Annotated in this window: 102 protein-coding genes, 2 tRNA genes and 1 riboswitch (2 of these 105 running past the window's edge); of the genes, 43 read left to right on the top strand and 61 right to left on the bottom strand. The window is 67.3% G+C overall.

Features of this window, described 5'->3' with window-relative positions:
- The 3 genes from FOB47_RS13245 to FOB47_RS13235 form a co-directional block, all read left to right on the top strand.
- Window positions 1-802, top strand: partial view of an AI-2E family transporter gene (locus FOB47_RS13245; RefSeq protein ID WP_006578190.1) — the 3' portion only. It extends 296 nt beyond the left edge of the window; only the last 802 of its 1098 coding nucleotides appear in the window; its start codon lies off the left edge, out of view; it ends in the stop codon at window positions 800-802.
- A gap of 441 nt (window positions 803-1243) precedes the next feature.
- Complete coding sequence (locus FOB47_RS13240) at window positions 1244-1624, top strand: site-specific integrase (RefSeq protein ID WP_174781287.1); 381 nt, start codon at window positions 1244-1246, stop codon at window positions 1622-1624.
- A gap of 11 nt (window positions 1625-1635) precedes the next feature.
- Window positions 1636-1983 (top strand): hypothetical protein, encoded by a 348-nt coding sequence (locus FOB47_RS13235; protein ID WP_174781286.1) that lies wholly within the window; start codon window positions 1636-1638, stop codon window positions 1981-1983.
- A gap of 42 nt (window positions 1984-2025) precedes the next feature.
- Here FOB47_RS13235 and FOB47_RS13230 read toward each other — a convergent pair.
- The 10 genes from FOB47_RS13230 to ybgC all read right to left on the bottom strand — a co-directional run bounded on the left by FOB47_RS13230 (window position 2026) and on the right by ybgC (window position 9810).
- Window positions 2026-2101: transfer RNA gene (locus FOB47_RS13230), tRNA-Lys, on the bottom strand.
- A gap of 107 nt (window positions 2102-2208) precedes the next feature.
- Window positions 2209-3321: a YeeE/YedE family protein gene (locus FOB47_RS13225; RefSeq protein ID WP_053821219.1), complete on the bottom strand. Its 1113-nt coding sequence runs from the start codon at window positions 3319-3321 to the stop codon at window positions 2209-2211.
- 67 nt (window positions 3322-3388) lie between these two features.
- A complete protein-coding gene (gene queC, locus FOB47_RS13220; protein WP_053821218.1) occupies window positions 3389-4078 on the bottom strand; it encodes a 7-cyano-7-deazaguanine synthase QueC in 690 nt (229 codons plus the stop codon).
- Between the two features lie 166 nt (window positions 4079-4244).
- Complete coding sequence (gene ybgF, locus FOB47_RS13215) at window positions 4245-5003, bottom strand: tol-pal system protein YbgF (RefSeq protein ID WP_053821217.1); 759 nt, start codon at window positions 5001-5003, stop codon at window positions 4245-4247.
- A 67-nt stretch (window positions 5004-5070) separates the two neighbouring features.
- Window positions 5071-5586 carry a peptidoglycan-associated lipoprotein Pal gene (gene pal / locus FOB47_RS13210; RefSeq protein ID WP_023264086.1) on the bottom strand — a complete coding sequence of 172 codons (516 nt, stop codon included), beginning with the start codon at window positions 5584-5586 and terminating at the stop codon, window positions 5071-5073.
- Between the two features lie 21 nt (window positions 5587-5607).
- On the bottom strand, window positions 5608-6861 hold the full coding sequence (gene tolB / locus FOB47_RS13205; RefSeq protein ID WP_053823001.1) for a Tol-Pal system beta propeller repeat protein TolB: 1254 nt from the start codon (window positions 6859-6861) through the stop codon (window positions 5608-5610).
- Window positions 6862-7203: 342 nt separating this feature from the next.
- A complete protein-coding gene (tolA, locus tag FOB47_RS13200) occupies window positions 7204-8211 on the bottom strand; it encodes a cell envelope integrity protein TolA (RefSeq protein WP_174781285.1) in 1008 nt (335 codons plus the stop codon).
- A 51-nt stretch (window positions 8212-8262) separates the two neighbouring features.
- Window positions 8263-8700, bottom strand: a complete 438-nt coding sequence (gene tolR, locus FOB47_RS13195) for a protein TolR (RefSeq protein WP_053821216.1) — start codon at window positions 8698-8700, stop codon at window positions 8263-8265.
- A gap of 25 nt (window positions 8701-8725) precedes the next feature.
- Window positions 8726-9409, bottom strand: a complete 684-nt coding sequence (tolQ, locus tag FOB47_RS13190) for a protein TolQ (RefSeq protein ID WP_023264902.1) — start codon at window positions 9407-9409, stop codon at window positions 8726-8728.
- Entirely contained in the window at window positions 9406-9810 is a 405-nt protein-coding gene (ybgC, locus tag FOB47_RS13185) for a tol-pal system-associated acyl-CoA thioesterase (protein ID WP_053821215.1), read from the bottom strand. Before ybgC ends, tolQ begins: the two co-directional genes overlap by 4 nt.
- Before the next feature lie 172 nt (window positions 9811-9982).
- Window positions 9983-10083: riboswitch (ZMP/ZTP riboswitch) on the top strand.
- A 227-nt stretch (window positions 10084-10310) separates the two neighbouring features.
- On the opposite strand from ybgC, the gene glyA reads away from it, so the two are divergent.
- From glyA to FOB47_RS13120, 13 genes are all read left to right on the top strand, one after another.
- Window positions 10311-11558 carry a serine hydroxymethyltransferase gene (gene glyA / locus FOB47_RS13180; protein WP_053821214.1) on the top strand — a complete coding sequence of 416 codons (1248 nt, stop codon included), beginning with the start codon at window positions 10311-10313 and terminating at the stop codon, window positions 11556-11558.
- Between the two features lie 70 nt (window positions 11559-11628).
- Window positions 11629-12093 (top strand): transcriptional regulator NrdR, encoded by a 465-nt coding sequence (nrdR, locus tag FOB47_RS13175; RefSeq protein WP_053821213.1) that lies wholly within the window; start codon window positions 11629-11631, stop codon window positions 12091-12093.
- 166 nt (window positions 12094-12259) lie between these two features.
- Window positions 12260-12733 (top strand): type IV pilus modification PilV family protein, encoded by a 474-nt coding sequence (locus FOB47_RS13170; RefSeq protein ID WP_174781284.1) that lies wholly within the window; start codon window positions 12260-12262, stop codon window positions 12731-12733.
- A gap of 74 nt (window positions 12734-12807) precedes the next feature.
- On the top strand, window positions 12808-13731 hold the full coding sequence (locus tag FOB47_RS13165; RefSeq protein ID WP_244959415.1) for a PilW family protein: 924 nt from the start codon (window positions 12808-12810) through the stop codon (window positions 13729-13731).
- A 17-nt stretch (window positions 13732-13748) separates the two neighbouring features.
- Complete coding sequence (locus tag FOB47_RS13160; RefSeq protein ID WP_174781283.1) at window positions 13749-14423, top strand: pilus assembly protein; 675 nt, start codon at window positions 13749-13751, stop codon at window positions 14421-14423.
- Window positions 14420-14863 (top strand): type IV pilin protein, encoded by a 444-nt coding sequence (locus FOB47_RS13155; RefSeq protein ID WP_174781282.1) that lies wholly within the window; start codon window positions 14420-14422, stop codon window positions 14861-14863. Before FOB47_RS13160 ends, FOB47_RS13155 begins: the two co-directional genes overlap by 4 nt.
- Window positions 14845-15441, top strand: coding sequence for a GspH/FimT family pseudopilin (locus FOB47_RS13150; protein ID WP_174781281.1), 597 nt, complete (start codon window positions 14845-14847; stop codon window positions 15439-15441). The genes FOB47_RS13155 and FOB47_RS13150 overlap by 19 nt, the downstream gene beginning before the upstream one ends.
- 141 nt (window positions 15442-15582) lie before the next feature.
- Window positions 15583-16701, top strand: coding sequence for a bifunctional diaminohydroxyphosphoribosylaminopyrimidine deaminase/5-amino-6-(5-phosphoribosylamino)uracil reductase RibD (gene ribD / locus FOB47_RS13145; protein ID WP_174781280.1), 1119 nt, complete (start codon window positions 15583-15585; stop codon window positions 16699-16701).
- An 85-nt stretch (window positions 16702-16786) separates the two neighbouring features.
- The gene (locus FOB47_RS13140; RefSeq protein WP_174781279.1) at window positions 16787-17425 is read left to right on the top strand and encodes a riboflavin synthase; all 639 of its coding nucleotides are present in this window, start codon (window positions 16787-16789) and stop codon (window positions 17423-17425) included.
- Between the two features lie 183 nt (window positions 17426-17608).
- On the top strand, window positions 17609-18718 hold the full coding sequence (ribBA, locus tag FOB47_RS13135; RefSeq protein ID WP_053821207.1) for a bifunctional 3,4-dihydroxy-2-butanone-4-phosphate synthase/GTP cyclohydrolase II: 1110 nt from the start codon (window positions 17609-17611) through the stop codon (window positions 18716-18718).
- A gap of 67 nt (window positions 18719-18785) precedes the next feature.
- The gene (gene ribH / locus FOB47_RS13130) at window positions 18786-19292 is read left to right on the top strand and encodes a 6,7-dimethyl-8-ribityllumazine synthase (RefSeq protein WP_174781278.1); all 507 of its coding nucleotides are present in this window, start codon (window positions 18786-18788) and stop codon (window positions 19290-19292) included.
- Window positions 19285-19779 (top strand): transcription antitermination factor NusB, encoded by a 495-nt coding sequence (gene nusB, locus FOB47_RS13125; RefSeq protein WP_006579655.1) that lies wholly within the window; start codon window positions 19285-19287, stop codon window positions 19777-19779. The genes ribH and nusB overlap by 8 nt, the downstream gene beginning before the upstream one ends.
- 156 nt (window positions 19780-19935) lie before the next feature.
- Window positions 19936-21120: a pyridoxal phosphate-dependent aminotransferase gene (locus tag FOB47_RS13120; RefSeq protein ID WP_174781277.1), complete on the top strand. Its 1185-nt coding sequence runs from the start codon at window positions 19936-19938 to the stop codon at window positions 21118-21120.
- A 123-nt stretch (window positions 21121-21243) separates the two neighbouring features.
- Here the strand turns inward: FOB47_RS13120 and FOB47_RS13115 are convergent, their stop codons facing one another.
- On the bottom strand, window positions 21244-22359 hold the full coding sequence (locus FOB47_RS13115; protein ID WP_174781276.1) for a lytic transglycosylase domain-containing protein: 1116 nt from the start codon (window positions 22357-22359) through the stop codon (window positions 21244-21246).
- Window positions 22360-23010: 651 nt separating this feature from the next.
- Here FOB47_RS13115 and ubiD point away from each other — a divergent pair.
- From ubiD to FOB47_RS13090, 5 genes are all read left to right on the top strand, one after another.
- Window positions 23011-24558: a 4-hydroxy-3-polyprenylbenzoate decarboxylase gene (gene ubiD / locus FOB47_RS13110; RefSeq protein WP_174781275.1), complete on the top strand. Its 1548-nt coding sequence runs from the start codon at window positions 23011-23013 to the stop codon at window positions 24556-24558.
- Window positions 24559-24668: 110 nt separating this feature from the next.
- Window positions 24669-26150 carry an NAD-dependent succinate-semialdehyde dehydrogenase gene (locus FOB47_RS13105; RefSeq protein ID WP_174781274.1) on the top strand — a complete coding sequence of 494 codons (1482 nt, stop codon included), beginning with the start codon at window positions 24669-24671 and terminating at the stop codon, window positions 26148-26150.
- A 99-nt stretch (window positions 26151-26249) separates the two neighbouring features.
- Window positions 26250-28328 (top strand): acetoacetate--CoA ligase, encoded by a 2079-nt coding sequence (locus FOB47_RS13100; RefSeq protein ID WP_174781273.1) that lies wholly within the window; start codon window positions 26250-26252, stop codon window positions 28326-28328.
- A 180-nt stretch (window positions 28329-28508) separates the two neighbouring features.
- Window positions 28509-29438, top strand: a complete 930-nt coding sequence (locus FOB47_RS13095) for an aldose epimerase family protein (RefSeq protein WP_174781272.1) — start codon at window positions 28509-28511, stop codon at window positions 29436-29438.
- Between the two features lie 46 nt (window positions 29439-29484).
- Window positions 29485-29559: transfer RNA gene (locus FOB47_RS13090), tRNA-Gly, on the top strand.
- Between the two features lie 210 nt (window positions 29560-29769).
- Here FOB47_RS13090 and FOB47_RS13085 read toward each other — a convergent pair.
- A complete protein-coding gene (locus FOB47_RS13085; RefSeq protein ID WP_174781271.1) occupies window positions 29770-31116 on the bottom strand; it encodes a Fic family protein in 1347 nt (448 codons plus the stop codon).
- 280 nt (window positions 31117-31396) lie between these two features.
- Between FOB47_RS13085 and trmB the strand changes: the two genes are divergently transcribed.
- Window positions 31397-32176, top strand: coding sequence for a tRNA (guanosine(46)-N7)-methyltransferase TrmB (gene trmB, locus FOB47_RS13080; RefSeq protein WP_053821199.1), 780 nt, complete (start codon window positions 31397-31399; stop codon window positions 32174-32176).
- A gap of 348 nt (window positions 32177-32524) precedes the next feature.
- Here trmB and FOB47_RS13075 read toward each other — a convergent pair whose 3' ends face one another.
- From FOB47_RS13075 to FOB47_RS13065, 3 genes are all read right to left on the bottom strand, one after another.
- A complete protein-coding gene (locus FOB47_RS13075) occupies window positions 32525-33406 on the bottom strand; it encodes an undecaprenyl-diphosphate phosphatase (protein WP_006576557.1) in 882 nt (293 codons plus the stop codon).
- 183 nt (window positions 33407-33589) lie between these two features.
- Complete coding sequence (locus FOB47_RS13070; protein WP_053821198.1) at window positions 33590-34159, bottom strand: DUF1439 domain-containing protein; 570 nt, start codon at window positions 34157-34159, stop codon at window positions 33590-33592.
- A 21-nt stretch (window positions 34160-34180) separates the two neighbouring features.
- Window positions 34181-34471, bottom strand: a complete 291-nt coding sequence (locus FOB47_RS13065) for a YkgJ family cysteine cluster protein (protein WP_053821197.1) — start codon at window positions 34469-34471, stop codon at window positions 34181-34183.
- Between the two features lie 198 nt (window positions 34472-34669).
- On the opposite strand from FOB47_RS13065, the gene FOB47_RS13060 reads away from it, so the two are divergent.
- From FOB47_RS13060 to FOB47_RS13020, 9 genes are all read left to right on the top strand, one after another.
- Window positions 34670-35593: a TetR/AcrR family transcriptional regulator gene (locus FOB47_RS13060; RefSeq protein WP_244959414.1), complete on the top strand. Its 924-nt coding sequence runs from the start codon at window positions 34670-34672 to the stop codon at window positions 35591-35593.
- Window positions 35594-35606: 13 nt separating this feature from the next.
- Entirely contained in the window at window positions 35607-36716 is a 1110-nt protein-coding gene (locus FOB47_RS13055) for an efflux RND transporter periplasmic adaptor subunit (protein ID WP_174782421.1), read from the top strand.
- 18 nt (window positions 36717-36734) lie between these two features.
- A complete protein-coding gene (locus FOB47_RS13050) occupies window positions 36735-39977 on the top strand; it encodes an efflux RND transporter permease subunit (RefSeq protein ID WP_174781270.1) in 3243 nt (1080 codons plus the stop codon).
- 164 nt (window positions 39978-40141) lie between these two features.
- Window positions 40142-40795: a protein-L-isoaspartate O-methyltransferase family protein gene (locus FOB47_RS13045; protein ID WP_053821194.1), complete on the top strand. Its 654-nt coding sequence runs from the start codon at window positions 40142-40144 to the stop codon at window positions 40793-40795.
- A gap of 13 nt (window positions 40796-40808) precedes the next feature.
- The gene (locus tag FOB47_RS13040; RefSeq protein WP_006579501.1) at window positions 40809-41135 is read left to right on the top strand and encodes a rhodanese-like domain-containing protein; all 327 of its coding nucleotides are present in this window, start codon (window positions 40809-40811) and stop codon (window positions 41133-41135) included.
- Between the two features lie 162 nt (window positions 41136-41297).
- The gene (locus FOB47_RS13035) at window positions 41298-42692 is read left to right on the top strand and encodes a TolC family outer membrane protein (RefSeq protein WP_174781269.1); all 1395 of its coding nucleotides are present in this window, start codon (window positions 41298-41300) and stop codon (window positions 42690-42692) included.
- Window positions 42693-42896: 204 nt separating this feature from the next.
- Window positions 42897-43181: a BrnT family toxin gene (locus tag FOB47_RS13030; protein WP_390884810.1), complete on the top strand. Its 285-nt coding sequence runs from the start codon at window positions 42897-42899 to the stop codon at window positions 43179-43181.
- Window positions 43135-43437, top strand: coding sequence for a BrnA antitoxin family protein (locus FOB47_RS13025; protein ID WP_053821192.1), 303 nt, complete (start codon window positions 43135-43137; stop codon window positions 43435-43437). The genes FOB47_RS13030 and FOB47_RS13025 overlap by 47 nt, the downstream gene beginning before the upstream one ends.
- Before the next feature lie 43 nt (window positions 43438-43480).
- Window positions 43481-44644, top strand: a complete 1164-nt coding sequence (locus FOB47_RS13020; protein WP_174781267.1) for an AAA family ATPase — start codon at window positions 43481-43483, stop codon at window positions 44642-44644.
- Between the two features lie 126 nt (window positions 44645-44770).
- Here FOB47_RS13020 and FOB47_RS13015 read toward each other — a convergent pair whose 3' ends face one another.
- The 4 genes from FOB47_RS13015 to FOB47_RS13000 form a co-directional block, all read right to left on the bottom strand.
- Complete coding sequence (locus FOB47_RS13015; RefSeq protein WP_244959413.1) at window positions 44771-45622, bottom strand: META and DUF4377 domain-containing protein; 852 nt, start codon at window positions 45620-45622, stop codon at window positions 44771-44773.
- A gap of 130 nt (window positions 45623-45752) precedes the next feature.
- Window positions 45753-47180: a lipid IV(A) 3-deoxy-D-manno-octulosonic acid transferase gene (waaA, locus tag FOB47_RS13010; RefSeq protein WP_174782419.1), complete on the bottom strand. Its 1428-nt coding sequence runs from the start codon at window positions 47178-47180 to the stop codon at window positions 45753-45755.
- Between the two features lie 2 nt (window positions 47181-47182).
- A complete protein-coding gene (gene waaC, locus FOB47_RS13005) occupies window positions 47183-48313 on the bottom strand; it encodes a lipopolysaccharide heptosyltransferase I (RefSeq protein ID WP_390884811.1) in 1131 nt (376 codons plus the stop codon).
- Complete coding sequence (locus FOB47_RS13000) at window positions 48294-49679, bottom strand: phosphomannomutase/phosphoglucomutase (protein WP_174781266.1); 1386 nt, start codon at window positions 49677-49679, stop codon at window positions 48294-48296. The genes waaC and FOB47_RS13000 overlap by 20 nt, the downstream gene beginning before the upstream one ends.
- Before the next feature lie 321 nt (window positions 49680-50000).
- Between FOB47_RS13000 and FOB47_RS12995 the strand changes: the two genes are divergently transcribed.
- The 7 genes from FOB47_RS12995 to FOB47_RS12965 all read left to right on the top strand — a co-directional run bounded on the left by FOB47_RS12995 (window position 50001) and on the right by FOB47_RS12965 (window position 58293).
- Window positions 50001-51182, top strand: a complete 1182-nt coding sequence (locus FOB47_RS12995) for a glycosyltransferase family 4 protein (RefSeq protein WP_174781265.1) — start codon at window positions 50001-50003, stop codon at window positions 51180-51182.
- 10 nt (window positions 51183-51192) lie between these two features.
- On the top strand, window positions 51193-52518 hold the full coding sequence (locus FOB47_RS12990; RefSeq protein WP_053822997.1) for an exopolysaccharide biosynthesis polyprenyl glycosylphosphotransferase: 1326 nt from the start codon (window positions 51193-51195) through the stop codon (window positions 52516-52518).
- Window positions 52519-52649: 131 nt separating this feature from the next.
- The gene (locus FOB47_RS12985) at window positions 52650-53780 is read left to right on the top strand and encodes a glycosyltransferase (protein WP_174782417.1); all 1131 of its coding nucleotides are present in this window, start codon (window positions 52650-52652) and stop codon (window positions 53778-53780) included.
- On the top strand, window positions 53780-55048 hold the full coding sequence (locus FOB47_RS12980) for a lipopolysaccharide biosynthesis protein (protein ID WP_174781264.1): 1269 nt from the start codon (window positions 53780-53782) through the stop codon (window positions 55046-55048). The genes FOB47_RS12985 and FOB47_RS12980 overlap by 1 nt, the downstream gene beginning before the upstream one ends.
- Window positions 55038-56159: a glycosyltransferase family 4 protein gene (locus tag FOB47_RS12975; RefSeq protein WP_174781263.1), complete on the top strand. Its 1122-nt coding sequence runs from the start codon at window positions 55038-55040 to the stop codon at window positions 56157-56159. The genes FOB47_RS12980 and FOB47_RS12975 overlap by 11 nt, the downstream gene beginning before the upstream one ends.
- 223 nt (window positions 56160-56382) lie before the next feature.
- Window positions 56383-56973 (top strand): adenylyl-sulfate kinase, encoded by a 591-nt coding sequence (cysC, locus tag FOB47_RS12970; RefSeq protein WP_226994825.1) that lies wholly within the window; start codon window positions 56383-56385, stop codon window positions 56971-56973.
- A gap of 105 nt (window positions 56974-57078) precedes the next feature.
- Window positions 57079-58293, top strand: a complete 1215-nt coding sequence (locus FOB47_RS12965) for a sulfotransferase family 2 domain-containing protein (protein WP_053821188.1) — start codon at window positions 57079-57081, stop codon at window positions 58291-58293.
- A gap of 53 nt (window positions 58294-58346) precedes the next feature.
- On the opposite strand, the gene FOB47_RS12960 is transcribed toward FOB47_RS12965, so the two are convergent.
- From FOB47_RS12960 to rfbB, 23 genes are all read right to left on the bottom strand, one after another.
- Complete coding sequence (locus FOB47_RS12960) at window positions 58347-60254, bottom strand: polysaccharide biosynthesis protein (RefSeq protein ID WP_174781262.1); 1908 nt, start codon at window positions 60252-60254, stop codon at window positions 58347-58349.
- Between the two features lie 12 nt (window positions 60255-60266).
- A complete protein-coding gene (locus tag FOB47_RS12955) occupies window positions 60267-61250 on the bottom strand; it encodes an MraY family glycosyltransferase (protein WP_174781261.1) in 984 nt (327 codons plus the stop codon).
- A complete protein-coding gene (locus FOB47_RS12950; protein ID WP_174782416.1) occupies window positions 61237-62220 on the bottom strand; it encodes an NAD-dependent epimerase/dehydratase family protein in 984 nt (327 codons plus the stop codon). Before FOB47_RS12950 ends, FOB47_RS12955 begins: the two co-directional genes overlap by 14 nt.
- Window positions 62221-62257: 37 nt before the next feature.
- The gene (locus tag FOB47_RS12945) at window positions 62258-63418 is read right to left on the bottom strand and encodes a glycosyltransferase (protein ID WP_174782415.1); all 1161 of its coding nucleotides are present in this window, start codon (window positions 63416-63418) and stop codon (window positions 62258-62260) included.
- A gap of 50 nt (window positions 63419-63468) precedes the next feature.
- Entirely contained in the window at window positions 63469-64491 is a 1023-nt protein-coding gene (locus tag FOB47_RS12940; RefSeq protein WP_198751341.1) for a glycosyltransferase family protein, read from the bottom strand.
- Window positions 64488-65126, bottom strand: coding sequence for a histidine phosphatase family protein (locus tag FOB47_RS12935; RefSeq protein WP_174781259.1), 639 nt, complete (start codon window positions 65124-65126; stop codon window positions 64488-64490). The genes FOB47_RS12940 and FOB47_RS12935 overlap by 4 nt, the downstream gene beginning before the upstream one ends.
- The gene (locus FOB47_RS12930) at window positions 65123-66091 is read right to left on the bottom strand and encodes a glycosyltransferase (RefSeq protein WP_232962984.1); all 969 of its coding nucleotides are present in this window, start codon (window positions 66089-66091) and stop codon (window positions 65123-65125) included. The genes FOB47_RS12935 and FOB47_RS12930 overlap by 4 nt, the downstream gene beginning before the upstream one ends.
- Window positions 66092-66103: 12 nt before the next feature.
- Window positions 66104-67153: a glycosyltransferase gene (locus FOB47_RS12925; RefSeq protein WP_174781258.1), complete on the bottom strand. Its 1050-nt coding sequence runs from the start codon at window positions 67151-67153 to the stop codon at window positions 66104-66106.
- Entirely contained in the window at window positions 67150-70803 is a 3654-nt protein-coding gene (locus FOB47_RS12920) for a glycosyltransferase family 4 protein (protein WP_174781257.1), read from the bottom strand. Before FOB47_RS12920 ends, FOB47_RS12925 begins: the two co-directional genes overlap by 4 nt.
- Entirely contained in the window at window positions 70800-72746 is a 1947-nt protein-coding gene (locus FOB47_RS12915) for a glycosyltransferase family 4 protein (protein ID WP_174781256.1), read from the bottom strand. Before FOB47_RS12915 ends, FOB47_RS12920 begins: the two co-directional genes overlap by 4 nt.
- Entirely contained in the window at window positions 72743-74074 is a 1332-nt protein-coding gene (locus FOB47_RS12910; RefSeq protein WP_226994824.1) for a glycosyltransferase family 4 protein, read from the bottom strand. Before FOB47_RS12910 ends, FOB47_RS12915 begins: the two co-directional genes overlap by 4 nt.
- On the bottom strand, window positions 74052-75035 hold the full coding sequence (locus FOB47_RS12905) for a glycosyltransferase (protein ID WP_244959466.1): 984 nt from the start codon (window positions 75033-75035) through the stop codon (window positions 74052-74054). Before FOB47_RS12905 ends, FOB47_RS12910 begins: the two co-directional genes overlap by 23 nt.
- Before the next feature lie 5 nt (window positions 75036-75040).
- On the bottom strand, window positions 75041-76159 hold the full coding sequence (locus tag FOB47_RS12900; RefSeq protein WP_226994881.1) for a glycosyltransferase: 1119 nt from the start codon (window positions 76157-76159) through the stop codon (window positions 75041-75043).
- Window positions 76160-76289: 130 nt separating this feature from the next.
- The gene (wecB, locus tag FOB47_RS12895; protein WP_174781254.1) at window positions 76290-77405 is read right to left on the bottom strand and encodes a non-hydrolyzing UDP-N-acetylglucosamine 2-epimerase; all 1116 of its coding nucleotides are present in this window, start codon (window positions 77403-77405) and stop codon (window positions 76290-76292) included.
- On the bottom strand, window positions 77402-78964 hold the full coding sequence (locus FOB47_RS12890) for a polysaccharide deacetylase family protein (RefSeq protein WP_244959412.1): 1563 nt from the start codon (window positions 78962-78964) through the stop codon (window positions 77402-77404). The genes wecB and FOB47_RS12890 overlap by 4 nt, the downstream gene beginning before the upstream one ends.
- Window positions 78961-80343: a phenylacetate--CoA ligase family protein gene (locus tag FOB47_RS12885; RefSeq protein ID WP_174782412.1), complete on the bottom strand. Its 1383-nt coding sequence runs from the start codon at window positions 80341-80343 to the stop codon at window positions 78961-78963. The genes FOB47_RS12890 and FOB47_RS12885 overlap by 4 nt, the downstream gene beginning before the upstream one ends.
- 128 nt (window positions 80344-80471) lie before the next feature.
- Window positions 80472-81260, bottom strand: coding sequence for an ABC transporter ATP-binding protein (locus tag FOB47_RS12880; protein WP_174781253.1), 789 nt, complete (start codon window positions 81258-81260; stop codon window positions 80472-80474).
- 4 nt (window positions 81261-81264) lie between these two features.
- Window positions 81265-82095: an ABC transporter permease gene (locus tag FOB47_RS12875; RefSeq protein WP_174781252.1), complete on the bottom strand. Its 831-nt coding sequence runs from the start codon at window positions 82093-82095 to the stop codon at window positions 81265-81267.
- Window position 82096: 1 nt separating this feature from the next.
- Complete coding sequence (locus FOB47_RS12870; protein ID WP_053821171.1) at window positions 82097-83512, bottom strand: mannose-1-phosphate guanylyltransferase/mannose-6-phosphate isomerase; 1416 nt, start codon at window positions 83510-83512, stop codon at window positions 82097-82099.
- A gap of 104 nt (window positions 83513-83616) precedes the next feature.
- Entirely contained in the window at window positions 83617-84204 is a 588-nt protein-coding gene (gene rfbC, locus FOB47_RS12865; protein WP_053821170.1) for a dTDP-4-dehydrorhamnose 3,5-epimerase, read from the bottom strand.
- Window positions 84201-85079, bottom strand: a complete 879-nt coding sequence (rfbA, locus tag FOB47_RS12860; RefSeq protein WP_053821169.1) for a glucose-1-phosphate thymidylyltransferase RfbA — start codon at window positions 85077-85079, stop codon at window positions 84201-84203. The genes rfbC and rfbA overlap by 4 nt, the downstream gene beginning before the upstream one ends.
- Before the next feature lie 10 nt (window positions 85080-85089).
- Window positions 85090-86007, bottom strand: coding sequence for a dTDP-4-dehydrorhamnose reductase (gene rfbD / locus FOB47_RS12855; protein ID WP_174781251.1), 918 nt, complete (start codon window positions 86005-86007; stop codon window positions 85090-85092).
- On the bottom strand, window positions 85997-87061 hold the full coding sequence (rfbB, locus tag FOB47_RS12850) for a dTDP-glucose 4,6-dehydratase (protein WP_053821167.1): 1065 nt from the start codon (window positions 87059-87061) through the stop codon (window positions 85997-85999). The genes rfbD and rfbB overlap by 11 nt, the downstream gene beginning before the upstream one ends.
- A gap of 236 nt (window positions 87062-87297) precedes the next feature.
- Here rfbB and FOB47_RS12845 point away from each other — a divergent pair, with 236 nt between their 5' ends.
- On the top strand, window positions 87298-88146 hold the full coding sequence (locus tag FOB47_RS12845; protein ID WP_174781250.1) for a symmetrical bis(5'-nucleosyl)-tetraphosphatase: 849 nt from the start codon (window positions 87298-87300) through the stop codon (window positions 88144-88146).
- A 48-nt stretch (window positions 88147-88194) separates the two neighbouring features.
- On the opposite strand, the gene FOB47_RS12840 is transcribed toward FOB47_RS12845, so the two are convergent.
- The 10 genes from FOB47_RS12840 to hemC form a co-directional block, all read right to left on the bottom strand.
- Window positions 88195-89001, bottom strand: a complete 807-nt coding sequence (locus FOB47_RS12840) for a lysophospholipid acyltransferase family protein (RefSeq protein ID WP_174781249.1) — start codon at window positions 88999-89001, stop codon at window positions 88195-88197.
- A gap of 131 nt (window positions 89002-89132) precedes the next feature.
- Window positions 89133-90443: a dihydroorotase gene (locus FOB47_RS12835; RefSeq protein ID WP_144425737.1), complete on the bottom strand. Its 1311-nt coding sequence runs from the start codon at window positions 90441-90443 to the stop codon at window positions 89133-89135.
- 100 nt (window positions 90444-90543) lie between these two features.
- Window positions 90544-91515, bottom strand: a complete 972-nt coding sequence (locus tag FOB47_RS12830; protein ID WP_006575889.1) for an aspartate carbamoyltransferase catalytic subunit — start codon at window positions 91513-91515, stop codon at window positions 90544-90546.
- A gap of 119 nt (window positions 91516-91634) precedes the next feature.
- On the bottom strand, window positions 91635-92210 hold the full coding sequence (gene pyrR / locus FOB47_RS12825) for a bifunctional pyr operon transcriptional regulator/uracil phosphoribosyltransferase PyrR (protein ID WP_174781248.1): 576 nt from the start codon (window positions 92208-92210) through the stop codon (window positions 91635-91637).
- Window positions 92207-92674: a Holliday junction resolvase RuvX gene (ruvX, locus tag FOB47_RS12820; protein WP_053821162.1), complete on the bottom strand. Its 468-nt coding sequence runs from the start codon at window positions 92672-92674 to the stop codon at window positions 92207-92209. Before ruvX ends, pyrR begins: the two co-directional genes overlap by 4 nt.
- Complete coding sequence (locus tag FOB47_RS12815) at window positions 92667-93239, bottom strand: YqgE/AlgH family protein (protein ID WP_006575892.1); 573 nt, start codon at window positions 93237-93239, stop codon at window positions 92667-92669. Before FOB47_RS12815 ends, ruvX begins: the two co-directional genes overlap by 8 nt.
- A 148-nt stretch (window positions 93240-93387) precedes the next feature.
- Window positions 93388-94128, bottom strand: coding sequence for a 16S rRNA pseudouridine(516) synthase (locus FOB47_RS12810; RefSeq protein ID WP_053821161.1), 741 nt, complete (start codon window positions 94126-94128; stop codon window positions 93388-93390).
- A gap of 238 nt (window positions 94129-94366) precedes the next feature.
- Window positions 94367-95557 carry a heme biosynthesis protein HemY gene (locus FOB47_RS12805; protein ID WP_053821160.1) on the bottom strand — a complete coding sequence of 397 codons (1191 nt, stop codon included), beginning with the start codon at window positions 95555-95557 and terminating at the stop codon, window positions 94367-94369.
- Between the two features lie 3 nt (window positions 95558-95560).
- Window positions 95561-97789 (bottom strand): fused uroporphyrinogen-III synthase HemD/membrane protein HemX, encoded by a 2229-nt coding sequence (gene hemDX, locus FOB47_RS12800; RefSeq protein WP_174781247.1) that lies wholly within the window; start codon window positions 97787-97789, stop codon window positions 95561-95563.
- Window positions 97790-97798: 9 nt separating this feature from the next.
- Window positions 97799-98800 (bottom strand): hydroxymethylbilane synthase, encoded by a 1002-nt coding sequence (gene hemC, locus FOB47_RS12795; RefSeq protein ID WP_174781246.1) that lies wholly within the window; start codon window positions 98798-98800, stop codon window positions 97799-97801.
- 392 nt (window positions 98801-99192) lie between these two features.
- On the opposite strand from hemC, the gene ppc reads away from it, so the two are divergent.
- Window positions 99193-102033, top strand: coding sequence for a phosphoenolpyruvate carboxylase (gene ppc / locus FOB47_RS12790; protein WP_390884812.1), 2841 nt, complete (start codon window positions 99193-99195; stop codon window positions 102031-102033).
- 45 nt (window positions 102034-102078) lie between these two features.
- Here the strand turns inward: ppc and FOB47_RS12785 are convergent, their stop codons facing one another.
- A complete protein-coding gene (locus tag FOB47_RS12785) occupies window positions 102079-102396 on the bottom strand; it encodes a helix-turn-helix domain-containing transcriptional regulator (RefSeq protein ID WP_053821157.1) in 318 nt (105 codons plus the stop codon).
- Window positions 102377-102727, bottom strand: coding sequence for a type II toxin-antitoxin system RelE/ParE family toxin (locus tag FOB47_RS12780; protein ID WP_053821156.1), 351 nt, complete (start codon window positions 102725-102727; stop codon window positions 102377-102379). The genes FOB47_RS12785 and FOB47_RS12780 overlap by 20 nt, the downstream gene beginning before the upstream one ends.
- A 266-nt stretch (window positions 102728-102993) precedes the next feature.
- Between FOB47_RS12780 and argH the strand changes: the two genes are divergently transcribed.
- From argH to FOB47_RS12765, 3 genes are all read left to right on the top strand, one after another.
- Entirely contained in the window at window positions 102994-104403 is a 1410-nt protein-coding gene (gene argH / locus FOB47_RS12775; RefSeq protein ID WP_174781244.1) for an argininosuccinate lyase, read from the top strand.
- 244 nt (window positions 104404-104647) lie between these two features.
- Window positions 104648-105247: a TRAP transporter small permease subunit gene (locus tag FOB47_RS12770; protein WP_053821154.1), complete on the top strand. Its 600-nt coding sequence runs from the start codon at window positions 104648-104650 to the stop codon at window positions 105245-105247.
- A 12-nt stretch (window positions 105248-105259) separates the two neighbouring features.
- Entirely contained in the window at window positions 105260-106993 is a 1734-nt protein-coding gene (locus FOB47_RS12765; RefSeq protein WP_174781243.1) for a TRAP transporter large permease, read from the top strand.
- A 105-nt stretch (window positions 106994-107098) separates the two neighbouring features.
- Here FOB47_RS12765 and FOB47_RS12760 read toward each other — a convergent pair whose 3' ends face one another.
- From FOB47_RS12760 to fdh3B, 7 genes are all read right to left on the bottom strand, one after another.
- Window positions 107099-109369, bottom strand: a complete 2271-nt coding sequence (locus tag FOB47_RS12760) for an arginine/lysine/ornithine decarboxylase (RefSeq protein WP_053821152.1) — start codon at window positions 109367-109369, stop codon at window positions 107099-107101.
- A 195-nt stretch (window positions 109370-109564) separates the two neighbouring features.
- Entirely contained in the window at window positions 109565-110131 is a 567-nt protein-coding gene (dcd, locus tag FOB47_RS12755) for a dCTP deaminase (RefSeq protein ID WP_053821151.1), read from the bottom strand.
- 275 nt (window positions 110132-110406) lie between these two features.
- Entirely contained in the window at window positions 110407-111237 is an 831-nt protein-coding gene (locus FOB47_RS12750) for a formate dehydrogenase accessory sulfurtransferase FdhD (RefSeq protein WP_053821150.1), read from the bottom strand.
- 93 nt (window positions 111238-111330) lie between these two features.
- Complete coding sequence (locus tag FOB47_RS12745; RefSeq protein ID WP_151022196.1) at window positions 111331-111876, bottom strand: superoxide dismutase family protein; 546 nt, start codon at window positions 111874-111876, stop codon at window positions 111331-111333.
- A 73-nt stretch (window positions 111877-111949) separates the two neighbouring features.
- Complete coding sequence (locus FOB47_RS12740; RefSeq protein ID WP_082371395.1) at window positions 111950-113200, bottom strand: formate dehydrogenase subunit gamma; 1251 nt, start codon at window positions 113198-113200, stop codon at window positions 111950-111952.
- A 61-nt stretch (window positions 113201-113261) separates the two neighbouring features.
- Window positions 113262-113501, bottom strand: coding sequence for a hypothetical protein (locus FOB47_RS12735; protein ID WP_053821149.1), 240 nt, complete (start codon window positions 113499-113501; stop codon window positions 113262-113264).
- Window positions 113498-113756, bottom strand: the final stretch of a protein-coding gene (fdh3B, locus tag FOB47_RS12730) for a formate dehydrogenase FDH3 subunit beta (RefSeq protein WP_053821148.1). Its footprint extends 431 nt past the window's final position; 259 of the gene's 690 nt are visible here — the last part of the coding sequence; its start codon lies off the right edge, out of view; it ends in the stop codon at window positions 113498-113500. The genes FOB47_RS12735 and fdh3B overlap by 4 nt, the downstream gene beginning before the upstream one ends.

Raw genomic sequence — 113756 nt, 5'->3', positions numbered from 1 at the left:
CTATTTCGAACAGGCCGTGGCGGCACTGCCGTCGAGCCTGAACTCGGCGCTGACCCGGCTCGAGCTCAACGACGTCGCCTCGATCCAGGAAAAACTGGCCACCGCGGCGGGCCAGATCAGCCAGTACCTGGCCACGCAGGCGCTCAGCATCGGCCAGAACACCTTCCAGTTCGTCATCAGCTTCGGCGTGATGCTGTATCTGCTGTTCTTCCTGCTGCGCGACGGCGCCAAGCTGACGCGCAGGATCCGCCTGGCGCTGCCGCTGAGCGACGAACACAAGCAGATGCTGCTGCTGAAGTTCACCGGCGTGATCCGCGCGACCATCAAGGGCAATATCGCCGTGGCCGCGCTGCAGGGCCTGCTCGGCGGCCTGCTGTTCGCGGTGCTCGGCATCCAGGGCGCGGTGCTGTGGGGCGTGGTGATGGCGGTGCTGTCGCTGCTGCCCGCGGTCGGCGCCGGCCTGATCTGGGGACCGGTCGCGATCTATTTCCTGCTGACCGGCGTGATCTGGAAGGGCATCACGGTGATCGCGTTCGGCGCGCTGGTGATCGGCGCCGTCGACAACGTGCTGCGCCCGATCCTGGTCGGCAAGGACACCAAGATGCCGGACTGGGTGATCCTGATCTCGACGCTGGGCGGCATGGCGCTGTTCGGCATCAACGGCTTCGTGATCGGCCCGCTGATCGCCGCGCTGTTCATCGCCAGCTGGGACCTGTTCGTGTCGATGCGCGAGACCGAGTCGAACACGACGACGACCAAGACGCCGACGCCGCCGACCCAGCCGCCGACGCCGGGCCGCTGAGACGCCCGGCCAGGCCGCGACACGGCGGCACCATGCAAAAAGGGCCTGCGGCTTGCGCCACAGGCCCTTCGCAATACTGGTGGGTCGTGCAGGATTCGAACCTGCGACCAACGGATTAAAAGTCCTAAACAACTGTATTTTCATACAGGCGTCTGGCTTTGGTTCCACGAAGAATCAAGGACTTAGCGCGTCACAAAATACTGTGAATACGTACAGTGACGCACCTTCGAAGGCAGAAAATCCCCTTCTTCTCTAATCCACCCCGGGCTCTCGGCTGAAGTGCTCGCAGCGCAACCCGCCAGCTTTCGCCACCCGACCCTTTCGGCCCGATTCATGCAGAAGTGGAAGTCGACGCACCCACCCTTGGGAAAATCCGGCTTTTCTTCGAGCTGAAGAAGGTCCGCCACCACAAGCACTCGCACTGGATTTGGAGCGCCTAGCATGGGCTTGCGAGGATCGCCAAGTGCGGGCGGCAAGGTGACGAAAGCCGGTTTCTCACTGGCTGACACGAAGAACGGCAAGCCGCGTATCGTGCCGATCCATCCGAGGATCGCCGTTCTCGCTCGCCGGGTGAAGTTCACAATTGACGGAGACAGGTTCTCGGGCCAGTGGGAGAAAGCGCGGAAGGCTGCTGGACTGCCGCATGTTCGGTTCCACGACCTGCGTCATGGAGCTGCATCCGAGATGATTAACCGGGGCGTCGATTTGTACACCGTGGGCGGCGTGCTGGGGCACAAGTCCGTGGTGTCAACGAAGCGTTATAGCCACTTGCTGACTGATAGACTGGCGGACGCTATTGGGAAGATTGGGGGGAAGCGATGACAGGCCAAGAAATGCTTGAGCTGGCCGCGAAGGCGGCGGGGCTTACCTATCACCGAGGCGTCATCCGCATTTCGATCAACGGCGCTTACAGGTGGAAGCCCTGGAACCCACGGGACGACGACGGGGACGCGCTCCGGCTCTTGGTGACGCTGCGCCTTGATGCGCATTTCGAGGACCAGCCGAACTGGATAGGGGAACTGATAGAGGTATATGGGAGAGAGGACGATACGGGCGCTCGGCACTGCGAAGCCCACGCATTGAGTCCCGACCCCTATGCTGCCGCCCGCCTAGCCATCCTTAGGGCTGCCGCCGAGGTTGGCAGAAACATGCCGGAAGGCAAGAAAACCCACACCACATAAGGCAACAAGGGCCAGCAGTCTCCCGCTAGCCCTTGTCAGTATTGGTGGGTCGTGCAGGATTCGAACCTGCGACCAACGGATTAAAAGTCCGCTGCTCTACCGGCTGAGCTAACGACCCGAAAAAACCGAAGCCGCGATTATAGTCAGCTTCGCTTGCTCATGTCAACGGCAATGCCCTTGGCGGGCTGGATTCGCGGCGGGCCCCGTGATGCCTGACCGTGCCGTTCAGACCATCCGCTCGAGCCGCCACATCTGATAGCGGAACGCCAGCACGGCGCCTAGCAGAATGCCGGCCAGCGCGATGAAGGAACCGATCGCCAGCGTCGATACGCCCGACAGGCCCTGCCCGATCGTGCAGCCCAGCGCGGTCACGCCGCCCGCACCCATCAGGATGCCGCCGACGATATGGTTGGCGACATCCTCGGCATTGCCGAAGCCTTCCCAGCGGAACGTGCGCGAGGCCAGCGCATAGGCCGCGGCGCCGGCGATCACGCCGATCACGCTGACGATGCCGACCGTCAGCACCTTGCTCTTGTCGCTGAACATCATCAGCCAGTCCAGCGTATAGGCATACGGCGCGACGAAGCTCAGGCTTTCCATGCGGCCGCTGTTGGTGGCGACGAACACCTCTTCCAGCGTATCGGGATCTTCCGGCACGAAGCCGAGATGGCCGGACACGTACCACATCGCGACGATGATCAGGCCGACCGCGATGCCGCCGAGCAGGTTGTCGAACGTGCGGAAGCCCTTGCCGGCCAGCGCCCACAGCGACAGCACGCCGCCGAGCAGCAGGCCCAGCACCAGCTGCAGCGTGCCGCGCGACAGGCCGGTCTGCGCCAGCAGCGACGGCAGGTCCTGCGAGGTCGGCAGCTGCATCGCCACCGCGTCGACGGTATTGACACGAATCACGCCGAACAGCCCGCGCAGCGTCATATACGCCGACAGGCCCAGGAACACGAATACCACCAGCGACTTCAGGTTGCCGGCGCCGATCCGCACCAGCGTCTTGCTGCCGCACCCCGAGGCCAGCACCATGCCGAAGCCGAACAGCAGCCCGCCGACCAGCGCCGACAGCCAGGTCAGCTTGTCGGCCGCGTAGATGGTCCGCGCCGGATCGATCTGTCCGGACCACGCCAGCACACCGGTGCCGATCATCGCGACGCCGATCGCCAGCACCCACATGCGCATGCGGGTCCAGTCGCCCATGTTGACGATGTCGGAGACAGCGCCCATGGTGCAGAAGTGCGTGCGCTGCAGGACCGCCCCGAACAGGAAGGTCAGGGCAAAGGTGCAGGCCAGCACGGTGCGCGTGAGCGCGGGGACGTCGATTTCAGGCATGGCGGGGGTTGCCGGTGGCAGGACGATAAGGAGCAAGCGGAGCGAACCGCGACGCTGCAGGTTGCGGTCAGGATGCCGCGGCGTTCTGGTATCGGGTCGGGTCGGGCACGCCCGCGGCCTCGAATCCCGCACGGCGGATCCGGCAGGAATCGCAGACGCCGCAGGCACGGCCCTGCTCGTCGGCCTGGTAGCACGACACCGTCATGCCGTAGTCGACGCCGAGCCGGACACCGGCCTGGATGATCTCGGCCTTGGTCATGTCGATGATCGGCGCGTGGACGCGGATGCGTTCACCCTCGACACCGGCCTTGGTGGCGAGATTCGCCAGCGCCTCGTAGGCCTGCACGTATTCCGGACGGCAATCGGGGTAGCCCGAGTAGTCGACCGCATTGGCGCCGAAGAACAGGTCGCGGCCGCCGATCGCCTCGGCCCAGCCGAGCGCCAGCGACAGCATGATCGTGTTGCGCGCCGGCACGTAGGTCACCGGGATACCGCCTGCCGCGCCGTCGGTCGGCACCTCCAGCGCGTCGTCGGTCAGCGCCGAGCCGCCGAAGCGGCGCAGGTCCAGGTCGACGATCTCGTGCCGCCTGGCGCCGAGCGCCGCGGCGACCCGCTTGGCCGCCTCCAGTTCCGACGAATGCCGCTGGCCGTAGCGCATCGACAGCGCGTAGGTCTCGAAGCCCTGGGCCTTGGCCATGGCGAGCACGGTGGCGGAGTCCAGACCGCCGGAAAGCAGGACGATTGCGCGTTGGGTCATCTTTGGGGGCGTGTGCCGGGGTAGCGCGCGAAGGACTACCGGCCCTCGCAGTAAATCGGGTAACCCGTTATTTTAGCGCGACCACGAAAAAAGGCCCGCTCGCGCGGGCCTTGGCACTTCGGACGCCGGCGTCGCCGCCGGGCAGTCGCGCTACGTCGGGCGCGATCTACTTCAGCGTCTTCAACCGGTTGCTGGCCGCCTGGGCGCCTTCGGTACCGGGGTACTTGGCCACCACCTGCTCCAGCGTCTTGCGCGCCGCCACCTTCTGGTTCGACTCCAGCTGGTTGTTGGCGATCGCGATCATCGCGTCGGGCACCTTGGGGTGCGTCGGATTCGCCTGCACCATGTTCTGCAGCACCGTGATCGAGCCGCGGTAGTCGCGCTGGGCGTACAGCGAATTGCCCAGCCAGTACTGAGCCAGCGGCAGGTACGGGCTCTGCGGATACTTCTTGATGAAGGCCGAGAAGTTGGCGCCGGCGCCCTTGAAGTCCCCGGTCTGGAACTGCTTGAGCGCGGCGTCGTACTCGGTCTTCTCGCCCGGCTGGGCCATCCCCTGCTGGCCTTCCACGGTGACCTGCTGCGGCTCGAACTTCTTGAGCCGCGCGTCCAGGTCCGCGTAGTAGTCCTTCTGCTGGCGCTGCAGATTCGCTACCTCGTTCTGCAGCACCTCGTTCTGGCCCCGCAGGCGCGCCACTTCCTGGCGCAGCCCTTCGAGCTGGTTCTGGATATCGATCTGGGCGCGGCTGTTCTGGTCGATCCGCTGCGAGGCAGTGGCCTGGAAGCCATTGAACTGCTCTCGCAGCGTGATGATGGCGCGACGCGCCTCGTCATCGTCGAAGACACCGGCCTGCGCCTGGGCGACCGGCAACAGGCCGGCACAAACTGCGGCGACTAGCCACGACAAGGTAGAGACGCGTGCTTTCATGGATCGACTTTCTTCAGCGCGGGATCAACGGATCGAAACGAACCCAGAGGGTATCAATGGACGCGAATCAATAGACGATATCGGCGCGGCGGTTCTCGGCCCACGACGCTTCGTCATGGCCCAGCGCCTTGGGCTTTTCCTTGCCCAGGCTGACCGCTTCCATCTGGCTCTCGGGCACGCCCATCGTCGCCAGCGAACGGCGCACCGCCTCGGCACGCTTCTGGCCCAGCGCCAGGTTGTACTCGCTGGTACCGCGCTCGTCGGTGTTGCCCTGGATCAGGATGCGGCGGCTGCGGTTGCCCTGCAGGTACTTGGCGTGCTCGTTCAGCATGCCCTGGTATTCCGGCTTGACGCTGTAGCTGTCGAAGTCGAAGTAGACGCTGCGGCGGGCCAGCGGGCTGTTCGGGTCGTTCAGCGGATCGCGCGAGACATCGACCGGCGCGACGGCGCGCGGGTCGGTGGTCGCGGCGCCGCCGGTGCCGGCGCCGGCCTTGGCGGAGTCGTCGAGCTTGACGCCCGACGAGCAGGCGCCGAGGGTCAGCAGAACGGCGATGGCGAGAGACTTGGTCATCATGTTGGACATGGTAGGAGGCTCCTGTTTCTGTTATTGCATGAAGGGTCCCCAGGACGGCTCGCGAACCTCGCCGGACTGGAGCGACAAAACCTGCTTGGTACGTCCATCGGTCGACACCGCCGCCAGCACCGCGCGACCGCCGACGCGAGTGGCGTAGAGAATGTACTTGCCGTTGGCCGCGAAGCTGGGCGCCTCGTCGTTGGCCGTATCGGTCAGCGCGGTGACATCGCCGCTGCCCAGGTCCATCAGCTGCAGCTTGAAGCCACCGCCGCGGCTAATGTACGCCAGTTGCTTGCCGTCCGGCGAAACCCGCGGGCTGACGTTGTAGTTGCCCTTGAAGGTCACGCGCTGCGCCGCGCCCGACTCCTCGCCGGCGGCCGGCATGCGGTAGATCTGCGGCGCGCCGCCGCGGTCGCTGGTGAAGTAGATATGGCGGCCGTCCGGCGAATACTGCGGCTCGGTATCGATCGCGCTGCTGCGGCTCAGGCGGCGCAGCCCCGAACCGTCGGCGTTGACCTGATAGATCTGCGTATTGCCGTCGCGCGACAGCGCCAGCGCCAGATGGCGGCCATCCGGCGACCATGCCGGCGCGCTGTTGTTGCCCTTCTGGTTCGACACCAGCGTGCGGCGGCCCGTGGCCAGGTCATGGACATAGACGACCGGCTTCTTCGCCTCGAACGAGACGTAGGCCACCTTGGCGCCATCCGGCGACCACGACGGCGAGATGATCGGCTCGTTGCTGGTCAGCGCGACGCGCGAATTCTGGCCGTCGGAGTCCGAGATCAGCAGCTGGAAGCGGTTGCCGACGCGCGAGACGTAGGACAGACGGGTCGCGAACACGCCGCGCTCGCCCAGCAGCTTCTCGTAGATATAGTCGGCAATCTTGTGCGCGGTCACGCGCAGCTGGTCCTGGCCGACGGTAAAGGCCAGGCCGCCCAGGCTGGCGCCCTTGACGGTGTCGTACAGGCGGAAGCGGACCTCGTAGCGGCCGCCGCCGGCCGGCGTGACGCTGCCGGCCACGAAGGCGTCGGCGCCGCGGGTCTTCCAGCCGGCCAGGTCGACGTTGGCGGTCTCGGGCACGGTCGCGCCGGCCACGTCGACGTTGCGGAAGCGGCCGCTGCGCTGCAGGTCGGCGCGGATGATCGCCGTCAGGTTGGTCGGCGCCGCGCCTTCATTCTGGAAGTTGGCGACGGCGATCGGGAACTGGCTGGAGCCGACGCCGGAGATTTCGACGTTCAGCTGGGCGTGGGCGGTGCCCATCGTCAGCATCATGGCCAGCGCCATCGTGATCCAGGCCAGCACGGCCGAACGGGCGGTGCGCCGGCTGGCGAGCGAGGCCGCTGGGGTGCGTTGGCGGGCGTCGGCCGCCCGATAGGCGAAGCCCCCATGGGCCGGACGGGCCAAATGAGCCAAAAGCGGGGCCCAAAGCGGGGTCAATAGCGATCGCATGCTGCTCCTCTATCTATATCGAGATCGTCAATCGATGATCGGACGCGTCGGCAACGGCGCGCGGAGCGAGGCGCCGCCGGGCCGCGCCAGGCAACCGTCGATGGTAGCCAGCCGCCCCGCGGCCAGCGATCCCGGTTGCACTATGTTGCAAATCATACGCTTCCCCGCTTCCCCGGCTCAGTCCTTGGGCCGGAAGGTGATCGTGAAGCTGGACGGTGCCTTGCCGTTGTCGTCGCGCGGCAGCGGGTCGGAACGCTCGACCGCGCGCAGCACGGCGTTGTCCCAGGCCGAATTGCCGCTGGACTTGGACAGGCGGGCCGACAGCAGCGAACCGTCCGGCGCCAGCGACACCGACACCACGGCGGTCGGGTTGCCCTGCACGTCCTCGGTGAACACGATGTTCGGCTTGACCCGGCGGCGTACCTTGTCGGCATAGCCCGGCGAGGCGCGGCCGCCCGAGCCGGCGTTGTCCGAGGTGCCGCCGCCGGAGCCGCTGCCGCCAGCGAGCGCCTTCAGGCGGGCCAGTTCGGCCTGGCGCTGCGCGTTGGCGGCGGCCTCGCGCCTGGCCTTCGCCTCCGCGTCGGCCTTGGCCTTGGCCTCGGCATCCGCCTTGGCCTTCTTCGCCTGCTCTTCCTTGCGTTCGCGCTCGGCCTGTTCCTTGCGCTTCTGCTCGTCGGCGCGCTTCTGGTCTTCCTTGCGCTGGGCCTCTTTCCGCTGCTCTTCCTTGCGCTGTTCTTCCTTGCGCTGCTCTTCCTTGCGCAGGGCTTCCTTGCGTTGTTCTTCCTTGCGCTGCGCCTCGCGGCGCTCGGCCGCCTCGCGTTCCTCGCGCTCCTGGCGCGCCTTCAGCTCGGCCTGCTTGCGCGCGGCCTCGCGCGCCTCGGCCTCGCGGCGCTTCTGGCGCTCGAGCGCGATGTCGGCGTCCTCTTCGGGCCTGGGCTGCGCCACGGGCGCCGGCGGCGCCGGGGTCGGCTGGGGCTGGGGCCGCGGAGCCGGCTCGGGAGCCGGAGTATCGGGGACTTCCTCCCACAGCTCGGCTTCGACGCCGGCCGGGGTGCTGATCTGCCAGTTGACACCGTAGTACAGCACGATGCCCAGCAGCAGATGCATGAAGAGCGCCAGCAGGAAGGAGCGCAGCGTGCCGCGTTCCTTGACCGGCTGATACGGGTAGGAGTCGGCGGTCTTCATCGGAAAGGCTAACGGCAGGGTTCCGGGCGACATCCGGTCGTCATCCAGCGGTTACTTGGACTTGACCATCAGGCCGACGCGCTTGACGCCATCGGCCTTCAGTTCGGACATCACGTCGAGCACCGCCTCGTACTTGACCGCACGGGCGGCGGCGATCACCACCGGCTGGTCCGGGTTCTCGTTCTGGCGCTGGTGCACGAAGTCCAGCAGGCCCTGGGTGTCGAGCTTGCGCTCGAACGATCCGCCCTCGGGATTCTTGCCGCGCGCGGTCAGCGTGCCGTCCTCGTGCACGGTGACGACGATCGGCGGGGTCTTCTGCTGCGGCGTGGCGTCGGCCACGGTCGGCAGGTCCACCACGGCGGGGCTGACGATCGGCGCCGCCACCATGAAGATGACGAGCAGAACCAGCATCACGTCGATATACGGCACGACGTTGATGTCGGCGCTGGCCCGGCGGCGCGAGCCGCCGCGGCGCTGAATGGCTGCCATGCTGCGCTTCTCCTTGGCCTGGCCTTCAGCGGGTCTGCCGCTGCAGGATGTTGAGGAATTCTTCCATGAAGCTCTCGAAGCGGATCGCCAGCCGGTCGATCTCGGTCGCGTAGCGGTTGTACGCGATCACCGCGGGGATCGCCGCGAACAGGCCGATCGCGGTGGCCACCAGCGCTTCGGCGATGCCCGGTGCGACCGAGGCCAGCGTGGCCTGCTGGACGTTGGACAGGCCGCGGAACGCGTTCATGATCCCCCAGACCGTGCCGAACAGGCCGATGTACGGGCTGACCGAGCCGACCGAGGCCAGGAACGGCAGGTGGGACTCGAGCACGTCCATCTCGCGCTGGTAGGCGGCGCGCATCGCGCGGCGGGCCGCGTCGAGCAGCGCGCCGGCATCGTTGCTGCGCTCGCGCGCCTTCAGGTATTCGCCCATGCCGGACTCAAAGATCCGCTCGAGCGCGCCGGTGCTGTGCCGGTTGTTGGCCGCGCTGTGATACAGCGCCTGCAGATCGCCGCCCGCCCAGAAATCGCGCTCGAAGCCTTCGGTCTGGGTGCGCGCGGCGCGCAGCGCCATGTGCTTGCGGAAAATATAGGTCCAGGAGAACAACGACATGACGACCAGCAAGGCCATCACGGCCTGCGCCAGGAAGCTGGCGTGCATCACCAGCGTAAGGATCGACATGTCTTGCGTGACGGTCACGGGATTCATCGAGCGGTCTTGATGGTTGCGAGGACTGGTGCGGGAATCGGGGCCGGGCGGAAGCTGTCGCGGTCCACGCATCCCACCCGGATCGTGCCCGCGGCCAGCATCAGCGGCCCGCGCCACGCTTCCTGGGCGAATTGGACCGAGGCCGGCCCGACCCGTTCAATACGGGTGCGGATCTCCAGCAGATCGTCCAGCCGGGCGGGCGCATTGTATTCCACCGCCGTGCTGCGCACGACAAAGACCACGCCGGATTCGTCGGCGAGGGCCTGCTGCTCGATGCCGAGCGCGCGCAGCCATTCGGTGCGCGCGCGTTCGAAAAACTTGAGGTAGTTGGCGTAGAACACCACCCCGCCGGCGTCGGTGTCTTCCCAGTAGACGCGCAGGGGCCATACGAAATTCGTCATGGCCGCGATTGTAACGGACGCGGGCGCGGCTTCGGTGTCACACGGCGTCCGACAACGCAACGCCGGGGCGTCCTACAGACGAGCGCCCCCCTTCCAGCCCGCCGGGCCCCGCCACAGGCCGCCCGGCCGGCTTGCGGCGAGCCGGGGCCTCGCGTAAACTCCGGCCAACCATTCCACCTTGCGCGACTGGCGAAGTCAGTGGGTACTACCACGAGGAAGCGCAAGATCTCTGGCGCCACGCCACCGGAAGCGGTCCGATGCCAGGCGCGATGCCCGGCCCCGGCCCTTGCGATGGCCGCCGCGCCTGCCGCTCGCCTGGGCCAGCGAATGGGAAGCAGGGTGCGCCCTGCGCCGCCAGTCCCGGGCCCTGCGCCCAGGCCGGCGACGCGGTTCGCATGCGTCTTCCCCGCGCGCCCTACCGTCGTTCCGTTCCCGTATTCTTCGGTCAATCCGCCGTCATTGCACGGTTTTCACCGATCCTTCTACAGACGAGTCTCGCCATGTTCGAACGCAGCCGCTACACGATCGATCAGATCGATCCCGAACTCTGGTCCGCCATCCAGCAGGAAAATCAGCGCCAGGAAGACCATATCGAGCTGATCGCCTCCGAGAACTACACCTCGCCGGCCGTGATGGCTGCCCAGGGGTCGCAGTTGACCAACAAGTACGCCGAGGGCTATCCCGGCAAGCGCTATTACGGCGGCTGCGAATATGTCGACGTCGTCGAGCAGCTGGCGATCGATCGCGTCAAGCAGCTGTTCGGCGCCGAGGCCGCCAACGTGCAGCCGAATTCGGGCTCGCAGGCCAACCAGGGCGTGTTCTTCGCCGTGCTCAAGCCGGGCGACACGATCATGGGCATGAGCCTGGCCGAAGGCGGCCACCTGACCCACGGCATGGCGCTGAACATGAGCGGCAAGTGGTTCAACGTGGTCAGCTACGGCCTGAACGCCGACGAGGACATCGACTACGGCGCGCTGGAAAAGCTGGCCCAGGAAAAGAAGCCGAAGCTGATCATCGCCGGCGCGTCGGCCTTCTCGCTGCGCATCGACTTCGAGCGCATCGCCGCGGTGGCCAGGTCGGTCGGCGCCTATTTCATGGTCGACATGGCGCACTACGCAGGCCTGATCGCCGCTGGCGTCTACCCGAACCCGGTGCCGCACGCGGACTTCGTCACCACCACCACGCACAAGAGCCTGCGCGGCCCGCGCGGCGGCGTGATCCTGATGAAGGCCGAACATGAGAAGGCCATCAACTCGGCGATCTTCCCCGGCATCCAGGGCGGCCCGCTGATGCACGTGATCGCCGGCAAGGCGGTCGCGTTCAAGGAAGCGCTGTCGCCGGAGTTCAAGGCCTATCAGCAGCAGGTCGTCAAGAACGCCCAGGCGCTGGCCGACACGCTGATCGCGCGCGGCCTGCGCATCGTCTCGGGCCGCACCGAGAGCCACGTGATGCTGGTCGACCTGCGCGCCAAGCAGATCACCGGCAAGGAAGCCGAGAAGATCCTCGGCGACGCCCATATCACGGTCAACAAGAACGCGATCCCGAACGATCCGGAAAAGCCGTTCGTGACCTCGGGCATCCGCCTGGGCTCGCCGGCGATGACCACGCGCGGCTTCAAGGAAGAGGAAGCGCGCCAGGTCGCCAACCTGATCGCCGACGTGCTGGACAACCCGCACGACGCCGCCAACATTGCGCGCGTGCGCGAGCAGGTCGCGGCGCTGACCAAGCGCTTCCCGGTCTACGGCTGATCGGCCGTCGCCGCGCGCCGCCGATTGCCGGCGGCGCGCGGCCGCTCAACCTCCGCCTCCAGGTGGTCCGATGAAATGTCCCTTCTGCGGTCACTCCAATACCCAGGTGCTCGACACCCGCATGTCCGAGGAAGGCGACACCGTGCGCCGGCGCCGCCGTTGCGAGGCCTGCGACCGGCGCTTCACCACCTATGAGCGGATCGAGCTGTTCTTCCCGGCCATCGTCAAGAAGAACGGCAGCCGCGTCGATTACGCGCGCAGCAAGCTGAAGGATTCGATGCGGCTCGCGCTGCGCAAGCGGCCGGTGTCGGCCGAGGCCATCGACGAGGCGATCGCGCGCATCGAGGAAAAGCTGCTGGCGCTGGGACAGAAGGAAATCCCGAGCAGCCAGGTCGGCGAACTGGTGATGCGCGAACTGCGCAAGCTCGACAAGATCGCCTATATCCGATTCGCTTCGGTCTATCGCAGCTTCGAGGACGTGTCCGAGTTCTCCGACGTGCTGGCCGAGGTCAGCTCGCCCAACGGCAAGCGCTGAGGTGGCGCCCAGGGGCGCAGCGGCCTTGCTCATGGTCGTTGCCGCCGCCGTTGCGGCCAGCCTTGCCGCTGTTGCAAACCTTGTCGAATCCTCCACGATTCGACACCGGATCTCCGCCCGCTGACGATTACTCTGGTCCCCGCTTGTCACGCACAGGACCAGAGCGATGGTTGCGATCCCTTCGGCGGCTTCCCCTTCCTTTCTCTACCGATCTGCTGGCGGGCGCGTGCGGCGCCGCGGCTACCTGCTGATCGAATCGTTGATCGCACTGGCGGTGCTGGGCATCGGCCTGCTGCCGCTGGCCCGGCTCGGCCCGGCCGCGCTGCAATGGTGGCGTGATCCCTTGCTGATCGGCCAGGCGCTGCGGCTCGCCGGCGAGGGCGCGGAACTCGCCGGGCTGGCGGGGCCGGATGCGCTACCCGATCCCGCCAGGCTTCCGGCAGTCTCGCAAGCCGGCGGCCTGCCGGCGCCACGCTGGTGCGCATCGGTACCGGCCGACGCGGCGCAGTCCGACTGTCCGGCCGGCCAGCGCGTCGTCGTGGTCGGCCCCCTGGCTTCATCGCCAGGCTCGCGCAGCGAGGCCGGCGTCGCCCATTCCCGGGCCGCGTTGCGCGCGATCGCGCTGCGGCTGCGGCCATGAGTGCGATCGTGCTCGGCGGGCCCACGTCCTCATCGGCCGCGGGCCGCGGCAGGGCGATGCCACGGCGTGCGCGTATGCCCGCCGGATCGTCGCTGGTCGACGTGATGGTCGGCCTGCTGCTCGGCACGCTGGCGACCGGCGCTGCGGTGACGGTCTTCCTGACGGTGCGTTCCGCCTACGCAATCGCGGCCGAGCAGCGCGAGCTCGAACAGCGCGGCGCCGCCCTGCTCGACGCGATTGCCACGCTGCTGCGCCACGCGGGCTGGCATCCGGATCCGACCACTGCCCTGCCTCCGCCGCTGAGCGGCCGCGACGACTGCGGCCAACCGAGGCTCGGCGGCACGCTCGCTTGCGACAAACCCGGCGTCGCCGGCAGCGATGCGCTGCTGATCCGCTTCGGCGGCGATCATCCGGCCGGCGATCCGGCGCTGCCGGACCGCTATCTGACCGACTGCAGCGGATACCCCGTCCCCATCGCGGCCGCCCCTGTTGCGACCAGGCCGGCATCGGCGCCGCCAGCGGCGGACTATCTGACCGCCAATCTGCTGTACGTCGCCGACGGTGCCGACGGCGAGCCGCAGTTGCTGTGCCGCTACCCGGGGCGCGGCGATGGAGGCAACGGTGGCGGCAGCGCTGGCAGGACCTGGAGCACAGGGGCGCTGGCCCGCGGCGTCGAGACCCTGCAGCTGCGCTATGGCATCGACCGCGATGGCGATGGCCGCGTCGACGCCTTCCTGCGCGCCAGCGAGCTTGCCGTGGCCGGACCCGGTGCGTGGTGCAGCGTGTTGGCCGTGCAGATCGCGCTGGTGCTGCGCACCGGTGCCGGCACGGATGCTGCGCCGCGGCCGATGCTGCCTCTGCTGCCCGCGCGCATGGCCGGTGAGCAGGGCGACGATATCGTGTTCCGGCCGCGCTCCCGGCCCAACGCATCGAGGCGGGTCTTCGCCACCACGGTATGGCTGCGCAATGCGCCGTTCTGCGCGGGGTCGCCATGTTGAAAGCCAAGGACGAGGCGATGTCTCGGCAAGCTGAACGCGGCGCCATCACGCTGATTTCCGTGGTCGTGATGTCGACGCTGACGCTGGCCCTGGCCGGGGCGCTGTTCGTGCTGCTGCTGGCAGGACATCAGGCGATCGGCCAGCGGCTCGAACGCGAGATTGCGTTGCGCAACGCCGAGCTTGCACTGACCGATGGCGAGCACGATCTGCGCGGCAACACGAAGGTGGCGGCCAGCGCCGCGGCCAGCGCGGCATCGGCCTGGCCTGCGCCCGGTCGTTGCGGCACGCAGGCGCAGCGCGGCTTGTGCAGCGCCGCCGTGGGGCAGCCGCCGCCGTGGCGGGCCTGGATGGGGGTGGGCCCGCCTGCCGACGACATCGGCATCCCGATCGGATCGGCGACCGGCGCGACGCTGCCCGTCATCCCTGCGGAGATGGCCGGTGCGACCACGGTGCCGCGCTATCTGATCGAACGGCTGCCGCAAAAGGAAACCGGCGCATCGGCGCCCGCCGGCGTGCACGCGCAGCGCTACCGCATCACCGCACTGGGCCAGGGACGCGATCCTGCCGCCCGTGTCGTGCTGCAAACCGAATGGATCGATCCGTCTCCACGCGACGGCGCCGCAAGCCAGCCGGGACCCGCCGGCATCCGGCGCCTGGGCTGGCGCGAACTCGTGCCGCCATATCCGCCATGATCGTGCCCCGCCCCGCCGCCTTCACACTGATCGAGCTGTTGGTGGCGATCACCATCGCTGCCATCGTTGCCGGCCTCGCGGCCGCCAGCTGGCATCGGCATCTGCAGCGCAGCTGGCGCGTGCAGGCGCGCACCGCGATGATCGCGGCGATGCTCGAGCTGCAGCGCCACGCGATGGCCCGCGGCAGCTTTGCCGACGACGGCGGGCGCCGGCCGGCCGGAACCTGGCCACAGTGGCTGCCGGCGCCGCCGGCGCAACCGCAATACCGTCTCGCGGCGCTGCCCTGCACCGATGCCGGCCTCGACCGTTGCATCGAACTGCATGCCGCGCCCCAATGGCCGGACCCCGCCTGCGGCACGCTGATCCTGCGCAGCGGCGGGGAGTGGCTGATCGAATCGGCGGACATGGCGGGCCCCGTACCATGGCCCGCAGGGTGCTGAGCGCGCGGCGCGGCGATCGCCGGCGGCACGGCGCAGGCAATACGGGGACCACGCTGATCGAATCGCTGGCCGCGCTTGCCATCACGGCAATGCTCTCCGCCGCCGGCTATCCGTCGTATCGCGATGCGCTGGAGCGCCAGCAGGTCCGCGTCGCCGCCGACCTGCTGGTGGCCTCGATCGAGACGGCGCGCGAATTCGCGCTGGCCAGGCGCGGCAACGTCCTGCTGTCGCCGCGTCAAGGCTTCCCCGACTTCTCGCGCGGCTGGCGCATCGTCGCCGGAGAGCCCAATGAGCCCAATGAGGCCAACGAGATCGGCGAGGCCCCCGCGCTGTCCGTGGTGACCCTCGGCGCCGGCTGCCTGCGCGTCGCGCTGCGCGCCACGGACGGCAGCCACGCGCTGCGGCTGGCTCCTGTGGGATACTCTCGGTCGGAACGTGGCGGCTTCTATGCCGCCACCTTTACCCTGCGCTGCGGCCACGCGCAGCGTCAGGTCAGGCTCGGCGCGCTGGGCCGCCTGCGCATCTGTACGCCCGGGCAGGACACCGACTGCGACAGCCGGACCGACGCCGGGCCCTGAGCCACGCGGGCCCCGAAGCGCGGCCCGGCATGCCGGATCCGACCACGCGAGCCAACTACGCCAGAGCAATACGCCAGTCCATCGCGCCAGCCCATCGCGCCAGTCACCCCGTCAAGACAACCGGCAGGAAACCGCCCACTCATGTTCTCCGAAACCGATCACGCCGCCATGCAGCAGGCCCTCGCGCTGGCCGCGCGCGGCATGTTCATCACCACGCCGAACCCGCGCGTGGGCTGTGTGCTGACCAAGGGCGGCAAGGTGATCGGCGAAGGCTATACGCAGCCCGCGGGCCAGGACCATGCGGAGATCCAGGCGCTGAAAAACGCCGCCGCGCGCGGCATCGATGCTGCCGGGGCGACCGCCTACGTCACGCTCGAGCCATGCAGCCATTTCGGCCGGACACCGCCGTGCGCCGACGCGCTGGTGCGCGCCGGCGTCAAGCGCGTGGTCGCGGCGATGGAGGATCCGAATCCCACGGTATCGGGACGCGGCCTGCAGCGGCTGCGCGATGCCGGCATCGACGTGCGCTGCGGCCTGCTGGAGAAGGAGGCGCGCGATCTGAATATCGGCTTCGTCTCGCGCATGACGCGAGGGCTGCCGTGGGTCCGCGTCAAGGTCGCCGCCTCGCTCGATGGCGGCACCGCGCTGCACGACGGCACCAGCCAGTGGATCACCGGCCAGGCCGCACGCGACGATGGCCATGCCTGGCGTGCCCGCGCCTGCGCGATCCTGACCGGCATCGGCACGGTGCGCGACGACGACCCGCAACTGACCGTGCGCGCCGTCGACACGCCTCGCCAGCCGCAGCGCGTGCTGATCGACTCGCGCCTGGAGGTGCCACTGGACGCCCGCATGCTGGCGCCGGACACCGGGGATTTCGCCAAACCCGTACTGGTGTTCTGTGCGATCGACGACCGCGCGCGCCGCAGCGCGCTGGAGGCACGCGGCGCCGAAGTGGTGGTGCTGCCCAACGCGCACGGCAAGGTCGAGCTGCGCCGCATGCTGGAGGAACTGGGCCGGCGCGGCATCAACGAGCTGCATGTCGAGGCCGGCTTCAAGCTCAACGGGTCGCTGATCCGCGAGGGCTGCGCCGACGAATTGCTGATCTATCTGGCGCCCCGGCTGCTCGGCGACGCCCAGGGCATGTTCAACCTGCCGCCGCTGGCCCGGCTGCAGGACGCGCCGGCCTTCCGCTGGCACGACGTGCGGCAGGTCGGCGACGACCTGCGGCTGATCGCGCGCCGCCATCCGGCGAGCTGAGCGGCACGTCATTCTTCGGGCCGCCAGCATGCCGCTTTCGCTTCCCCCTTTCGCTTTCCCCTTCTCTCTCCCTGCTGACCAGACCATGTTTACTGGCATTGTGGCGGCCGTCGGCCGCATCGACTCCGTGACGCCGCTGGGCGACCAGAACTCCAATGACGCCGGCGTACGGCTGCAGATCGACGCGGGCGGGCTCGACCTGTCCGACGTGCAGATCGGCGACAGCATCGCCATCCAGGGCGCCTGCATGACCGTGGTGGCGCTGCAGCCCGGCCGGTTCGACGTCGAGGTCTCGCGCGAATCGCTGGACAAGACCACCGGCCTCGCGCAGCCTGGCCGCGTCAATCTGGAAAAGGCGCTGCGGCTGGCCGACCGGCTAGGCGGCCACCTGGTGTCCGGCCATGTCGACGGCCTGGGCGAGGTCACCCATTTCGCGCCGGTCGGCGAATCGCACGAGCTGCGCGTCAAGGCGCCGCGCGAGCTGGCGCGCTATCTGGCCTACAAGGGCTCGGTGGTGGTCAACGGCGTCTCGCTGACGGTCAACCGCGTGGCCGACCAGCCCGACGGCTGCGAATTCTCGATCAACCTGATCCCCCACACGATCGAGGTGACCACGCTGCAGGACCTGCGCCCAGGCGCGAAGGTCAATCTGGAGATCGACCTGATCGCCCGCTATGTCGAGCGGATGCTGAACGCCGAGGGCAAGGCAGGCGAACGCCTCTGACGGCCGGCACCGGCCGCGCAGGCCGGCCCGGCTGCCGAGGCCCAGGCCCGGCGCCGGGCCCCTTGCCCCCGGCTCGCATCGCGTACAATGCCGGGTTAAACCGCGCGCCGCCCCGGCGCGCCGCAGTCGCCTCACGGGCACCGCCCCGGGGCCGCCCCCGCCAGACTTTCCTTTGCCTACCTCATGACGATCGCCCCAACCGAAGACATCATTGCCGAGATCCGTGCCGGCCGCATGGTTATCCTGGTCGACGAGGAAGACCGCGAGAACGAGGGGGATCTGGTGCTGGCGGCCGACTTCGTCACGCCCGAGGCGATCAACTTCATGGCCAAGTACGGCCGCGGCCTGATCTGCCTGACGCTGACGCCCGAGCGCTGCCGCCAGCTGGAACTGCATCCGATGGTCAGCCGCAACGGCACCCCGCACGGCACCGCCTTCACGGTGTCGATCGAGGCGGCCGAAGGCGTGACCACCGGCATTTCGGCGGCCGACCGCGCCCGCACCGTGCAGGCCGCCGTCGCGCGCGACGCCAGGCCCAGCGATCTGGTCCAGCCCGGTCACATCTTCCCGCTGACCGCCCAGCCCGGCGGCGTGCTGATGCGCGCCGGCCATACCGAGGCGGGCTGCGACCTGGCCGCGCTGGCCGGCGTGACCCCGGCCGCGGTGATCTGCGAAATCATGAAGGACGACGGCACCATGGCGCGGCTGCCGGACCTGATCGAATTCGCCGAGCTGCACGGCCTGAAGATCGGCACCATCGCCGACCTGATCCACTACCGCAGCCGCACCGAATGCATCGTCGACCGCGTCGGCGAGCGCACCATGCAGACGCCGTACGGCACCTTCCGCAGCATCGCCTACCGCGACAAGCCCAGCGGCCACGCCCATCTGGCGCTGATCAAGGGCGAACCGCAGCCCGACCGCGAAACGCTGGTGCGCGTGCACGAGCCGCTGTCGGTGCTGGACCTGCTCGAAGTCTCCCGCACCACCCACTCGTGGACCGTGCCGGCCTCGCTCGAGGCGATCGGCGCGGCCGACAGCGGCGTGATGGTGCTGCTGAACTGCGGCGACAGCGCCGAGCGGCTGTTCGCGCAATTCAGCGCGCTGGACGAGCCCCAGACGCGCGCCCCGCGCAAGCCGGACCTGCGCACCTACGGCATCGGCGCGCAGATCCTGCGCGACGTGGGCGTCGGCAAGATGCGCGTGCTGGCCTCGCCGCGCAAGATGCCCAGCATGACCGGCTACGATCTCGAAGTGACCGGCTACCAGCCGATGAACGGCGACGACGACTGAGCGTCCCCCCAACACCAGCGGCCGGCCCATCCCGGGCACGGCTGCCCACCGAACCCTGGAGAACGATATGGATCACGGTTTCTACCCGAGCAACCTCGACGGCGAAGGCCTGCGCATCGGCATCGTGCAGGCGCGTTTCAACGAGCCGGTCTGCGACGAACTGCGTGAAGCCTGCCTGGCCGAGCTGGAAAAGCTGGGCATCGAAGGCGAAGACACGCTGGTGGTGACGGTGCCCGGCGCACTCGAAGTCCCGCTGGCGCTGCAGAAGATGGCCGAGAGCGGCCAGTTCGACGCGCTGATCGCGCTGGGCGCCGTGGTGCGCGGCGAAACCTACCACTTCGAACTGGTTTCGAACGAGTCGGGCGCGGGCATCACGCGCGTCGGCCTGGACTTCAACCTGCCGATCGCCAACGGCATCCTGACCGTCGATACCGACGCCCAGGCCCATGCCCGCACCCGCGAGAAGGGTCGCGACTGCGCGCGTGCCGCGGTGGAAATGGCGAACCTGGTGGCGGCGCTCGATTCGCTGCGCGGCCAGGACGACGAGGACGAGGACGAGGACGACGATGAGTGATGCAGCACAGGGCGGCAAGCCTGCCGCCAAGTCCGGCCGCTCCGACGCCAAGGCGCCGCCCAAGAGCGCGCGCCGCCGCTCGCGCGAACTGGCGCTGCAGGGCCTGTACCAGTGGCTGCTGAACCGCAACGACATCGGCGCGATCCAGGCCCATCTGCACGATGCGCAAGGCTTCAACAAGGCCGACCGCGAACATTTCGACGCGCTGCTCAACGGCGCCGTGCGCGAGGAAGAACGGCTGACCGCGGCCTTCTCGCCGTTCCTGGACCGCACCGTCGACGAGCTGTCCCCGGTCGAGCGCGCCGCGCTGCTGATCGGCAGCTACGAGCTGGTGCACTGCATCGACATCCCGTACAAGGTCGTCATCAACGAGGCCGTCGAGCTGACCAAGACCTTTGGCGGCGTCGAAGGCTACAAGTACGTCAACGGCGTGCTCGACAAGGTCGCCGCGCAGGTGCGCGCCACCGAGGTCGCCGCCCGGCGCTGACCGGCGCCCTGCCCCGCGGCATGCGCCGGACCGACACCCGCCCAGGCGGGTGTTTTCATTTCCGGCGATGATTGCGGCTGGGCCCGCGCCTCGCTGGCCCTCGCACCGCTTTTCCCGCCCACTCCACCGACTCCACCGTTTCCACCGTTTCCCGCCATGGACCCACAGCGCCTCGCCACCGCCTCCCGCCTCGCCAATATCCGCGCCTTCCACGTGATGGAGCTGGCCAAGCAGGCCGCCGAGCTCGAACGAGCCGGCCGCCACATCATCCACATGGGCATCGGCGAGCCCGACTTCACCGCGGCCGAGCCGGTGGTTCGGGCGGCGGAAGCGGCAATGCGTCGCGGCGTGACGCAATACACCGGCGCGCTCGGCATCCATGCGCTGCGCGAGGCGATCGCCGGCTATTACAAGAGCGCCTATGGGATCGATATCCCGGCCCGGCGGGTCATCGTCACGGCCGGCGCCTCGGGCGCGCTGCTGCTCGCCTGCGCGGTGCTGGTCGAGATCGGCGCCGAGGTGCTGATGCCGGACCCGAGCTATCCCTGCAACCGTCACTTCGTCGCGGCATTCGACGGCGTCGCCAGGATGGTTCCCAGCGGCCCGGAGGCGCGCTTCCAGCTGACCGCCGATCAGGTGCGCGAACACTGGGGCGAATCGACCCGCGGCGTGCTGCTGGCCTCGCCGTCGAACCCGACCGGCACCTCGATCCTGCCCGACGAGCTGGCGCGCATCCTCGCCGAGGTGCGGCAGCGCCGCGGCTTCGCGATCGTCGACGAGATCTACCAGGGGCTGTCGTACGACGGCGCGCCGGTGTCGGCGCTGTCGCTCGACGACAATGTCGTCACGGTGAACAGCTTCTCCAAGTACTTCAACATGACGGGCTGGCGGCTGGGCTGGCTGGTGGTACCGGACGCGCTGGTGGCGGACTTCGAGAAGGTCGCGCAGAACCTGTTCATCTGCGCGTCGGCGGTAGCCCAGCACGCCGCGCTGGCCTGCTTCACGCCCGAGGCACTGGCGATCTACGACGAGCGCAAGGCCGAATTCCAGCGCCGCCGCGACGCCATCGTGCCCGCGCTCGAGGCGCTGGGCTTTGGCGTGCCGGTCAGGCCCGATGGCGCGTTCTATGTCTATGCGGACTGCCGCGGCGTCCAGCACCCGGCCGCCGGCGATTCGGACCGGCTGACGCAGGCGATGCTGCACGATGCCGGCGTGGTGCTGGTGCCCGGTCTGGACTTCGGTCCGCATACCGCGCGCGAGTACATTCGCATCTCGTACGCCACGTCGATGGCGCATATCGAGGAAGCAATGCGGCGGCTCGGCAAGCTGTTCGGGAAATAGAGATAGCGCAATCGCGGCGGCCATCGCGGCCCGCCAAAACGAAAGCGGCGCAGCCGATCAGGCTGCGCCGCTTTTCTTTGAGCCCTGCGCGGACGCGGACAAAGCCGCGCCGCAATCCGGCAATCAGGCCTTGCGGGGCGCCTGCGCCGCCTCCAGCTCGATGCCGTCCTGCGGCTCGGGCGTATGTTCGGCCTGCGTCTTGGTCGACGACAGGCCCGGCAGCGACTCGGTCGCGTCCGGCGTCGCCGCCGGTGCATTGCCGCGGATGCCCAGCACCTGACGCAGCTTCGCGCGCTCGGCCAGCACCTTGGCGCCATAGCCGCCATCGGTGGCCGTCGTCGCGCCGACGTAGTATTTCAGGCCGCCTTCGATCGAGCCGGCGCGGGCGATGCAGTCCTTCAGCACCAGCGCACCGATCTTGATGTTGGCGTAAGGATTCAGTGCAGCCGCGACGCCGCCGACGTGCTCGTACTTGTCCTGGTGGACCTTGGTCATGACCTGCATCAGGCCCTGCGCGCCCACGCCGCTCTCAGCGTACGGATTGAAGCTGGACTCGATCGCGATCACGCCCAGGATCAGCAGCGGATCGATGCCGACCTCGCGGCCGGTCAGATAGGCGGCCTTGACCAGTTGCGCGGTCGCCTGCGCGGCCACGCGGTACTTGCGCGCGATGTACTCGGCCACCGCGGCCTGTTCGCGTGCATTGGCCAGCGTGCTGCTGTAGCGCGCGTCCAGGGCCACGCGCTGGGCCGGGATACGGGCCGCCAGATGCGCGACCGACGGCACCTTCGACTGGCCTGCATTGGCCCATTCGCCAACGCCCGAGACGCTCGGCAGGCCGGCCGGCGCAACGGCAGGCACCGTGGCGCCAGCCGCCGGTACCTTGACCGCCGGCAGCAGCTTGGCCGCCGCCACGTCCGCCGTGCTGGCATGGACGGGCGCCGATGCGGTCGCCGCCTCCAGCAGAATGGCAGGCGCTTCGTCGCCGGCCAGCATGCCGGCCAGCGCGGTGCGCCATTCCTGGCTGACCGACAGCGAAATGCCGGCCACCACCGCAATCAGACCCGCGCTGTTCAGCGCGTACTTCAACGTTGCACGACCGCCGCGCAGTGCGCGGCCGGCCACCGGATGCGCGAGACGAACCTGCAGGGCGCGCCGCACACCGGGAACCGGTTGCCTGAAGCGGACCTGCAACGCCCGCCCGACACCGGGAAGATGAAGGGTTTTCCAACCACTCATGCTTACCTCCATGCGCCGCCGTCTCCCGGCCCTGCAGGGCATTCGCCCACGCATCACCGTGCTCTGGCAACGTAGTCAAGTAAGGACACCGCACCGCCTTGCAGGGACGACCGGCATCTGTTGTTGGTGGGCGCTCCCCAAGCGCCCAGCGATTAGCAGAGGAGGCTCTTGGGGTAGCCTGCCCTGCTGCGAAGACTCAAGACGCGCCGGTCGTTGCCGGCGGTGATCGGAGGGACCTCCCTTGTAGCGGTCCGCTCTGGTTGATCCAACGTGGTGATCTGCGTTACACCCCTTGACAGGATCGAGAAGTTCGTTGTTGCAACGCAGCACACCTTTGAGCAGACGCGATTGTAAAAACCGTTTTATATCGAGTCAAGAATTAAGGAATCTAAAACAATTCCTTTTCGTTATATCAAAACCCCGCTATCGTGGGGTGCAGGAATCACTCAGCTGGCCGCAATCGTAGTGCTGGCCTAGGATGTCCCGCCCTGCTCGTCCGCCTGTCTTTCAAAAAAACTTACAATTTGCCGGTACGCTGTGCCGCAAAATTTTTCTTCCGAAGCGGTCCAATATGGACCGTAGCTCACTCAGATCGACACTCCGACGAGCGCGGCGCCATTGCCGCGCCCCTCGCCAAACCACAAATTCCTGATGCAATACAAAGACTTGCGCGATTTCATCGGTCAGCTCGAACAACAGGGCGAGTTGCGGCGCATCGCGGCGCCGGTGTCGCCCGACCTCGAAATGACCGAGATCTGCGATCGCCTGCTGCGTGCCGAAGGGCCCGCCGTGCTGTTCGAACGGCCCACGCACAAGGCGGCGGGCAACGCCACGGCAGGTGGTGAGGCGATTTTCGACATGCCGGTGCTGGCCAATCTGTTCGGCACACCACGCAGGGTCGCATTGGGCATGGGCGCGGAATCGCTGGCCGATCTGCGCGACATCGGGCGTGTGCTGTCGGCGCTGAAGGAACCGGAGCCGCCGCGCGGCCTGCGCGAAGCCGGCAAGCTGTTCACGCTGGTCAAGTCGGTCTGGGACATGGCGCCGAAGAAGGTGTCGAGCCCGGCCTGCCAGGAGATCGTCTGGGAAGGCAACGACGTCGACCTGGCGCGCCTGCCGATCCAGAAGTGCTGGCCCGGCGACGCCGCGCCGCTGATCACCTGGGGGCTGGTGGTCACCAAGGGCCCGCACAAGAAGCGGCAGAACCTGGGCATCTACCGGCAGCAGGTGATCGGCCGCAACCAGGTCATCATGCGCTGGCTGGCGCACCGCGGCGGCGCCCTTGACTTCCGCGAGCACGCGCTGGCCAATCCGGGCAAGCCGTTTCCGATCGCGGTCGCACTGGGCGCCGATCCGGCCACGATGCTCGGCGCGGTGACGCCGGTGCCCGACACGCTGTCCGAATACCAGTTCGCCGGCCTGCTGCGCGGCAGCCGCACCGCACTGGCCGGCTGCCTGACGCCGACGCTGTCCGAACTGAGCGTGCCGGCCTCGGCCGAGATCGTGCTCGAGGGCCATATCCAGCCCGACCCCACGCATCCGTCCGGCTACCAGCACGCGCTGGAAGGCCCGTTCGGCGACCATACCGGCTACTACAACGAGCAGGACTGGTTTCCGGTCTTCACGATCGACCGCATCACGATGCGGCGCGATCCGATCTATCACTCGACCTACACCGGCAAGCCGCCCGACGAACCCGCGGTGCTCGGCGTCGCGCTGAACGAGGTGTTCGTGCCTCTGCTGCAGAAGCAGTTTCCCGAGATCACCGATTTCTATCTGCCGCCCGAGGGCTGCAGCTACCGGATGGCGGTGGTGCGCATGAAGAAGCAGTACGCCGGCCACGCCAAGCGCGTGATGTTCGGCGTCTGGAGCTTCCTGCGGCAGTTCATGTATACGAAGTTCATCGTCGTGGTCGACGACGATGTCGACGTGCGCGACTGGAAGGAGGTGATCTGGGCGATCACCACGCGGGTCGATCCGACGCGCGATACGGTGCTGGTCGACAATACGCCGATCGACTACCTGGACTTCGCCTCGCCGGTGTCGGGCCTCGGCTCGAAGATGGGCATCGATGCCACCGACAAGTGGCCCGGCGAAACCACGCGCGAATGGGGGCGTCCGATCCAGATGGACGCGGCGATCAAGACCCGCGTCGACGGCATGTGGGAGACGCTGTTCGCGCAGCCGTCCGGCGGCTGAGAGCCTGGGGGTCCCAGACAGCCGGGCGTCCGGCGCTCCAGGCAGCCCGGACGCGGCCGCCGCCATCCCCCGCTATCATCTGCAACCAGAACCGATTACAGGAGACCACGATGGCCAATGCGCTAGACCGAATCCAGGACCGTGCCCTGGTCCGCAGCCAGTCCTATGTCAACGGCGAATGGGTCGGCGCCGACAACGGCACGACCTTCCCGGTGATCGACCCGGCCAACAACGAGGAACTGCTGCAGGTAGCCAACCTGGGCGCCGCGGAAACCGAGCGCGCGATCGCCGCCGCCGAGGCCGCCTGGCCGGCCTGGCGCGCGAAGACGGCCAAGGAGCGCGCCAACCTGATGCGCCGCTGGTTCGATCTGCTGATCGCCCACACCGACGACCTTGCCGCGCTGATGACCGCGGAACAGGGCAAGCCGCTGGCCGAATCGAAGGGCGAGGTCGTCTACGGCGCGTCCTTTATCGAGTGGTTCGCCGAGGAAGCCAAGCGCGTCAGCGGCGACGTGCCGGCCTCGACCTGGGCCGACAAGCGCATGGTGGTGCTGAAGCAGCCGATCGGCGTCTGCGCGTCGATCACGCCGTGGAACTTCCCGATCGCGATGATCACGCGCAAGTGCGCGCCCGCGCTGGCCGCCGGCTGCACCATCGTCGTCAAGCCGGCCGAGCAGACGCCGCTGTGTGCGCTGGCGATGGCCGAACTGGCGCACCGCGCCGGCATCCCGGCCGGCGTGATCAATATCGTCACCGGCGACGCCGACCAGTCGATCGCGATCGGCAAGACGCTGTGCGCGTCGCCGGTGGTCCGCCATCTGTCGTTTACCGGCTCGACCCCGGTGGGCCGCATCCTGATGGAGCAATGCGCGCCGACGGTCAAGAAGATCGCGCTGGAACTGGGCGGCCACGCGCCCTTCATCGTGTTCGACGATGCCGACATCGACGCCGCGGTCGAGGGCGCGATCGCGTCGAAGTACCGCAATGCCGGCCAGACCTGCGTCTGCACCAACCGCTTCTATGCGCACGAGTCGATCTACGACGAGTTCGTCGCCAAGCTGGCGCGCCAGGCCGAGGGGCTGCGCGTGGGCAACGGCTTCGACGCCGGCGTCGCGCAGGGCCCGCTGATCGATGACCAGGCGGTACAGAAGGTGCGCCAGCATATCGACGATGCGACCTCGCGCGGCGCGCGCCTGCTGACCGGCGGCAAGCTGGTCGAGGGCCTGGGCTCCGGCCGCTTCATCGCGCCGACCGTGCTGGCCGATGCCACCCCCGAGATGCTGATCTCGCGCGAGGAAACCTTCGGCCCCGTGGCCGCGGTGTTCAAGTTCCGCGACGAGCAGGAAGCGGTGGCGCTGGCCAATGCCAGCGAGTTCGGGCTGGCCTCGTATTTCTACAGCCGCGATATCGGCCGCGTCTGGCGCGTCGCCGAGCAGCTCGAATACGGCATGGTCGGCATCAACACCGGCCTGATCTCGAACGAGGTGGCACCGTTCGGCGGCGTCAAGCAGTCGGGGCTCGGCCGCGAGGGTTCGACCTACGGCATCGACGAGTACCTCGAGCTGAAGTACCTTTGCCTCGGCGGCATCTGAGCGCCGCGCGGGCGCCGGCGGCGCCCGCCCCCATCCCTTGAGCCATCCCGACCCGCGCCCCATCGGCGCGGGCGCAAAAAACAAGGCAGAGGAGGAGACATGACGACACTGGAAGAAGGCAAGCTGGTCTGGACGCCGTCGCCCGCGGTACGCGAGCGCGCGCGGCTGACGCCCTTCATGCGCTGGCTGCGCGAAACGCACGGCCTCGCGTTCGACGACTACGACAGCCTGTGGCGCTGGTCGGTCACCGAGATCGAGGCCTTCTGGGACGCGATCCGTGCCTACTTCGACGTCCGCTTCGACACGCCGGCCAGGCAGGTGCTGACGCGCCGGGAAATGCCGGGTGCGCGCTGGTTCGAAGGGGCCACGCTGAACTATGTGCAGCAGGTGTTCCGCCATGCAGGCGAAGGCGCCGCTCGCCAGCGCGCCGCGATCCGTCATGCGGGCGAAGCGCAACCGCTGGCCGAACTGAGCTGGGACGCGCTCGAGGCGCAGGTCGCGGCGCTGGCCCATACGCTGCGGCAACTGGGTGTCGAGCGCGGCGATCGCGTGGCGGGCTATCTGCCCAATATCCCCCAGACCATCGTCGCCTTCCTCGCCACCGCCAGTGTCGGCGCGGTCTGGTCGGGCTGCGCCCCGGACATGGGACAGGTCGCGGTGATTGACCGCTTCCGCCAGATCGAACCGAAGGTGCTGATTGCCGTCGACGGCTACCGCTACGGCGGCAAGACCTATGACCGCACCCCGGTCGTCGCGCAGTTGGTCGATGCGTTGCCATCGCTGACGGACCTGATCGTCGTGCCGCTGCTGGGGGCGCCGGACGAGGTACCGACCACCGCGCTGGAAACTGCGCGGGCAACTACGCTGGAAACTGCACCGGAAAGCGCCCCGGGCAAGGCGAGCGCGCTGCGCCGCCATCGCTGGCAGGACGCGCTGGCTCATCAGGTGCCGCTGCAGATCGACAGCGTGCCGTTCGACCACCCGCTGTGGATCGTCTATTCGTCGGGCACCACCGGCATGCCCAAGCCGATCGTCCACGGCCACGGCGGCATCGTGATCGAGCAGCTGAAGCTGATGGCGTTCCATAACGACCTCGGCCCTGACGATGTCTTCCACTGGTACAGCAGCAGCGGCTGGATCATGTGGAATGCGCAGGTGGCCGGGCTGCTGCTCGGCAGCACCATCGCCATCTACGACGGCAATCCGGCCTGGCCCGATGCCGGCGTGCTGTGGCGCTTCGTCGAAGACGCCGGCATCACGGTGTTCGGTGCCGGCGCGGCGTTCTTCACCGGCGGCATCAAGGCCGGCGTGGTGCCGTCGCGCGAGGCCGACCTGAGCCGCCTGCGCGGCATCGGCTCGACCGGCTCGCCGCTGCCCGCCGAGGCCTACGACTGGCTCTACCGCAACGTGCGCGCCGATATCTGGCTGGCCCCGATGTCCGGCGGCACCGACTTCGCCGGCTCCTTCGTCGCCGGCTGCCCGCTGCTGCCGGTCTACGCCGGCGAGATGCAATGCCGCTGCCTCGGCGCCAAGGTCGAGGCCTTCGACGAGGCCGGCCACCCGCGGATCGACGAGGTCGGCGAACTGGTCTGCACCGAGCCGATGCCGTCCATGCCGCTCTATCTGTGGGGCGACACCGACGGCAAGCGCTACCGCGACAGCTATTTCGATACCTACCCCGGCGTCTGGCGCCACGGCGACTGGATCAAGATCACCTCGCGCGGCGGCGCCATCATCTATGGCCGCTCGGACGCCACCATCAACCGGCACGGCATCCGCATGGGCACCAGCGAGCTGTATCGCGTGGTCGAGGAACTGCCGGAGGTGCTCGACAGCATGGTGGTCGACCTCGAATATCTCGGCCGCGACTCGTATATGCCGCTGTTCGTCGTGCTGCGCGAAGGCATCGCGCTGGACGACAAGCTGGTCGACACGATCCGCGCGCGCATTCGCGAGGCGCTGTCGTCGCGGCACGTGCCCAACGCGATCCTGCAGGTGCCGGGCATCCCGCGCACGCTGTCGGGAAAGAAGATGGAGGTGCCGATCAAGAAGCTGCTGCTGGGCCATGACCCGGACAAGATCGCCAATCGCGACGCGATGGCCAATCCGGACACGCTGGACTGGTACTTCGAATACGCGCGGCGGTACTTGAGCGAGACCAGCGCGGCGACCGCCTAGCGCATCGGGACGGGGGCGAAGTTCCGCGCCGTGCGTGTCGTGGTGTCATGCGTATCGTGCGTGTCGCGCAGGCCGTGCGCGCGTACCATGCGTGCGTACCGTGCGTGCCGTGGCGTAAGTGCCGGGCCCATCAGTGCCGTTATCATGCGGTATCGCCCCCGCCCGATCTCTGTCACCACCATGCCCAGTTATCCGACGCTTCGCTTCCAGGACCAGGACCTGATCCGCATCGGCGATGAACACGACGCGCTGCTGCTTGCACCGTGGGCCGGCGGCCGCCTGGTGCGCTGGATCCATCGCGGCACCGACATCCTGTACTGGCCGGACCACGCCGACTGGTCGCGCCCGGCGAAGGTCCGTGGCGGCAATCCGCTGCTGTTTCCCTTCATCGGCCGCCATTTCGTCGACGGCGAAGCCGGCAAATGGCGCGATGGCAACGGCGTGGTACGTCCCATGCCGCAGCACGGCTTCGCGCGCGACCTGCCGTTCGAGATCGCCGACTGCGATCCGGCGCGCTCGATCACGATGGTCCTGAGCGATTCGGATGCGACGCGCGACGCCTATCCGTTTTCGTTCCGCTTCGAGGCAAGCTACCGGCTGCTGGAAGACGGGCTCGAAGTCACGTTGGCGGTGCGCAATGCCGGCCGCGAGCCGCTGCCCTTCTATGCGGGCCACCACTTCTACTTCGCCGTGCCTCACGAATTGCGCGGCCAATGCCGGCTGACGATGCCGCCGGCCGAATGGCTACGGCAGCGCCCCGATGGCAGCCTGACCGCGGCCGAGCCCGGCGAAGCGGTCTACGCACTGGACGACCCGCGCCTGCAGGACACCTTCCACCGCTTGCATGCGCCCGTGGCCGGCGCGTGCGAGCTGGCGATTCCGTCAAGCGATGGCGGCAATACGGGCCGCGCCATCCGGATCGATCTCGATGCCAACGGAAGGACGGTCCCCTGGCAAGCCGTGACGACCTGGAGCGAACGCGAGGATTCGGACTTCTATTGCGTCGAGCCGTGGCTGGCCTTGCCCGACGCGATTCATCGGCCCGGCGAAACGCTGTGGGTCGCGCCAGGCGACCGCACCGAAGCCGTTTGCCGGCTGCTTCCCGCGTAGCCGCCTTGCGCGCGCAGCCGGATCGCGCATAAAATGGCCGCCTCGCGCGGGCGTCGTATAATGGCTATTACCTTGGCTTCCCAAGCCAAAGACGTGGGTTCGATTCCCATCGCCCGCTCCACCCTTCCCTCCTGCAGTTCCTTCCGGTTGTAAGAGCGCCTGTCGGTGTTCTCTCGCGATACCGGCCGTTTCGCCGAATAACGCAGTGCCCCGATCAGCGATCGCATCGCCCGCGACGAATGGCGGCAACTCGGATAGTGGAGGTGGTAGCCGGGAAACATCGCCGCTCGGGGCGCTGCCCGGTGCGCCACCTCGGAGCCCGCCTCCACCGCTACCGAGGCCTGCCTGCGCTGATCCATTGCTCGACCTGTCGCAGGGTCAGGCGATAGCGCGCGCAGTTATATAGGTCCAGGCTGCGAAGCTCCGCATCGAGCAGGGTTCGGAAGACCTCGCTTTGGTCCTGCTGCAGCGACATGGCGGCGATCGCCTCTTCAGCGGTTTGGCGCTCCCGTACCACGCGGCCGATCGCCTCGTTCAAGGCTTCGCGGAACTGCAGCCGCACAGGGTCGGGAACGCCCATCGCTTCCAGCATCACGGCGTATTTCCGGATCGAACGCCGGTAAGCCCATTCGAACAGGTCGGCGGCCAAGGCGACGTTGCGGTGTTCGTAGACGCCCATCATGGCCCACGCGTAGTCGCGCACCTCGATATCGAGGAACGACAGCGGCGCACAGTTGTAGAGCATCAACGGAATGTTGGCGGACAGCCGGCTGGTGCGCTTGTTGCCGTCCTCGAACGGCTGCAGGTAGGCGAGATTGACCCACAGGAAGAACGAGGCTTCGACGGGGTTCTTGATGCTTCGGGCCTTCTCGATGATCTGGCCCAGCATCTCTTCGAGCAGGTTCGGCACCTGGGCCGGCAAATAGGTCGTGTCGGTGATATTGACCACCTTGCGACGAATGCCGCCGAGTCCGCTGGCGTCCGCCAGCAGGTCGCGCATCAGGATGGCATGCACGTTTCGGACGAGCACCGTGGTCAACCCATACTCGGGCACCGCATCGACCATGAATTCGATGGCGGCTTTGTGATTGAGCAGCATGACCGCATCGAGGTCGCCGTCCGTGATCCCGCTCTTGAAGAGCTGCTCCGTGGCCAGCAGCGAATAGCGGTTGCCTTCGAGCCTCGACGACGCCCAGGACAGATCGATCAGCAGCGGTTCCAGCACCTTGCGCGCATAGGTGCCGGCAGGCTGCTGGCCGCTCATCCGGCCTTCCTCTGCCAGCGCGGCCGCCAGTCTCGGAGGCAGCAACGTGCTGACGTTGGGCACATAGGCGTCGACGAACGATCGATCGTAGGTGACCGGCTCTCGCATGCCCAAGGGAAGCGACAGTATCGCCAGGATCGCCTGGCTTTCGTCGGACCACGCCGGTCCGAGACGGTCCGCGGGCCGCGGCGCCACCGTCGCGACCGGCTGGCCGCCCTCGGCAAGGCGATATCGCGTGGCGCGTGACCGCCCCTCGCGCACCACCTGGCCGTCTCGGACGAGCGCGTCGAGTTGACGCTTGACCGTGGTCCAGCTGGCCCGGACTTTACTTTTAAGTTCGGTAGAGCTGAGCCATGGGGCGCTCGTACGGCTTTGCTGTTGAAGTGCAGCAAGAACCTCATCTCTGACTGTCATTGGCCTCGTCCGGGCAGTTTTGGCCCATTCTAGCTCATTGCAGCTCATTGCAGCTCATTTCCAGCTCATTGCAGCCCATTTCGGCCCGTTGCAGCTCATTGCACCCATTCCAGCGCTGAAAGACAGGCCACACCGCAGACCGAAAGTATCGTCCCGGGACAAACAGCGGCGCGGCTATTGCGCCGGTACGCCTGCGGTAAAATGGCGCCCCTGACGAACGTATCCTCTGGCCGCCGCTCTCGCCCTGTTCGGTGAATCGCCCGGCGGCCTTTTTGTTGCCATGCTTCCCGACGAATCCACCCCAACCCTCCCCGACGACGAGATGTCCGGCACTGCCGGCGAACCGAGCGGCCACGCGCAGGACCCCGCCGCCAATGTCGCCCATCCGCGCCGCATCCGCTCCTTCGTGCGCCGGGCGGGGCGGACCTCGACCGGCCAGCAGCGCGCCATCGACGAGCTGGGCCCGCGCTTCGTGCTGCCCTACACCGGCCAGCCGCTGGACTGGCAGGCGGCGTTCGGGCGAGAAGCACCATCGATCCTGGAGATCGGTTTCGGCATGGGGGAGACGACGGCGCATATCGCGCAGCTGCGGCCGCAGGACAACTTCCTCGGCTGCGAGGTGCACGAGCCGGGCGTGGGGGCACTGCTCAAGCTGATCGGCGAGCGCGGCATCGGCAATATCCGGATCCTGCAGCACGACGCGGTCGAAGTGGTGGCCCACATGCTGACCGAGGAGAGCCTGGACGGCGTGCACATCTTCTTCCCCGATCCGTGGCACAAGAAGCGCCACAACAAGCGCCGGCTGGTGCAGCCGCCGCTGGTCAAGCTGCTGGCGAGCCGCCTGAAGCCGGGCGGCTATCTGCACTGCGCAACCGACTGGGAGGAGTACGCGCACCAGATGGTCGAGGTGCTGTCGGGCGAGCCGACGCTGGCGAATACTTCGGACACGCCGGGCGGCTTTGCCGAGCGGCCCGACTACCGGCCGGTGACCAAGTTCGAGCGCCGCGGGCTACGGCTTGGACACGGCGTCTGGGATGTGGTGTTCCGCAAGCGGGGATGAGCGGAGGCTGAAGGACAGCTGACCTGACCCTCAGGCGACCTATTGCGTTCCCCCTCTCCCCTCATGGGGAGAGGGCCGGGGAGAGCGAGGTGGTTCAATCGGCATTGGCATGACCACCGCCGCATGCCCTCTCCCCCGCCCCTCTCCCGCAAGCGGGAGAGGGGAGAAAGAATGCAGCACTACGGGGCTTGGCAAACCTAATGCGTTCTCCCTCTCCCCCTCATGGGGGAGAGGGTTGGGGAGAGGGAGGTGGTTTCAAACCATGCCGGCATGACCACCGCCGCATGCCCTCTCCCCCCGCCCCTCTGTCGCAAGCCGGAGAGGGGAGCAAACCACGCGGCAAAACGTTCAACCGTGCCAGGCCACGATGCCCAGCTGCGCGGTGGCCAGCACCAGCACGCCAAACACGATGCGGTACCAGGCGAACGGCTTGAAGTCGTGCGTCGCGACGAATCGCAGCAGCCAGCGCACGCACAGGAAGGCCGACAGGAAGGCGAACACGAAGCCGATCGCGAACACGCCGATGTCGTCGGCCGACAGCAGGTCGCGCGCCTTGTACAGTTCGTAGACGCTGGCGCCGAAGATCACCGGGATCGCCAGGAAGAACGAGAACTCGGTCGCGACCTGGCGCGACAGTCCGAACAGCATGCCCCCGATGATGGTGGCGCCCGAGCGCGAGGTGCCCGGCACCAGCGCGAAGCACTGCGCGATGCCGACCTTCAGCGCGTCGCGCCAGTTCATGTCGTCGACCGATTCGATGCGCGGCGCGCTGGCCTTGGCCGCCTCGAGCAGCGCATTGCCTTGCGGATGCGACACCTGCCCGCGCCGGCTCTCGCGCCATTCGGCCAGCAGGATCACCAGTCCGCCGACGATAAACGCCGTCGCCACCGTGATCGGGTTGAACAGATAGGCCTTGATCCATTTGCCGAGCAGGAAGGCCAGCACGATCGCCGGCACCGTCGCGATGATCACGTTGATCGCGAAACGCTGCGCGCGCGGCTCGGTCGCGAGCCCGCCGACGACGTCGACGATGCGCCGGCGGAATTCCCAGCAGACGGCCAGGATCGCGCCGAACTGGATCACGATCTCGAAGATCTTGCCCTTCTCGTCGTTGAAGTTCAGCAGCTCGCCGGCCAGGATCAGGTGCCCGGTGCTGGAGATCGGGAGAAACTCGGTCAGTCCTTCGACGATGCCGAGGATCAGGGCTTTGAGGGCGATGGCGATATCCATGCGATAGCGGACGATTGGAGCGATTCAGGGACAAGGCGCCCGCCGGCCGGCGCATTGGCGCAGCCACACGAGCACGCGTAAATAGCGAATAGCGTTGATACCGGGGACGACCCAGGGCGGCACGACCATGCCGCCCCGCGAAGGCCGGGCGAACGCCGGCCTCGCATCGATTGTTCTGCGCTGCTACGGACGATTGATCTTGACGTTGATGCCGTCCGGCAGCACGGTGATTGTACCGGGCTCGACACGCGAGCCGCCGAACCTGAGCTCGTCGGGCTTGAACGTATAGAGCGGATAGTCCTGCAGCAGCTGCTCGGCCAGAATGCCGCCGAGCGCGTTCAGCTGACGCGAGTACTGCTGCGGCAGCCCGGCCACGTCGAACTGCTTGACCTCGGGATCCTGCAGCACCACGGACTTCGTCGCCGGGTCGTAGCGCAGCGCGCTGTCGAGGGCAAAGCGTCCCTTCATCGCCTCGCGGAAGAACAGCCGGTTGTCCAGCGTGGCGTCGAACGCGATGCTGACGCGATTGCGCTGCGGATCGAGCACCAGTTGCGGGTTGGCCAGCTGAATGTCGAACAGCTGCATGTAGCGCTGGCTGAACGGAAACTTGCGCTCGAGCGCGGACTGCAGCTGGCTCTGCGAAAAGGTGTATTCGTTGCCGACCCAGCCGCAGCCGGCCAGCCAGGCGAGCGACACGGTCAGCGCGGCGGTGCCGCAGGCCGCCAGCCAGCGCCGGCGAGAAATCGTGGCCATCCACTGTTCTCCAGGTTGGGATCAGGCGCCGCGGGCCGATGCCGGCGCGGTCGCGACCTCAAGTTGCGTCAGCCAGTGCAGCGCCGCGTCGCGCGAATCGCCGCACATCTCGGCCGAGGGCCGCAGGCCGCCGCAGAAGGCAGGCCGCTCGGGGCGGCCGAACACCGCGCAGCGCATATCGGGCAGCAGCTGCGCGCACGGTACGCCGGCCGGCTTGCCCCGCGGCATGCCCGGCAGCGGCGAGGCGATCGACGGCGCGATACAGCAGGCGCCGCAACCGGCACGGCAGGAAACGTCAGACTGGCAGGACATCGCAATGGTTCAGAACGGCCTGGCGCGGGCGGGTTCGCCCCGGCGCCAAAGCCGCCATTGTGCACCACTGCCCGGCCGCGGCCTGTGTTCCGGCCCACATCCGGGCGCCGCGCTTGACCTCTCCCGGGCGTGCACACTACATTACTGACCCATCGGTTATTTATTTCGCCGCCCGTCCTGGCGCGGTGCTCCCCTGCAGTGAATCCACCCCAAGTCCGACGCCTCGATGCCAGCGTTGGCGCCAACGACGGTGCCCACGGCGGCGCCCCCGAAGCGCGGCGCTGGTCGCGCCGCAAATCCGCCCGTCCGCAGGAGCTGGTGGCGGCGGCGCTCGAACTGTTCGTCGAGCGCGGCTACGCGGCCACGCGGCTGGAGGACGTCGCCGCGGCGGCCGGGGTATCGAAGGGCACGGTCTATCTGTACTTCGCCAACAAGAAGGAACTGTTCAAGACCGTGGTGCGCGAGAACCTCGTGCCGGCGCTGGTGCGCGGCACCGATCTGGTCGACAGCTACGAAGGCTCGACGCCGGAACTGCTGCGCGAGCTGCTGCGCGGCTGGTGGGGACTGATCGGCGCGACCCCGGTGGCGGGCCTGACCAAGCTGATCATGGCCGAATCGGCCAACTTCCCCGATATCGCGCGCTTCTACCACGAGGAAGTGATGGTGCCCGGCGACGAGCTGTTCGCGCGCGTGCTGGCGCGTGGCGTCGCCCGCGGCGAGTTCCGCGCGCTGCCGGCCAATCCGACCACCACGCTGATCTGCGCCCCGCTGGTATTCCTGATGCTGTGGCAGCGCGCCTTCCGCATCGGCGCCGACACCGACATCGACCCCGAGGCGTTCCTCGACAACCTGCTGCAGGTACTGCTGTTCGGCCTGACCGCCGGCGCCGCGCGCGATACGCCGCTGCCACCGCAGGCCGGCCCCTACGTCTGGGAACAGATCCGGGACGAGATGCAGCAGCAAGCGCGATTGCAGGATGACGCGCCCCTCGATGCAAAGCAGCGCACCACTGCGCGCCCGGCCGCACGTGCAGACGGCCGCCCCACCGCGGCGGCCAGCCCCGAACCGAAACCGAAGCGCCGCCGCGCCGGCCGCGCTCCCGACGATGAAGATTCCGCGTAACAAGCTGCTGCCCATGGTGTTGGGGCTGGCCGTGCTGGCCTTGGCCGTGCTGGTCGGCGCCGGCGCCATGGTGCGCAAGGCCAGCGGCAGCAAGCAGCCGCCCGCCGCGTTGGCCGCCGCGCCGGCGGCCAACGTGATCGAGCTGCTGCAGGCCGACGTGGTCGCCGCCGCGACGCACGAACTGCGCGTGACGCTGCCGCTGTCGGGCAGCCTGCGCGCGCTGCACCAGGCCGCGGTCAAGGCCAAGGTCTCGGGCGAGGTCCGCGACGTGCTGGTGCGCGAAGGAGAGCCGGTGCGCGCCGGCCAGGTGATCGTGCGCATCGATCCGACCGAATACCAGGCCAAGGTCACGCAGGCGCGCGGGCAGATGCTGGCCCAGCGCGGGCAGTACGAGAACGCGCGGCAGACGTACGAGCGCAATCGCGATCTGGTCGGGCGCGGCTTCATTTCGAAGACCGCCTTCGACAAGTTCCAGTCCGAACTCGACGTGGCCAGGGCCAATCTCGATGCGGCCGAAGGCGGACTGGCGGTTGCGCAGAAGGCGCTGTCCGACACGGTGGTCAAGTCGCCGCTGGACGGCATGGTCGCGGTCCGTTCGGTGCAGCCGGGCGAGAAGGTGTCGCCGGACACCGCGCTGCTGGAGGTGGTCGACCTGCGCGTCCTCGAACTGGAAGCGCCGGTGCCGATGGGCGACGTGGGCCGGGTCGCGATCGGCCAGCCGGTGCAGCTCGACGTCGAGGGCGCGGGCCGCTTCGAGGGCAAGCTGGTGCGGATCAATCCGGCCGTCACGCAGGGCACGCGCAGCATCATGGTCTACGTGCGCGTCGACAACCCCGAGCATCGGCTGCGCGCCGGCATGTTCGCACAGGGCGGACTGGTGCTGGGACAGCGCGCCGGCGTGGTGTCGGTGCCGATCACCGCGGTACGCGCCGAGGGCGAGCGCGCCTTCGTCTATGTGATCGAGAACGGCGTGCTGGCCGAGCGGCCGGTGCAGCTTGGCATCCGCGACGACAGCACCGGGCTGGTCGAGATCGCCGGCGGGCTGGCGAGCGGCGCGCAGGTCGTGCGCAGCAACCTCGGCACCTTGCGGGTCGGCAGTCAGGTTCGCCTGACCAAGGCCTGAACGAGCGGAGCGCCCGATATGTGGTTCACGCGTCTGTCGATCCGCAACCCGGTGATGGCCACGATGATGATGATGGCCTTCATCGTGATCGGGCTGTTTTCGTACCAGCGGCTGCCGGTCGACCAGTTTCCCGACATCACCTTCCCGATCGTCGTGGTGCAGACCGAATATCCGGGCGCGCCGCCCGAGTCGGTCGAGTCCGATGTCACGCGCAAGGTCGAGGAGATCGTCAATACGATCTCGGGCATCGACGAGATCTTCTCGCACTCGTACCAGGGCACCTCGGTCGTCGTGATCAAGTTCGACCTGTCGGTCGACGTGGCGCAGGCCGCCCAGGACGTGCGCGACAAGATCGCGCTGATCCGCCCGCAGTTCCGCGACGAGGTCGAGGAACCGCGCGTGCTGCGCTACGACCCGTCGGACGCGCCGATCTTCCATCTGTCGGTCTCCAACGCGCCCGGCTCGGCGCGCAGCCAGCGCGAGCTGACCACCATCGCCGACCAGATCGTGCGCAAACGGCTGGAGACGGTGCGCGGCGTCGGCGCGATCAGCATCGTCGGCGGCACCAAGCGCGAGATCGAGATCCGCATCCGGCCGGCCCAGCTCGAGGCGCTGGGCATCGGCGTCGATCAGGTGATGACCGCGATCCGCAACGAGAACCAGGAGCTGCCGGCGGGCGAGCTGCGTTCGTCGGCGACCGAGACCGTGGTGCAGATCAAGGGCCGCGTGGTCGATCCCGCCGCGTTCAGGCAGATCATCGTCGCGCGGCGCGGCAACCAGCCCGTCACGCTGGAGCAGGTGGCCGAGGTACGCGACGGCGAGCAGGAACAGGAAAGCCTGGCCTTGCTCGGCGGCAAGCGCGCGCTGTTCCTGTCGGTCGTCAAGGCGCAGGGGCAGAACACCGTCGATACGGTAGACGGGCTGATCCGCATGACCGACGAGGTGCGCAAGCTGGTGCCGGCCGGCGTGCAGCTGACCGTGATCAACGACAGCGCGCGCGGCATCCGCCGCAGCGTCGACGAGGTCCGCTCGACGCTGCTCGAGGGCGCCTTCCTGACAGTGGCGATCGTATTCCTGTTCCTCGGCTCGTGGCGCAGCACGGTGATCACCGGCCTGACGCTGCCGATCGCGCTGATCGGCACCTTCGGCGTGATGTACCTGTTCGGCTTCACGCTGAACGTGATCACGTTGATGGCGCTGTCGCTATGCGTCGGCCTGCTGATCGACGATGCCATCGTCGTGCGCGAGAACATCGTGCGGCACAACCTGATGGGCAAGAACCACCGCGCGGCGGCGCTGGACGGCACCGAGGAGATCGGCCTGGCGGTGCTGGCGACGACCTTCTCGATCGTCGCGGTGTTCCTGCCGGTCGGCTTCATGGGCGGCATCATCGGCCGCTTCTTCCATCAGTTCGGCATCACCGTGGTCGCCGCGGTGATGATCTCGATGTTCGTGTCGTTCACGCTGGATCCGGTGCTGTCGTCGGTCTGGCACGATCCGGACCTGCACGGCACCGGCAACAAGCGCAGCTGGTACGGGCGCAGCATCGGCCGGCTGCTGGACTGGTTCTCGTCGCGGATGGACGCGCTCGGCCACGGCTATGGCGCGATGCTGGGCTGGGCGCTGAAGCACCGGCTGGCCACCGCGCTGATCGCCGTGGCGACCTTCTTCGGCAGCTTCGCGCTGGTGCCGCTGATCGGCACCGAGTTCGTGCCGAACGCCGACCTGGGGGAGACGCAGATCGGCTTCACCACGCCGGTGGGCACCGCGCTCGAGGTCACCGAGGCCAAGGTGCGGCAGGTCGAGGCCGCGCTGCGCGAATTCCCGGAGGTCGCCTATACCTACGCCACCATCAATGCCGGCAACACCTCGGGCCGCAACAACGCGCTGGTGTCGGTGCGGCTGGTCGACCGCAAGCAGCGCGAGCGGACCACCGCGCAGCTCAATCCCTTGATCCGCGAACGCATGAACCGCATCGCCGGCATCACGCTGACGATGGTCGGCATGCCCGATGGCGCCGGCGGGCAGAAGGCGATCCAGGTCTCGCTGCAGGGCGACGACCTGGGCGAACTGAAGCGGCTGTCGGAGGAGGCTACGCGCAGGATGCGGGCGATCCCGGGCCTGGTCGATCTCGATTCGAGCATGAAGGACGATCGCCCCACGGTCGAGGTGCGCATCCGCCGCGAGCTGGCCTCGGACCTAGGCATCGGCATCGCGCAGATCGGCAACGCGCTGCGGCCGCTGCTGGCCGGCGATGCGATCAGCAGCTGGCGCGCGCCGGATGACGAGAACTACGACGTGCGCGTGCGGCTGCCGAAGGACGCGCGCACCGGCATGGCGGACCTGTCGGCGCTGATGATCGCCAGCACGCAGACCAACCCCGACGGCTCGCCCCGGATGGTGCCGCTGCGCCAGATCGCCGAGCTGGTACCGACCACCGGCGCCAACCAGATCAGCCGGCGCGACCTGAATCGCGAGGTCGAGCTGACGGCCAATACGGCCGGACGGTCGCAGGGCGAAGTCGCGCGCGACATCAAGCAGGCGCTCGACGGCATGACATGGCCGGTCGGCTACAAGTACCGCTTCGGCGGGTCGACCAAGTCGATGAACGAATCGTTCGGCTATGCGGTGTCGGCGCTCGCGCTGGCAGTGATCTTCATCTACATGATCCTGGCGTCGCAGTTCGCCAGCTTCTTCCAGCCGATCGCCATCATGACCTCGCTGCCGCTGACGCTGATCGGCGTGTTCGCGGCGCTGCTGCTGTTCGGCTCGACGCTGAACATGTTCTCGATCATCGGCTTCATCATGCTGATGGGCCTGGTGACCAAGAACGCGATCCTGCTGGTCGACTTCGCCAATCAGGCGCGGCGCGGCGAGCATGGCAAGGCGCCGCTATCGCGCGAGGCCGCGCTGGTCGAGGCGGCGCGCGTGCGGCTGCGCCCGATCCTGATGACCACGCTGGCGATGATCTTCGGCATGGTGCCGCTGGCCTTCAGCCTTGGCGAAGGCGCCGAGCAGCGCGCGCCGATGGGGCAGACGGTGATCGGCGGCATCATCACCTCGTCGATCCTGACGCTGGTGGTGGTGCCGGTGATCTACACCTACCTGGACGACCTTGGCGGCTGGCTGGCCCGACGCTGGCGGGGCAAGGCGGCAGCGGAGGGGCCGGAGGGCGGGACCGAGGCAGTGGCACCAGCGAGCCAGGACCCGGCCGCGGAGCCTGCCCTGCCCGCCCCGGGCCGTCCCGCGAGCGCGGAATGACGGCCCGGCCCGCCGGCGCCGTGCGCCCCGCCCCCCGCTCCGGTCGGATGCCCCGGCGTCACGCCGGGGAGTTAAAATGTCGGGTTTGACGGAATTCCCCGGCCCCTGGCACCGCGCGGCCGGAACACGAAACAAACAGCGGTTGGCATAGCAAGGAAGGCAAGATGGACCTCGAAAAAGCCCGATTCAACATGATCGAACAGCAGATCCGGCCCTGGGACGTGCTGGATCAGGAAATCCTCGACCTGCTGGCCGTGGTCAAGCGCGAGCAGTTCGTGCCCACGGCGTACCAGGCGCTGGCCTTCGTCGATACGGAAATCCCGCTGCCGGGCGGCCAGAACATGCTGGCGCCGCGCGTCGAGGCCCGCGTGCTGCAGGAACTGGGCGTGCGCAAGCACGAGAACGTGCTCGAGATCGGCGCCGGTTCCGGCTACATGGCCGCGCTGCTGGCGCATCGCGCCCGCCACGTGCTGACCGTCGACATCCGCCCCGAGCTGGCCGCGCTGGCCCGCGACAACCTCGCCAAGGCCGGCATCGTCAATGCCGAGGTGGCCGAGGGCAACGCCGCCGAAGGCTGGCCCGCCGGCGCCCCCTACGACGTGATCTGCATCTCCGGCTCGCTGCCGGCGGTGCCCGAGGCGATCCTGTCGCAGATCAAGGTCGGCGGCCGCATCGCCGCCTTCGTCGGCACGCTGCCGGTGATGGAGGCGCAGCTGATCACGCGCGTGTCGGACACCGAATACCAGACCGTCAATCTGTTCGAGACCGCGGTCGCCCCGCTGACCGGCATCAAGCCGCCGTCGCGCTTCCAGTTCTGAACCGGAAACCACCATGCAGCAGATTACCGCCACCGAGTTGTCCCAATGGCTGGGCGACGCCAACCGTGCCAAGCCGGTGCTGCTCGACGTGCGCGAGGACTGGGAAGTCCAGACCTGCGCGCTGCCCGGCATCACGCATATCCCGATGGGCCAGATCGTCGCGCGCGCGGCCGAACTGGACCCGGACGCCGAGGTCGTCTGCGTCTGCCATCACGGCGGCCGCAGCATGCAGGTGGCCAACTTCCTGGAGCGGCAGCACGGCTTCGGCAAGGTCTACAACCTGAGCGGCGGCGTGCATGCGTGGGCCGAGCAGGTCGATCCCGCGATGCCGAAGTACTGAGCGGACGCTAACCGTCGGCCGCGCAGCGTCCGACAAGCTGGAGACGTCATGAGGTTTGCGCTGTGTTCCGCGCGGAGTGCCGCGCATGCTGTTGCGTCGAATGGTCTATCGAATGATCTGTCGAAGGGTCGCTCGAGCGGCCGTCCCGTTGGCCTGACCGGCATGGCGCTGGCGCTGTGCCTGGCCGCCGTGATGCCCCTGCCGGCCAGCGCGGCGGACCTGCTGCAGGTCTATCGCGAAGCGCAGTCCAACGACGCCCAGTTCGCCAGCGCGCGGGCCCAGCTTGCGGCCTCGCAGGAACGGCTGCCGCAGGGCCGCGCCGGGCTGCTGCCGCAGATCAACGGCGTGGCCGGCGTCACCCGCACCAAGATCGACCAGAGCGCGCCGATCGACGCCAACCGCTTCCTGAACAACAAGAACTGGGCGCTGCAGCTGACGCAGCCGCTGTTCCGCTGGGACCGCTGGGAAACCTACAAGCAGGGCGAACTGGCCGCGCTGGCGGGGGAAGTGACTTTCAGCCAGGCGCAACTGGACCTGATCACGCGCACCGCGCAGGCGTATTTCGACGTGCTGGCCGCGCAGGACAACCTGTATCTGGCCGGCGCGCAGAAGCGTGCGATCGCCGAGCAACTGGAGCAGGCCAAGCGCAACTTCGAGGTCGGCACCGCGACGATCACCGATACCAACGATGCGCAGGCCCGCTACGACCTGGCCGTCTCGACCGAGATCGCCGCGCAGAACGAGCTCGAGGTCCGGCGCGCGACGCTGCAGCAGATCACCGGCAGGCCGGTGGACGAGCTGATGGGCCTGCGCCCTGCCGCGGATATCCCGGGACCGCAGCCGGCCGACGTCAATCTGTGGGCCCAGCAGGCCGAACAGACCAACCCGCAGGTCAGCCTGGCCCGCTACAACCTCGAGACCGCGCAGCGCGAATACAACAAGGCGCGCGCCGGCCACCTGCCGTCGGTCGATCTGGTGGCCTCCTACGGCTATCAGGACTCGTCCGGCCTGATCCAGCAGCAGATCAACGTCGCCAGCCGCTACAACAGCGCGCAGATCGGCGTGCAGCTGACCATTCCGATCTACGCAGGCGGCCAGATCCAGTCGCGTGCACGCGAAACGCTGGCGCTGGCCGACCGTGCTGCCAGCGATCTCGAATTCGCGCGCCGCACGGCGGCGCAGAACGCGCGGCAGACCTTCTCCGGCGTGTCCAACGGACTGGCCCAGGTACGCGCACTGGAAGCGGCCGAGCGCTCGGCGCAGACCGCGGTCGAGTCGAACCGGCTCGGATACGAGGTCGGCGTGCGGATCAACATCGACGTGCTGAACGCCGAGGCCCAGCTGTTCTCGACCCGCCGCGACCTGGCCCGCGCCCGCTACGACACCATCATGAACGGCCTGCGCCTGAAGGCCGCCACCGGCTCGCTCAGCGAAGACGACCTGGTGCAGATCAACACGCTGCTGACCCTGCCGCCGGGCTCGATGTACAAGCTGCCCGAGCCGCCGAAGGCCGCCGCGCCGGCGGCGAAGCCGGCGCGCACGGCAAAGCGCGGCTAGCGCACAACGATTCACGGCCGTCGGTGCAATGCCGATGGCCGAATTTCTTCCGTTGGCGCCGCAACGGCAAAGCGGCGATCCCCCTTTCGCAATTCAATCCGCCATGGGCGTGCGCCATGGCATGTCTCCACGCGCCCAACTCCCAGGTCCTGATCTCCCCAGGCACATTTTTGTGCTACATAAATTCATCCATCCGTCGCTATAATGGCCTTGACACTGTCTTTCGACGCCGCGAAGCGCGAACGTACGCTCGCGGAACGGGGGCTGGATTTCGCCGAATGCGCGAAGGTATTTGATGGCCTTCACTTCACGCGCGCCGACCGCCGACAGGACTATGGAGAACCGCGTTTCATCTCCGTGGGAACGCTGGACCAACGCGTGGTCGTCATCGTGTGGACGCCCCGCGGCAAGACGCGACGCATCATCAGCATGAGGAAGGCAAATGCAAGAGAACAAGCGCACTACCAGGCAGCACTCGCTCGAGTCTGACGATGCGCCTGAACTGGATGCCGACTTCTTCCACGAAGCCGATCTCTACGAGGGGAAGCGCCTGGTACGCCGAGGGCGGCCCAAGCAGGCGCAAACCAAACAACATGTCTCCCTGCGGCTGTCACCCGAAGTCCTTGCCGTGTTCCGCTCCAGCGGCAAGGGCTGGCAACGCCGCGTCGATGGCGCCTTGAAGGTGTTCCTGGTCGAACACCCTCTCGAGGATGCCGACGCCGATTTCGCCATCGAACCGAACTGAATACGGATGACATCGGCATGGCGCCTGATCGGACCTCCAGCACATGATCACCACCCTCGCCATCGCCAACTACCGCTCCATCCGCGAGCTGGTGATGCCGCTGGGGCCGCTCAATGTGGTCAGCGGCCAGAACGGGACCGGCAAATCGAATCTGTATCGCGCGCTGCGGCTGCTGGCCGCGACCGCGCAAGGCGGTGTGGTGGCGGCGCTGGCGCGGGAAGGCGGCATGCAGTCGACGCTGTGGGCCGGTCCCGAAACGATCTCCCGGGCGATGCTGCGCGGCGAACAGCCGGTGCAGGGCACGGTGCGCCAGCATCCGGTGTCGCTGCGCCTAGGCTTCGCGTCGGACGAGTTTGGCTATGCGATCGAACTCGGACTGCGGCAGGCGATCGATTCGATGTTCACGCTGGACCCGGACATCAAGCGCGAAACCATCTGGCATGGCGAGGCCGCCCATCCTTCGTCGCTGCTGGTCGACCGGCGCGGCGCCGGCGTGCGGGCGCGCGATGACAAGGGGCGATGGCAAACCCTGCCGCTGCCTCTGCGCGGCTTCGACAGCATGCTGACCGAATATGCGGACCGCCGCAGCACGCCCGAGATGCTGACGGTGCGCGAGCAGGTCCGCTCATGGCGCTTCTACGATCATTTCCGTACCGATGCCGATGCGCTGGCACGCCAGCCGCAGGTCGGCACGCATACGCCGGTGCTGTCGGACGATGGCCGCGATCTGGCCGCGGCGTTGCAGACGATCCGCGAGATCGGCGATCGGGAGGCTTTGAACGAATGCATCGACGATGCGTTTCCCGGCTCGCGCATCGAGGTCGGCGCGCAGGACGGCCGGTTTGAACTGCTGCTGTGGCAGCCGGGCATGCTGCGGCCACTGCGCGCGGCGGAGCTCTCGGACGGCACGCTGCGCTATCTGCTGCTGGCCGCGGCGCTGCACACGCCGCGCCCGCCGGAACTGCTGGTGCTCAACGAACCCGAGACGAGCCTGCATGCCGATCTGCTGCCTGCGCTGGGACGCATGATCGGCAAGGCCGCGCAACGCTCGCAGGTCATCGTGGTATCGCATGCGGCCCGGCTGATCGCGGCGCTCGAGCAGCAGCCCGACAGCCAGTCGATCGTGCTGGAGAAGCAGCTGGGGCAGACGCAGGTGGCTGGCCTTGTCGATCTGCAGCGGCCGGCGTGGAGCTGGTTGCCGCGTTAGCCGGGATGCGGGCGCTGCCGCGCCCTCCTTTCCGGCGATGGAGAAGCGCACTGTGCCCCCCTCTCGCCGGCGGGCACAGTGCCGGGGGGCGTGGGATTGCGCTCCATCGGTAAATCCTGCTTGCCTTCAATTCACCGGCGTACGCCGCTGTACGTCCAGCAGCTCCCAGCGGATCGCGGACGCATCGGCCGGGGGATTGGGCACGCGGTACTCGCGCACGCGCAGCGTGTAGGCGATGCCGGGCTCGAAGTCGAGTCCTTCGATCGGTCCGTACCACAGCTGCCAGGGGGCGTTGGGATCGTCGCGGACCCGATAGCAGGTCTGCTTGCCGACGCCAGTGCATTCGACGCGCTGCGAGTCCACATAGACGGTCTTCTCGACGCCCGACGCGGCTGCCTGCGGCTGGGACTGGCCCTGCTGACCTTGCTGGCCTTCGAGACGTTCGCCGCGGCGGCCCACGCCCTCGCGTTCGACGAAATGCAGCAGATCGCCATCCGCCGTCTTCCAGATGATCTGCCGACCCGTGGAGCCCGCCGACGGCTGCGTGCCGACCGTCGTAAACGGGGATTGCATCGCCTTCAGCAGGCTGTTTTCCACCTCCACCAATGGCGGCGGGCACGCGCGGCGCGTGGTGGCGATGCGATCGAAGCGCATGCCGCTGTCGGTCTTGCCATAGCTGCCGGTCATCCGGTTGCAGCCGGCGTTGCCGGTCACCGTGCCCTGCGCCGCATCGATGCCGGCATTGAACTCGAACAGTACCGGCTCGCCGTTGTCGCCATGCGGGATCTGTTTCAGCGAGCCGTCCGGCATCTGCCAGCGCACCAGCTCCCAGCGGCTGGGGCCGCCGGGCCGGGTCTCGCTCAGGGTCGGCGTGGCCGACGGCGAATCGGGGGCCGGCGCGGTGGCGCAGCCGGTCATCGCCGCGCCCAGCAGCGCTGCTGCCGCGGCGGCGGTACCCATGCGGAAGGACAGGGACATCGGTTCGCTCCTCGGGTTGGCGGGATGCATCGCAGACGATGATGCGTCCCGAAGCAAAGAGAATGCCGGACGCGCCCACACGGGGCGCGCCTGGCAGCAAGTGTACGCAATTGGTTTGACGCGGCCGCGGTCAGCGAGTGCCTTCGCTGTGCGGCGGGGCCGATCCATCGGCCGCATGGCCAGCATGGCCAGCATGGCCGGCAGGGGTCGGCGGGGTCGGAGCCTGGGCCGGCGCCGGCAGCGCGGGCACCAGCGCCTCGACGGTACGCGCGGTGGCGCCGCGGTGTTCGCCGGCAAAGGCGCGCGCCTGTGTCTGCATGCGGGCGAGCCGTTCGCGATCGGACAGCAGCACCGCGGCGGTATGCATCAGCTGCTCGGCACTGTCAATGCGCAGGCAGGCGCCGGCGGCGATCGCATCGTCGGTGGCCTGGGCGAAGTTGAAGGTATGCGGGCCGATCAGCACCGGCGTGCCGACCGCGCAGGCCTCGATCAGGTTCTGGCCGCCCAGCGGCAACAGGCTGCCGCCGATAAAGGCGACATCCGATGCCGCGAAATACATGGCCATTTCGCCCATCGAATCGCCCAGCAGCACGTCGGCCTCGATCGGGCAATCGAGCCCGTCCTCATCCAGCGCGCTGCGGCGCTGCAGCGTGAAGCCGGTCTGCGTGACCATCGCCGCCACCGCATCGAAGCGCTGCGGGTGGCGCGGCACCAGCAGCAGCGCCGGCGGACGCTCGTCGCCCGAACCCTTGCCCCACACGTCCCCGCACAGCTTGCGCCAGCGCGACAACGCGTCGAGCAGCATCGCTTCCTCGCCCTCGCGCGTACTCGCCGCGGCCAACACCGGCCGCGTGCCGAAGGCCCGGCGCAGCCGTTGCCCGCGCTCGATCTGCTCGGCCGAAGGCTGCATGTCGAACTTCAGGTTGCCGGTCACGCGCACCGCCGCCACGCCCAGCGCGCGAAAGCGCTCGGCATCGCCCTGGGTCTGCGCCAGGACCTCGGTGAAGTCCGCATACATCGCCGCCGCGGCGCGGCCGAAGCGGGCGGTACGACGGAAGCTGCGCGGCGACAGCCGCGCATTGACCAGGTACAGCGGCACGCCGGCCAGCCGCGCGCCGCGCACCAGGTTCGGCCAGACCTCGGTCTCCATCAGCATGCCGGCCTCCGGCCGGAAATGCGCGAGGAAACGCCGCACCAGCGCCGGCACGTCGTACGGCAGGTAGCACTGCACCAGCCGCGGCGGATCGGTGGCCATCTCTGCGCCGAACAGCTCGGCGCCGGTCTGCCGGCCGGTCGGCGTCATATGGGTCAGCACGATGCGATGGCCGGGATAGGCGGCCAGCAGCCGCGCAATCAGCGGCTGCGCGGCGCGCGTCTCGCCAACCGAGACCGCATGGACCCAGATCCATGGGCCCTGCGTCGGCAGCCCCTCGTAGCGTCCGAGCCGTTCGCCGACATGCCGCAGATAGCCGGGCTCCTTGCGCGCGCGCCACGCCAGCCGGGCCAGCGCGGCCGGCAGGATCAAACCCCAGGCCAGGTTGTACAGAACACGCAACAGCATCAGCCTTCCCGTCCGAGCCCACGCACGCGGCGCGCCGCCGCATGGACCTCCTCGACCGTCGGCGTCTCGCCGTCGTCGCCGACATTGGCGATGCGCGCGGACCAATAGCCCTCGGTCTTCCAGCGCCAGGTCGCGGTATAGATTTCCACGGTCGGCCGGCACAGCGCCGCGGCGATATGCACCAGCCCCGTGTCGACGCCGACCACCAGTTCGGCGCGATTGATCAGGCCGAAGCCCTGCATCACCGTGAAGCGCGGCAGCACGCGCGAGCCCGGCACGCCGGCGGCGATGCGCTCGGCGGCCTGCCGCTCGGCCTCGTTGCCCCACGGCAGCATCACCGCCAGCCCCTCGGCGAACAGGCGCCGGCCCAGCTCATGCCAGTGTTCCAGCGGCCAGCGCTTCCTGGCGCCGGCGGTCGCATGGAAGCAGACCGCGTAGCGCGTCGGCAGATCGGACCACAGCGGATCGTTGGCATGCAGCACGCGCGCCTGGTCGCCGAAGAAGCGCGGCGGCTCGGCCGGCGCGACGCCGGTCAGCGCGGCACCGAGCAGGCGCGAGCGACGAACGGAATGGGTCTGCAGCGGGACCTGGATCGGATCGGTGTAGAACAGCCGCGCCGCCGGCTCGTAGCCCGAGCCCTGCGTCGCATTGGCCAGTCCGATCACCGGCGCCCCCGAATGGCGGCGCGCGATGCGCGAGACGACCGCGGTCTTCAGCAGTCCCTGCGTCTCGATCACCGCGTCGTAAGCGTCCTCGCGCAGCGCGCGGCGAAAGGCCGCCAGCTCGCTCCACACCGCCCCGGAGGACAGGCCCTTGCGCCAGCGCCGCAGCGCGAACGGAATCACGCGCCGCACCTGCGGCAGCAGCCGCACCAGTTCGACATAACCCTCCTCGACGACCCAGTCGATCTCGCAACCGGGCCAGCGCGCGCGCAGATCGTGCACCAGCGGCATGTTGTGCACGACGTCGCCGAGAGAAGACACCTTGACCACCAGGATGCGCGGCCGCTCCGGCATGCGCACGTCCAGCGGGCGCGGCATGCCGGCGGCCTCGATCGCCTCGGGGGCGGCGCTGTCCTGCAACGGAACTGCCGGTTCGACCGGCATCCGCTCAGAACGGCAGCTGGGCATCCGGCTTCTCGGCCAGGATCACGCGCTTGAATTCCGCCTGGATGCGGGCCAGCGCGGCGTCGTTATCGGCCTCGAAGCGCATCACCACCACCGGCGTGGTGTTCGACGGACGGGCCAGCCCGAAACCGTCGGGATATTCGACACGCACGCCATCGATCGTGATGACCTCGCGCGCGCCTTCGAACTTCGCATTGGCGCGGAGCTTGTCGAGCAGCGTGAAGGGCTCGCCCTCCGCGCACTTCAGTTGCAGCTCGGGCGTGCAGATCGAATTGGGCAGCGCGTTCAGCACGGCGCTCGGGTCGTCGTGCCGCGACAGGATTTCCAGCAGGCGGGCCCCGGTATAGAGCCCGTCGTCGAAGCCATACCAACGGTCCTTGAAGAACACGTGGCCGCTCATCTCGCCGGCGATCGGCGCGCCGGTTTCCTTCAGCTTGGCCTTGACCAGCGAATGGCCGGTTTTCCACATCAGCGGCTCGCCGCCATGCTCGCGGATCCACGGCGCCAGCTTGCCGGTGCACTTGACGTCGTAGATGATCTGCTGGCCGGGATGACGCGACAGGATCTCCTGCGCGAACAGCATCAGCTGGCGGTCGGGGAAGATGACCTGGCCGTCCTTGGTCACCACGCCGAGCCGGTCGCCGTCGCCGTCGAAGGCCAGGCCCAGTTCGTTGTCGGTCTCGCGCAGGCAGCGCATCAGGTCCTGCAGGTTCTCCAGATGCGCGGGGTCCGGATGGTGGTTCGGGAAGTTGCCATCGACGTCGCAGAACAGCTCGGTCACTTCGCAGCCCAGTGCGCGGAACAGATCGCCGACGAAGGCACCGGCCACGCCATTGCCGGCATCGAGCGCGATCTTCATCGGCCGCGCCAGCTTGACGTCGCTGGCGATGCGGTCCAGATACAGCTGGCGGATATCGACCTGCTGATAGCCGCCGGCACCGCTGGCAAAGCGCTCGTCGACGATGCGCTGGCGCAGACCCTGGATCTGCTCGCCGTAGATCGCCTTGCCGGCCAGCACCATCTTGAAGCCGTTGTAATCGGGCGGGTTATGGCTGCCGGTGACCATGATGCCCGAGGTCGCGCGGCGGCCGGCGAGCTCGATATTGGTGCCGAAGTACACCATCGGCGTGGCAACCATGCCGAGGTCGATCACGTCCATGCCGGCGGCGCGCAGGCCCTCGACCAGCGCCGACAGCAGTTCGGGCCCGGACAGGCGCCCGTCACGGCCGACGACGACCGCGGTCTCGCCGGCCTCGGCGGCGGCGGAACCGAAGGACAGGCCAATGGCACGGGCGACGTCGCGAGTCAGGGTCTTGCCGACGATGCCGCGGATGTCGTAAGCCTTGAAGATGGAGGAGTCGATTTGCATGCAGCTTCCTGGAAGTGAAGGGAGCGGGCGCCCCACCGAGGGCTTGGAGCCGGGCAGTTCGCATGCCCTGCCATGTGCCCAGAACGGCGCGCCAAAACCTGTATTTTGCCGGATTGCGATCAGGCACGGCAGTTATAATCGGTTCGGCCGGGCAGTTCGGTGTCCTGACACACGCCATCGCACGCACGATTTGCTGCGCCGCCCGCCGCCATTCCCGCCGCCATTCCGATATCGCGCCCTCCTGCCACCGTGCCCCTGTCGCCGCGCTCGTTTCCCCATTCTCCGGCGCGCCGGTCCCAGCGCCGGTCCCAGCTTCAGCCCTTGTCCCCCTCCGCCGTGCCGGCGGATCGGGAGCGGGCCGAACGGCCCCGTATCGCCTACCTGATCACCAATTCGGAGATCGGCGGCGCGCAGGCCCATGTGGCCACGCTGCTGGAGGCGCTGGGCAACCGTGTGGAAGCGCTCGTGCTGGCCGGCGGCGACGGTCCGCTGCTGCGGACTGCCGAGGCACTGGGCGCACGCGCGATCCGGCTGTCCCTGCTCGACAACGCGCTGTCGCCGCTGCGCGCGATCGCGGCGCTGCGCGAACTGATGGCGGCGCTGCGGCAGGCCGATCCGGACCTGATCCACGCGCACAGCGCCAAGGCCGGCGCGCTGGGCCGCATCGCCGGTTGGCTGCTCGGCATCCCGGTCGTCTATACCGTGCACGGCTTCGGCTTCAAGCCCGCTGCGCCGCGCCGGCAGCGGCTCGCCGCCCGCGCCGCCGAATGGCTGCTGGCCCCGCTGACCGCACGGCTGATCTGCGTGGCCCAGGCCGAGCGCGAACTGGCGCGCGGCCTGCCCCTGCCGGCGCGGCGGATCGCGGTGATCCACAACGGCATTGCGGATGTGCCGGAACGCGCTGTGCCAGGCGCGCCGATGCATCGCATCGTGATGGTTGCGCGCTTTGCCGCCCCGAAACGGCCCGATCTGCTGATCCGCGCCTTCGCCGAGCTGGCCCATGGCGATGGCGCGCTGGCCGCTTGCGAACTGGTGATCGCCGGCGATGGTCCGCTACTGCCGACGATGCGGGCGCTGGCCGAACGCCTCGCCCCCGGCCGCGTGGTGTTCAGCGGCAACGTCGCCGACGTGCCAGCGCTGCTGGCATCGGCGCAGGCCTTCGTGCTGGCCTCCGACCACGAGGGCTTTCCGCTGTCCATTCTGGAGGCGATGCGCGCCGGTCTGCCGGTCGTCGCCACCGATCTGCCCGGCATTCGCGAGCAGCTCGACGACGGACGCTGCGGCTTGCTGTGCGCGCCCGGCAGCGTGCCGGCCTTGGCCGACGCGCTGGCGCGCCTGGCCGGCGATGCCACGCTGCGGACGTCGCTGGGCACGGCCGCACGCGAACGCTGGGCGCTGCACTATGGCGTGACCGCAATGGCCGATGCGACCTGGTCGACCTACCGCGAGCATCTGCCGGCTGCCGCGCCGGCCAACGTGCCGCTCGCGCGGGACAGGGCCTGAGGGACTGCGCATGGACAAGGCATCGGGCACCGCCCGCCAAGCCCGCGTACCGCTGGCCATCCGCGCCCGCGGCTCCGAAACGATGCGCCGCGCCAGCCGTATGCTCGGCTGGGCCCTGCTCGGCCTGCTGCCTTTCGCGCTGAACATGGGGCTCGCCGAGGCAGCCCATCAGGCCGGCTATGTGACCCACGTGTTTCCGCGCACGCTGCTGTGGTCGATCGCGCCGTATCTGCTGGCCTTCGTGCTGCTGCACCGCTCGCTGCATCTGCCGGCGATGGAAGGCAACAGCCTGGTCGGCCTCGCGGCGACGCTGCCCTTCGTCGCGCTGCTGTTCGCCTTCGCCGCCTTCCAGATTCCGTACTCGCGCGGCGCGCTGCTGCTCGGCTACCTGACCACGCTCGCATGGATCTGGGCCGGCTACCGGCGCTATGTGCAGAACTACGTGCCGGTGTTCGGCTACACCGACCCCGCCGCGCTCGCGCAGCTGCAGCAGCTGCTGGCGATGCCCGGCGCGCTGCCGCCGGGACGCACCCGCTTCGAGCCGATCGGCTCGATCGAGGAAGCGGTGCACTGCGACGGCCTGATGCTCGATCGCAGCGCCGCCGCCGATCCCGAACGCACGCGGCTGCTGGCGCGCTACAAGATGAGCCACGTGCGGATCTACTCGGTCGAGCGCGTCGGCGAGATGCTGACCGGCCGGCTGGGGCTCGACCATATCGACGAGAACTTCCTCGACGATCATGCCGCGCACTATTTCTACGGCTATCTGAAGCGGATCATCGACGTTGCCGCGGTACTGTGCCTGGCCCCGTTGGCGCTGCCTGCCGCCCTGGCGGTGGCGCTGGCGATCCGCCTCGACTCGCCGGGCCCGGCGCTGTTCCGGCAGACGCGTGTCGGACTGCTCGGCAAGCCGTTCACGATGCTCAAGTTCCGCAGCATGGAAGCCGCGCCGCAGGACACCGCGCGCTTCGCCGCCCGGCGCGATCCGCGCGTGACCCGCGTCGGCCGCGTGATCCGCAAATACCGGCTCGACGAGATTCCGCAGCTGTGGAACGTGCTGACCGGCGACATGAGCCTGATCGGCCCCCGTCCCGAGCAGGTGCCGATGGTCGATCGCTTTGCCGACACGATCCCCTACTACCCGTACCGGCACTTGGTGCGGCCGGGGCTGTCGGGCTGGGCGCAGGTCCAGCAGGGCTATGCGGGCACGCATGAAGAGACCGTGACCAAGCTCAGCTACGACCTGTATTACGTCAAGCATTGCAGCTTCGCGCTGGATTTGCTGGTGGCGGTGAAGACGGTGCGGACGCTGCTGACCGGGTATGGAGCGCGGTGATGCAGGCGCATGAGCGCGGCGTGGCGCCGGTGCGTGGCCTGTCGGCAGATGCGCCCGAATCGTTGGGTTCGACGGCATTGCCGTTCGCGTCGGCCTCCTCCATGGAACTGCCGCAGTTACCGCGCTCGCCGATGCGCATTCTGCTGCTGACCACCGGCCTGCGCCTTGGCGGCGCAGAGCAGCAGGTCGCCGCGCTCGCGCGCCGCTTCGATGCACTGGGCCACGCGGTCGCCGTAGTCAGCCTGACGCCGGGATGCGAGGTGGCACTGCCGCCCGGCATCGATACATTGAACCTCGCCATGCGCAAATCGCCGTGGTCGATGGCGCGGGCGCTGCGGCAGATGCGCCGTTTCATCCAACACTGGCGGCCGGACGTCATTCACGCGCACATGGTCCATGCCAACCTGTTCGGCCGCGCCCTGATCGCAACCGGTCCGGCGCGCACCATGCCGCCGCTGGTCTGCACCGCGCACAGCGCGCGCGAGGGCGGCATGGCGCGCATGCTGGCCTATCGGCTGACCGATCGCTGGGCTGGACTGACCACGCATGTCAGCGCCGAAGGCCGGGAAAGAATGATTACGGCTGGTGCGGTGCCGGCGGGGCGCATCGTGGTGCTGCCCAATGGCATCGATACCGCACGGTTCCGGCCCGATGGCACGGCGCGGGCTGAGACCCGCGCGGCGCTGGGCCTCGATGCGGCCACACCGCTGCTGCTTCATGTCGGACGACTCGTCCCCGAGAAGAACCAGGCTTTGCTGCTGGAGGCATTTGCCCGCCTGCCGTCGTCGCTTGCTTCCGCACGACTGCTGATCGCGGGCGACGGCTCCGAACGCGCCGCGCTGGAATACCGCATTGCGGCCCTTTCCCTCGGCGACCGCGTCCGTCTGCTCGGCACGCGCGCCGACATCCCGGCCCTGCTCAATGCAGCGGACGTGTTTGCGCTGTCGTCCGACATCGAAGGCATGCCGCTGGTCGTCGGCGAAGCGATGGCCTGCGGCTGCCCGGTGGTGGCGACCGATGCGGCCGGTGTCGCGCAGATGGTCGACGGCTTTGGCCAGGTCGTACCGCGCGGCGATGCCGACGCGCTGGCAGCCGCCCTCGCTCGCGCCCTGCGCGACGGACGCGGCGACATCGCACAGCAGGCGGCAAGGCACAGCCATATCGCGGATTCGCTCGGCCTCGAGGCCATCTCGGACCAATGGCTGGCCCGCTACGCCGCGCTTGCCGCTGCAAAGGCCCACGCACGCATGGGGACCGCCTGATGCGCAGACGGGTCGCCGGCAACCTGCTGTGGATGCTGACCGAGCGCGGGCTGCAGGTCGTCACCGGCATCGCGATCGTCGCGATGCTGGCGCGCGCGCTCGGCCCCGAAGGCTTCGCGCATTTCCAGTATGCCCAGGCCGTGGTCACGATTGCGGCATCGGTCGCGTTGATCTGCGGCAGCGAAGTCGTGGTGCCGCGGCTGGTCGCCGATCCTGCCAGCGCGGCGCAGCATCGCCTGCTCGCGCATGCCTTCATGCTGCGCGCGTTCGGCGGCCTGCTCGGCTATGCGCTGATGTGCGGCTATCTGGCCGTGGCAGGCGCCGCCCCCGAAGTCTGGGCCGTGGCACTGCTGCTCGGCACCGCGATCCTGCTGCGCGAGCCGTTTGGCGTGGTCGGTGCCTGGATGCAGGCGCATACCAACAACCGGCCAGCCACCGTGTTCAGCCTGATTTCGCTGACCATCAAGGCCGGCATGGTCGGGCTGCTGTTCACCGCCGGCAGCCGCGCCGCACCGGCCTTCGCCAGCGCCTTCGCCGTCGAGGCGGTGGTGCTGGCGCTGCTGCTCGCCGGCTACTACCTGAGCCGCGTCCCGCACCGGCGCATCGCGGTCGATTCGGCGCTGGCGGGGCAATTGCTGCGGGGCGGCACGCTGTTCTGGGCCAGCTTCATGATGATGATGGCCGCGCGCCGCGTCGATCAGCTGATCCTGCAGCCGCTGGTGCCGCTCGCCGACTTCGGCGCCTATGCCGCGACGATGCAGATCCTCGACAACTACGCCGCGGCGGCCACCATCATCGCGGCCGGTGCCGCGCCGGTCTATGTCTACGGGCAAGCGGATGCCGCTCTCGCCCGCCGCAACGTCGGCCTTCTTGCGGTGCTGCTCGGGGTGGTCGGCTTCGCGGGCGCGGCGGTGATTGCCGGTACGGCGGACTGGATCATTCACCTGCTGTACGGCGAGCAATTCGGCACCGCGATCGGGCTGCTGCGGGTCGCGGCGTTCGCCACCGCGCTGCTGTTCGTCGATGTCGGCCTGACCCTGCTGCCGGTCTATCTGCGCAAGCCCGAATGGGTCGCGCTCAAATGGGCCGGCACGCTGGCGATAATCCTGGTATTCGACCTGATCGCGGTGCCGCGCCATGGCATCTGGGGCGCGGTCGGCGGCTATGCGCTCGCCAACGGCTTCGCGGTAGTGATCGGACTCGCGCTGTGGTGGCGTTGCCGCACGGCTCGTCCCGTGCAAACGACCATGGCGGCCCATGAGCGCTAAGCCTACCCTCTGCTTTCTGACCGGAACACTGAACGCGTTCGCCGGCGCCGAACGGATGACGGCGGTGATCGCCAACGAGCTGGCGCGGCGCGGGTACACCGTCCATATCCTCAGTCTGTGGGACGCCGCCAGCTGTTTTGACCTCGAACCGGCGGTGCGGCACGACGCGCTGTTCGCACAGCGGCCTTCGTTCAAGACGCGCTACTTGTCGACCGTCTTCGGCATTCGTCGGTATCTGAAGCGGCATCGGATCGATGTGCTGATCGAAGTCGATACGATGCTGACGTTGTTTACGCTGCCGGCATGCGCGGGGCTCCGCGTACGGCGCATTGCGTGGGAACACTGCAACTTCGATCAGGATCTCGGACGGCACGCGCGGCGCGCCGCTCGGCGGCTTGCGGTTCGCACTTGCGAGCGTGTCGTGGTGCTGACGCAGCGGGATCGCGAGAAATGGGAGCGGGCGCTTGGGGCGCGCAATGTGGTGGCCATTCCGAATGCGTTGCCGTTCGCGATGCCTGCAAAGCCGGCGGAAAGAAACTCGAAGCTCGCGCTCGCCGTCGGGCGGTTGACGCATGCCAAAGGCTTCGATGTGCTGTTGCACGCCTGGAAGATGGTCGCGCGCGAGCATCCGGATTGGCGGCTGGATATCGTTGGCGATGGGGAACTGCACGACGCGCTGATGAACTTGCGGAACGAGCTCGACTTGTCGGCGAGCGTTCGGCTACTGCCCGCGCGCCGGGATTTGTCGGAGCTGTATCGCGGCGCATCGTTGTTCTGCCTGTCGTCCCGCTATGAAGGCTTCGGCCTGGTACTGGTCGAGGCGATGGCCTATGGCCTGCCCGTCGTGGCGACCGATTGCGAGACAGGTCCGGGAGAGGTACTGGGAGCCGTGGCGCACGGGGCGCTGGTCCCCGTTGACGACGCCGATGCGCTGGCGCGCGCGATTTGCCGAACCATCGCGCATCCGGACATGGCGGCCCGAATGGCAAAACACGGAATCGAGCGGGCGAAAAATTACGAGGCAGACAGGATTGCGACGGCCTGGCTTCCGCTGCTCGAACGAACCGAAATAGCGCGCGCACACCAAAGCAGAGTCAAACCTCGATCCTGATATTCGCGTGCTAACATTCGAATCCAGAAAATAAGCAGTATCGAGTCCCTCGGCAACGCAGTTGTTTAAATCTGCATTGCACAGCAATTAACACGGCAATAGGAGCGGCCATCCGGCGCGTTTTTATCGGAGCTCCTGTCTTTCCGGCTGTCGGAACGACGCGCTCGGACCGCATTGCGCAGATTCGCCGGTATTGGCCCGGTCAGCCAGCGCCAAGTCAACGATGACGAAGGAAGCTCGCCCATCGCCCGATGTCAAGGCGGTCGATGCTCCACCGCCCACGCGTTCCTACCCGATCACGCTCTGGCTGACCGGCCTGAGTGGGGCCGGCAAAACGACGCTTGCCAGGAACCTGCAGCGATGGCTGTACGACCGTGGCATCACGGCCTTGCGCGTGGACGGCGACGAGCTGCGCGCCGGACTGACCAGCGATCTCGGATTTTCCGCGGAAGAGCGCCACGCCAATGTCCGGCGCGCTGCGCATATGGCGAAGCTGCTGAACGATCAGGGCGTACTGGTTCTGGCTTCGCTGATCTCGCCTGCCGCGCGCGATCGTGAAGCGGCGCGGGAAATCGTGGGTGCGGATCGATTTGCCGAAGTGTACGTTCACGCGGATCTGGAGCGCTGCCGGCAACGCGATCCCAAGGGCCTCTATCGCAAGGTCGCCAGCGGAGACATCGCGCAATTCACCGGCATCAGCGCACCGTACGAGCCTCCGGTCGCCCCGGACCTGACCGTGGACACCACCACCACAAAGGTCGAGGAATGCGTCGAAGTGCTGGCCGCTTTCCTGGACGGTCGTCTTTCCCGCTAGACGAAGTCCATCCATGCCTGCCGATGAGGAAAGCGTTGCCGATTCGCCGAAACTCGCCAATGCCGGGCGCTAACAAAATCCTTCGCGCATCCCTGGATGCCCATCATGCACGCACCGATCTTTTTCATTCATCCGCCCAAGAGCGGCGGTTCTACCGTCATTTCCTTCTTCGAGCTGAATCGAGGTGAACGCCAGTTTGTTCATTTTGAATGGGACCGGGATCCGGAATGGCGTACCAGCCTGGGACGATTGGTGAAAACCGGAGTAGGCGGCGGCCATCATCCGTTCGGCATGCACCGGTTGCTGAAAAAGCCGCTGGCCTATTGCACCATTCTGCGCGATCCGCTGGCGCGGCAGATTTCGCACTACTGGTATGCCTTCAATGGCAAGAACGGCGAGGTCGAACGCGGCGCCAGCGTATCGACGGTAGAAGCCATGGTCCGGCGCGGCGAGATTTCGCTCGACGAATGGGTGGCCGGATCGTACGCCGGCAAGAATCTGTACGTTCATATGCTCAGCGGCGATCCGGCATTGAACGAGCACAGCCTCGACCTGGCCCGATATAACCTGCGCCACCATATCCCGGTCGCCGGACTGTGCGAGGACATGAGTGCGTTTCTGTTGAGATTGTGCGGAAGGACAGGCTTTGGCCTGCCCTTCTACGCTGAAACCAACGTGACCAACATCTCGGGCAGCCGCAAGCAACAGCTCAGCGAGTCGGCGCGCGAAAAATTCCTGGCGGACAATGCGTGGGACTACGCGCTGTACCGGGATGTCCGCGAGTCGAACGACCGCGACAAGGCCGCTGGCGGCGAGCTGTTCGACAAGGCATTGGCCCTGGTCCGGACCGTACAGGCGGAACTGAACAAGGTCGAGAATCCGCACGAACATGCGTCGATGATCTTCGGCTACGACCACGCGCACCTCGGCAAGCTGCGCGATATCGCGCTGAGTTTCGACCTTGCCCCGATCCGCGACTATATCGAGCATAGCCAGCGATCCATCGCCGCGCCCGCGGACATCTACGAGGGCTTCGTCGACGCCGTGGGGGAGAACATGGTCAGCGGCTGGGCAATCAATCTGACCCGGCCAGACCGGCCGGTTTCCATCGAAGTATGGAGCGGGAACGAGGTGGTAGCGGCCGGAACGACTGGCGGGCCGCGTCCAGATGTCGCTGCCGCGGGCTATGGCAGCAGCAACACCGGCTTCTCCATCGCGCTCCCGCCGCTGCACGGTACGGCGTTCCGCGTGGCAATCGCGGGCGCCGGCGACCCGCTAGGAAATGCAGGTCCTTGGCGCCAGGGGTGGCATATCGGCTAACGCCACCGCCGCCTGCCAGCTGCGGGCGGCGGCACGCGCCGCGGGCAGCCTGTTCAGCCCGTCCTGGACCACGACCGCTCGGGCACCGGCTGCAATGTCGGCCGTACGCTGGGCGTATATTCGACGATCCAGCGGCGCAGGTCGCGTCGCACCTCGTCATCGGAAGGAATGCGCCGCTGCATCAGCCACGGCAGCACCTCGCTGAGCAGCTCCTCCGGCACCTCCCGCGCCCGGGCAATACGCAGCTTGTCGTGGGGCGTTGGACGGGTGGTCTCGTCATCCATCAGCAACTCTTCGTACAGCTTCTCGCCGGGCCGCAGGCCCGTATAGACGATCCGGATCTGGTTCTCGTCGAAGCCATACAAGCGAATCAGGTCGCGCGCCAGGTCGGCGATCTTGACCGGTTGCCCCATGTCGAGCAGGAAGATCTCTCCGCCCTCGCCCATGCTGGACGCCTGCAGCACCAGCTGGGCTGCCTCCGGAATCGTCATGAAATACCGGATGATCTCAGGGTGCGTGACGGTAACGGGACCACCGCGGGCAATCTGCTGCTGGAATTTCGGAATCACGCTGCCGGCGCTGCCGAGCACGTTGCCGAAACGGACCGTTTCCAGCTGGGTCGTCGAGGTCGTCTGCTGCAGCGCCTGGCAGACCATTTCCGCAAGGCGCTTGGAGGCACCCATCACGTTGGTCGGATTGACAGCCTTGTCCGTGGAGATCAGCACGAAGCGCCGGACTCCGTGGTCGATCGCGGCACGCGCCACGCGGTAGGTGCCCAGCGTGTTGTTTCGGACCGCCTGCCAGGTGTTGAGCTCCTCCATCATCGGAACGTGCTTGTACGCGGCAGCGTGGTAGACGATGTAGGGAGCGAAGCGCCGCATCGTCTGCTCCAGCAGTAGCGTGTCCTTGACGTCTCCGACCACCGAAATCACATTGAGCCGCGGGAAGTGCTCGTGCAATTCCTCCGCGAGTCGGTAACTGGCGAATTCCGAGATCTCATAGGCGATCAGCGTGGCCGGGTGGAACCGCGCAATCTGGCGGCAAAGTTCCGAACCGATCGAGCCGCCTGCGCCGGTGACCATGACGGCCCTGCCTTCGAGCAACTGCGCGATGTGCGGCGTGTCGATCGTCACCTCTTCGCGGCCCAGCAGGTCCTCCAGGTCGATCTGCCGCACGCGCGACATGAACGGCTGACCCTGGGTCAGCGGCGTCAGCGCCGGCAGCACCAGCGCACGGACATTGGCGCGTACGCACAGGCGCGCCACGCGCCGATGAATCGGGGCGGGTGCCGACGGCATCGCGATGATCACGTGCTCGATCTTGTGGCGCTCCGCCACTTCCTTCAGATCGCTGATGCGGCCGAGCACCTTGTAGCCATGGATCTCGCGCCCGAGCTTGCGCTCGTCGTCATCGAGCAAGCCGACCAGCCGCCATTGCGGCGACCGGCGCAATTCCCGAGCCAGGCTGGCGCCGGCCTCCCCGGCCCCCAGCAGCAACACCGGCTTGCCTTGGCCAATCAAGCCGCCATAGCGGTAAAACTCCTTGGTGGCACGATACGCCGCCCGGCTTCCGCCCATGATGAAGAACAGCATCACCGGCATCAGCAGCAGCACCGAGCGCGGGATCGGCGGCGACGGTTGCAGCATCGTGGACGCGACGGTCACGACGATGGCACCCGCGACGATCGCCTTGGCGATGCGGAACAGGTCGGGCAGGCTCGCGAACACCCACATGCCAAGATAGAGGCCGAATACGCGGAACATCACCGCGTACACCGGCACGACCCACGCGATTGCGGTCAACCCGCTCTCGCGGAAATCGTCCGGCGGCATGCCGTTGAAACGGATCACGTAGCAAAGGAGCCACGCAACGGCCACGGAACCGACATCGAAGGCGAACGCGGCCAGCGACAACCAGCGCGCACCCACGCGTGAGGCTTTGAGAATCGGCATCTTGGACATCTCTCGGTAAATCTAACCGGACTTGAATTGACGCCAGCGACGATCGATCGTCACACCAAGACCGATCAGCAGCAATCCCCATGTCACCATCACCGCACCTGATTTCCAGCCGGGCATGTCGACCGACATGACGGCCAGAATTGTACCGACCAGCATCAGCACATACCACCGCAGCACCACACTGCGATGGCCGGCGGCCATCTGCACCATCCGTTGATAGTAGTGCGTCCGATGCGCTTCCCAGAAGCGCTCTCCATTGAGCAGCCGCCGCAACAACGTCACGGTCGCATCTGCCACGAAGGGCCCGAACACGAACGCGGGAAACCAGAACGGCCAGGCGTGTTCCCGCCAGCCCCAGTAACCGAGTGCCGCGGCCAGGAAGCCGAGCGGCACCGAGCCGGCGTCGCCGAGAAACATGCGCGCCGGCGGATAGTTGAAGACCAGAAAGCCGGCGGCGGCCGCCGCCACCGTGATCGAGGCAATCGCCAGGTCCGAATGTGCCGGACCGGCGCCAACGGCGTAGGCGCCAAAGCCGATGACTGCCATGCCTCCCGCCAGGCCATCCGCGCCATCCATGAAGTTGTACAGATTGATCGCCCACACGACGGCAACCGCCAGCACCGGTGCAAGCATCCACAGCGCGGATGGCAGCGGAAGCAGCCACAGCAGCGTGGCTGCCGCACCGAGATGCGCCGCGAAGCGGTAGCGCGCCGGCATACCCCATCGATCGTCGGCCAACGACAGCATGCCGAGTGCCAGCGCGAGTCCGGCCAGTGCGCTCAATGCGGGGGCAAATACGGCGATCGATATCGCGCTGACAAGCGTCACGCCGACGCCCCCGACGCGCGGGGTCGGACGCTGATGCAGCGAGCGCGCATTCGGCACGTCCAGGGCCAGCCGCCATGCGAGGCCGGTACGAAGCAACAGATAAAGCAGCGCCGCATTGGCGATGAAGGCGAGAGCCGCCGGCGGCAGCAGGAGGCTAGCGAACGGCATGCGCGATCTCGCCCGTGGTTTGTTGCCGATACCAGTCCGCCGTCTGCTTGAGCGCCTCGCGCAGCGTCAGTGGCGGTCGCCAGCCCAGTTCGCCGACGATCCTGGCGCTGTCGACCCGCAGCGGCTCGACCAGCCGCGCGACGGCATCGCGCCGGCCCGTCAGGGCACCAGCCAGCTTCAGCAGCGTCAACGGCACCGGCAGCAGGCGGGCGGGCCGGCCCAGCGCGTCGCCCATCAGCCGCGCCAGTTGCGCGACCGTGACGTCCTCGCCGTCGCAGACATGGAAGATCTTGCCTGCGGCGGCGGGGTGGCGCGCACATGCCAGCAGCGCATCGGCCAGATTGTCGACAGCGACCAGACTGCGCGGCGCATTGGCGCATGCCAGCGGAAGCGGTACGCCGCGAGCCACCGCGCCAAGCAGACTGCGAAAGTTCGCCCCGACCTCCGGGCCGTAGACCAGCGGCGGGCGCACCACCGTCCATTCCATTCCGTGATCCCGGCACAGCTCAACCAGCGCTTGCTCGGCTTCCCGCTTCGATATGCCATAGGGATCGACCGGCGCCGGCGTATCGCTCTCCCGCAGCGGACGCCCGGGATCGGTTTCAGCCACCGCCTTGATGCTGCTGACATAGACGAAACGCCGTACGCCCGCCCGCGCCGCGGCACGGGCCACACGCAGCGTGCCTTCGACGTTGGTTGCCCGGAACGCGGCAAGCGGATCGGGCGCACGATCGCGCATGACATGGACCCGTGCCGCCAGGTGGATCACGCAATCCGGCCGCAGCGAGTTCGGCCACACCGCGTCGATATCGGCGAAGTCGTCGGCGACGACGAGGTAGCGCCGCTGCATTTCCGGCCGCCCTGGGCCACTGCGGACCACACAGGTCGTTTGCGCATGGATGGCTTCCAGCGCGCGCAACAACGCCGCGCCAACGAATCCGCCAGAGCCGGTCAACAGAACATGGTCCATCGCGCCTCCATGATTGCCATCCTTGCGTAGATGCACGCTAGGCCCGCTGCGTGGAGCGGCCCGCTGCGCAAGCCGCCACGACTTCTTGATACAGATCGCTGTACGCTCGCCCCAGCGCAGCGCCGGAGAACAGCTGCTCATAGCGGCAGCGCGCGGCGCGGCCCATTCGATCGGCGAGCGCGCCGTCATCCAGCAAGCGGGAAGCGGCCGCCGCCAGTTCGGAAGGCGATTCCGGCGGCACCACGAAGCCCGTGACGCCGTCGGCATTGACATAGGAAGTGCCGGTGCCGATCTCGCAGGAGACCATCGGCCTGGCGAACATCGATGCCTCCACCAGTACCATGCCGAATGCCTCCGACCGCAATTGCGAAGCCAGCACGAGTGCGCGGCAGCCACGCAGCAGCGCGGCCTTTTCCGCATCGGAGACCTGGCCCGCGAAGACGACGTTGGCGGCACCCTTCTGCGCCGCCAGCGCGCGAAGCCGCTCCATCTCCGGACCGGACCCGGCGATGACGATATCGCCCGCGATGGCCGGCGCCGCCTCGATCAGGGAGTGCAGCCCCTTGTAGTAGCGCAGCACCCCCAACGCGAGCAGGAACGGCCGTCCGCTCAGGCCGAAGCGCTGCAGCAGCGATTCCGCCTCGCCGGCATTCGGCGCCGTTTCGGCCAGATCCGCCATGCCGAGCGGGATGACGCGCAGCCGCTGCGGTGCGACATTGGCCTTCAGCACCTCGCTGGTCCGGGCATAGGCTGGCGATGTCGCGACTACCGCGTCCATCGCGCGCAACGTGCGACGCATCAGCGGACCATAGACCTGGCCCAACATCCGTTGGCGCACGATATCCGAGTGGTACGTCATCACCGCGGGACGGCTGCTGCCGCCGAGCAGATGCAGGACGTCGCCGAACGGCCAGGGAAAGTGAAAATTCACCACATCGGCCCAGGCCGCTGCCCGCCGATAGCGCAGCACGGACCCGATCCCGCCGAGATCGCACGACGCCGGCGCCGCCCAGGAGCGGCTGCGCAGCACCGTCCCTTCGGGCAGAGCGATCTCCGATGGCGCGGGTTTCGGAGAAAGCGTGAAGATGCGGCTCTCGACGCCGTAAGGCTGGCAACCGAGCGCGATCTGCCGGATGGCTTCCTGCAGCCCGCCGGGCGGGTCCGGGAAATACGTCCGATACACGTGCAGCACCCGCAGCGGCCGCCGCCCGCCCTTTGTCACGATGGAGGCGCCCATCATCGCAGGCCTCATAGCACCGCGGCCAGCGCGGCGGCGCTCGCCTCCACGTGGTGGCCGCGCATCACGTCGTCAAACGCTGCATCGCGGATCCGGTGCCGAAGCGCGCGGTCCCCGGCAAGGCGCTCGAGCGCGTCCACCCACTCCTGAAAGTCGTTGCCAACCAGCAGCCCGGTGCGTTCCGGCACCACGCAACCCTGATAGATCGGTGCCGACGAATAGATGCCCGGGACGCGCGCGGTACCGTAGTTCAGATACTTGAAGGGGTTCTTGCAGGCGTTGAACTCGGCCGCCTCCACGTCCTCGCTGCCGCCCAGCGGAGTGATCGCGAACTGGTAGCGGCCCGAAACCAGCGCGCGCATGTAGTCCGCATACGGCATCCGGTTTGTGAAATGCAGGAACGGCAACGAGAACATCTCCGGAAAGGGGTCGCCATAGAAGTCCAGCGCGTAGTCCGGATGACGCAGGAAAAAGACCTGGAGCGCAGTCAGCAGCATGTCTTTCGCGCTCTGCATCTTCAGGAAGTCTGCGTTGGTGAAGACGATGCGCGGCGGCATCGCTTCTTCGACCACGCCCGCCGCATATTTCTCCACCCACATGCCGTTCGGCACCAGCACAGGTTCCGGCACATAGGGCCGGACCTTGTCGAGCAGGACGGTGTTCGCCACCGTCACGACGTCGCACAGGGCGAGAATCTCGCGGATAAGCGCGACCTTGCTGTTGTGGGCCTGCGCACCACTATAGCTCGGAAACGAAAAGATCCAGTCGTCGATGTCGTAGACGACGCGCACGCCGCGGGCCCGGGCATGGCGGACAAGGTCAAGCGCGCGCTGAGAGCTGTGCTTGCTCAGGATCAGCACATCGGCCCAATTGACGCCGTTGCGCGCCGCTTCGTCGTTCTCGGAAATCGCCGTGAAGACCAGCTGGCCGCGCGACTCCATGAACTCCAGCACCTCGGTGATACGGGCCGCGACGGATAACGACGGCACGCCCTGTGCCACATGCGATTCGCGATGCAAGGCGACGACCTTCACGATGCCGCCCTCCCCCGCGCGCCATGGATGGCGACCGGCAGGTTTTCCAGCGGACCCAGTGCGAAAGCAAGCAGGCGGCCATGCCATGCATCATCGCCGCGCACCATTTCGATCGCCGACAGGCTGGCATGGGCCGGCAGGAAGGCCGGAAAGCGCTCCATCCCCACGCCGTGGATATGCTGCAGAATGCAGGAAATGGGGCCCGAATGGGCCACCACCATCAGGGCATCGACGGGCCGTGCCAATTGCTCGTCGAGCCAGCCCAGCACGCGCTGGTTCAGCGCGAGATGCGACTCGCCACCCGGATAGCGGTTGCCCGGATCGGCATAAAAGTCCGGACATTGCGCAAGAAAGCGAGCGAGCTGCCAGTCGGCAACTTCGCCGGCATCGGTCTCGCCCAACCGGGAGTCGACTTCCCAATCCGCGGCCGGCATCAGCAAGCGGGCAGTCTGCTGCGCGCGGCACCACTGGCTGGTCATGTACCGATCGGCCACGATGCCGGCATGCGACAACCACGCCGCCATGCGCTGCGCCTGCGCGACCCCGATGGCGTCGAGCTCGTCGGCTGTGGTGCCGGTGACCAGCCCGGCATCGTTGGCCACGGAACGGCCATGGCGGACCAGATAGAGCATCATCTGGCAATGCTCCGCAGGATGTCGATCAGAGGATTGATGGCGCCGGGAAGGCAGAAGCGCCGCATGTCATCGACCAGCGAGGTAGTATCGGCGGGCAGCGCCAGCACCTGATCGACGGCAGCGGCGATGGCCTCGTCGCTGGCGGGATCGGCATAAACCGCATGATCGCCAAAGTGCTCGCGCGACCAGGCCGAATCGCTCAACAGCAGACGGCAGCCGGACAGGCCCGCCTCGATAGCGGACAGCCCCGGCGGCTCATGCGAGACCTCGATATAGAACAGCGCTTCCTGCAGCGCGCTGCGGACGATTTCAGACTTTTGCGGCAGTCCCTTGATGAACAGCACGTTGTCGCCGCCAGCCTCGCGACATTGGCGGAAGTACGCTTCCTCGCGGCTGCGGCCGACCAGCACCAGGGGAATGCCCTTTTCGCGCAACACGCGAATCGCGGCCAGCTGGTTCTTGTTCGGCTCGATCACGCCGAACCAGATCGCGTAGCGATCCAGACCATACAGGCTGCGGAACAGGCCTTGTGGCGCCCGTTTGATGTAGGCAGCGTCGGCACCGACCGTGACGCGGCGCTCCTTCTCGGCCGGCAGGCGGAAGCGCTCGCGGAAGTGCGCGAGTTCTGCGTCCGACTTGAAGATCACCGCGTCGGCGAGATCGACATGCCGATTGACCAGGTCGACCGGCGCGTTGCCGATGTCCCGGACCCACAGATTGGGCCACAGTGCCACCGGCTTGCCGGTCGCCTTCAATTCCTGCAGCAACTCGATACCGCCTCCGTGCACCGAAAAATGCAGCACGACATCGTAGTTGTCCATGTCCCTGGAATAAGGACCGTAGATGTCGACGATCAGACCGCGCTGCTTCAGGCTGTCGGCCACCGAGAAGATTTCGTACTCGCCGCCGCCACGCACCAGAAACGCCTGGTGGTAGGTGGTGATCAATACACGAGGATCGGACAAGATGATATCCAGCTAGAAGTTGTTGGCCTGGCGCGGCACCGACAGCACAGCGGCGAGGGCCTTGTCGTCGGCCTGCGCCAGCACGGCCGCCGCGCGCCGCTTTCCGGCTTCGATCATGGCGGCACGGCGCCCCGGGTCGCGATGCATCTGCAGGATCGCCGTGCGTGCCTCCTCCAGACGGTCGAACGAGACCGTGGCATCGGCGCCGACCTCGCTCGCGGCAGTACCGGAGCGCACGAAGGTCGGCACGCCCAGATGCATGGCCTCGAGCACGGGCACGCAAAACCCTTCGTGCTGGCTGACGGACAGCATGGCGCCGGCGCGGTCGAAGCGCGCGAACAGGCTTTCGTCATCGATCATCCCGGTGATCTCGACGTGCTCGGCCACGCCGCATTGCGCCGCGCGCTCGCGCAGGAAGGCGAGATAGACGCCGTTGGGCGCGCTGCCGACGATTTCAAGCTTGGCGTCGACACCGCTTTCCCGGACCATCGCCAGGATCTCGATCGCATCCTCGACCCGCTTGTGCGGAACGACCCGTCCCACCACGAGCAGCGTCAATGGGCCGGTGCGGTCGGCTCGCCCGGCAGGGACATGCCGGAACAGCGGCATATCCGGCCATACCGGCGGAATCACCAGAATCTCGTCGGCCCGCAGATGCGGCGCGAGCGATGCCGCAGTCAGCCGGGAATTGGCCATCACCAGATCGAACTGCCGCAGCAGCGGATACTGCTCCAGCGAGCGTGCGCACAGATCCGCGGTGACCGGCTCGAATTCGCGCAGCAGTTCGGGCTCGGTCACGCCGTGGAAATAGCACAATTTGCGGTTTCCCAACGCAAGCATCCGCTCGAGCATCGGATCGTGGATCGAATAGCTGACCAGCAGCGTGTCTTGCGGCTGGATCTGCTCGAACAGCGTATCCAGCGGTTCCACGTCGCCGGTGTAGTGTTTCGCGAAGGCGCGCGCCGGGATGCCCAGGCGCTCGGCGGCGCGGGCGATGCCGAGGCAGTGGTTGCCCACGGCGTCGCCGACGTGAATGTCCGGTGCGGCGATGAATAGCGTCATGCGCCCTCCTTGCTCGCTGCGTTCAGTTGCTGCAGCCGTTCGAGATAGTTGCGCCCCACCGCTTCCGGCGAATAGTGGGCCAGCACGAAGTGCTTGCCCGCCAGCGCACGCTGCCGGCGCTCGCCTTCGTCCTCGACACAGCGCCGCATCTGCGACGCCGCCGACTCGACGTCGGCATCCCACCAATGCTGACCGTCCGCGAATGCATACTCGCCGGCACCAACTGCGATGGCTTCGCCACCGACCATGAACGCCGTGGTGTCGTTGGTAAAGTCCGTGTTGCCCGAGAACGCCGATACGATTACCGGCTTCTCCAGCAGCATGGCTTCGGCGATATTGCGGCCAAAGCCCTCGGCACGATGCAGCGACACGAAGCAATCGCAGACGGATTGCAGCCCGATCACCGCTTCGCGCGCAATGGCTTCGGAGATGATGGAGACACGCGGATCGTCGCGGCACAGCGCCAGCACATCGTCCCATTGGCTCGGCGCACTGCCCATGTTCATCGTCTTGAACAGCAGGTGAACACCGCGGGTGCCGCGCGGGAATGCCCGCTGGAACGCCTTGATCACCGCCAGCGGATTCTTGCGATGGACGCTGGAATTGCCGTCCAGGATATTGAGGAAGACGAACGCGTCCTCAGGCAGGCCGAACTCTGCCCTGGTGTAGGCACGGCTCAACGGCGGCAACGCGACTGCCATCGGCATGACAAGCACTGGCTTGTCGGTGGCACCGCGCATTGCCTCGGCGGTGAAACGGGTACTCGACCAGATTTCGTCGACGAGTTCCAGCGCCAGCTCCATGCCGCGGGGGTAGGCCGGCAACTCCCACTGCCAGCAGCCGATGTTGTAGCGGTCGCCGAACAGTTTTTCGCCGGTGGCGCCCAGCAGCCGGATCGTCTCGTAATGGGGCAGAAACACGAGATTGGTGTTGTACAGCGGCGCGTCCACCTCATAGGCACGCAGGGACAGGTCCTGCTGGCGCGCGCCGATCGCCAGCGGGATAGCGGGCACGCACAGGTCCATATCGACGTGCCGCAGCGCCAGCGATGCCATTCTGACGTCCTCGCCGATCCCCAGTTCGCCGCGCCCGAAGCCCACGATATTGACGCCCCCGCGCAGGAACTTGCCGGTTGTCCCGCCGTGCGGCGGACGCCGGATTTCATGCGTCGGCGGCTCTTCGTCCTCGATATGCAGGCGCAGCTCGTACTTGCCGAAGTTGAACAGCCACAAGTTCAGTGCCAGGCGGCCTTCGGCCGTGCCGGTGTCGAACGCGTCCCGCAGGTCGGACCGTTGGGCATAGGCCGCTGCGGCGAGCGGATGCACTACGTCGCGCTCGTTGCCGGGCTGCGTCGGGTCGGAGATGCCAAGTGTTGCGTCGGTGGGCAGCAGCGCGCGGGGAACCGCGCCGCGCAGCAGTTGCTCGCTCCACCATGCCACCAGTTCACCGCGGCCCTCTGCCTGCTCCAGGGCCTTGTCGGTACCCGGCCCGCCGGCCAGCGCCGTGTACAGTGCCCGCATCGCCCGCGTAATGGGAACCTGCTGGTCCTGCGTCACGGTGGCGTCGGGCTGCTGCAGCTGGTCGCGGGAGATCAGCTGAGCCAGAAACGCGTTGCCCGGCACCTCGCGAATCCACCACGAGACAAAGGCCGCGCGCCCTTCCCTTCCCGCCAGATCGGCAAATTCGCGCAGATCGTCGCGGGCAGCGTGCAAGGCCTGCATGCCCCGCGTAATCGGCAGAGGCGCATCCTGCGCGATATCGCGCGCCAGCTCGTGATAGAACGCGATTGGCAGGAAGCCGTCGAATGCCGGTGTTCCGGCACCCTCGCGAATCCACCATTGGATCAGCTTGCCCCTGCCTTCGGGCGTGGCCAGATCGATCTGGTCGCGCAGATCCGTGCGCGCCTTGCAGACGGCATGCAGGCCCTTGGTAATGGGCAGAAGTGCGTCCTGCACGATCGCCGGGTCGACGGCCGCATACTCCTCAGGCCGCACGATGCAGATGGGTTGGGCTTCGTGGCGGCCGTCCAGCACCCACCACGACACGAGCCGCTCGCGCCCTTCGCGCGTGGCGGTATCCATGTCCCGCAAGTCCTGCCGCGCTACCCTGAGTGCCAGCAAACCCCGCGTCAGCGGAATGGCGGCATCCTGCTGGACCTGAGTGCACACCTCCGCGTACAGCGCCGCGGGCATGCACGTCCTCAGCGAAGGATCGTGGATCCCCTCGAGCATCCACCAGGAAAGCAGCGTACGCCGCCCGGCCTCGGTCGACAGATCCGCCTGCTCGCGCAAATCGTCGCGAGCCTCGCATAGCGCGTGCAAGCCGCAGGTGATGGGCAGGGGCTGGTCCTGCACCACGGTTTCGTCGACGCGCGCGTACATGTCGTCGCGCATGAAGCCGACGTAGCGCGCATCGCGCAGTCCTTCCAGCAACCACCATGACACCAGACCGTGCCTGCCGCCGCGGGTGGCCAGATCGAACGAGGCACGCAGATCGTCGCGCGCAAGATAGATGGCATGCAGGCCGCGCGTCAGCGGCAGCCAGCCGTCCTGCGGCAGTGTGGTATCGGGGCGCGCCAGCCAGTCGCGCTGTTCGCCATCGATCGCGACGCCCTGGTTCAGGTGGATGGCGGCGCAGTGCAGCGGATCGTCGAGATCGAACTGGGACCGCAGCACACGATTGCCCAGCCACAGCGCCTCGAGCACCGGAGTGCGGCCGAACGGCGTCTCGCTCTTCTGCCGCCGCTGGAACAGCGTCGCCAGACTGCGGTGATGCCGATGGTCGGAGAGATCCAGGCTGCGCTCGACGATGGGGTTGTCGAACAGATACCGGTTGCGTTCCTGCACCTGCTGGATTTCGTCCGGGATGCTGCCGGCGTCCTGCTCGAGCCCACGGGAATGCAGCCACGTATAGTCGACAATGCGAGCGCCGGTCTCGCGCAGCCGCATCGACAGCGCATGTTCGTCGACTATCGAGATTGCCTTCGCCTGAAAGCGCTGCAGGTTCTGCGGCGACAGTTCGAACACCGAATGCCATTTGCCGTGCGGCAGACCATCGCCGGTCAGCCATTCGAGCAGATAGGACTGGTAGTTCGCCGACAAGGGCGCGTCTTCACGGAAGGGGCGGTCGGACGAAGGCGCGAACAGCGCCTCCGCGCCAAACCGGCCGACGAAGCTGCCAAGCTTGCGAATGCGCTCGGGGACCGCAATCAGGAACTTGGAACAGCCCCACGTCTGGAAACTGCGTCCGAACTGCCGCACTGCGTCGGGATAGGCATCGATATGCGCCAGCACGACATCGTCGTGGCTCGCCGCATAGTCGAACATCTGCCGATTGATGTACGGATAGAAGCCGTTGTACTCGTTCTCGAACGCCGACGTCACGATATGTACGAGATCGTACCCGTCCAGCAAAGCGGGAAAGCGCGCCAGCGCGGTGTCCCAGCCGCTGAATTCGCGGCGCGAGTTGTCGCCGCCGATCATGACGATGTTCGGACCGAGGCTGACCGTCAGGTCCGTGGGCAGCGCCGTGTCGATCAGGACCGCATCGTAGTCGAGCCCTTCGATGCGCTGGTACAGCTGGCACAGCCGCTTGAATGCGCCCTGGTAGTCGGCATCGCCGTAGCGGACGAACAAGGTAAGCAGCTTCATTCTTCCATCTCCACTTCGAAGATGACCTTGTTCTGCGCCGCATTGGCCCAACCCGCGCGCTCCACGTCGAACTGATCGATCCGATAGAAGAACTCCAGCCGCTGCAGGCAGCGCCCGGCATCCGCATCGCGCAGCGATGCGTCCACCAGCGCGAGCACTTCGCGGGCAGCCGCCTCCCAACCGAAGACCTGGGCGGGCCGTTGCGTCTGGGTCCGGCAATTCGTCCAGTAGTCCTTGCGCTCCAGCACCTCGCTGACGGCACTCAGCAATTCGGTCCGCCGCGAGAACGGCACGATGCCATCGACAGGACTGACGCGCGTCCGTATCTCGTCAATCAGCTGGCTTTGCCGCGCGATCACCGGCTTGCCGAACGACAGCGCCTTCAGCACGGGAAGACCGAATCCTTCATAGAACGACGGGAACACCAGGCACGCGCATTCGCGGAACAGCGTATCGACCGCTTCGTTGGACAACATGCCCGATGGCAACTGCTCGACGTTGGGGTATTGCTCCCCGACCTCGCCGAGAACGCGGATCCGTGCCTCCGGGAAGCCCGCAGCAAGCACGCGCACCGCTTCGTGCAGGCCCTTGTGGTAGTACTGGTTGCCGACCACCAGCACATACGGTTCGCCGTCCGGCGCGTCGCCCCCTGTTGGCGGTGCATGGTATTCAGCCGGATCCAGCGAGCAGTAAGAGATGGCGCTCGGCACATCGCGCGATGCCGGGAAGCGCTCGTGAAACGCATTGCGCGTATAGCCGCTGTTGAAGACGAAGCCGTCGGCATAGCTGGCAGCCGCCCGCCATACGCCATCGATATGCGGCATGCGGATGTAATGGCAGTCCCAGGCGATGGCGTCCATGATCAGATACAGATTCACGGTCGACCGGCGCGCCTGGTCGCGCAGTTCGCTGAAGCTCCACGGTTGCGACAGACGGATGGCCGCATCGAAGATGGCATCGTCGGGCATCGTGTGGATCAGGGCATCCGGCATGGTCCGATCCAAACCGTGGAACTGCGCGGCCTCAGGAAGCACCCAGAAACGCGGGGCCACCGACACACTTTCGGCCAGCCGGACAATCGGATCAAGCAGCGAAAGGATGTGCTGCGCGGTACCGTTGTAGCCGGGTGCGAGGTTGCGGATATCGAACAATACGGTACGCGTTGCCTTCGGCTTGAGCCGCTGCCACAGCAGCGCCTCCCAGCGCTGCTCCGGGAACTCCGCACGGCGCGCAATGGCGCGCGCATAGTCGGCCGCCCGTTCGATCGACGGCGGCTGCGCCGCACCGGGATAGGGCGCGGACTCGGCGGCAAAGAACAACGCGCGGTTGCAGACCACGGCACTGTAGCCGCGGCGGTTGGCACGGATGAACAGCCGCCCGAGCGCATCGCCCAGCCGCTCGTCCTTGCCGTCGAGCCGGCCAAAGTGGTAAAGCATGTCGCCCCGCACGAGGACAGGCGCGCTAGTGACAATGCCACCGCCCCAGCGCGACGGCAGGGCCTGCAGAAACGGCGCGAGGGGTTCGCGGCTGGCCAGGGCCTCGTCCCCGGACTGGCGCGGGATGGGGGCCGAGCCGCCGATATTGGTGCGCGGCACGGCAAAGCCATACAGCGGATCCGCTTCCAGCGCCTCCAGCAGCCGCGCGACCGCCTCCCCGTCGAATGCGTATTCGGGCGCGGTGAACAGTACCGGCGTGCCGGCTTCCGCCAGCGGATGCACGACGCGGTTCAACCGTGCGATGTAGTCGCCGGCGTCCCGCACCGGGATCGTCTCGATCATCGGATCGTCAGAGATCGGCGCGGCGCCCGCGGGCACGAAGACATGGACGCGCTCGACGAGCTGCCGCAGCGGCGCATCGGCCAGTGCGCCATGGCATGCAACGGCCTGCTGCTCGGGACGCGCGGCTTCGGGCAGGGTAATGACGATGGCGATCTTGCTGGTCAAGCTGGCACCTGTTCGATGTCGTGGTTGCGGCACGCGTCAATCCGGCCGGTCAGGGCGGAATACACGCTTTCGGAACCGAAATGTTGTTCGATGAAGGCGTGGGCGGCCTGCTGCAGCGCGACGCGCTCAGGCTCCCGCGCCAGCAGCGCTACGATCTCGCGTGCAAACGCGACCGCGTCGTGGACGATCACCGCCGGCACGTCGCCGAGCTCCCGGAGTCCGTCCGCTGCGGAAGGCCAGGCCACATGCGCCTTGCCCCATGCCAGCGCCTCGATGGTCTTGATCTTCAGGCCGGTACCGACGCGGCAGGGATTGACCACGACCGCAGCCTGCTCGTACTCCGCCTCGAGGCTCTCGACAAAGCCGAGCAGCGATACGGTCGGATCGTCGCAATGCACGAACTGGCACACCTTGCCGATCACGCGAAGACGCGCGCCGGGACGCGCGGCACGTACCAGCGGCCACGTATAGTCGAGGAAGTCCTGCGTTCCCTTGACGTTGAATTCGTTGCTCGATGCGACGATCAGCACCTGGTCGGGCACCACCGCGGCGGGATCGCCATGATGGATATCCAGATCGAACGAGGTCAGCAGCGCCTCGACTTCCGGCACCAATTGCCGCAGCTCATCCTGTTCGGCCTTCTGGATCGCCAGCACGATGTCGGCGCGGCGGAGCAAGGCGCTTTCCTGTGCCTCGGTCAGGCTCAGGCTGTAGTTCTTGATCCCATACTGTTCTACGGTCTTCTGCTTGCGGCAGAACAGGTCATGGGCGTCGATGATCTTCAGCGCATCCCCGCATTCCGGCAATTCGAGGATACGGCTCATGAAGACGTATTGGGCGATCACCACGTCCGGACGGACCGCGGCCACGATCGGTGCCACTTCGGCGGCAAACCAGTCGGGGCAGAAGCCGTCCTGGATACGGGACAGTTCGGCGTCGGCAAAGTCGGTGTCGACCTGCACCGGCTTGGCCATGGTGCCTCCGGGCCGCGGCAGCACGATACGATTGTCGAACACATGCAGCTCGTCGACGACGTCGCGCAGACCGAGGATGCACTGATTGCTGACTTCGGTGTCGCCCAGCGGCTTCAGCACCAGCGTGACCGCATATCCCTTGCGCCGGAACCACGACAGCATCTTGTAGATGCGGATCTCGTTGCCCGCCGCGGGCGGGTACGGCATCACATGGGTGACCATCAGGACGCGCGGCTTGGCGCTGCTCTGCGGGGTGGAAGCGAAACGGGGTTTCATCATCGTTCTAATGGCGTATGGCCGTTCTGTGTATCTGCGCGTCGATCGGCATGCGTTACGCCAGCTGCCGGTAGACATCGCGCAACGCCGCCGTCGTGGACGACCAGGTGAACGCCTCCGGCCGGAACGCGGACGCCGCGGCGTTCGCCTGTCCCGGCGCGCCCGCGCGGCCACCGTTCGACAGCATGGTGCGCATCGCGTCGGCGATCGCGTCGACCGACGCCGGGTCCACATACACGGCACGGTCGCCAAAATACTCCTGGCACGACCCCTCCCGGGTCAGCAGCAGCGGCGCTCCCTGGGCCGCAGCCTCCAGCGCCGCAAGACCGGGAGTCTCCAGCGTACTGGGCAGGGCGAACAGTTCGCATGCGGTGTACGCGGACAGCAGCGTTTCGTCGTGCGGCATCGGTCCCAGGTAGCTGACCTGCTCGCCGCCCTCCTCCAGCACCCGGCCCGCGTACTGCGGATCGCGCTGATGACCGATCAGGACCAGACGGCACTGCGGCAGCCGCTTCATGGCGCGCACGAGCGCCAGTTGATTCTTGCGCGGCTCGATATTGCCGACGTTCAACACGAATGGACCGTCGATACCGAAGCGTTGCCGGAATCCTTCCGGGCCGACCTTCTGCAGGAAGAACTCGTCGATGCCGTTGTAGACGGTGGCAAACTTCGAGCGCGGCAGGTCCAGCACGCTGGCCAGCATGTCGCTCTCGATGTCGGAGTTGGTGACGGCCCGGTCGGCAAGCGCCAGCTGGGCACGAATCTCGTCCACCGGGTAAAGATGCCGCGTGCCTTCGGTGATCCACAGGCTGGTCGACACGACCAGCGGCAAGCCCAACTGCTTGACGAAATGGCAGAAGTGCACCGACCCGCCGATGCACGAGAAGAAGTGGACCACGTCGTGCTCGAGAAAACGCGGCGCCCATTGGTCAAACAGCGAAACGTCGACGCCATGCGCGGGCAGGTGCTTGCGGTAGGCCAGCAGCTGGATCTCACCCCCGCCTGGCGTGTGGAAGGCCATCGGGTAGGTGGCGAACATCACCTTCATGGTCTGGCCTCCAACGTACGGACGCGTTCGAGCATGCGCACGGTGCGTGCCCGCCAGGTGTTGTCGCCGACAAAGCGCCGGGCCTCCTCCTCGCCCAACCGTCCTCGCCCCAGCTGGCGCTCGATCGCCGCCTCGAACGCGTCCGCGTCCGCGCCGATTTCCAGGCCTGCCGGACCGTCCTCGGCGAACGCCAGCGGAGTCGACACGACCGGCAGGCCGGCCGCCAGGTATTCGAAGAACTTCATTGGAAACATCGATCTGGTGTAGTCGTTGATCAGTGTCGGCAGCAGTCCGACCTGCATGCCGCGCAGATAGTCGGGCAATTGCGCATAGCTGCGGTAGCCCAGCAGATGCACGTTCGGCAACGCCGCCAGCGCATCCACCAGCGGGCTCTGTTGCCCCTCGCGCTGCTCGCCGATCAGCACCCAGTGCCACTCCGGCCGCCGACGCGCGACCTCCAGCAGCAGCGCGAAGTCGACCTTGAAATCGGACAGCACGCCGTGATAAACCAGGCGCGGGGTCGGGATGGCCGCGAGGTCGTCGGGCACCGGTCCGGCCGCCAACGCCTTGCCGAAGTGGCGATCGTCCGCGACATTGGGCAGAAAATACGTGCGCGGATTGAACGGGCGGCAACGGTCCTCGAGCGCACGAGCGGTGACGAAGACCGCGTCGCACGCCTGCAGCAAGCCGCGCTCGGCGGCCTCGAACGCTGCCACGTCGACGCCCGGCACCGCCGACAGATCGTCGACGCAGTGGTAGACCAGCGCACCGCGCGGCACGTCCGCGATTGCGTTCTGCATGTACGGATGGTAGGTCCACACCAGCGGGCGCGCGAAACGCCTGGCCCGCAGGAATCGCCTCAGCGCATGCCGCAGCAGGGCCTGATTGATCCAGCGCACCACGGGCCAATGATGCTTCGCCGGCACGATCAGTGGCGACAGCACCCAGATATTGTCGCGGCGCCGTGGTGGACCGATCAGCACCGACTGCACGCCGCGCCAGAGGCGTCGCCACAGGCGCTTCCAGTCTCGTCCGCTCGCCATGCGGGGCCTGCGCAGGCCCACGCTCTCGATGTACAGGACCCGCCAGCCGAGGCCGGCCAGCTCGCATGCCATATGCTGCTTGTTGGTCCAGTAAGGCTCGTCCCAATCGGCGGTGGAGAACAACACGCAATCGCCCGCTTCCGCGCCGGCTACCACGGACGCGGATCGACGGGCGCTCGCCGTTTCAGGCGTGTCGATCGCCTCAACCACCGAAGTCCTCCATCGGCCGACCCAGCAGGCTCGCGACCACGCGCGCCGACGCGCGACCGTCGCCATATGGATTGGCACGATCGCGCAACGCAACGACACGCTGCGGGGCATCGAGCCAGTCCGCAACCGCCGCGCTGATCGACCGCGGGTCCTGGCCCGCCAGCGTCGCAAACCCGGCATCGACGCCTTCACGCCGCTCGGTATGGCTGCGCATCACGACCACCGGCACGCCGAAGGTCGGCGCCTCTTCCTGGATGCCGCCCGAATCGCTGACGACCAGGTCGCTGCGGCTGATCAGATAGAGACTGGTCGGATAGTCGACCGGCTCGACCAGCGACAGATTCGGAACGCCGCCCAGTTCACGCAGCACCGGCCCGCGCACCGCCGGATTCAGGTGCACGGGGAAGATCCAGCGGTGGTGCGGATAGCGGCGGCACAGCTCGCGCAGTGCGGTACAGATACCGAGCATCACGTCGCCGAAGTTTTCGCGCCGATGGCACGTGACCAGGACCTGCGGACCGTCATGGCGCAGCTCGGGGGCCAGCTCCGGTATCCGGCCCGCCCAGCCGGCGCGCACCATTTCGATGGCGTCCACGACGGTGTTGCCGGTCGTGACGATCGTATCGGCGCGGACGCCTTCGTTCAGCAGGTTGTCCCGTGCCGATCTGGTCGGCGCGAAGTTGCGGGCGGCGATGCGGCCCAGCAGGCTCCGGTTGGCTTCCTCGGGAAAGGGACTGGCCAGATCGCCAGTGCGCAGGCCCGCCTCGACGTGCCCGACGCGTACGCCGCGATGGAACGCCGCCAGGCCCGCGCAAAAGGCCGTGGTGGTATCGCCCTGCACCAGCACCCAGTCGGGCCGCTCGGCGGCGATGGCGTCGTCCAGCTCGGCCAGCAGGCGTGATGCCAGACCATTCAGCGATTGGCCGGGCCGCATGCAATCGAGGCCAATATCCGGCGACAGCGCAAAATACGACATGGCCTGCTCGAGCATCTCGCGGTGCTGACCGCTGCTGCAGACCGTGACGTCGACCGCTTCGCGCAGGGCCGCGACGACAGGCGCAAGCTTGATCACCTCGGGGCGGGTGCCCATCACGACCATGACTCTCATCGCGATGCCTCCCATCCGGTCGCGCACATCCGGCGGCCGTGATACTCGATCGCGAGTTGGAGTCCGTTCGATGCGCCGACCGGCACGGCGACACGATAGGCGCCCTCTTCCTCACGCACCGACGCCTGCGCCCGATATTGCAGGAAGTCCATTGCCGCCTCTTCGTGCAGGAAAAGCGGCGACTGTGCGCGCGCGCGGATATGTGCGATCAATTGTCGATGGGCATCGATGCGCGCCGCTTCATCGGCCCAGCCATAGGCATACCGCGCGGAGAAGGGGTGATCGAGATAGCCGAACAACGTGCCGGTGGCATGAGCACGGTCGAAAGCCTCACGATAAACGGCCAGCGGATCGCCTTCCGCGAGCAGGCAGTCCCCGTGAAGCATGCATTGCTGGCTGTGGCCGACAAAGCCTGCCGGCAGACCGGCCAGTTCGCCGCCCCGCGCCAGAACGAATTCGGGATCGTTGCGGATGATGCCGCCGATGCAGCCGGCATAGCCCAGATCGGCCAATGCGTGCAGGGCGTAGCGCGGAGTCTGGTGAAACGGCGAAACCGCGTAGCGGACCTCGCGGCCGGTCACCGCGTGCAAGCGGTGCGCCGAGGCCCAACCTTCGTGCAGCGCCGCTTCATAACTGCCGCCCCATTGCGGCGCGTGCGTCGCGGTATGCGACAGCACAGCCCCGCCGTCGGCGATCAGCTCGCGCAGCAGCCCGTGCTGGCGCTCGTCCGCCAGCGTGCTGGTATGCACCGCCAGCGAAAACGGCACGCCGGCCTCGCGGTAAGCGTCCCACAAAGGGCGGGCCGACTCGACGTCTTCGTCGCAATCCAGCCGCGACGTAATGGCGGCGTCATGGCCCCAAGGCACTTCGGACAGCACGGGATGGCAGGGAAGCGTCTCCGCCCCGTGCGCCGACAGGAATTGCTCGACGATCCGCCATTCCCAGGAATCGCATGGGCCGGCGGCGCGATTGAACCACAGCACGCTGGCGTCGTCGCGCCGTGCCAGCGCGGCATAGCTGCCCTGGCGCCGGCCATCGATTTCGATCGCTGCCAGTTCGTCTGCGCCGGTATCCATACCGACCGCGATGCTCCAGCACGAACCGTCCGCGCGGATCGCACCGTAGCCGAGGTTGTTCCACTCGTCGGCAAAATCGAAGCGCTCGAACGGTCGGTGCCATGCCGGCAAACCCAGCGCCGCGGCCGCAGCGCCATAGCGCACCGCAGCACGGCTCGCCGCCATGCCCGAACGCGGTGCCGGCTCGCTGCGGCTGGCCCGTTCGAGTGCGTCCGGCAACGCGGACGGTTGCCAGCCCAGATGGTGTGCCAGCACGTCCGAGATACGGCCAAACAAGATCAGCTTGCGCCTTCCCCGAGCCAGCCACGCGATCAGGTCGTCCGTCCAGGCGTCGGGCATATCGACCGCTACCAGGGTCGAGACCGATGCGAGCGCGCCCCGCGACAAAGCCGCCGCCTGTGACGCGCTGACCGAACGGCGCAGGGCCGCGAGCACCAGTTGCCCGGTTGCCCGCGCGGGATAGGGAAAGGCGACGCCGATCATCCAGTCACCACATGCCTGAACTTGGCGCGGGATCCGACCCGCACGAAGTCGTCATGGCCGACAAACGCCACGGTGAAGGCATCGCCCCAGAACGCCTTGAGCTTGGCCATCGTGTCGTCCGCGCTGGCCCAGGGTTCGAGGACGATCCGGAGCGTCGGCGGCGAAGTGCGCAGGTCGATCTGGAATTCCTGGATCCCGCCGACCCGGTGATCCAGCATGTCCTGGATATGGTGGGTCGGGTGATCGACGCCATTGATCGGCACGACGTCGTGGATGCGGCCGACCACATCGGTCAGATAGAAGCCGGTCGGACGTTCCTCGACGCGAGCCAGGTCGCCGGTGGCATAGCGCACAAGCGGCATCAGCCGGTTGCGGAAACCGGTGAACACCAGTTCGTGCGCACCGTCCGCATTGTTCTCGACCGTGCGGGACTCCGGCCATCCCTCCGACTCCAGCACCTGGAAGCCACCCTGTTCTCCGTCGAGCTCGTACGCCATCACGCCAAGCTCGGCCAGACCGTAGCGATCGACCACCCGGCATTGCAACGCGGCCGCAATGGTCTTCCTGGCGTGGGGCTCCAGCAGCTCACCGCTGGACTCGAACACTTCGAAGGTCTTTCCACCGCCGTATCGGCGCTGCACATAGCAGGCCAGCGCATAGATGGTCGACGGATGCGCATGGACCAGATACGGCCGGCGCCGCTGCAAGGTACGCCAGATCTCTTCCAGACCCACATCGTCGATGCGATCGAAGAAGATGTTGCTTCGGTTATTGACGAAGCATTTGAAGTCTTCACGGGACGGCCATTGCGGCACCGCCATATCGGGAAAGCGACAGGCGAAATGCAATTCCGATCGATGGCCCGACTTGCCGATGCGCTCGCGCGCATAGCGCGTGACGGCCGACGAATAATCGGCCGCTTCCTGATCGTAATAGATAGTGCAGGACAGCCCGGTCGACCCGCCTGTCTTGCACGCGTGGTGCCGCAGTTCGGCCAGCGGGCGCGACAGCATGCGCTCGCCCTGCTCGCGGATGATGTCCTTGGTCAGGTAAGGCAGGACCTCAAGTCGGCGCGGATCCTCGGCGGCACGCTGCGGATCGAAACCGACCTGGCGGAACAGGTCCCGGTAGTAGGGCACATGGGTGCCGGCGAAGGTCAGGATGTCCCCGAGCCGCCTCTGCGCAATCCGGCGCCGTTCGGCCATCGGCTGGGCGTAATGGCGGCGGAGCTCCGCCACCTTCGGCGTGACGCTGCGGCGCTCCCGCCGTTCGGCGATCGGATAGCCGATATAGCCGCCGACCACGCCCTTCAGCGTGCGCAGCGGCTGGCGAGCAAAAACGAGTTCGCCATAACGAAGCAAGGGATGATCAGCTCGCATAGTAAATGTCATGTCGCTCATAGGGCTGACCGCACTGTGTTCGGGAAAGCCGCCGAAGGCGGGGCTGCGCTTTCCATGGCGCCTGTCGGTACGCAGGCGTCCTTGTAATCGATATCCGACGACGCGCCTTAGCCGACCGAGCTGGCAGCCAGGCCGGCAACCGCCGTTGTCGCGTCCTCCTCCCTGGCAGGGGCTGCGGCGACCACAGGCTCGTCCGAGACGATCCGGCCGTGTTCCATCTTGATCTGCCGATTGCAGACTCGCGCCACCAGCTTCGGGTCATGCGACGCCAGCACCAGGATCGAAGCCTTGCCGACCAGCTCGTCCAGGCGCTTGGCCGCCTTCAGGCTGAAATCGGCGTCGCCCACGCTGAGCCATTCGTCCATGATCAGGATGTCGGCCTCGACACTGGTCGAGATGGCGAAAGCCAGCCGCAGCATCATCCCGCTCGAGTACGTGCGAACGGGCAGGTTCAGGTAATCGCCAAGTTCGCTGAACTCGGCGATCTCGTCGATCTTGCTTCGAATGCGCGCGGGCCGCAGGCCGTCGAGAATGCCACGCAGATAGATGTTCTCGAATCCGGTCGCGTCGGGGTCCAGTCCCATCGACACGTCAAGCAGCGAGGCGATCTTGCCACGCGTATGCAGTTCGCCGCTGACCGGCGCATAGACGCCCGACAGCGTGCGCAACAGCGTGGTCTTGCCGGAGCCGTTGTGGCCCACCAGTGCGACCCGCTCACCATCCGCGAAGCGAAAGCTGAGCCGATCGAGCGCGGTCACGATCGCGTGCTTGCCGGCATCCTGCCCGATCCGGCCGCCCGTGGTCAGGTTCAGCACGGCCTTCTTCAGAGAACGGTGCGAGTTCTCGTAGATCGGAAAGGCGACGGAGATGTCTTTTGCAACGATGGATGAGGTCACGGTGTTACAGCCAGTATGGAACGCGATTGCGGTATCGGCTCATCAGATACTGCGCGAACGCGAATCCCAGAATCAGCAGACCGAACGACCAGGCCCAGGATTCCCAAAGCATCGGCCTGCCGGTAATCGGCGCGCGGATTGTTTCAATGAGGTGATACAGCGGGTTCATGTGGGCAATCCAGGAGCGATCCTTCAGGATCTCCGGCATCCACATCACGGGCGTGAAGAAGAAAATCACCTGAACCAGGTTCGTCACGATCGGCGGAATATCGCGGAAGCGGGCGCACAGCACGCCGAGAGCGACGCCGACCCAGATGCCGTGCAGCAGCAGCATGGCCAGGCCAATCGGCACGACCAGGAATTCCCATGTCGGCCAATGACCGAAGCCGACCATCAGGATGATCACCACCGGCAGGCTGTGCAGCAGGATGACGAAATTCCGCCACGCAATGCGGCACACATGGACGGTCAGCGGGATGCGTATCTGCTTGATCAGATAGGCCGACCCGATGAACGCGGTACACCCTTCGTTGGCGACCGAGGCCAGGTATTGCCAGACCACCAGGCCGATGGCCAGGTACGGCAGATAGTCCGAGATTTCCTGCTGCAGCAGCGTCGAGTAAAGCGCCCCCAGCACGATCACCATGATTGCCGTGCTCAACGTGAACCAGAACGGCCCGATCACCGAGCGCCGATAGCGCTGGCGGATGTCATGCCAGCCCAGCGTGCCCCAGATGCGGGACGCACGCATGCCCACCAGCATGTCGTCGCTATGACTATGCCGGGTGATGTCGTCGGTGTCGTAGCTGTGTTCAGCTGCTGCGGTTTCCGCCATGTCACGCACGTCCGTAAATGTCCTCGAAGCGGACGATATCGTCCTCGCCGAGATACTCGCCGCTCTGCACTTCGATCATGACAAGATCGACCACGCCCGGATTCTCGAGCCGGTGCTTGTGGCCAGCCGGGATATAGGTCGATTCGTTGATTGCGACGAAGAATTCCTTGTCGCCGTTGACAACCTTCGCCATGCCGCTGACGACGATCCAGTGTTCGCTGCGATGGTGATGCATCTGCAGGCTCAGGCTGGCGCCGGGCTTCACTTCGATACGCTTGATCTTGAAGCGCGGGCCTTCTTCCAGCACCGTATAGGTGCCCCAGGGCCGGTGCACGGTCCGATGCAGGCGGTGCGCCTCATGGCCTTGCGCCTTGAGCTTGGCGAACACATGCTTGACGTCCTGCGCCCGTTCCCGGTTGGCGATCAGCAGCGCATCGGGGGTGTCGATCACGATCAGGCCTTCCACCCCGACGGCGCCGATCAGCCGGTCGCGGCTCACCAGATAGCAATCGCTGACGTCGTGCAACAGCGCCTCGCCTTCGACGCGGTTGCCCTTGTCGTCGGCCTTCGACAGTTCGCTCAGCGCGGCCCAGGACCCAATGTCGCTCCAGCCGATCGAGCACGGCACCACCGCGGCGCGCGTGCATTTTTCCATCACGGCGTAGTCGATCGAGTCTTCCGGCACCGCGGCGAAGCTCTCCGACTCCAGCTCCACCTGAGTCCAACCCTTCGCGGTAGCGACACGCGACCTGGCAAGGCTGGCCTCGGTAGCCTCCAGGATATCCGGCGCGTGTTCCTTCAGCTCGCGCAGCATGGCGCCCGCGGTGAAGCAGAACATGCCGGAATTCCACAGGAATCGCTGCGACGCCAGATATTCGCGCGCCTTTTCCAGCGACGGCTTTTCGACGAAACGCAGTACCTTATTGCCATCGGCCTCGATATAGCCATAACCGGTTTCGGGAGATTCCGGATGGATGCCGAAGGTCACGATGCGGCCCTCGCGCGCCAGCGCTTCGGCCTGCTGAACCGCATCGCGGAACGCGTCCTGATCGGCGATCAGATGATCGGCGGCCAGCACCAGCATCACGGTATCGTCACCATGGGTCTGCGCCACGCGCAGCGATGCTGCCGCAACCGCGGCGGCGGTGTTCCGGCCGAGCGGCTCAAGGATGTAGGAGGTAGCGCAATGTTGTTCATTGACGGCACGGAATTCGTCCTCCGTCTTGAAGAACAGCTCCCGGTTCGTGACCGTCAGGATTTCCGCCACGCCCGGCAGAGCCGCCGCGCGCAAGAATGCTTTCTGCAGCAGGCTCTGACCATCCGACAGACGGATGAACGGCTTCGGATGCAGTTCACGCGACACGGGCCACAGCCGGGAACCGGCGCCACCGCACAGGATGATGGGTACCAAACTCACATGTTCCTCACAATGCGCGTCAAACCTTGCGCTTGGTGTTGCGTTTCAAATGTCGACGTTGGATCTGGCCGCAAGGCACATTCCCGTCGGAATCCGGCATCGAATCAGGCGCGCCCTGGCCCCTGCAGCGATGGATCGTCACTCGAGAACAGGTCCGCTTCCGCAAGCGGCTTGCCCGCGGCGTCCTTCGCGGCCAGCATTGGCTCCCCATCGATCGGCCAGTCGATACCCAGGGCCGGGTCGTTCCACAACAAGCTGCGCTCGTATTCGGGATACCAATAATCGGTAGTCTTGTACAGGAACTCGGCATGGTCGGACGTCACCAGGAATCCATGCGCAAAGCCTTCGGGCACCCATAACTGGCGCTTGTTCTCCGCCGACAGCGTGACGCCCACCGCCTTGCCGAAGGTCGGCGAGCCCTTGCGGATATCCACCGCCACATCGAACACCTCGCCCGCCACCACGCGGACCAGCTTGCCCTGGGGATGCTGGATCTGATAGTGAAGACCGCGCAGCACACCACGCGCCGAGCGCGAATGGTTGTCCTGCACGAAGACGCGGTTCAAGCCGGTCGCCTCGGCAAACTGCCTGGAATTGAAGCTTTCGAAGAAAAAACCGCGTTGATCGCCGAATACCTTCGGCTCCAGGATCAACACCTCGGGGATCTCGGTGCGAATGACGTTCAGGCTCATTTGATGGCCTCCGACAGGATCTGCATCAGATACGCACCATAGCCGTTCTTCGACAGCGGACGCGCCAGCTCGGCAACCTGATCGGCGGAGATCCATTTATTGCGGAACGCGATTTCCTCGGGACACGCGACCATCAGTCCCTGCCGGCTCTGCAGCGTCGCGATGAAGCTGGCTGCCTCCAGCAGCGAATCGTGCGTGCCGGTGTCCAGCCAGGCATAGCCGCGGCCCATGATCTCGACTTCGAGTTGTGCCATCGCGAGGTAACGCTTGTTGACGTCGGTGATCTCGAGCTCGCCGCGCGCGGATGGCTTGATGTCGGCCGCGATATCGCAGACCTGGTTGTCGTAGAAATAAAGCCCCGTCACCGCATAGTTGGAGCGCGGCTTCAGCGGCTTTTCCTCCAGCGACATCGCACGGAAGTTTTCGTCGAACTCGACCACGCCGTAGCGCTCCGGATCATGCACGTGATAGGCGAACACCGTCGCGCCGTCTTCCTTCGCGCACGCCCGCGTCAGTTGGCTGACGAGATCATGGCCGTGGAAGATGTTGTCGCCCAGGATCAGGGTCGAAGGATCGTTGCCGATGAAATCGCGGCCGATCAGGAACGCCTGGGCCAGCCCATCGGGCGAAGGCTGAACCGCGTATTGCAGATTCAGTCCCCATTTGCTGCCATCGCCGAGCATTTCAGCGAAGCGCGGGGTGTCTTCCGGCGTCGATATAACGAGGATGTCACGAATCCCCGCCAACATGAGCGTTGACAGGGGATAGTAGATCATCGGCTTGTCGTAGACAGGCAGCAGCTGCTTCGACACCGAGCGGGTGATCGGATAAAGGCGGGTGCCGGAGCCCCCGGCCAGGATGATGCCCTTGCGCATGGCGAACCACTCAGGAAAGGATCTGGTCGAGCAGGTGGGCAATGCCCTGCTGCCAGTCCGGAAGATGAATGCCGAACGTATCGCGCAGCTTGCTGGTATCCAGACGCGAATTCGCCGGCCTTGGCGCGGGCAGCGGATACTCGTCGGACGCAATCGCGGCCACCCGGTCGGACGCGACCTTCAGCGCAATGCCCCTGGTTTCCGCGTAGCGCAGCACGGCCGTCGCATAGCCATGCCAACTGGTTTCGCCCGCGGCGGCGAGGTGATAGATCCCTCCGGCAAAGCCCGCTCGATCGCCGTGCAGCCAGTGGCGCGCCACGATCTGGGCCGTCACGTCGGCGATCAGCGACGCCGTGGTCGGAGCGCCGAACTGGTCGGCGATGACACGCAGTGCGTCTCGTTCCGACGCGAGCCGCAGCATCGTCTTGGCGAAGTTGGCGCCGTGCGCGCCGGCCACCCAGCAGGTCCGCAACACCAGTGCGTTGGCACCCGTTGCAGCGATGGCCTGCTCCCCGGCAAGCTTGCTCTTGCCGTAGACCGATTGCGGGTCGACCGGGTCAGTTTCGACATAGGGGCTCGTCTTGCGGCCGTCGAACACGTAATCGGTCGAGTAATGGACCAGCAGGCCGCCAAGTTCGCGTACCTCCTCGGCCAGTACGCCGGGGGCCACACCGTTGATCGCGTGAGCCAGCTCGGCCTCGCTTTCGGCCTTGTCCACCGCGGTATAGGCGGCGGGATTGACGACGATGTCCGGGCGGAGCTCCCGCACGACGCGACGAAGCTGCCCGGGGTCGGCCAGATCGCAGGCATTGCGGTCCAGCGCGACGACGCGGCCTAGCGGCGCCAGGCTTCGGCGCAGTTCGAAACCAACCTGGCCATTGCTTCCAGTGACGAGAAGGGTCGGGACACGGGAGGTTTCACGCTGCATACTGCTTCGCCACCCAATTTCGATATTCCCCGGACATCACGTCCTGCACCCAGGCCTGGTTGTCCAGATACCACTGCACCGTCTTGCGCAGCCCGGTCTCGAAGGTCTCCGCCGGCTTCCAGCCGAGCTCGCGCTCGAGCTTGCGGGCGTCGATCGCATAGCGCCGGTCGTGGCCGGGGCGGTCCTTGACGAAAGTAATCTGGTCCCGATAGGAGCCCGAAGCCTTCGGCTTCAGTTCGTCCAGCAGGTCGCACAGCGTGTGCACCACGTCCAGATTGGTCTTTTCGTTCCAGCCGCCGACGTTGTACGTCTCGCCGAGCCGTCCGCGCGCCAGCACCTCGCGGATCGCGGCGCAGTGGTCGCCCACATACAGCCAGTCGCGCACGTTCAGGCCGTCGCCGTAGACCGGCAGCGGCTTGCCGCCGAGCGCGTTGGCGATCATCAGCGGGATCAGCTTCTCGGGGAAGTGATACGGCCCGTAGTTGTTAGAGCAATTGGTCGTCAGGACCGGCAGTCCGTAGGTGTGGTGGTAGGCGCGGACCAGATGGTCGGAACCTGCCTTCGAGGCCGAGTATGGGCTGTTGGGCGCGTAGGCCGTCGTCTCGGAAAACGGCGGATCGTTCGGACCGAGCGAGCCGAACACCTCGTCGGTCGACACGTGCAGGAAGCGGAAGGCGGCCTTGCGGGTGTCGTCGAGCCCGCTCCAGTAGGCTCGCACCGCCTCGAGCAGCGTGAAGGTGCCGACGATATTGGTCTGGATAAACTCGCCCGGACCATGGATCGAGCGGTCGACGTGGCTTTCGGCGGCAAAGTGCAGAACAGCGCGGGGCTGGTACTCGGCCAGCAGCCGGTCCAGCGCGGCGCGGTCACAGATGTCGGTGCGCGAGAAAACGTGACGCGGATTGCCCTCCAGCGAGGCAAGCGTCTTCAGGTTGCCGGCGTACGTGAGCTTGTCGACATTGACGACGCTGTCGGCGTCGGCATTGCCAAGCCAGTTCAAGACGAAATTGGCACCAATGAAACCGGCGCCCCCTGTCACGAGGATGTGCGGCAAACCCCTTTCTCCCTAACAATCGATATGTTTCGAAAACGGGACAATAGCCCGGCGCCCGCCTTGATCCGTTGGGGGGACGGCAGGATCATCAGTGTTCTCAGAAGTGGCGGTATTCTATCCGAGCGCCCCCCCGGGATTACCCGGGCCAGTCATCTTTTTGTAGCCTGTTGTAACGGCTCCTGCCCCCCCTCTTTACAATCGACAAAAAGCCGCCTCCGGCTCTCTTTTTTACCGCTATGCCCCATTCCGTGGTGCCCGCCCCTTACCCCTACGCCATCGGCGACCTGCAAGGTTGCTGCCCCTCCCTGGAACAACTTGTCACCAAAATCCCCGACGATGCGCCACTTCGCTTCGTCGGGGATCTGGTAAACCGCGGGCCGGCGTCACTGGAGACCTTGCGGAAGGTCCGTGCCATCGGCGCGCGAGCCGAGTCGGTGCTGGGCAACCACGATATCCATCTATTAGCGGTCGCCGCGGGCGTACGCAATCCGGGTTCGTCTGACACGCTCGATGCCATCCTCCAGGCGCCGGACCGCGAGGAGCTGCTGCACTGGCTGCGCCACCGGCCGCTGGCCGTCCATGAGAACGGCTTCCTGCTGATCCACGCCGGCGTGCTGCCCCAATGGACCGTCGAGCAGACGCTGGAGCTTGCCGGCGAAGTCGAGCGGAAGCTACAGGGACCGGACTGGAAAGCATTTCTCGCGGATATTTTTGGTAATGCGGCAAACCGCTGGCACGAGGGGCTGCGCGGCATCGAGCGGCACCGGGTCGTGATCAATGCGCTGACCCGGCTGCGCTTCTGTACCGCCGACGGGGTGATGGACTTCAAGACCAAGGAGGGATTGGGCAAGGCGCCCGATGGCTTCCTGCCCTGGTTCGATGTGCCGACACGCCGGACCTCGGATACCACGATCGTCTGCGGGCATTGGTCGACGCTGGGACTGGTGATGCGGCCCGACCTGATGGCGCTGGATACCGGCTGCGTCTGGGGCGGTCGCCTGACGGCGGCCCGTTTGACGCCGGAGCCGGCCGACCGCGCGGTCATCCAGGTCGATTGCCCGCAATATTGTGATCCTTTAGGCTGATCTTGTCATCACCTTGGCGGGGATGTCGGTGTGCAAGCGCACCGACGATCAGGCCGGATTGTCGGTGGCCGTGGTTGCCGCCGGTGTGGCGGACAGCTCGCCGGCAGGCAACGGCGCGTTGCCCTGGAGTTGCCGGCACAACGCGACCACGGCCTCGCGCGCGTGGTCGGCCAGCGCACGGCGCCCGCCGTCGTCCGCCTGAAGCGGCTGCCCGAACGCGATCTGCGCGGTGATCGGCGGCGACTGCAGGATCGCGTCGAGCGTCTGCAGCAGCGTCAGGTCGCCGATATAGGCCGGCGCGACGGTGCGTTCGCCGGTAGCAGCGTCGCAATAGCGAAGCGCCACCGGCAGCACCGGCAGTCCGGCGGAGATCGGCGCCTGCATCAGATTCGCGTGGAACGGCAGCACGTCGGTGCCGTCGGTGGTCGTGCCTTCCGGGAACACGCAGACGCGGTCGCCCTGCAGCATGCAGTCGGTGATGTCGTGCAGTACGCGATGGGCGTCCCGCTTGCGGCCGCGTTCGATGAACAGCGTGCCGGTCTGCTCGCATAGCCAGCCGATCAGAGGCCAGTCGCGAATCTCCGACTTGGCGACGAAGCGGGACGGCTCCCAGCAGTGCATCACGAAGATATCGAGCCAGGAGATATGGTTGGCCACCACCATGGCGCCGCGGCCGGTTTCCGGCACCGGCCCGATCAGCTCGATATCGACCCCGCAGATGCGCAGCAGCCGGCGCGACCAGCGGCGGATATGCCATTGGCGCGACGTCTTGCCGAGCCACGGGAACAGCACCGCGCAGGTCAGCAGGCCGCGCAGCAGATGCAGGCAAAGGGCGAGCTTGCGCAGGGCGATCATGGGATCGATGGAAATAGCAGGCGTCGGAGCCGTGGCGGTGGGTCAAGGGCTGCTGCCCGCTCCCCCCGCCCCTCTCCCGCAAGCGGGCGAGGGGAGTATCGGTCTGCCAGGGCCGACGCCGAGCCTCGGGATCAGCGGGCGGCCACCGCCTCGCCGTTGCGCGACTGGCCGGCCAGCTCGTAGACCAGCTGGCCGCCGACCAGCGTGGCCGTGACACGGCCGCGCATTTCGTAGCCGAGCCATGGCGAGTTCTTGCCCTGGCTCTTCAGCGTGCGGCGCTCGACCTTCCACACCGCTTCCGGGTCGAACAGGCAGACATCGGCCGCGCCGCCGACCGCCAGGCGGCCGGCCGGCAGGCCAATCACGCGCGCGGGCTCGCTGGTGATGCGGCCCAGCGCCTTGATCAACGGCACCTTGTGTTCGTCGGCCCAGCGCAGCGTCAACGGCAGCAGCAGTTCCAGCCCCGTCGCGCCCGGCGACGCCTCGGCGAACGGCAGCAGCTTCTCGTCGTCGTCGACCGGCGTATGGTCCGAGCACAGCGCGTCGATGGTGCCGTCGGCCAGTGCGGCGACGATGGCGTCGCGATCGCGTCCGCTGCGCAGCGGCGGCGAGAAGCGCATCTGCGAATTGAAGTAGCCGATGTCCATGTCGGTCAGGCCGACATGGTGGATGTTGACGTCGCAGGTGACCTGCAGCCCTTCGCGCTTGGCCTGCCGCACCAGTTCGAGGCCCGCGGCCGACGACAGCCGGCACAGGTGGACCCGCGCGCCGGTCGAGCGCATCAGTTCGAAGATCGTATGCAGCCGCACGGTCTCGGCGATTACCGAGACGCCCGACAGCCCGAGCCGCGACGCGACCGCGCCGCTGGCCGCGACGCCGCCGCCCAGGTACGGATCCTCGGGCCGCAGCCAGACGGTGAAGCCGAAGGTCTGCGCGTACTGCAGCGCGCGCAGCAGCACCTGGGTGTTGCGGATCGGCGCCTCCGCCTGCGAGAAGCCGACGCAGCCGGCTTCCGTCAGTTGCGACATCTCGGTCAGCACCTCGCCCTTCAGGCCCAGCGTCAGCGCACCGAGCGGATACACATGGGTCTGGTTCAGCGTGCGGGCGCGGTACTTGAGCATTTCTACCAGGCCCGGCTCGTCGAGCACCGGGTCGGTATCGGGCGGGCACACCAGGCTGGTGACGCCGCCGGCGGTGGCCGCGGCCACTTCGGATTCGAGCGTGGCCTTGTATTCGTAGCCCGGCTCGCGCAGCCGGGCCGACAGGTCGACCAGGCCCGGGCAGACGATCAGTCCGCTGGCGTCGATGGTCTTGTTGGCCTGAAAGTCGGCCGGCGCGTTGCCGATGCCGACGATCTTGCCGGCGGCCAGGAACAGGTCCTGCTGGGCATCGATATTGCCGGCCGGGTCGATCAGGCGGCCACCCTTGATGTGGATCTTCATATCGTGTCGCTTGCTATCGCTTGCCATTGCGGCTCGTTTTGGTGCTGGGCGACCGTCATCAGGCCGGCGATTGCCTGGAGGATCGCCCTTCAGTCGTTCTTCAGTCGTTGTTGCCGGCGACGATGCCCATCACCGCCATCCGAACCGCGATGCCAAAGGTCACCTGGTTCAGGATCACCGACTGCGGACCGTCGGCGACGGCCGAATCGATTTCGACGCCGCGGTTCATCGGCCCCGGGTGCATCACGATGGCATCGGGCTTGGCCAGGGCCAGACGTTCGGGCGTCAGGCCGAAGGCCTTGAAGTATTCCTGCGCCGACGGCAGCAGCGCGCCGCTCATGCGCTCATTCTGCAGCCGCAGCATGATGATCACGTCGACGCCCTTGAGCCCCTCTTCCATGTTGTGGAAGACCCGCACGCCCATCTGCTCGAGGCCCGACGGCAGCAGCGTGCGCGGACCGATCGCGCGCACCTCGGGCACGCCAAGCGTGGTCAACGCGTGGATGTCCGAGCGCGCCACCCGCGAGTGCAGGATGTCGCCGACGATCGCGACGGTCAGCTTGGTGAAGTCCTGCTTGTAATGCCGGATCGTGTACATGTCCAGCAGGCCTTGCGTCGGGTGCGCATGGCGGCCGTCGCCGGCGTTGATCACGTGCACGTGCGGCGCGACATGCTCGGCGATCAGATAGGGCGCGCCCGAGCTGGCATGCCGCACCACGAACATGTCGGCCGACATCGCCGACAGGTTGTTGATGGTGTCGAGCAGCGATTCGCCCTTGCTGGTCGACGAGGCATTGATGTTCAGGTTCAGCACGTCGGCGGACAGCCGCTTGGCGGCGATCTCGAAGGTGGTGCGGGTGCGCGTCGAGTTCTCGAAGAACAGGTTGAACACGCTCTTGCCGCGCAGCAGCGGCACCTTCTTGACGTCGCGGTCGGAGTCCGACAGCGACACGAACTGGCTGGCGGTGTCGAGGATGTGCGTGATCATGTCGCGCGACAGCCCCTCGATGGACAGCAGATGCTTGAGCTCGCCGTTCCTGGTGAGCTGCGGGTTGCGGAACGTCTTGGTCATGGGTGAGGCGTGGGCGGGTGCGGTTTGGCTCGGTACGGGTGCGCGGGTGCTGGTGCTTGCCTTGGCTCGGGCTTGTGTGCTCGTTCTGCTGCGGTGAATGCGTGCCGGTTTGCCGCCGTTCAGCCGGCGGCGGAATCGTGGTTGCCGTTCAGCGCTTCGGTGGCAAAGGTAAAACGGATGCCGGCGCCCTCGCCTTCGCGCGACAACACCAGGTTGGTGCCGCGCGGCAGCGTGATGCGCTCGCCGACGAAGTCCGCCGCGATCGGCAATTCACGGCCGCCGCGATCGACCAGCGTGGCCAGCGCGACGCGCGCCGGCCGGCCGTAGTCGAACAGTTCGTTGACCGCGGCGCGGATGGTACGGCCGGTGGCCAGCACATCGTCGATCAGCAGCACTTGGCTGTCCTGCACCGAAAACGGCAGCGTGCTCGGCTGCGCCTGGCTGTGCAGGCCCTTCTTCGCGTAGTCATCGCGGTGGAAGGCCACGTTGATCACGCCGTAATGCGGCAACTGCAGATCGGCGGCCAGCCGCTCCGCGATCCACGCGCCGCCCGAATAGATGCCGGCGATCGACCAGGGCGCGCCGCCCGAAGCGGAGCCCGAACCGGAGCCCGACGTCGCGGACAGCATCCCTTGCACATGGTCGCGCAGCGCGCGGTACAGCGCTTCGGCGTCGGGGGTGGCGTTGGAAATCATAGCGGCAGTTGGTCGAAATACTGTTGCAGGATGATGCGGGCGGCCTCATGGTCGAGCGCGCCGGGCCTGGCGCCAGCCGCCTGGGCCTCGAGCGAGCTGTAGCGCTCGTCGACCCAGGTCACCGGCAGGTTGAAGCGGCCGTTGAGCTGATTGCCGAAGCGCCGCGCCAGCTTGGTCGCCGGCTGTTCGCCGCCCTCGGGCGTCAACGGCAGGCCGACTACCAGATGCACTGGCGCCCATTCGGCGATCAGCGCGGCGACAGCCTGGAAGCGCCCTTCGACGGTGATGTTCGGCAGGATGGTCAGCGGCCGCGCCTCGCGCGTGATGAAGTTGCCCAGCGCCACGCCGATCTTGCGCTCGCCGTAATCGAAGCCCAATACGGTGCCGTCGGTGGGCACGGCGGACACTGGCGCGCCTTGCGGCGCCGGCTTGTGGAGCGGCGTAGCCGCGTCCGCGCTAGGCATGCCCCGCCTCGCCGGAGAGCATGGTGATGTCGATGCCCAAAAGGCGAATGGCGGCGGCGAAGCGCTCCTCGGGAGGGACGCTGAACACGATCTCGGGGTCGGCCTGCACGGTCAGCCAGCCGTTGCGGCTGAGCTCTTCCTCCAGCTGGCCAGCGCCCCAGCCGGCATAGCCCAACGTCAACAGGAAGCGGTGCGGGCCGCTGCCGTTGGCGACGGCCTCGAGCACGTCCTTGGAGGTCGTCATCTCCAGGCCGCCGGGCACCGTCAGCGACGATACGTAGACGCCGACCGGGTCGTGCAGCACGAAGCCGCGCTCGGTCTGCACCGGGCCGCCGAAATAGACGGGTTGTTGCGCAACGGGCTGGATTTCGAGCTTGAGATCGATCTTGTCGAACAGCGTGGCCATGTCGATGTCGATCGGCCGGTTGATCACCAGGCCGAGCGCGCCACGCTCGTTGTGTTCGCAGATGTAGACGACGGCGCCGGTAAAAGTCGGATCCGCCATGCCGGGCATGGCGATCAGGAATTGATTCGTCAGATTGATGGGGGCTGCGGACGTCGCCATGCGTTGCATTTTATCAAATCAGCGCCAATGTTCCGGAAAAGATTCCCTCGTCCGGGCCCGCGCAGGGATCGGGATGGTGCGTGCCGCCCCCACAGCCGTTGCATCGCAGCATCGGGGCCGCGGTGAGTCGTGCCGCCCGGTCCCCTCCTCAGTCCTTGCGCGCCAGTTCGGCCAGATCCGCCGGCGTCAGCCAGCGCCATTCGCCGGGCGCGAGCGCAGGGTCCAGCGCCAGTCCGCCGATGCGGCTGCGATGCAGCGCGGCGACATGGTTGCCGGCCGCGGCGACCATCCGCTTGACCTGATGATACTTGCCTTCGGCCAGCGTCAGCCGCAGCGCGCGTTCGCCGACGATCTCGCAGGCCAGCGCCGCGATCGGGGCGGGTTCGTCCTCGAGCTGGACGCCTTCGCGCAGCGCCGCGGCCTGGGCCTCGGTGGCCGGCTCCGCGGTCGTGACCTCGTAGACCTTGGGCACCTTGCGCCTGGGCGAGGTCTGCGCGTGGATGAACTGGCCGTCGTCGCTGAGCAGCAGCAGTCCGGTGGTGTCCTGGTCCAGCCGGCCGACCGCCTGCACGCCGCGCTCGCGCAGCGGCACCGGCAGCAGCGTGTAGACGCTCGGATGATGCAGCGGCCGCTGCGAGCATTCGTATCCCGTCGGCTTGTGCAGCATCAGATAGGCCTTCTCGTGGCAGACCCATGCCTCGCCATCGACGGTCAACCGCAGCCCTTCAAGGATGAACTCCGCGCGCGGGTCGTCGCACGGCTCGCCCTCGACCTCGACCATGCCGGCCCCCACCAGATCGCCGCAATAGCGGCGCGTGCCGAAGCCTTGCGATTGCAGGATGCGGTCCAGCGGCGTGGTCTTGGGCGGTTTGGCGGTCTTCGGGCTCATCGGCGGTCAAGGGGAGTCGGCGTGTTGCAGGGGGACATGGCGCAGGCGGCCATGCTACGGCATGCGGTCGGGCAAGCGGCGCACACTGACGGAGAGTCGAGTTTGGACCCGTCCACCCATCGCGAACCGTACAGGAACAGGGAAGGGATCGGCATGACGGGCGCCTTGCCCTCTGGCCAGCCCCTCTCCCGCATGCGGCTGAGGGCAGAAAGCGGAAAGCCGCTGCAGATTGGCGGGCCTACGCCGCCAGCAGCGCGCTTTCCCGATAGTGCCGCTGCGCGTCCTCCGGCCGTTCGGTCTGCTCGAACAGCCGCGCCAGCGCCAGATGCGCGCGGATGCGAAGGCGGCGCTGTTCCTCGCTGGTCGCGTACTTCAGCGCGCGCTCGAAATTGGACTGCGCCTTGCCCCACAGCTGTTCGCCCAGGCACAGCACGCCCAGCGTGAAATGCAGCTCGGCATCGTTCGGATGCTGGGCCAGCCATCTCTCGGCCTGCTGGATCTGCGGCAACGCCTGGCCGGGCTCGGCGCAGTCGGCGTAGCGCAGCACCAGCCGGCTGTCCCAGTTGACCTTCAGCGCGTCCTCGACGATCCGGCGGGCTTCCTGCTGACGGCCCAGCGCCGAGAAATAGCGCGCGGCCGGCTCGGCGATACGGGCGGCGCGGCGCTCGTCGTTCGACAGCGAACGCCAGAAGTCCTGCAACGCGTCGGCGTCGTGGCGGCGCTCTTCCAGCATCGCCTCGCAGGCCAGCTGCTTCAGGCGCAGCGCCAGCACCGGATGCAGCGCGTTGCGCTTCTCCAGCGAGCGCGCCAGCCGCAGCACCTCGCTCCAGTTCTTCAGATGCTGGTGCGCACGCAGCGCGATCCGTTGCACATGGATCTGCCGCCCGCCCTGCGCCTGCAGCTGCGCGATCGTTTCCAGCGCGCCATCGGCATCGCGGGCGTCGACCAGCATCTCGGCCAGCGATACCAGCCGTGCCTGTTCGCGCTCGGGCGCGGTGACCTGGGCCAGCCAGCCGTCGCGCCGCTCGGCCTCCTGCATCTGATGCGCGGCGCGCGCCCCGATCAGCGCCGCGGTCTGCGCCTGCTCGGGCCAGACCTGGGCTTCGCGCGCGGTGCGCTCGGCGCGGGCGAAGCGGCCCGCAAACAGATTCTCGATCGCCTCGCGCAGCGCGGCCTGGGCCTTCAGCATGCGGTTGCGCTCGCGATAGGCGGCGGCGCGCCGGGGCATCTCGGACAGATGCCGGATCGCCGACAGCACGGTCCAGGCAATGAAGAACAGCAGCAACAGCAGCGCCAGCGCCAGGTTCAGCGACAGCTCGACCCGATACGGCGGGTAGAACAGCACCACATTGCTTTGATTGAATTGCGTGAACAGCGCCAGCCCGACGGCGCCGCCAAACAGGATCGCCACCCAGAATAGAAGTCGCATGCGCTACTCCTTCTTCAGGGAACGAAGCGCGCCGAGGCTGTCGGACATCGTCGGCAGCTGCACGGCCACCGCGCCGGCCTGCGCCTGCTTCAGCAGCGTCTGCACGGCCTGCACGCGGCGGCTCTTGGTATCGAAATAGCGTTCGATCATGCCGTGGGCCGCGGCCAGATCGTTGCGGAACACCTGCTCGTTGCGCGACAACAGCGCCAGCCGCGCGTTCAGCAGCCGCAGCTTGACGTTCTCGCGCAGGAACCAGCCCTGGTCGCCGGTCAACAGCAGCGCCTCGGTATCGTCGACGCGCCGCACGCGGATTACCCGCATCAGCTCGTCGCGCACGGTCGCCCAGACGCCGGCGAACCATTGCGTCACGCGATTGCCGGGGCCATCGCCATCACCGGCGGCCGCGGCCGGCTGGGACGCCGCCGCCGTACCGCGCGGCGTGCCTTCGCTGCGTTCGAGCATCCGTTCGCTGGACAGCAGCGGCAGCGCGTCGATCTGGTTGATGGCTTCGTCGAGCTTGATCGCCGCGCCGGTCAGATCGGTGTCGGGCATCGCCTTCAGACGGCCGATATCGCGCGCGATCGCGCGGCGCAGCTGGTTGTATTCGGGCTTGTCGGAACGGGCCAGCCGAACGTCGGCGCTCTGCAGCGCGGACAGCGCGACCTGGATGTTGCCGGTCAGCTGCAGTTGCTGGCCGGCGTTGGTCAGCAGCTGCTGGATCTCGGCGATTTCCCAGTCGTCGCGGTTGCGCATCAGGTCCTGGTAGACCTGCTCGAGCGTGGCCTGCTTGTCGCGCGTCTCGCCGACCTGGGCTTCCAGCGCGCCGACCTTGGCCTGCATTTCCTTGACGGTGGTCTGCGCCTCGCGGGTCAGCACGCGCGACTCCTGCACCAGCGCGTCGTTGTTCTGCTGGCGGCGCGCCAGTTCCTCGGTCAGCCGGTCGACCCGTTGCTGCAGCCACCAGAACGCGCCGCCGGCGACCAGCACGAAGATCGCCAGCAGCAGCCAGGCCAGCGCGCCGCGGCCGCCCGTGCTGCGCGAGGCCGGACGCTCGCCGGGCGAGGCACTGGAAGGCGCCGCACCGGGCGGCATGCCGGCCGGTGGAACGGAGGAGGAAGCGGTGGAGGTTTGCTGTTGCGTCACGCGATCGACCTTCGTTGACGTGGATTGCGGTGATTCGGTGGGCGGGGGCACCGCGGCCGCCGGCACACCGGCTGCAGCCGGTGCCGTCGGAGATGCCGCCTGCGGTGGCACGACGGGCGACTTCGCCGCGGTCGGAGCGGTCGGCGCTGTCGCGGCGCCTGCGGCAGCGGCGGCGGCAGTCGAGCCAGCCTCGGCCTGCGGCACCGGTTGCGACGCCGCCGGCGACGCGCCCCGTTCCTGGTTCCGGTACGGCTCGGCCCAGCGCAGACAGGCGGCCAGCAGGCCCTCGTCGCCCGGCGCGGCCGGCAATATGTGCTGGAAGCCAAGTGCCGCCGCCTGCTCGGCAATTCTCGCATGCGGGGCAATGCACTGCACTTCACGCAGCGCGGCGCCTTCGTCCGGCGACAGGTTGTCGCGCGCCAGCCGATCGAGATTGCGTACCGCCTCGGAACTGGTCAGCAGCCAGGCCTGCGGCGCGGCGCCCGGCTTCAGACCGTCGCGCACCGCCTGCCATTGCATCGATCCCGGCACCGGTATCGTGCGCCGATAGGCCTCGACCGCCAGCACGGTGGCACCGGCCTCGCGCAGCTTGTCGCCGAGCCAGTCGCGGCCGCCGTTGCCGCGGACGATCAGCACCTCGCGGCCGGCCAGCGCCGGCACGTCGAACTGGGTCCACAACGCCTCGGAATCGAAGCGGGCCTCGGCGGGATCGATCTCGGCGGCGCTGCCATCCGCACCCGCCGGCGAGATCACGCGATGGCGCGGGGCGGCGATGCCGCGCTCGGCCAGGGCCGCCACGCTGGCGGGTCCGACCACCGCGACCGGCACCGTTTCCGGCCAGCCCGCGGCGCCGCCCTGGGCCAGCGCGAGCGCATCGAGCGCATAGGCGATCGCGTTCGGGCTGACGAAGACGACCAGCGCAAAGTCCGGCAGCCGCGCCAGCGCCGCGCGCAGCGGGCCGTCATCGGCCGCCGGGCCGATCGCCAGCAGCGGAAAGCTCAATACGTCCAGACCCGCGGCCTGCAGCGCCTCGGTCAGTTGCCGGGACTGCCCGGCGGGTCGTGTGACAACGACGGTCGGGCGGGGCATCGCTTCCCCTCAGTCGCCGCTTGGGCGCACCGGCGCGCCGTCGTTTTGCAGCGCGACGGCCAGCAGCGCGTCGGCGCCCTGGGCCAGCAGCGAATCGGCGACGGCGTTGCCCAGCGCTTCCGCCTCGGCAGGGGTGGCCACCTCGGCCGCGTGCTGGGCGTGCACACTGCGGGCGCCATCGGGCGTGGCGACGAAGGCGTCCAGTTGCAGGCGGACGCCATCCCAGTGCGCGTGAGCAGCCAGTGGCACCTGGCAGGAGCCGCCGAGCCGGCGCGATACTGCGCGCTCGGCACCGACCGCCAGCGCGGTGGGAAGATGATTGAGCGCGGCCAGCCAGGCGGCCAGCTCTGGGCGGTCCGAACGGATTTCGATGCCGAGCGCGCCCTGCCCCGCCGCCGGCAGCGAAGTCGCCGGCTCCAGCAGCGCGCGGATGCGATCGGCCAGGCCCAGGCGCTTCAGGCCGGCCGCGGCCAGGATGATCGCGCCGTAGTCGCCGCGATCGAGCTTGGCCAGCCGGGTATCCAGATTGCCGCGCAGCGGCTGCACCACCAGATGCGGATAGCGGCTGCGCAGTGCGGCCTCGCGGCGCAGGCTCGAGGTGCCTACCACGGTGCCGGCCGGCATCTCGTCGAGCGAGGCGAAGCGGGTCGACACCAGCGCGTCGCGCGGGTCCTCACGCTCCATTACCGCCGCCAGCGCGAAGCCCTCGGGCAGCTCCATCGGCACGTCCTTCAGCGAATGCACCGCCAGGTCGGCCCGGCCCTCGGCCATCGCCACTTCCAGCTCCTTGACGAACAGGCCCTTGCCGCCGACCTTGGAGAGGCTGCGGTCCAGAATCTGGTCACCCCGGGTAGTCATGCCCAGAATGGACACATCGCACGCGGGATAGTATTGTTGCAACGCAGCACGCACATGTTCGGCCTGCCACATGGCCAGCCGGCTTTCGCGTGACGCGATCACGAGCCTGCCCGGTGCGGCGGATGAGGATGCGGAAGGGACGGAAGCTTGCATGCCGCGAATGGTAGCACGCACCCCCTGCCGGTCCGGCCGCCGCCCGGATGCTGGCGGCGTGGCGCCCGAAGGCCGCAGAGCCGGGGCAGCAGCGGGTCTGGAAGGCGATCGGAACGATCGGAAACAACAGCAGCATCAGAACCAAACGCAGAGGAGATTGCATGACGCAGCCAGCAGCGCGCCCGGCCGGCCGCCGGATCCGCGCCGTCCGAGGCCGATCGGAATCCGCCGGCGACGGCGCAAACGGGATCGAGGGGCGCGAAGACGCCAATGGATCGATCGGAGCGCAGACAGCCGCCCCCTCGCCCCAGACCGCTGAATCGGCCCAGCCGACGTCTTCCACCGGCCGCCCGCCCCGCCGCGCCGCCGCAAAAGCGGCCTCCCACCTCGAAGTGGTGCCGGCAGCACCGGCGCGCAAGGCGGCCAGCGACAAGGACCTGCCGCTGCGCGAGGACATCCGCTTCCTTGGCCGCCTGCTCGGCGACGTGCTGCGCGAGCAGGAAGGCGAGGCGGCCTTCCAGATCGTTGAAACGATCCGCCAGACCGCGGTGCGGTTTCGCCGCGAGAACGACCGCGCCGCCGCGGCCGAGCTCGACCGGCTGCTCAAGCGGCTGTCGCGCGACCAGACCAATCAGGTAGTGCGCGCGTTCAGCTATTTCTCCCATCTGGCCAATATCGCCGAAGACCAGCACCACAACCGCCGCCGGCGGGTCCATGCGCTGGCCGGCTCGCCGCCCCAGCCCGGCAGCATGGCGCGCGCGCTGCAGGCGATCGACGCCGCCGGGGTCACCGGCAAGCAGCTGCGCAAGTTCTTCGACGAGGCGCTGATCGTGCCGGTGCTGACCGCGCACCCGACCGAGGTCCAGCGCAAGAGCATCCTGGACGCCGAGCGGGAAATCGCCCGCCTGCTGGCCGAGCGCGACCTGCCGATGACCGCGCGCGAGCTGGCGCACAACACCGCCCAGCTGCGCGCCAAGGTCACCACGCTGTGGCAGACCCGGATGCTGCGCAATACGCGGCTGATGGTGGTCGACGAGATCGAGAACGCGCTGTCGTACTACCGCACCACCTTCCTGCGCGGCATCCCGCAGCTGATGACCGAGCTGGAGGAGGACATCGCCGCGGTGTTCCCGGCCTCGCGCCGCGCCAAGACGGAACCCGGTCCGCTGCCGCCGTTCTTCCAGATGGGCTCGTGGATCGGCGGCGATCGCGACGGCAATCCCAACGTCACGGCCGACACGCTGGAGCACGCGGCCTGCCAGCAGGCGCTGCTGATCCTCGAGTGGTATCTGGACGAGGTGCACGCGCTGGGCGCCGAGCTGTCGATGTCCACGCTGATGGTCGAGGCCAGTCCCGCGCTGCTGGCGCTCGCCGAGGCGTCGCCGGACCGCTCCGAGCACCGCGCCGACGAGCCGTACCGGCGCGCGCTGATCGGCATCTACGCGCGGCTGGCCGCGACCTGCCATGCGCTGACGGGCCGCGCGGCGCCGCGCCATCCGGTCGCCGACGCCGAGCCCTACGCCAGTGCGGAGGCCTTCGCCGCCGACATCGAAGTGGTGATCGACTCGCTGCGCGAACACCACGGCGAAGCGCTGGCGCGCGCGCGCATCGACGCGCTGCATCGCGCGATCGGCGTGTTCGGCTTCCATCTGGCCTCGATCGACATGCGCCAGGTGTCGGACGTGCACGAGGCCGTGATCGCCGAGCTGTTCGCCGCCGCCGGCGTCGAGGCGAACTACGCCGCGCTGCCGGAGGCGCGCAAGCTCGAGCTGCTGCTGGCCGAACTGCACCAGCCGCGTCTGCTGACGCTGCCGTGGCACACCTATTCGGAGCAAACCCAAAGCGAGCTGCGCGTGCTGACGACCGCGCGCGAACTGCGGGCCCGCTACGGCGCCCGCGTGGCGCGCAACTACATCATCTCGCACACCGAGACGCTGTCGGACCTGGTCGAGGTCATGCTGCTGCAGAAGGAGACCGGCATGCTGCGCGGCACGCTGGGCAGCAAGAACGATCCGGCGCGCATGGAACTGATGGTGATTCCGCTGTTCGAGACCATCGAGGACTTGCGCAACGCCAGCGGCATCATGCAGGCGCTGCTCGATCTGCCGGGCTTCGCCGCGGTGCTGGCCAACCAGGGCGGCGAGCAGGAGGTGATGCTGGGCTATTCGGATTCGAACAAGGACGGCGGCTTCCTGACCTCGAACTGGGAGCTGTACAAGGCCGAACTGGCGCTGGTGCAGCTGTTCGCGCAGCGCAAGATCAAGCTGCGGCTGTTCCACGGCCGCGGCGGCACGGTCGGACGCGGCGGCGGCCCCACCTACCAGGCCATCCTGTCGCAGCCGCCCGGCACGGTCAACGGACAGATCCGGCTGACCGAGCAAGGCGAGATCATCAACAGCAAGTTCGCCAACGCCGAGATCGGGCGCCGCAACCTGGAGACGGTGATCGCCGCCACGCTGGAGGCGTCGCTGCTGCCGACGCAGAACGCGCCCAAGGACCTGGCGACGTTCGAGAGCATCATGCAGAAGCTGTCCGATCGCGCCTTCGTCGCCTACCGCGACCTGGTCTACGAGACCCCGGGCTTCAAGGACTATTTCTTCGCAACCACGCCGATCACCGAGATCGCCGATCTGAACCTGGGCTCGCGCCCGGCCTCGCGCAAGCTGATGGACAAGAAGAACCGCCGCATCGAGGACCTGCGCGCGATTCCGTGGGGCTTCTCGTGGGGCCAGTGCCGCCTGCTGCTGCCCGGCTGGTTCGGCTTCGGCAGCGCCGTGCGCGCGCTGCTCGACGAGGCCGGCGACGACAAGGCCCGCAAGGCGCTGGTGGCGACGCTGCGCCGCATGGTCAAGACGTGGCCGTTCTTCTCGACGCTGCTGTCCAACATGGACATGGTGCTGGCCAAGACCGACCTGGCGGTCGCCTCGCGCTACGCCCAGCTGTGCGACGACGCGGCGCTGCGCAAGGCGGTGTTCAACCGCATCAGCACCGAGTGGCACCTGACCGGCGAGATGCTGGGGCTGGTCACCGGCAAGCATGACCGGCTGGCGGACAACCCGCTGCTGGCGCGCTCGATCAAGAACCGCTTCGCCTACCTGGACCCGCTGAACCACCTGCAGGTGGAACTGCTCAAGCGCTACCGGGCCGGCAAGGACGGCGATGACGTACGCGTGCGGCGCGGCATCCATCTGACGATCAACGGGATTGCGGCGGGGCTGCGCAATACCGGTTGACGGTGAGGGGCGGGAGGGCGGTGGCCCTGCCCTCCAGCTTGGCGGTCAAGCAGCGTGACGCGGTGCCGATGACTTCAGCGGCCGCACGGCCAGACACAATCCCATCGCCTTCAGAATCGCAGTCAGGCTGCTCAGCGCTGGATTTCCATTGGGCGATAGCGTGCGGTAAAGCTGGGTCGGATTGAGGTCCGCCTGCTGCGCTACCGCTTGCACGCCGCCGAACGCCTGCGCCAGTTGTCGCAGCACCGTCAGCAATTCACCCTGATCGCCATCCTCCAGGATGCCGTTGATGACATCGAGCGCGAGCGCCGGATCGCTGCGATACAGCTCGGCCATCGCCTCGTCATGGGGTCTGCTTCTCATCGTCACCTCTTTGTTGCCAGTCCTGCCAGAAGGCCACGGCGCGGTCGATATCGGTCTGCTGGTTTCGTTTGTCGCCACCACATAGCAACAGTACGAGCCGGTGGCTGAACAATGCATAGTAGACGCGATAGCCCGGCCCCACGTCGATACGCAACTCCCACACACCTTCTCGGCAATAGCGACAGTCGCCGAAATTGCCGTGCTCCATGCGGGCCACTCGCCGGATGATCGCCACTCTGGCCTTAGGGTCCCGCAGGTGCTTCAACCAGTCGATGTAGGGGTCTTTCCGCCCCTCAGGCGTCAGATAGTGTTCGATCCAATACGAGCTCATCTTCGTTTATAGACGAATATTGGTCAAGTGGGAGACAACGACGGACGGTCGGTCAGGACAAGCCCGGGTCAGCGACCCATGGCCGGCGGCATGGTGGCGCCCCGTGCCGCCGCGTCGAAAACAGCGCACGAGCGTAGTCGGTGGGACATAGACAAACTGTTTCAGTCGGTCGCCGGCGACGGGCAACGATATAATTCCCGCTTTTCCTATCCTTTCCGTTGCCCGGCACGCCTCGGTGCGTGGGCACTGTCCAGTTCCCTACCGCCATGACCTCCCAACTTGCCAAGAAAGGCGAAGCCTGGTCCGCCCGCTTCTCCGAACCGATGTCCGACCTGGTGAAGCGCTACACCGCTTCGGTGTTCTTCGACAAGCGCCTCGCGCTGTTCGATATCCAGGGCTCGCTGGCGCATGCGGCGATGCTGGCCCGGCAGGGCATCATCAGCGACGCCGACCGGGCCGAGATCGAGCGCGGCATGGCGCAGATCCGCGGCGAGATCGAGGCCGGCGGCTTTGAATGGAAGCTGGACCTGGAAGACGTCCACCTGAATATCGAGGCGCGGCTGACCGCGCTGGTCGGCGATGCCGGCAAGCGGCTGCATACCGGCCGCTCGCGCAACGACCAGGTGGCGACCGATATCCGCCTGTGGCTGCGCAGCGAGATCGACAACATCGTCGGCCTGCTGGGCGACCTGCGCAACGCGCTGCTCGATCTGGCCGAGCAGCATGCCGACACGATCCTGCCGGGCTTCACCCATCTGCAGGTCGCGCAGCCGGTGACGTTCGGCCACCATCTGCTGGCCTACGTCGAGATGTTCACGCGCGATGCCGAGCGCATGCAGGACGCCCGCAAGCGCGTCAACCGCCTGCCGCTGGGCGCCGCCGCGCTGGCGGGCACCAGCTATCCGATCGACCGGGAGTTCGTTGCGCAACAGCTGGGCTTCGACGGCGTCTGCCGCAACTCGCTGGACGCGGTGTCCGACCGGGACTTCGCCATCGAATTCTGCGCGGCCTCGGCGCTGATCATGACGCACGTGTCGCGCTTCTCGGAAGAGCTGGTGCTGTGGATGAGCCCGCGCGTCGGCTTCATCGACATCGCCGACCGCTTCTGCACGGGCAGCTCGATCATGCCGCAGAAGAAGAACCCGGACGTGCCGGAGCTGGCGCGCGGCAAGACCGGACGCGTCAACGGCCATCTGATCGGCCTGCTGACGCTGATGAAGGGCCAGCCGCTGGCGTACAACAAGGACAACCAGGAAGACAAGGAGCCGCTGTTCGACACGGTCGATACCGTGGTCGACACGCTGCGCATCTTCGCGGACATGGTGCCGGGCATCACGGTCAAGCCCGAGGCGATGCGCGCCGCGGCGCTGCAGGGCTACGCGACCGCGACCGACCTGGCCGACTACCTGGTCAAGAAGGGCCTGCCGTTCCGCGACGCCCACGAGGCGGTCGCCCACGCCGTGCGCGCCTGCGACGCGCGCCAGTGCGACCTGGCCGACCTGACCGTGGCGGAGCTGCGCGACGCCACCGGCCTGGGCGACAAGGCGGCGCTGATCGGCGACGACGTCCACGGCGTGCTGACGCTCGAGGGCTCGGTGGCCGCCCGCAACCATATCGGCGGCACCGCACCGGACCAGGTCCGCGCCGCGATCGCGGCCGCGCGCAAGGCCGGCTGATCGAAGGCCGACCGGCTGATCCGGCGATCGGCCATCCGCCTTGCAGCGTCCCCGTTCTCCACGGGGACGCTCCCCACCAAGGTGGGGAATTCCCCCCTCCCGCCGCCCTCCTCCCCCGGCCCGCTTCCGGGTCGGACAACGCAGACAATGTGACGAATTGGGGATTAACCCTAGCGATTTGCCGTGGGGTTCAACCGTAAACTGACGCGCCACCCCGGTTTTTCCCCATCCCTAGGACGTTCACATGTCTCTCCTCATGAGGATCTCACGGCTTATCGACGCCGTGAACGATGCCATCGGGAGGTGGGCGAAATGGCTGATCCTGCTGGCCGTACTGGTCTGCGCGGGCAACGCCATCATTCGCTACACCTTCAGCGTCAGCTCCAACGCCTGGCTCGAACTGCAGTGGTACATGTTTGCCGGCGTGTTCCTGCTCGGCGCGCCGTACACCCTGCGCAAGGACGAGCATGTCCGCATCGACGTGATCGCCGGACGCTTCTCCGAGCGCACGCAAGTCTGGATCGATATCGTCGGCATCCTGCTGTTCCTGCTGCCGATCTCGCTGATCATCCTGTGGCTGTCGATCCCCTACTTCTGGCTGTCCTATGCCGGGCAGGAGATGTCCGGCAATGCCGGCGGCCTGATCCGCTGGCCGGCCAAGTTCCTGATCGTCGCCGGCTTCTTCCTGCTGAACCTGCAGGGCCTGTCCGAGCTGATCAAGCGCTTCGCCTACCTGCGGGGCGAGCTGCCGTTCGAGGCGTTCCGCAAGCACGGCCACAGCCCCGCGGAAAACGCCGCCGCGCTGACCGATGGCGGCCGTAGCGGTCCCCCGGCAACCCCGTAAGCGAGGACCGCGATGACGCAATTCCTGATCGACAACATGGCGCCGATCATGTTCGGCTCCCTGGTGGTCTTCCTGCTGTCGGGCTTCCCGATCGCCTTCGCGCTGGCCGCCAACGGCCTGCTGTTCGCCTTCATCGGCATCGAACTGGGCCTGCTTCCGCCGGAGCTGCTGCAGGCCTTGCCGAGCCGGCTGTTCGGCATCATCGAGAACGACACGCTGCTGGCGATTCCGTTCTTCACCTTCATGGGGCTGATACTGGAGCGGTCCGGCATGGCCGAGGACCTGCTCGATACGATCGGCCAGCTGTTCGGCCCGATCCGCGGGGGCCTGGCCTACGCGGTGATCTTCGTCGGCGCGCTGCTGGCGGCGACCACCGGCGTGGTGGCGGCCTCGGTGATCTCGATGGGGCTGATCTCGCTGCCGCTGATGCTCAAGTACAACTACGACAAGCGGCTGGCCACCGGTGTGATCGCCGCGTCGGGCACGCTGGCGCAGATCATCCCGCCATCGCTGGTGCTGATCGTGCTGGCCGACCAGCTGGGCCGCTCGGTCGGCGACATGTACAAGGGCGCCTTCGTGCCCGGCATGGTGCTGACCGGCCTGTACATGGGCTATGTGCTGCTGGTCACGCTGTTCAAGCCCGCCGCCGCCCCGGCGCTGCCGCTGGAAGCGCGCACCTTCCGCGAGCCCAGCGGCAAGAGCGGCTCGACCTCGGTGCTGGTGCTGACCGCGCTGGCCGTGGTCGTCGGCGTGGTGGTCGACATGAACTACAACCCCGGCGGCCCGCTCGACGAGCGGCTGGTGGTGTCGATCGGCGCGGCGATCTCGTTCGCCTTCGTGCTGGCGGTGATCAACCGCGTGCTCAAGCTCAATCTGCTGTCGCAGATGGCCGAGAAGGTGACCTTCGTGCTGATCCCGCCGCTGGCGCTGATCTTCCTGGTGCTGGGCACGATCTTCATCGGCGTGGCGACGCCGACCGAGGGCGGCGGCATGGGCGCGCTCGGCGCGCTGGTGCTGGCGCTGATCAAGGGCCGGCTGAACCTGGGTCTGACCAAGCAGGCGATGGAGTCGACGCTGAAACTGTCGGCCTTCGTGATCTTCATCCTGATCGGCGCACGGGTGTTCTCGCTGACGTTCTACGGCGTCGACGGCCACCTGTGGGTCGAGCATCTGCTGACGGCGCTGCCCGGCGGCCAGACCGGCTTCCTGATCGCGGTCAACGTGCTGTTCTTCCTGCTCGCCTTCTTCCTGGACTTCTTCGAGCTGGCCTTCATCCTGGTGCCGCTGGTCGGCCCGGTCGCCGACAAGCTGGGCATCGACCTGATCTGGTTCGGCGTGCTGCTGGCGGTCAACATGCAGACTTCGTTCATGCACCCGCCGTTCGGCTTCTCGCTGTTCTACCTGCGCTCGGTCGCGCCGCGCTCGGTCAAGACCTCGGACATCTACTGGGGTTCGGTGCCGTTCGTGGTGATCCAGCTGATCATGGTGTCGCTGATCATCATCTTCCCGGGCCTGGTGACCACCGACAAGACGAAGGCCCAGGACCGCAGCATCACGCGCAGCCTGGACATCGACTTCGGCACCACCACGCAGCCGGCGCCAGGCGGCACGGCGCCGTCCGGACCGTCGGAGGCACCGGAAGCGCCAACGCTGCCGGGCGGCGCGCAGCTCGAGACGCCGAGCGCGCCGGGCCAGTCGAGCGACAGCGGCCCATCGGCCCCGGTGTTCGAGTTCGAGAAGAAGTAGTTCGAGCCGGGATCGTTCGAGCCGGCCCTCGCTCGAACGACGGCATCAAGCAAAACGGCCGGCATCCGTTGATGCCGGCCGTTTTGCTTTACCGTGCCGCCGCCGTCAGGCCGTCTGCTTCACGCAATCGACGAAGTACACGCGCTTGCCGTCGATCTCCTCGGCCACCAGGCCATGGATATCGGTCTCGAAGCCCGGGAACAGCTGGTTGAACTCGCGCGCGAACTTCAGGTACTGGACGATGGTCCGGTTGAAGCGCTCGCCCGGGATCAGCAGCGGAATGCCCGGCGGGTACGGCGTCAGCAGGATCGCGGTGACGCGGCCCTCGAGGTCGTCGACCGGCACCCGCTCGATCTCGCGGTGCGCCATCATCGCCCAGGCATCCGACGGCTTCATCGCCGGTTCCATGTCCGACAGGTACATCTCGGTGGTCACGCGCGCGACGTCGTTGGCCTTGTAGACGCTGTGGATCGCGTCGCACAGGTCGCGCAGGCCCATCCGCTCGTACTGCGGGAAGCGGCCGACGAACTCCGGCAGCACGCGCCACAGCGGCTGGTTCTGGTCGTAGTCGTCCTTGAACTGCTGCAGCTCGGTCACCAGCGAGTTCCAGCGGCCCTTGGTGATGCCGATGGTGAACATGATGAAGAACGAGTACAGGCCCGTCTTCTCGATGATGATGCCGTGCTCGGCCAGGTACTTGGTGACGATCGCCGCCGGAATGCCGCGCTCGCTGAACTCGCCATCGACGTCCAGCCCCGGCGTGATGATCGTGGCCTTGATCGGGTCCAGCAGATTGAAGCCGTCGGCGAGGTCGCCGAAGCCGTGCCAGCGGTCGTTGGCCTTCAGCATCCAGTCCTCGCGGTCGCCGATGCCGTCCTCGTTCAGGTCTTCCGGGCCCCAGACCTTGAACCACCAGTCGCCGTTGTTGCCGGCGTCGTAGTCGCCCTCGACCTTGCGCATCGCGCGGCGGAAGTCCAGCGCCTCCTGGATGCTCTCCTCGACCAGCGCGGTACCGCCCGGCGCTTCCATCATCGCCGCGGCCACGTCGCACGAGGCGATGATCGAATACTGGGGGCTCGTCGACGTATGCATCAGGTACGCCTCGTTGAAGCGGTACCGGTCGAGCTTGCGCGTCTCGGAGTCCTGCACGAGGATCTGCGAGGCCTGCGACAGCCCCGCCAGCAGCTTGTGGGTCGACTGCGTGGCGAACACCAGCGCGTCCTTGCTGCGCGGACGATCGCGCCCGATCGCGTGCATGTTGCGATAGAAGTCGTGGAACGCCGCGTGCGGCAGCCAGGCCTCGTCGAAATGCAGCGTGTCGATCTCGGCCGCCAGCATCTCCTTGATCTGCTCGGCGTTGTACAGCACGCCGTCGTAGGTGCCCTGCGTGATCGTCAGGATGCGCGGCTTCTGGTTCTTCGCCTGGCTGGCGAACGGGTGCGCGGCGATCTTCTTGCGGATGGTCTCCGGGTCGAACTCGCTCTTAGGAATCGGGCCGATGATGCCGTAGTGGTTGCGCGTCGGCATCAGGAACACCGGGATCGCGCCGGTCATCATGATCGCGTGCAGGATCGACTTGTGGCAGTTGCGGTCGACCACCACGATATCGCCGGGCGCCACGTTGGCGTGCCACACCATCTTGTTCGACGTCGACGTGCCGTTGGTGACGAAGAACATGTGGTCGGAATTGAAGATCCGCGCGGCATTGCGCTCGGATGCCGCGACCGGCCCGGTGTGGTCCAGCAGCTGGCCCAGTTCGTCGACCGCATTGCAGACGTCGGCGCGCAGCATGTTCTCGCCGAAGAACTGGTGGAACACCTGGCCGACCGGGCTCTTCAGGAAGGCGACGCCGCCCGAGTGGCCCGGGCAGTGCCACGAGTACGAACTGTCCTGCGCGTAGTCGATCAGCGCCTTGAAGAACGGCGGCGCCAGCGATTCGAGGTAGACCTTGGCTTCGCGGATGATATGCCGGGCCACGAACTCGGGCGTGTCCTCGAACATGTGGATGAAGCCGTGCAGCTCGCGCAGGATGTCGTTCGGGATATGGCGCGAGGTACGGGTCTCGCCGTACAGGAAGATCGGCAGGTTGGCATTGCGCCGGCGCACCTCGGTGACGAAGGCGCGCAGCTTCTCGATCGCCGCCGCTTCGGGTTCGTCGGTGCCGCTGGCAAACTCGTCGTCGTCGATCGACACGATGAAGGTCGAGGCGCGGCTGGACTGCTGCGCGAACGAGGTCAGGTCGCCATAGCTGGTCAGGCCCATCACCTCCATGCCCTCGGCCTCGATGGCCTGGGCCAGCGCACGGATGCCCGAGCCGGAAATGTTCTCGGAGCGGAAGTCTTCATCGATGATGATGACGGGGAAGCGGAATTTCATCGGGCGTCCTCGCGGAAAGGAGAGAGAGGCAAAAGGACTTGAGCCACATGGCCCGCGTTCGGCGCGCGGGGACATGTGGCTCGGATATTCATGGCGTAGCGGTCGGGCCGCTGCGCCGGTTCTGGATGTTCCGTGATGGCGGTCGGTGCGGTGGTCCTGGTGCGTCAAGCGCCATTGGGCCGCATTGTAGGGCAATCAGGTTTTCGGCAGCGTGACACCGTGCTGGCCCTGGTACTTGCCGCCGCGGTCGCGGTACGAGGTTTCGCAGACCTCGTCGCTCTCGAAGAACAGCACCTGGGCGCAGCCTTCGCCGGCATAGATCTTCGCGGGCAGCGGCGTGGTGTTCGAGAATTCCAGCGTCACGTAGCCTTCCCACTCGGGCTCGAACGGCGTCACATTGACGATGATGCCGCAGCGCGCATAGGTGCTCTTGCCCAGGCAGATCGTCAGCACGCTGCGCGGGATGCGGAAATACTCGACGGTGCGGGCCAGCGCGAACGAATTCGGCGGGATGATGCAGACATCGCCCTTGAAGTCGACGAACGACTTCTCGTCGAAGTTCTTCGGGTCGACGATGGTGCTGTTGATGTTGGTGAAGATCTTGAATTCGTCGGCGCAGCGGATGTCGTAGCCGTAGCTCGAGGTGCCATAGGAGACGATCTTGCGGCCATCCATTTCCCTGACCTGGCCCGGCTCGAACGGCTCGATCATGCCATGCTGCTCCGCCATGCGGCGGATCCACTTGTCGGATTTGATGCTCATAAGGTAGCGGTGAACGGAAGAAGCGCCGCGAAGTGGAACGCCGCAACGGGCGGCATGGCGCGCAATGGGCCGCATTGTACAACCTTTGCCGTCCCTGCCCTCTCCCCCATCCCCTCTCCCGCAAGCGGGCGAGGGGAGTCGGTTTGCCGGCTCCCTCGGCTCGCTCGCCTCCCGGGCGGGAGATGGGTCCGCTTGCGGCGATGCGTTGGTTTGCTACCCTCTGCCGCTCGCGGGAGAGGGGCCGGGGGAGAGGGTTGGCCGCGCCCCGATCGGCCTCAGGCCACCGCGGCCTGCGGCTCGCTATGACGGAAGCGCTGGCGGCCGGTATAGAGCAGGAAATGCTTGCCGGTGCAGCGCGCGAACAGCGTCATGTTGACGCGCTTCGCCATCTGATAGCCCATCTGCGTGACGCCCGAGCGCGACAGCAGGAACGGTATGCCCATCTGCGCGCCCTTGATGACCATCTCCGAGGTCAGGCGGCCGGTGGTGTAGAACACCTTGTCGGCGCCGTCCATTCCTTCCAGCCACATCCGTCCGGCGATCGCGTCGACCGCGTTGTGGCGGCCCACGTCCTCGATGAACATCAGCAGCTCGCGCCCCTGGAACAGCGCGCAGCCGTGCACGGAGCCGGCCTGCTTGTAGACCGACTGCTGCAGCCGGATCGTATCGACGATGCTGTAGAGGGTCTGCTGGTCCAGCACCGCGTCGTCGGGCAGCCGGATCTGGTCGACCTCGTCGAGCAGCGAGCCGAACACCGTGCCCTGGCCGCAGCCGGTGGTGACGATCTTGCGCGCGGTGCGCTCCTCGATGCGGTCGACACCGCCGCGCGTGGTCACCGCGGCCGACTCGGTCTCCCAGTCGACCTGGATCGCGGCGATGTCCTCGATCGACTCGACCAGCCGCTGGTTGCGCAGATAGCCGAGCACCAGCGCCTCCGGGGCGCCGCCCAGCGTCATCAGCGTGACCAGCTCGCGCTTGTCGAGATAGACCGTCAGCGGCCGCTCGCCCGGCAGAAAGGCCGAGCGCACGCGGCCCTGCTCGTCGACCACCTCGACCTCCTCGATCAGCGGGACGGCGGCTTGGCTCAGTTCGGGACGCAGGGACATGGGTACGGGGAAATCGAAAACATCGAGGCAGGGCCGGCGCTCGGGTAGGCCCGCCCGCTCAGCCGCGGCGGGCCACGGCGCCGGCCGCGCCGGTCAGGACTTGACCACCACGCCGCAGGCGATGCGGCCGCCCGAATTGCCGGTGGGCTGGGTCTTGTAGTCGTCGGGGTCCTTGTGCACGACCACGGCCCGGCCGACCACGCTGTTGGCGCCAGGCGCGACGGTCATGCCGGTCAGCTGGAAGCTGGCCCGTGCGCGGCCATTGGCGTCGGCGGTCAGGTTCGGCATGTCGCCGACATGGTGGTCCGGCGTATTGACCGAACCGTGCGGCTTCCCGGTCGGGTTGAAATGGCCGCCGGCGCTCATCGCATCGGGGGCCGAGCAGTCGCCCTTCTCGTGGACATGGAAGCCGTGCACCGAATTCGGCGGCAGGCCGGTCACGTCGGCCAGCACCATCACATGGTCGCCATGCTGGGTGAAGGTCACGGTGCCCTGGGTATTGGTGCCGCTCTTGGCGGTCAGCGGCGCGACTGCCCGTTCCGCCGTGGCGCCGCCGCCCATCATCTGTCCCAGCTGCCCCGTCTGCGAACACGCAGCCAGCGCGCCGCTTGCCACCAGACCGAAAAGAATACGCTTCATGCCGAACCTCCTGTCACGGTGATGTCGAACATGCATTGTAGCGCTCATCCCAGCCTGGTCCGCGGGGTACGGCTTACGCTTCGCCCGGCGCGGGCCGGCGCTCCGGCTGGCGGCGCGAAGGGGCGGAACGCTGGGCCGGGATCTTGCCGGACTTGACGTCGTCGTACCAGTGCTCGTGGTGCTCCTTCGCCCAGGCCTCGTCGACATAGCCGTCGCGCATCGCGCGATAGGCGCCTTCCATGCCGATCGTGCCCATGTAGATATGGCCGAACGCCATCGCCATCATCACGATCGCGGCGATCGAGTGGACGATATGGGCCAGCTGCATCGTGGTGCGGTAGTAGTCCAGTCCCGGCACGATCTTGTCGAGCACGAAGCCCGAGGCCGAGATCAGCAGGCCGAGCAGGAACACGCCGACCCAGAACCAGCCCTTCTCGCCGGCGTTGAAGCGGCCGCTCGGCACGTGCTTGCCGCTGGCGATGCCGCCCAGGCTGGTCAGCCAGCGGATGTCGTCGCGCGACGGCAGGTTGTCTCGCACGAAGATCACGAAGCCGACGATCAGCGACAGCGTGAACACCGGTCCGACGATGTTGTGGACGTTCTTCAGCAGATAGGTCAACCAGCCGAACAGCGTATGGCCCATGATCGGCAGCAGGAAATGCTTGCCGAACAGCATCACGATGCCCGACACCGCCAGCACGACGAAGGCGATCGCCATGGTCCAGTGGACGATGCGCTCGAGCGGCGTGAAGCGCTCGATCATGCGGCCGGTCGGTTGCGACTTCAGCGGAATGGTGCCGCGCCAGACGAAGAAGGCGAGGATCGCGGCCGGTACCAGCACCAGCAGCCAGCCGCCCCAGACCGTGATCACGCCGTTGCGCAACAGCCGCCATTCCTGGCCGGTACGCAGGATCAGCACGCCGGCTTCCTTGTCAGGCAGGCTGCTGTAGTGGCGCTGGTCCGAATTGATCTCGCGCCAGACCGGCGCGTTGTTGCCCGGCTGCGTGCGCGTGCGGCTCTGCTGCTCGCGCGCCTCGGCGGCGATGTCGCGCTCGGGCACGTCGAAAATGTTCTGCGAGGCGATGCCCGAGAACGGCTGCTGCGGATGCAGCGCGGGATTGTTGGTGTCGGCTTCCGCCTGCGTCGGCGTCGCTGCCGGGCTCTGACCCTGGGCGGCTGCCTGCGCGGGCGCTTGCGCGGGTGTGGTCTGCGCTTGCGCCGCGCCGGCATGCAGCAACGGAACGGCCAGCGCCAGCGCGCAGGCGGCCGCCGCCGCGGCGGCGCGGGCCTTGCCGGCCAGCGCGGAAATCAGCTTGGCGCTCATAGGGCCTCCTTCGGATCGGCTTGAAGTCGGCGGCAACGGCGGCCGCCCATGCACGCCTGGCTCATTGGACGCGCGTGTACTCGTTCTGCAGCTGGTTGCGCTGGCGGATCTGCTTCTGCCAGCTGGTCTGGTCGCCCTGCGTCCAGCCGGCGGCGACGAAGGGATCGCCAGGCGCGCCCTTCCAGGCCGCGGTGTCGGTCTTCTTCGGGCTCGGCCTGGCGGTTTGCGGCTCCTCGCCGCAGCCCGCCAGTCCGATCAGCGCGGCGAGCGCCGCGGTCCACATCAGCTTGTTCCTGTTCATGATGCCTGCCCCGCGGGAGTGGACGGGCCGGCCGGCGTCTGCTGGGCCGGAGCCGGGGTGCCGGCCGGCGCGGCCGGAGCGCGCTGGGCGGCCTGGCCGTTGGTGCCATAGGCGGTGCCCCAGCCGAACACGTCGCCGCCGGTGCCGCGCTTGATCACGCGGTTGCGCAGGATGTCGGCGATCACGTCGCCGTCGCCGCCGAGCAGCGCCTTGGTCGAGCACATCTCCGCGCACAGCGGCAGCTTGCCTTCGGCC

The organism is Cupriavidus gilardii, from assembly GCF_013347325.1.
Classification (GTDB): domain Bacteria; phylum Pseudomonadota; class Gammaproteobacteria; order Burkholderiales; family Burkholderiaceae; genus Cupriavidus; species Cupriavidus gilardii.
This window is presented reverse-complemented; position numbering and strand designations above follow the sequence as displayed.

What these genes read in the sequence shown, in the direction of transcription:
- pyrR (WP_174781248.1), bottom strand. Translation starts at nt 92,210, where the DNA reads ATGATTTCCAACGCCACCCCCGACGCCGAAGCGCTGTACCGCGCGCTG.
- FOB47_RS12805 (WP_053821160.1), bottom strand. Translation starts at nt 95,557, where the DNA reads ATGCGACTTCTATTCTGGGTGGCGATCCTGTTTGGCGGCGCCGTCGGG.
- FOB47_RS13020 (WP_174781267.1), top strand. Translation starts at nt 43,481, where the DNA reads ATGATCACCACCCTCGCCATCGCCAACTACCGCTCCATCCGCGAGCTG.
- FOB47_RS12935 (WP_174781259.1), bottom strand. Translation starts at nt 65,126, where the DNA reads ATGATGCTCTATCTGGTCCGCCATGGCCGTTCCGTGGCCAACGATGCC.
- FOB47_RS13235 (WP_174781286.1), top strand. Translation starts at nt 1,636, where the DNA reads ATGCTTGAGCTGGCCGCGAAGGCGGCGGGGCTTACCTATCACCGAGGC.
- FOB47_RS13025 (WP_053821192.1), top strand. Translation starts at nt 43,135, where the DNA reads ATGCAAGAGAACAAGCGCACTACCAGGCAGCACTCGCTCGAGTCTGAC.
- ribD (WP_174781280.1), top strand. Translation starts at nt 15,583, where the DNA reads ATGTTCTCCGAAACCGATCACGCCGCCATGCAGCAGGCCCTCGCGCTG.
- FOB47_RS12780 (WP_053821156.1), bottom strand. Translation starts at nt 102,727, where the DNA reads ATGAGCTCGTATTGGATCGAACACTATCTGACGCCTGAGGGGCGGAAA.
- FOB47_RS12900 (WP_226994881.1), bottom strand. Translation starts at nt 76,159, where the DNA reads ATGGCATGCGAGCTGGCCGGCCTCGGCTGGCGGGTCCTGTACATCGAG.
- FOB47_RS12810 (WP_053821161.1), bottom strand. Translation starts at nt 94,128, where the DNA reads ATGAGCCCGAAGACCGCCAAACCGCCCAAGACCACGCCGCTGGACCGC.
- FOB47_RS13015 (WP_244959413.1), bottom strand. Translation starts at nt 45,622, where the DNA reads ATGTCCCTGTCCTTCCGCATGGGTACCGCCGCCGCGGCAGCAGCGCTG.
- wecB (WP_174781254.1), bottom strand. Translation starts at nt 77,405, where the DNA reads ATGAGAGTCATGGTCGTGATGGGCACCCGCCCCGAGGTGATCAAGCTT.
- FOB47_RS12890 (WP_244959412.1), bottom strand. Translation starts at nt 78,964, where the DNA reads ATGATCGGCGTCGCCTTTCCCTATCCCGCGCGGGCAACCGGGCAACTG.
- argH (WP_174781244.1), top strand. Translation starts at nt 102,994, where the DNA reads ATGACCTCCCAACTTGCCAAGAAAGGCGAAGCCTGGTCCGCCCGCTTC.
- FOB47_RS13160 (WP_174781283.1), top strand. Translation starts at nt 13,749, where the DNA reads ATGTCTCGGCAAGCTGAACGCGGCGCCATCACGCTGATTTCCGTGGTC.
- FOB47_RS12950 (WP_174782416.1), bottom strand. Translation starts at nt 62,220, where the DNA reads ATGGACCATGTTCTGTTGACCGGCTCTGGCGGATTCGTTGGCGCGGCG.
- FOB47_RS12920 (WP_174781257.1), bottom strand. Translation starts at nt 70,803, where the DNA reads ATGAAGCTGCTTACCTTGTTCGTCCGCTACGGCGATGCCGACTACCAG.
- FOB47_RS13115 (WP_174781276.1), bottom strand. Translation starts at nt 22,359, where the DNA reads ATGAGTGGTTGGAAAACCCTTCATCTTCCCGGTGTCGGGCGGGCGTTG.
- FOB47_RS13155 (WP_174781282.1), top strand. Translation starts at nt 14,420, where the DNA reads ATGATCGTGCCCCGCCCCGCCGCCTTCACACTGATCGAGCTGTTGGTG.
- FOB47_RS13140 (WP_174781279.1), top strand. Translation starts at nt 16,787, where the DNA reads ATGTTTACTGGCATTGTGGCGGCCGTCGGCCGCATCGACTCCGTGACG.
- tolQ (WP_023264902.1), bottom strand. Translation starts at nt 9,409, where the DNA reads ATGAATCCCGTGACCGTCACGCAAGACATGTCGATCCTTACGCTGGTG.
- FOB47_RS12735 (WP_053821149.1), bottom strand. Translation starts at nt 113,501, where the DNA reads ATGAACAGGAACAAGCTGATGTGGACCGCGGCGCTCGCCGCGCTGATC.
- FOB47_RS13240 (WP_174781287.1), top strand. Translation starts at nt 1,244, where the DNA reads ATGGGCTTGCGAGGATCGCCAAGTGCGGGCGGCAAGGTGACGAAAGCC.
- FOB47_RS13150 (WP_174781281.1), top strand. Translation starts at nt 14,845, where the DNA reads ATGGCCCGCAGGGTGCTGAGCGCGCGGCGCGGCGATCGCCGGCGGCAC.
- FOB47_RS12965 (WP_053821188.1), top strand. Translation starts at nt 57,079, where the DNA reads ATGCACGCACCGATCTTTTTCATTCATCCGCCCAAGAGCGGCGGTTCT.
- FOB47_RS12985 (WP_174782417.1), top strand. Translation starts at nt 52,650, where the DNA reads ATGCGCATTCTGCTGCTGACCACCGGCCTGCGCCTTGGCGGCGCAGAG.
- ybgF (WP_053821217.1), bottom strand. Translation starts at nt 5,003, where the DNA reads ATGAAAGCACGCGTCTCTACCTTGTCGTGGCTAGTCGCCGCAGTTTGT.
- queC (WP_053821218.1), bottom strand. Translation starts at nt 4,078, where the DNA reads ATGACCCAACGCGCAATCGTCCTGCTTTCCGGCGGTCTGGACTCCGCC.
- FOB47_RS13035 (WP_174781269.1), top strand. Translation starts at nt 41,298, where the DNA reads ATGGCGCTGGCGCTGTGCCTGGCCGCCGTGATGCCCCTGCCGGCCAGC.
- tolB (WP_053823001.1), bottom strand. Translation starts at nt 6,861, where the DNA reads ATGGCGCTGGCCATGATGCTGACGATGGGCACCGCCCACGCCCAGCTG.
- cysC (WP_226994825.1), top strand. Translation starts at nt 56,383, where the DNA reads ATGACGAAGGAAGCTCGCCCATCGCCCGATGTCAAGGCGGTCGATGCT.
- FOB47_RS12760 (WP_053821152.1), bottom strand. Translation starts at nt 109,369, where the DNA reads ATGAAATTCCGCTTCCCCGTCATCATCATCGATGAAGACTTCCGCTCC.
- hemDX (WP_174781247.1), bottom strand. Translation starts at nt 97,789, where the DNA reads ATGCCCCGCCCGACCGTCGTTGTCACACGACCCGCCGGGCAGTCCCGG.
- tolR (WP_053821216.1), bottom strand. Translation starts at nt 8,700, where the DNA reads ATGGCAGCCATTCAGCGCCGCGGCGGCTCGCGCCGCCGGGCCAGCGCC.
- FOB47_RS12990 (WP_053822997.1), top strand. Translation starts at nt 51,193, where the DNA reads ATGGACAAGGCATCGGGCACCGCCCGCCAAGCCCGCGTACCGCTGGCC.
- FOB47_RS12750 (WP_053821150.1), bottom strand. Translation starts at nt 111,237, where the DNA reads ATGTCCCTGCGTCCCGAACTGAGCCAAGCCGCCGTCCCGCTGATCGAG.
- FOB47_RS12955 (WP_174781261.1), bottom strand. Translation starts at nt 61,250, where the DNA reads ATGCCGTTCGCTAGCCTCCTGCTGCCGCCGGCGGCTCTCGCCTTCATC.
- FOB47_RS13120 (WP_174781277.1), top strand. Translation starts at nt 19,936, where the DNA reads ATGGACCCACAGCGCCTCGCCACCGCCTCCCGCCTCGCCAATATCCGC.
- FOB47_RS13070 (WP_053821198.1), bottom strand. Translation starts at nt 34,159, where the DNA reads ATGGCCACGATTTCTCGCCGGCGCTGGCTGGCGGCCTGCGGCACCGCC.
- FOB47_RS12785 (WP_053821157.1), bottom strand. Translation starts at nt 102,396, where the DNA reads ATGAGAAGCAGACCCCATGACGAGGCGATGGCCGAGCTGTATCGCAGC.
- glyA (WP_053821214.1), top strand. Translation starts at nt 10,311, where the DNA reads ATGTTCGAACGCAGCCGCTACACGATCGATCAGATCGATCCCGAACTC.
- FOB47_RS13085 (WP_174781271.1), bottom strand. Translation starts at nt 31,116, where the DNA reads ATGACAGTCAGAGATGAGGTTCTTGCTGCACTTCAACAGCAAAGCCGT.
- nrdR (WP_053821213.1), top strand. Translation starts at nt 11,629, where the DNA reads ATGAAATGTCCCTTCTGCGGTCACTCCAATACCCAGGTGCTCGACACC.
- FOB47_RS13095 (WP_174781272.1), top strand. Translation starts at nt 28,509, where the DNA reads ATGCCCAGTTATCCGACGCTTCGCTTCCAGGACCAGGACCTGATCCGC.
- ribBA (WP_053821207.1), top strand. Translation starts at nt 17,609, where the DNA reads ATGACGATCGCCCCAACCGAAGACATCATTGCCGAGATCCGTGCCGGC.
- FOB47_RS12980 (WP_174781264.1), top strand. Translation starts at nt 53,780, where the DNA reads ATGCGCAGACGGGTCGCCGGCAACCTGCTGTGGATGCTGACCGAGCGC.
- FOB47_RS12910 (WP_226994824.1), bottom strand. Translation starts at nt 74,074, where the DNA reads ATGTCTACCGGCAGCTGGCGTAACGCATGCCGATCGACGCGCAGATAC.
- FOB47_RS13055 (WP_174782421.1), top strand. Translation starts at nt 35,607, where the DNA reads ATGGTGTTGGGGCTGGCCGTGCTGGCCTTGGCCGTGCTGGTCGGCGCC.
- FOB47_RS13170 (WP_174781284.1), top strand. Translation starts at nt 12,260, where the DNA reads ATGGTTGCGATCCCTTCGGCGGCTTCCCCTTCCTTTCTCTACCGATCT.
- FOB47_RS12830 (WP_006575889.1), bottom strand. Translation starts at nt 91,515, where the DNA reads ATGACCAAGACGTTCCGCAACCCGCAGCTCACCAGGAACGGCGAGCTC.
- FOB47_RS13105 (WP_174781274.1), top strand. Translation starts at nt 24,669, where the DNA reads ATGGCCAATGCGCTAGACCGAATCCAGGACCGTGCCCTGGTCCGCAGC.
- FOB47_RS13100 (WP_174781273.1), top strand. Translation starts at nt 26,250, where the DNA reads ATGACGACACTGGAAGAAGGCAAGCTGGTCTGGACGCCGTCGCCCGCG.
- tolA (WP_174781285.1), bottom strand. Translation starts at nt 8,211, where the DNA reads ATGAAGACCGCCGACTCCTACCCGTATCAGCCGGTCAAGGAACGCGGC.
- FOB47_RS12815 (WP_006575892.1), bottom strand. Translation starts at nt 93,239, where the DNA reads ATGGCGACGTCCGCAGCCCCCATCAATCTGACGAATCAATTCCTGATC.
- ybgC (WP_053821215.1), bottom strand. Translation starts at nt 9,810, where the DNA reads ATGACGAATTTCGTATGGCCCCTGCGCGTCTACTGGGAAGACACCGAC.
- FOB47_RS12740 (WP_082371395.1), bottom strand. Translation starts at nt 113,200, where the DNA reads ATGAGCGCCAAGCTGATTTCCGCGCTGGCCGGCAAGGCCCGCGCCGCC.
- rfbC (WP_053821170.1), bottom strand. Translation starts at nt 84,204, where the DNA reads ATGAGCCTGAACGTCATTCGCACCGAGATCCCCGAGGTGTTGATCCTG.
- FOB47_RS12840 (WP_174781249.1), bottom strand. Translation starts at nt 89,001, where the DNA reads ATGATCGCCCTGCGCAAGCTCGCCCTTTGCCTGCATCTGCTGCGCGGC.
- pal (WP_023264086.1), bottom strand. Translation starts at nt 5,586, where the DNA reads ATGTCCAACATGATGACCAAGTCTCTCGCCATCGCCGTTCTGCTGACC.
- FOB47_RS13075 (WP_006576557.1), bottom strand. Translation starts at nt 33,406, where the DNA reads ATGGATATCGCCATCGCCCTCAAAGCCCTGATCCTCGGCATCGTCGAA.
- rfbA (WP_053821169.1), bottom strand. Translation starts at nt 85,079, where the DNA reads ATGCGCAAGGGCATCATCCTGGCCGGGGGCTCCGGCACCCGCCTTTAT.
- ubiD (WP_174781275.1), top strand. Translation starts at nt 23,011, where the DNA reads ATGCAATACAAAGACTTGCGCGATTTCATCGGTCAGCTCGAACAACAG.
- rfbD (WP_174781251.1), bottom strand. Translation starts at nt 86,007, where the DNA reads ATGCAGCGTGAAACCTCCCGTGTCCCGACCCTTCTCGTCACTGGAAGC.
- trmB (WP_053821199.1), top strand. Translation starts at nt 31,397, where the DNA reads ATGCTTCCCGACGAATCCACCCCAACCCTCCCCGACGACGAGATGTCC.
- FOB47_RS12975 (WP_174781263.1), top strand. Translation starts at nt 55,038, where the DNA reads ATGAGCGCTAAGCCTACCCTCTGCTTTCTGACCGGAACACTGAACGCG.
- FOB47_RS12960 (WP_174781262.1), bottom strand. Translation starts at nt 60,254, where the DNA reads ATGTCCAAGATGCCGATTCTCAAAGCCTCACGCGTGGGTGCGCGCTGG.
- FOB47_RS12905 (WP_244959466.1), bottom strand. Translation starts at nt 75,035, where the DNA reads ATGTTCGCCACCTACCCGATGGCCTTCCACACGCCAGGCGGGGGTGAG.
- hemC (WP_174781246.1), bottom strand. Translation starts at nt 98,800, where the DNA reads ATGCAAGCTTCCGTCCCTTCCGCATCCTCATCCGCCGCACCGGGCAGG.
- FOB47_RS13030 (WP_390884810.1), top strand. Translation starts at nt 42,897, where the DNA reads ATGGCCTTGACACTGTCTTTCGACGCCGCGAAGCGCGAACGTACGCTC.
- FOB47_RS12845 (WP_174781250.1), top strand. Translation starts at nt 87,298, where the DNA reads ATGCCCCATTCCGTGGTGCCCGCCCCTTACCCCTACGCCATCGGCGAC.
- FOB47_RS13225 (WP_053821219.1), bottom strand. Translation starts at nt 3,321, where the DNA reads ATGCCTGAAATCGACGTCCCCGCGCTCACGCGCACCGTGCTGGCCTGC.
- FOB47_RS12770 (WP_053821154.1), top strand. Translation starts at nt 104,648, where the DNA reads ATGTCTCTCCTCATGAGGATCTCACGGCTTATCGACGCCGTGAACGAT.
- FOB47_RS12885 (WP_174782412.1), bottom strand. Translation starts at nt 80,343, where the DNA reads ATGCGAGCTGATCATCCCTTGCTTCGTTATGGCGAACTCGTTTTTGCT.
- FOB47_RS13040 (WP_006579501.1), top strand. Translation starts at nt 40,809, where the DNA reads ATGCAGCAGATTACCGCCACCGAGTTGTCCCAATGGCTGGGCGACGCC.
- FOB47_RS12925 (WP_174781258.1), bottom strand. Translation starts at nt 67,153, where the DNA reads ATGACGCTATTCATCGCCGCACCGGACATTCACGTCGGCGACGCCGTG.
- FOB47_RS12745 (WP_151022196.1), bottom strand. Translation starts at nt 111,876, where the DNA reads ATGAAGCGTATTCTTTTCGGTCTGGTGGCAAGCGGCGCGCTGGCTGCG.
- nusB (WP_006579655.1), top strand. Translation starts at nt 19,285, where the DNA reads ATGAGTGATGCAGCACAGGGCGGCAAGCCTGCCGCCAAGTCCGGCCGC.
- FOB47_RS13165 (WP_244959415.1), top strand. Translation starts at nt 12,808, where the DNA reads ATGCCCGCCGGATCGTCGCTGGTCGACGTGATGGTCGGCCTGCTGCTC.
- FOB47_RS13065 (WP_053821197.1), bottom strand. Translation starts at nt 34,471, where the DNA reads ATGTCCTGCCAGTCTGACGTTTCCTGCCGTGCCGGTTGCGGCGCCTGC.
- ruvX (WP_053821162.1), bottom strand. Translation starts at nt 92,674, where the DNA reads ATGCCTAGCGCGGACGCGGCTACGCCGCTCCACAAGCCGGCGCCGCAA.
- FOB47_RS13000 (WP_174781266.1), bottom strand. Translation starts at nt 49,679, where the DNA reads ATGCAAATCGACTCCTCCATCTTCAAGGCTTACGACATCCGCGGCATC.
- FOB47_RS13045 (WP_053821194.1), top strand. Translation starts at nt 40,142, where the DNA reads ATGGACCTCGAAAAAGCCCGATTCAACATGATCGAACAGCAGATCCGG.
- FOB47_RS12875 (WP_174781252.1), bottom strand. Translation starts at nt 82,095, where the DNA reads ATGGCGGAAACCGCAGCAGCTGAACACAGCTACGACACCGACGACATC.
- dcd (WP_053821151.1), bottom strand. Translation starts at nt 110,131, where the DNA reads ATGAGCATCAAATCCGACAAGTGGATCCGCCGCATGGCGGAGCAGCAT.
- FOB47_RS12765 (WP_174781243.1), top strand. Translation starts at nt 105,260, where the DNA reads ATGACGCAATTCCTGATCGACAACATGGCGCCGATCATGTTCGGCTCC.
- FOB47_RS12835 (WP_144425737.1), bottom strand. Translation starts at nt 90,443, where the DNA reads ATGAAGATCCACATCAAGGGTGGCCGCCTGATCGACCCGGCCGGCAAT.
- ribH (WP_174781278.1), top strand. Translation starts at nt 18,786, where the DNA reads ATGGATCACGGTTTCTACCCGAGCAACCTCGACGGCGAAGGCCTGCGC.
- FOB47_RS13050 (WP_174781270.1), top strand. Translation starts at nt 36,735, where the DNA reads ATGTGGTTCACGCGTCTGTCGATCCGCAACCCGGTGATGGCCACGATG.
- waaC (WP_390884811.1), bottom strand. Translation starts at nt 48,313, where the DNA reads ATGCCCAGCTGCCGTTCTGAGCGGATGCCGGTCGAACCGGCAGTTCCG.